General features: G+C 40.6%; 97 protein-coding genes, 3 tRNA genes and 2 riboswitches (1 of these 102 running past the window's edge). Of the genes, 38 read left to right on the forward strand and 62 right to left on the reverse strand.

Annotated elements, in window-relative coordinates:
* Nucleotides 1-92: 92 nt before the first annotated feature.
* Nucleotides 93-659, reverse strand: a complete 567-nt coding sequence (gene gmhB, locus PSE72_RS08125) for a D-glycero-beta-D-manno-heptose 1,7-bisphosphate 7-phosphatase (protein WP_004915273.1) — start codon at nucleotides 657-659, stop codon at nucleotides 93-95.
* A gap of 168 nt (nucleotides 660-827) precedes the next feature.
* Here gmhB and metN point away from each other — a divergent pair, with 168 nt between their 5' ends.
* The 6 genes from metN to proS all read left to right on the forward strand — a co-directional run bounded on the left by metN (nucleotide 828) and on the right by proS (nucleotide 6,455).
* Nucleotides 828-1,859, forward strand: coding sequence for a methionine ABC transporter ATP-binding protein MetN (gene metN / locus PSE72_RS08130; protein WP_004915275.1), 1,032 nt, complete (start codon nucleotides 828-830; stop codon nucleotides 1,857-1,859).
* A complete protein-coding gene (gene metI / locus PSE72_RS08135; RefSeq protein ID WP_004257375.1) occupies nucleotides 1,852-2,505 on the forward strand; it encodes a methionine ABC transporter permease MetI in 654 nt (217 codons plus the stop codon). The genes metN and metI overlap by 8 nt, the downstream gene beginning before the upstream one ends.
* Before the next feature lie 59 nt (nucleotides 2,506-2,564).
* Nucleotides 2,565-3,386, forward strand: a complete 822-nt coding sequence (locus PSE72_RS08140; protein ID WP_004257378.1) for a MetQ/NlpA family lipoprotein — start codon at nucleotides 2,565-2,567, stop codon at nucleotides 3,384-3,386.
* 122 nt (nucleotides 3,387-3,508) lie between these two features.
* Nucleotides 3,509-3,910 (forward strand): Rcs stress response system protein RcsF, encoded by a 402-nt coding sequence (rcsF, locus tag PSE72_RS08145; protein ID WP_004908829.1) that lies wholly within the window; start codon nucleotides 3,509-3,511, stop codon nucleotides 3,908-3,910.
* A gap of 7 nt (nucleotides 3,911-3,917) precedes the next feature.
* Entirely contained in the window at nucleotides 3,918-4,637 is a 720-nt protein-coding gene (gene tsaA, locus PSE72_RS08150; RefSeq protein ID WP_272690946.1) for a tRNA (N6-threonylcarbamoyladenosine(37)-N6)-methyltransferase TrmO, read from the forward strand.
* Nucleotides 4,638-4,736: 99 nt separating this feature from the next.
* Nucleotides 4,737-6,455 carry a proline--tRNA ligase gene (gene proS, locus PSE72_RS08155; protein WP_115167771.1) on the forward strand — a complete coding sequence of 573 codons (1,719 nt, stop codon included), beginning with the start codon at nucleotides 4,737-4,739 and terminating at the stop codon, nucleotides 6,453-6,455.
* Between the two features lie 62 nt (nucleotides 6,456-6,517).
* On the opposite strand, the gene chbG is transcribed toward proS, so the two are convergent.
* The 7 genes from chbG to nlpE all read right to left on the reverse strand — a co-directional run bounded on the left by chbG (nucleotide 6,518) and on the right by nlpE (nucleotide 12,861).
* Nucleotides 6,518-7,273 carry a chitin disaccharide deacetylase gene (gene chbG / locus PSE72_RS08160; protein WP_115167772.1) on the reverse strand — a complete coding sequence of 252 codons (756 nt, stop codon included), beginning with the start codon at nucleotides 7,271-7,273 and terminating at the stop codon, nucleotides 6,518-6,520.
* Between the two features lie 35 nt (nucleotides 7,274-7,308).
* Nucleotides 7,309-8,661, reverse strand: a complete 1,353-nt coding sequence (locus tag PSE72_RS08165) for a 6-phospho-beta-glucosidase (protein WP_198641591.1) — start codon at nucleotides 8,659-8,661, stop codon at nucleotides 7,309-7,311.
* Nucleotides 8,662-8,769: 108 nt separating this feature from the next.
* Nucleotides 8,770-9,636: a transcriptional regulator ChbR gene (gene chbR, locus PSE72_RS08170; protein WP_198641592.1), complete on the reverse strand. Its 867-nt coding sequence runs from the start codon at nucleotides 9,634-9,636 to the stop codon at nucleotides 8,770-8,772.
* Nucleotides 9,637-9,646: 10 nt separating this feature from the next.
* Nucleotides 9,647-9,994: a PTS N,N'-diacetylchitobiose transporter subunit IIA gene (gene chbA / locus PSE72_RS08175; protein WP_115167773.1), complete on the reverse strand. Its 348-nt coding sequence runs from the start codon at nucleotides 9,992-9,994 to the stop codon at nucleotides 9,647-9,649.
* 44 nt (nucleotides 9,995-10,038) lie between these two features.
* The gene (chbC, locus tag PSE72_RS08180) at nucleotides 10,039-11,397 is read right to left on the reverse strand and encodes a PTS N,N'-diacetylchitobiose transporter subunit IIC (RefSeq protein ID WP_115167774.1); all 1,359 of its coding nucleotides are present in this window, start codon (nucleotides 11,395-11,397) and stop codon (nucleotides 10,039-10,041) included.
* A gap of 115 nt (nucleotides 11,398-11,512) precedes the next feature.
* Nucleotides 11,513-11,833, reverse strand: a complete 321-nt coding sequence (locus PSE72_RS08185; RefSeq protein ID WP_115167775.1) for a PTS sugar transporter subunit IIB — start codon at nucleotides 11,831-11,833, stop codon at nucleotides 11,513-11,515.
* A gap of 371 nt (nucleotides 11,834-12,204) precedes the next feature.
* Nucleotides 12,205-12,861, reverse strand: coding sequence for an envelope stress response activation lipoprotein NlpE (nlpE, locus tag PSE72_RS08190; protein WP_109911812.1), 657 nt, complete (start codon nucleotides 12,859-12,861; stop codon nucleotides 12,205-12,207).
* 271 nt (nucleotides 12,862-13,132) lie between these two features.
* Between nlpE and rof the strand changes: the two genes are divergently transcribed.
* Nucleotides 13,133-13,396 carry a Rho-binding antiterminator gene (gene rof, locus PSE72_RS08195; protein WP_004908806.1) on the forward strand — a complete coding sequence of 88 codons (264 nt, stop codon included), beginning with the start codon at nucleotides 13,133-13,135 and terminating at the stop codon, nucleotides 13,394-13,396.
* Between the two features lie 63 nt (nucleotides 13,397-13,459).
* Here rof and tilS read toward each other — a convergent pair whose 3' ends face one another.
* The 19 genes from tilS to rpsB form a co-directional block, all read right to left on the reverse strand.
* Nucleotides 13,460-14,812 carry a tRNA lysidine(34) synthetase TilS gene (gene tilS / locus PSE72_RS08200; RefSeq protein WP_115167777.1) on the reverse strand — a complete coding sequence of 451 codons (1,353 nt, stop codon included), beginning with the start codon at nucleotides 14,810-14,812 and terminating at the stop codon, nucleotides 13,460-13,462.
* Nucleotides 14,813-14,825: 13 nt separating this feature from the next.
* Nucleotides 14,826-15,713, reverse strand: a complete 888-nt coding sequence (locus PSE72_RS08205) for a DMT family transporter (protein WP_115167778.1) — start codon at nucleotides 15,711-15,713, stop codon at nucleotides 14,826-14,828.
* A gap of 146 nt (nucleotides 15,714-15,859) precedes the next feature.
* Nucleotides 15,860-16,819, reverse strand: a complete 960-nt coding sequence (gene accA / locus PSE72_RS08210; protein WP_004908798.1) for an acetyl-CoA carboxylase carboxyl transferase subunit alpha — start codon at nucleotides 16,817-16,819, stop codon at nucleotides 15,860-15,862.
* A gap of 12 nt (nucleotides 16,820-16,831) precedes the next feature.
* Complete coding sequence (gene dnaE, locus PSE72_RS08215; protein ID WP_198641593.1) at nucleotides 16,832-20,314, reverse strand: DNA polymerase III subunit alpha; 3,483 nt, start codon at nucleotides 20,312-20,314, stop codon at nucleotides 16,832-16,834.
* An 11-nt stretch (nucleotides 20,315-20,325) separates the two neighbouring features.
* The gene (gene rnhB, locus PSE72_RS08220) at nucleotides 20,326-20,919 is read right to left on the reverse strand and encodes a ribonuclease HII (protein WP_115167779.1); all 594 of its coding nucleotides are present in this window, start codon (nucleotides 20,917-20,919) and stop codon (nucleotides 20,326-20,328) included.
* Nucleotides 20,919-22,070: a lipid-A-disaccharide synthase gene (gene lpxB, locus PSE72_RS08225; RefSeq protein WP_115167780.1), complete on the reverse strand. Its 1,152-nt coding sequence runs from the start codon at nucleotides 22,068-22,070 to the stop codon at nucleotides 20,919-20,921. Before lpxB ends, rnhB begins: the two co-directional genes overlap by 1 nt.
* Nucleotides 22,071-22,114: 44 nt before the next feature.
* The gene (gene lpxA, locus PSE72_RS08230) at nucleotides 22,115-22,912 is read right to left on the reverse strand and encodes an acyl-ACP--UDP-N-acetylglucosamine O-acyltransferase (protein ID WP_004908785.1); all 798 of its coding nucleotides are present in this window, start codon (nucleotides 22,910-22,912) and stop codon (nucleotides 22,115-22,117) included.
* A gap of 1 nt (nucleotide 22,913) precedes the next feature.
* Entirely contained in the window at nucleotides 22,914-23,366 is a 453-nt protein-coding gene (gene fabZ / locus PSE72_RS08235; RefSeq protein WP_004257450.1) for a 3-hydroxyacyl-ACP dehydratase FabZ, read from the reverse strand.
* Between the two features lie 129 nt (nucleotides 23,367-23,495).
* Nucleotides 23,496-24,533 carry a UDP-3-O-(3-hydroxymyristoyl)glucosamine N-acyltransferase gene (gene lpxD, locus PSE72_RS08240; protein ID WP_109911804.1) on the reverse strand — a complete coding sequence of 346 codons (1,038 nt, stop codon included), beginning with the start codon at nucleotides 24,531-24,533 and terminating at the stop codon, nucleotides 23,496-23,498.
* Nucleotides 24,534-24,536: 3 nt separating this feature from the next.
* Complete coding sequence (skp, locus tag PSE72_RS08245) at nucleotides 24,537-25,031, reverse strand: molecular chaperone Skp (protein ID WP_115167781.1); 495 nt, start codon at nucleotides 25,029-25,031, stop codon at nucleotides 24,537-24,539.
* An 89-nt stretch (nucleotides 25,032-25,120) separates the two neighbouring features.
* Nucleotides 25,121-27,535: an outer membrane protein assembly factor BamA gene (bamA, locus tag PSE72_RS08250; protein WP_109911803.1), complete on the reverse strand. Its 2,415-nt coding sequence runs from the start codon at nucleotides 27,533-27,535 to the stop codon at nucleotides 25,121-25,123.
* A 42-nt stretch (nucleotides 27,536-27,577) separates the two neighbouring features.
* Nucleotides 27,578-28,930, reverse strand: coding sequence for a sigma E protease regulator RseP (gene rseP, locus PSE72_RS08255; RefSeq protein WP_115167782.1), 1,353 nt, complete (start codon nucleotides 28,928-28,930; stop codon nucleotides 27,578-27,580).
* An 8-nt stretch (nucleotides 28,931-28,938) separates the two neighbouring features.
* A complete protein-coding gene (cdsA, locus tag PSE72_RS08260) occupies nucleotides 28,939-29,799 on the reverse strand; it encodes a phosphatidate cytidylyltransferase (RefSeq protein WP_004908774.1) in 861 nt (286 codons plus the stop codon).
* Nucleotides 29,800-29,808: 9 nt separating this feature from the next.
* Nucleotides 29,809-30,564, reverse strand: a complete 756-nt coding sequence (gene uppS / locus PSE72_RS08265; protein ID WP_109911801.1) for a polyprenyl diphosphate synthase — start codon at nucleotides 30,562-30,564, stop codon at nucleotides 29,809-29,811.
* A gap of 186 nt (nucleotides 30,565-30,750) precedes the next feature.
* Nucleotides 30,751-31,944: a 1-deoxy-D-xylulose-5-phosphate reductoisomerase gene (gene ispC / locus PSE72_RS08270; RefSeq protein ID WP_115167783.1), complete on the reverse strand. Its 1,194-nt coding sequence runs from the start codon at nucleotides 31,942-31,944 to the stop codon at nucleotides 30,751-30,753.
* 147 nt (nucleotides 31,945-32,091) lie between these two features.
* Nucleotides 32,092-32,649 carry a ribosome recycling factor gene (frr, locus tag PSE72_RS08275; protein WP_004908767.1) on the reverse strand — a complete coding sequence of 186 codons (558 nt, stop codon included), beginning with the start codon at nucleotides 32,647-32,649 and terminating at the stop codon, nucleotides 32,092-32,094.
* A gap of 107 nt (nucleotides 32,650-32,756) precedes the next feature.
* Nucleotides 32,757-33,485 (reverse strand): UMP kinase, encoded by a 729-nt coding sequence (gene pyrH / locus PSE72_RS08280; RefSeq protein WP_004257499.1) that lies wholly within the window; start codon nucleotides 33,483-33,485, stop codon nucleotides 32,757-32,759.
* Between the two features lie 188 nt (nucleotides 33,486-33,673).
* A complete protein-coding gene (gene tsf / locus PSE72_RS08285; RefSeq protein ID WP_115167784.1) occupies nucleotides 33,674-34,525 on the reverse strand; it encodes a translation elongation factor Ts in 852 nt (283 codons plus the stop codon).
* A 142-nt stretch (nucleotides 34,526-34,667) separates the two neighbouring features.
* Nucleotides 34,668-35,393 carry a 30S ribosomal protein S2 gene (rpsB, locus tag PSE72_RS08290; RefSeq protein ID WP_004908759.1) on the reverse strand — a complete coding sequence of 242 codons (726 nt, stop codon included), beginning with the start codon at nucleotides 35,391-35,393 and terminating at the stop codon, nucleotides 34,668-34,670.
* A 652-nt stretch (nucleotides 35,394-36,045) separates the two neighbouring features.
* On the opposite strand from rpsB, the gene map reads away from it, so the two are divergent.
* The 4 genes from map to PSE72_RS08310 all read left to right on the forward strand — a co-directional run bounded on the left by map (nucleotide 36,046) and on the right by PSE72_RS08310 (nucleotide 41,278).
* A complete protein-coding gene (map, locus tag PSE72_RS08295) occupies nucleotides 36,046-36,843 on the forward strand; it encodes a type I methionyl aminopeptidase (protein ID WP_036957992.1) in 798 nt (265 codons plus the stop codon).
* A 109-nt stretch (nucleotides 36,844-36,952) separates the two neighbouring features.
* Nucleotides 36,953-39,589 carry a bifunctional uridylyltransferase/uridylyl-removing protein GlnD gene (gene glnD, locus PSE72_RS08300; protein WP_115167785.1) on the forward strand — a complete coding sequence of 879 codons (2,637 nt, stop codon included), beginning with the start codon at nucleotides 36,953-36,955 and terminating at the stop codon, nucleotides 39,587-39,589.
* A 62-nt stretch (nucleotides 39,590-39,651) separates the two neighbouring features.
* Nucleotides 39,652-40,479, forward strand: coding sequence for a 2,3,4,5-tetrahydropyridine-2,6-dicarboxylate N-succinyltransferase (dapD, locus tag PSE72_RS08305; RefSeq protein WP_004908750.1), 828 nt, complete (start codon nucleotides 39,652-39,654; stop codon nucleotides 40,477-40,479).
* Nucleotides 40,480-40,897: 418 nt separating this feature from the next.
* The gene (locus PSE72_RS08310; protein WP_004908747.1) at nucleotides 40,898-41,278 is read left to right on the forward strand and encodes a DUF3461 family protein; all 381 of its coding nucleotides are present in this window, start codon (nucleotides 40,898-40,900) and stop codon (nucleotides 41,276-41,278) included.
* An 83-nt stretch (nucleotides 41,279-41,361) separates the two neighbouring features.
* On the opposite strand, the gene PSE72_RS08315 is transcribed toward PSE72_RS08310, so the two are convergent.
* The 3 genes from PSE72_RS08315 to PSE72_RS08325 are packed head-to-tail and all read right to left on the reverse strand — an operon-like array spanning nucleotide 41,362 to nucleotide 42,937.
* Nucleotides 41,362-41,814 carry a flavodoxin gene (locus PSE72_RS08315; protein WP_115167787.1) on the reverse strand — a complete coding sequence of 151 codons (453 nt, stop codon included), beginning with the start codon at nucleotides 41,812-41,814 and terminating at the stop codon, nucleotides 41,362-41,364.
* Between the two features lie 21 nt (nucleotides 41,815-41,835).
* Nucleotides 41,836-42,594: a tRNA pseudouridine(65) synthase TruC gene (gene truC / locus PSE72_RS08320; RefSeq protein ID WP_115167788.1), complete on the reverse strand. Its 759-nt coding sequence runs from the start codon at nucleotides 42,592-42,594 to the stop codon at nucleotides 41,836-41,838.
* A gap of 7 nt (nucleotides 42,595-42,601) precedes the next feature.
* Nucleotides 42,602-42,937: a YqcC family protein gene (locus tag PSE72_RS08325; RefSeq protein ID WP_115167789.1), complete on the reverse strand. Its 336-nt coding sequence runs from the start codon at nucleotides 42,935-42,937 to the stop codon at nucleotides 42,602-42,604.
* Nucleotides 42,938-43,189: 252 nt separating this feature from the next.
* On the opposite strand from PSE72_RS08325, the gene PSE72_RS08330 reads away from it, so the two are divergent.
* Nucleotides 43,190-44,086, forward strand: a complete 897-nt coding sequence (locus tag PSE72_RS08330) for a DUF535 family protein (RefSeq protein ID WP_115167790.1) — start codon at nucleotides 43,190-43,192, stop codon at nucleotides 44,084-44,086.
* Between the two features lie 470 nt (nucleotides 44,087-44,556).
* Here PSE72_RS08330 and syd read toward each other — a convergent pair whose 3' ends face one another.
* Complete coding sequence (syd, locus tag PSE72_RS08335) at nucleotides 44,557-45,117, reverse strand: SecY-interacting protein (RefSeq protein ID WP_198641594.1); 561 nt, start codon at nucleotides 45,115-45,117, stop codon at nucleotides 44,557-44,559.
* Nucleotides 45,118-45,263: 146 nt separating this feature from the next.
* Between syd and queF the strand changes: the two genes are divergently transcribed.
* From queF to xni, 3 genes are all read left to right on the forward strand, one after another.
* Entirely contained in the window at nucleotides 45,264-46,109 is an 846-nt protein-coding gene (gene queF / locus PSE72_RS08340; RefSeq protein WP_115167791.1) for an NADPH-dependent 7-cyano-7-deazaguanine reductase QueF, read from the forward strand.
* 85 nt (nucleotides 46,110-46,194) lie between these two features.
* Nucleotides 46,195-47,562, forward strand: a complete 1,368-nt coding sequence (gene ppnN / locus PSE72_RS08345; RefSeq protein WP_198641595.1) for a nucleotide 5'-monophosphate nucleosidase PpnN — start codon at nucleotides 46,195-46,197, stop codon at nucleotides 47,560-47,562.
* Nucleotides 47,563-47,580: 18 nt separating this feature from the next.
* Nucleotides 47,581-48,336: a flap endonuclease Xni gene (xni, locus tag PSE72_RS08350; protein ID WP_115167792.1), complete on the forward strand. Its 756-nt coding sequence runs from the start codon at nucleotides 47,581-47,583 to the stop codon at nucleotides 48,334-48,336.
* Nucleotides 48,337-48,390: 54 nt separating this feature from the next.
* On the opposite strand, the gene rlmM is transcribed toward xni, so the two are convergent.
* Genes rlmM through PSE72_RS08365 form a run of 3 tightly spaced genes read right to left on the reverse strand, consistent with a single transcriptional unit; the run spans nucleotide 48,391 to nucleotide 50,851 of the window.
* Nucleotides 48,391-49,494 carry a 23S rRNA (cytidine(2498)-2'-O)-methyltransferase RlmM gene (gene rlmM, locus PSE72_RS08355; protein WP_004908722.1) on the reverse strand — a complete coding sequence of 368 codons (1,104 nt, stop codon included), beginning with the start codon at nucleotides 49,492-49,494 and terminating at the stop codon, nucleotides 48,391-48,393.
* Nucleotides 49,487-49,882 (reverse strand): DUF423 domain-containing protein, encoded by a 396-nt coding sequence (locus PSE72_RS08360; RefSeq protein WP_004908716.1) that lies wholly within the window; start codon nucleotides 49,880-49,882, stop codon nucleotides 49,487-49,489. The genes rlmM and PSE72_RS08360 overlap by 8 nt, the downstream gene beginning before the upstream one ends.
* A 27-nt stretch (nucleotides 49,883-49,909) precedes the next feature.
* Complete coding sequence (locus PSE72_RS08365) at nucleotides 49,910-50,851, reverse strand: transcriptional regulator GcvA (protein ID WP_004908711.1); 942 nt, start codon at nucleotides 50,849-50,851, stop codon at nucleotides 49,910-49,912.
* A 697-nt stretch (nucleotides 50,852-51,548) separates the two neighbouring features.
* Between PSE72_RS08365 and csdA the strand changes: the two genes are divergently transcribed.
* Together csdA and csdE are read left to right on the forward strand one after the other, a co-directional pair.
* Nucleotides 51,549-52,754, forward strand: a complete 1,206-nt coding sequence (gene csdA / locus PSE72_RS08370) for a cysteine desulfurase CsdA (protein ID WP_115167793.1) — start codon at nucleotides 51,549-51,551, stop codon at nucleotides 52,752-52,754.
* An 18-nt stretch (nucleotides 52,755-52,772) separates the two neighbouring features.
* On the forward strand, nucleotides 52,773-53,231 hold the full coding sequence (gene csdE, locus PSE72_RS08375) for a cysteine desulfurase sulfur acceptor subunit CsdE (RefSeq protein WP_004908705.1): 459 nt from the start codon (nucleotides 52,773-52,775) through the stop codon (nucleotides 53,229-53,231).
* A 41-nt stretch (nucleotides 53,232-53,272) separates the two neighbouring features.
* Here csdE and tcdA read toward each other — a convergent pair whose 3' ends face one another.
* Nucleotides 53,273-54,088, reverse strand: a complete 816-nt coding sequence (tcdA, locus tag PSE72_RS08380; RefSeq protein WP_004908703.1) for a tRNA cyclic N6-threonylcarbamoyladenosine(37) synthase TcdA — start codon at nucleotides 54,086-54,088, stop codon at nucleotides 53,273-53,275.
* A 30-nt stretch (nucleotides 54,089-54,118) separates the two neighbouring features.
* Nucleotides 54,119-55,240 carry a murein transglycosylase A gene (gene mltA / locus PSE72_RS08385; protein WP_004908700.1) on the reverse strand — a complete coding sequence of 374 codons (1,122 nt, stop codon included), beginning with the start codon at nucleotides 55,238-55,240 and terminating at the stop codon, nucleotides 54,119-54,121.
* A gap of 232 nt (nucleotides 55,241-55,472) precedes the next feature.
* Between mltA and PSE72_RS08390 the strand changes: the two genes are divergently transcribed.
* The 3 genes from PSE72_RS08390 (at nucleotide 55,473) to PSE72_RS08400 (ending at nucleotide 55,782) form a co-directional block, all read left to right on the forward strand.
* A tRNA-Met gene (locus PSE72_RS08390) sits at nucleotides 55,473-55,549 on the forward strand.
* Between the two features lie 61 nt (nucleotides 55,550-55,610).
* Nucleotides 55,611-55,687: transfer RNA gene (locus PSE72_RS08395), tRNA-Met, on the forward strand.
* 18 nt (nucleotides 55,688-55,705) lie between these two features.
* Nucleotides 55,706-55,782: transfer RNA gene (locus PSE72_RS08400), tRNA-Met, on the forward strand.
* A 136-nt stretch (nucleotides 55,783-55,918) separates the two neighbouring features.
* On the opposite strand, the gene amiC is transcribed toward PSE72_RS08400, so the two are convergent.
* A complete protein-coding gene (gene amiC / locus PSE72_RS08405) occupies nucleotides 55,919-57,169 on the reverse strand; it encodes an N-acetylmuramoyl-L-alanine amidase AmiC (protein WP_004257585.1) in 1,251 nt (416 codons plus the stop codon).
* 362 nt (nucleotides 57,170-57,531) lie between these two features.
* Here amiC and argA point away from each other — a divergent pair, with 362 nt between their 5' ends.
* Nucleotides 57,532-58,875, forward strand: coding sequence for an amino-acid N-acetyltransferase (gene argA / locus PSE72_RS08410; RefSeq protein ID WP_109911792.1), 1,344 nt, complete (start codon nucleotides 57,532-57,534; stop codon nucleotides 58,873-58,875).
* A gap of 103 nt (nucleotides 58,876-58,978) precedes the next feature.
* Here argA and PSE72_RS08415 read toward each other — a convergent pair whose 3' ends face one another.
* From PSE72_RS08415 to rppH, 13 genes are all read right to left on the reverse strand, one after another.
* Nucleotides 58,979-59,548 (reverse strand): hypothetical protein, encoded by a 570-nt coding sequence (locus PSE72_RS08415; RefSeq protein WP_115167794.1) that lies wholly within the window; start codon nucleotides 59,546-59,548, stop codon nucleotides 58,979-58,981.
* Between the two features lie 53 nt (nucleotides 59,549-59,601).
* Nucleotides 59,602-61,449: an exodeoxyribonuclease V subunit alpha gene (recD, locus tag PSE72_RS08420; protein ID WP_115167795.1), complete on the reverse strand. Its 1,848-nt coding sequence runs from the start codon at nucleotides 61,447-61,449 to the stop codon at nucleotides 59,602-59,604.
* Nucleotides 61,449-65,057, reverse strand: coding sequence for an exodeoxyribonuclease V subunit beta (gene recB, locus PSE72_RS08425; RefSeq protein ID WP_272690947.1), 3,609 nt, complete (start codon nucleotides 65,055-65,057; stop codon nucleotides 61,449-61,451). The genes recD and recB overlap by 1 nt, the downstream gene beginning before the upstream one ends.
* Nucleotides 65,054-67,951, reverse strand: a complete 2,898-nt coding sequence (gene ptrA / locus PSE72_RS08430; RefSeq protein WP_115167797.1) for a pitrilysin — start codon at nucleotides 67,949-67,951, stop codon at nucleotides 65,054-65,056. The genes recB and ptrA overlap by 4 nt, the downstream gene beginning before the upstream one ends.
* 17 nt (nucleotides 67,952-67,968) lie before the next feature.
* On the reverse strand, nucleotides 67,969-71,343 hold the full coding sequence (recC, locus tag PSE72_RS08435) for an exodeoxyribonuclease V subunit gamma (protein ID WP_198641601.1): 3,375 nt from the start codon (nucleotides 71,341-71,343) through the stop codon (nucleotides 67,969-67,971).
* Complete coding sequence (locus tag PSE72_RS08440) at nucleotides 71,321-71,707, reverse strand: prepilin-type N-terminal cleavage/methylation domain-containing protein (RefSeq protein WP_115167798.1); 387 nt, start codon at nucleotides 71,705-71,707, stop codon at nucleotides 71,321-71,323. Before PSE72_RS08440 ends, recC begins: the two co-directional genes overlap by 23 nt.
* Nucleotides 71,704-72,147: a DUF2509 family protein gene (locus PSE72_RS08445; protein WP_115167799.1), complete on the reverse strand. Its 444-nt coding sequence runs from the start codon at nucleotides 72,145-72,147 to the stop codon at nucleotides 71,704-71,706. The genes PSE72_RS08440 and PSE72_RS08445 overlap by 4 nt, the downstream gene beginning before the upstream one ends.
* On the reverse strand, nucleotides 72,144-72,749 hold the full coding sequence (locus PSE72_RS08450; protein ID WP_115167800.1) for a prepilin peptidase-dependent protein: 606 nt from the start codon (nucleotides 72,747-72,749) through the stop codon (nucleotides 72,144-72,146). The genes PSE72_RS08445 and PSE72_RS08450 overlap by 4 nt, the downstream gene beginning before the upstream one ends.
* Nucleotides 72,743-73,228 (reverse strand): prepilin-type N-terminal cleavage/methylation domain-containing protein, encoded by a 486-nt coding sequence (locus tag PSE72_RS08455; RefSeq protein ID WP_115167801.1) that lies wholly within the window; start codon nucleotides 73,226-73,228, stop codon nucleotides 72,743-72,745. Before PSE72_RS08455 ends, PSE72_RS08450 begins: the two co-directional genes overlap by 7 nt.
* A 319-nt stretch (nucleotides 73,229-73,547) precedes the next feature.
* Nucleotides 73,548-74,399: a thymidylate synthase gene (locus tag PSE72_RS08460; RefSeq protein WP_115167802.1), complete on the reverse strand. Its 852-nt coding sequence runs from the start codon at nucleotides 74,397-74,399 to the stop codon at nucleotides 73,548-73,550.
* Between the two features lie 119 nt (nucleotides 74,400-74,518).
* Nucleotides 74,519-75,415 carry a prolipoprotein diacylglyceryl transferase gene (gene lgt, locus PSE72_RS08465; protein ID WP_004908663.1) on the reverse strand — a complete coding sequence of 299 codons (897 nt, stop codon included), beginning with the start codon at nucleotides 75,413-75,415 and terminating at the stop codon, nucleotides 74,519-74,521.
* Between the two features lie 162 nt (nucleotides 75,416-75,577).
* Nucleotides 75,578-77,824 (reverse strand): phosphoenolpyruvate--protein phosphotransferase, encoded by a 2,247-nt coding sequence (gene ptsP, locus PSE72_RS08470; protein WP_198641602.1) that lies wholly within the window; start codon nucleotides 77,822-77,824, stop codon nucleotides 75,578-75,580.
* A gap of 3 nt (nucleotides 77,825-77,827) precedes the next feature.
* On the reverse strand, nucleotides 77,828-78,361 hold the full coding sequence (gene rppH / locus PSE72_RS08475; RefSeq protein WP_004908658.1) for an RNA pyrophosphohydrolase: 534 nt from the start codon (nucleotides 78,359-78,361) through the stop codon (nucleotides 77,828-77,830).
* A gap of 112 nt (nucleotides 78,362-78,473) precedes the next feature.
* A riboswitch (TPP riboswitch) is annotated at nucleotides 78,474-78,571 on the forward strand.
* Nucleotides 78,572-78,629: 58 nt separating this feature from the next.
* On the opposite strand from rppH, the gene thiB reads away from it, so the two are divergent.
* From thiB to rluA, 6 genes are all read left to right on the forward strand, one after another.
* The gene (gene thiB / locus PSE72_RS08480) at nucleotides 78,630-79,634 is read left to right on the forward strand and encodes a thiamine ABC transporter substrate binding subunit (protein WP_004908655.1); all 1,005 of its coding nucleotides are present in this window, start codon (nucleotides 78,630-78,632) and stop codon (nucleotides 79,632-79,634) included.
* Nucleotides 79,610-81,214 carry a thiamine/thiamine pyrophosphate ABC transporter permease ThiP gene (thiP, locus tag PSE72_RS08485; protein WP_115167803.1) on the forward strand — a complete coding sequence of 535 codons (1,605 nt, stop codon included), beginning with the start codon at nucleotides 79,610-79,612 and terminating at the stop codon, nucleotides 81,212-81,214. The genes thiB and thiP overlap by 25 nt, the downstream gene beginning before the upstream one ends.
* Nucleotides 81,207-81,917 (forward strand): thiamine ABC transporter ATP-binding protein ThiQ, encoded by a 711-nt coding sequence (gene thiQ, locus PSE72_RS08490; protein ID WP_198641604.1) that lies wholly within the window; start codon nucleotides 81,207-81,209, stop codon nucleotides 81,915-81,917. The genes thiP and thiQ overlap by 8 nt, the downstream gene beginning before the upstream one ends.
* A gap of 62 nt (nucleotides 81,918-81,979) precedes the next feature.
* Nucleotides 81,980-84,331 carry a DNA polymerase II gene (locus PSE72_RS08495; protein ID WP_004908645.1) on the forward strand — a complete coding sequence of 784 codons (2,352 nt, stop codon included), beginning with the start codon at nucleotides 81,980-81,982 and terminating at the stop codon, nucleotides 84,329-84,331.
* 377 nt (nucleotides 84,332-84,708) lie between these two features.
* Nucleotides 84,709-87,615 (forward strand): RNA polymerase-associated protein RapA, encoded by a 2,907-nt coding sequence (rapA, locus tag PSE72_RS08500; protein ID WP_115167805.1) that lies wholly within the window; start codon nucleotides 84,709-84,711, stop codon nucleotides 87,613-87,615.
* Between the two features lie 235 nt (nucleotides 87,616-87,850).
* A complete protein-coding gene (gene rluA, locus PSE72_RS08505; RefSeq protein WP_217007787.1) occupies nucleotides 87,851-88,501 on the forward strand; it encodes a bifunctional tRNA pseudouridine(32) synthase/23S rRNA pseudouridine(746) synthase RluA in 651 nt (216 codons plus the stop codon).
* Nucleotides 88,502-88,860: 359 nt separating this feature from the next.
* Here rluA and djlA read toward each other — a convergent pair whose 3' ends face one another.
* Nucleotides 88,861-89,676, reverse strand: coding sequence for a co-chaperone DjlA (gene djlA, locus PSE72_RS08510; RefSeq protein WP_004908636.1), 816 nt, complete (start codon nucleotides 89,674-89,676; stop codon nucleotides 88,861-88,863).
* 178 nt (nucleotides 89,677-89,854) lie between these two features.
* Between djlA and lptD the strand changes: the two genes are divergently transcribed.
* The 6 genes from lptD to apaH all read left to right on the forward strand — a co-directional run bounded on the left by lptD (nucleotide 89,855) and on the right by apaH (nucleotide 96,726).
* Nucleotides 89,855-92,230 (forward strand): LPS assembly protein LptD, encoded by a 2,376-nt coding sequence (lptD, locus tag PSE72_RS08515; protein WP_042851533.1) that lies wholly within the window; start codon nucleotides 89,855-89,857, stop codon nucleotides 92,228-92,230.
* 168 nt (nucleotides 92,231-92,398) lie between these two features.
* Nucleotides 92,399-93,718 (forward strand): peptidylprolyl isomerase SurA, encoded by a 1,320-nt coding sequence (gene surA, locus PSE72_RS08520; protein ID WP_042851532.1) that lies wholly within the window; start codon nucleotides 92,399-92,401, stop codon nucleotides 93,716-93,718.
* A complete protein-coding gene (gene pdxA, locus PSE72_RS08525; RefSeq protein WP_115167807.1) occupies nucleotides 93,702-94,694 on the forward strand; it encodes a 4-hydroxythreonine-4-phosphate dehydrogenase PdxA in 993 nt (330 codons plus the stop codon). Before surA ends, pdxA begins: the two co-directional genes overlap by 17 nt.
* The gene (gene rsmA, locus PSE72_RS08530) at nucleotides 94,691-95,500 is read left to right on the forward strand and encodes a 16S rRNA (adenine(1518)-N(6)/adenine(1519)-N(6))-dimethyltransferase RsmA (RefSeq protein ID WP_004908627.1); all 810 of its coding nucleotides are present in this window, start codon (nucleotides 94,691-94,693) and stop codon (nucleotides 95,498-95,500) included. Before pdxA ends, rsmA begins: the two co-directional genes overlap by 4 nt.
* Before the next feature lie 18 nt (nucleotides 95,501-95,518).
* Nucleotides 95,519-95,896: a Co2+/Mg2+ efflux protein ApaG gene (gene apaG / locus PSE72_RS08535; protein ID WP_004908625.1), complete on the forward strand. Its 378-nt coding sequence runs from the start codon at nucleotides 95,519-95,521 to the stop codon at nucleotides 95,894-95,896.
* 2 nt (nucleotides 95,897-95,898) lie between these two features.
* Nucleotides 95,899-96,726, forward strand: a complete 828-nt coding sequence (gene apaH, locus PSE72_RS08540; protein WP_004908624.1) for a bis(5'-nucleosyl)-tetraphosphatase (symmetrical) ApaH — start codon at nucleotides 95,899-95,901, stop codon at nucleotides 96,724-96,726.
* A gap of 72 nt (nucleotides 96,727-96,798) precedes the next feature.
* Here apaH and folA read toward each other — a convergent pair whose 3' ends face one another.
* Nucleotides 96,799-97,293: a type 3 dihydrofolate reductase gene (folA, locus tag PSE72_RS08545; protein WP_004908621.1), complete on the reverse strand. Its 495-nt coding sequence runs from the start codon at nucleotides 97,291-97,293 to the stop codon at nucleotides 96,799-96,801.
* 235 nt (nucleotides 97,294-97,528) lie between these two features.
* On the opposite strand from folA, the gene PSE72_RS08550 reads away from it, so the two are divergent.
* Nucleotides 97,529-98,143, forward strand: coding sequence for a LysE family transporter (locus tag PSE72_RS08550; protein ID WP_004908618.1), 615 nt, complete (start codon nucleotides 97,529-97,531; stop codon nucleotides 98,141-98,143).
* Nucleotides 98,144-98,215: 72 nt separating this feature from the next.
* Here PSE72_RS08550 and ftsP read toward each other — a convergent pair whose 3' ends face one another.
* The 7 genes from ftsP to nudF all read right to left on the reverse strand — a co-directional run bounded on the left by ftsP (nucleotide 98,216) and on the right by nudF (nucleotide 107,309).
* A complete protein-coding gene (ftsP, locus tag PSE72_RS08555; RefSeq protein ID WP_109911778.1) occupies nucleotides 98,216-99,631 on the reverse strand; it encodes a cell division protein FtsP in 1,416 nt (471 codons plus the stop codon).
* A gap of 352 nt (nucleotides 99,632-99,983) precedes the next feature.
* Nucleotides 99,984-100,718 (reverse strand): 1-acylglycerol-3-phosphate O-acyltransferase, encoded by a 735-nt coding sequence (locus tag PSE72_RS08560; RefSeq protein WP_004908611.1) that lies wholly within the window; start codon nucleotides 100,716-100,718, stop codon nucleotides 99,984-99,986.
* A gap of 108 nt (nucleotides 100,719-100,826) precedes the next feature.
* The gene (parC, locus tag PSE72_RS08565; RefSeq protein ID WP_217007788.1) at nucleotides 100,827-103,082 is read right to left on the reverse strand and encodes a DNA topoisomerase IV subunit A; all 2,256 of its coding nucleotides are present in this window, start codon (nucleotides 103,080-103,082) and stop codon (nucleotides 100,827-100,829) included.
* Nucleotides 103,083-103,115: 33 nt separating this feature from the next.
* Nucleotides 103,116-105,011 carry a DNA topoisomerase IV subunit B gene (parE, locus tag PSE72_RS08570; RefSeq protein WP_004908605.1) on the reverse strand — a complete coding sequence of 632 codons (1,896 nt, stop codon included), beginning with the start codon at nucleotides 105,009-105,011 and terminating at the stop codon, nucleotides 103,116-103,118.
* An 87-nt stretch (nucleotides 105,012-105,098) separates the two neighbouring features.
* A complete protein-coding gene (yqiA, locus tag PSE72_RS08575; protein ID WP_004908603.1) occupies nucleotides 105,099-105,680 on the reverse strand; it encodes an esterase YqiA in 582 nt (193 codons plus the stop codon).
* A gap of 7 nt (nucleotides 105,681-105,687) precedes the next feature.
* Nucleotides 105,688-106,527, reverse strand: coding sequence for a 3',5'-cyclic-AMP phosphodiesterase (cpdA, locus tag PSE72_RS08580; RefSeq protein ID WP_109911776.1), 840 nt, complete (start codon nucleotides 106,525-106,527; stop codon nucleotides 105,688-105,690).
* Nucleotides 106,528-106,670: 143 nt separating this feature from the next.
* Nucleotides 106,671-107,309, reverse strand: coding sequence for an ADP-ribose diphosphatase (gene nudF, locus PSE72_RS08585; RefSeq protein WP_115167808.1), 639 nt, complete (start codon nucleotides 107,307-107,309; stop codon nucleotides 106,671-106,673).
* A gap of 305 nt (nucleotides 107,310-107,614) precedes the next feature.
* Between nudF and tolC the strand changes: the two genes are divergently transcribed.
* The 3 genes from tolC to PSE72_RS08600 all read left to right on the forward strand — a co-directional run bounded on the left by tolC (nucleotide 107,615) and on the right by PSE72_RS08600 (nucleotide 111,277).
* The gene (gene tolC / locus PSE72_RS08590; RefSeq protein ID WP_115167809.1) at nucleotides 107,615-109,003 is read left to right on the forward strand and encodes an outer membrane channel protein TolC; all 1,389 of its coding nucleotides are present in this window, start codon (nucleotides 107,615-107,617) and stop codon (nucleotides 109,001-109,003) included.
* A gap of 399 nt (nucleotides 109,004-109,402) precedes the next feature.
* Nucleotides 109,403-110,107, forward strand: a complete 705-nt coding sequence (locus PSE72_RS08595; RefSeq protein ID WP_042851529.1) for a DUF1190 family protein — start codon at nucleotides 109,403-109,405, stop codon at nucleotides 110,105-110,107.
* Between the two features lie 6 nt (nucleotides 110,108-110,113).
* Nucleotides 110,114-111,277 carry a glutathionylspermidine synthase family protein gene (locus PSE72_RS08600; RefSeq protein ID WP_115167810.1) on the forward strand — a complete coding sequence of 388 codons (1,164 nt, stop codon included), beginning with the start codon at nucleotides 110,114-110,116 and terminating at the stop codon, nucleotides 111,275-111,277.
* An 82-nt stretch (nucleotides 111,278-111,359) separates the two neighbouring features.
* On the opposite strand, the gene ygiD is transcribed toward PSE72_RS08600, so the two are convergent.
* Together ygiD and ribB are read right to left on the reverse strand one after the other, a co-directional pair.
* Nucleotides 111,360-112,163, reverse strand: coding sequence for a 4,5-DOPA dioxygenase extradiol (ygiD, locus tag PSE72_RS08605; protein ID WP_004908585.1), 804 nt, complete (start codon nucleotides 112,161-112,163; stop codon nucleotides 111,360-111,362).
* 255 nt (nucleotides 112,164-112,418) lie between these two features.
* The gene (gene ribB, locus PSE72_RS08610) at nucleotides 112,419-113,072 is read right to left on the reverse strand and encodes a 3,4-dihydroxy-2-butanone-4-phosphate synthase (protein WP_004908582.1); all 654 of its coding nucleotides are present in this window, start codon (nucleotides 113,070-113,072) and stop codon (nucleotides 112,419-112,421) included.
* A 158-nt stretch (nucleotides 113,073-113,230) separates the two neighbouring features.
* Nucleotides 113,231-113,378, reverse strand: a riboswitch (FMN riboswitch).
* Nucleotides 113,379-113,636: 258 nt separating this feature from the next.
* Here ribB and ubiK point away from each other — a divergent pair.
* Nucleotides 113,637-113,903, forward strand: coding sequence for a ubiquinone biosynthesis accessory factor UbiK (gene ubiK, locus PSE72_RS08615; protein WP_004257742.1), 267 nt, complete (start codon nucleotides 113,637-113,639; stop codon nucleotides 113,901-113,903).
* Nucleotides 113,904-114,012: 109 nt separating this feature from the next.
* Here the strand turns inward: ubiK and hldE are convergent, their stop codons facing one another.
* Nucleotides 114,013-115,343 carry the 3' portion of a bifunctional D-glycero-beta-D-manno-heptose-7-phosphate kinase/D-glycero-beta-D-manno-heptose 1-phosphate adenylyltransferase HldE gene (gene hldE, locus PSE72_RS08620; RefSeq protein WP_004908578.1) on the reverse strand. 97 nt of this gene lie beyond the right edge of the window, so only the last 1,331 of its 1,428 coding nucleotides appear in the window; the start codon falls outside the window, past its right edge; it ends in the stop codon at nucleotides 114,013-114,015.

A 115,343-nucleotide genomic window follows, 5' to 3' on the forward strand; every position in this document is an offset into this window, starting at 1 on the left:
AGTCAGTGGTGGCGCATTATAGGGAGTCAGAAAAATCTGGCAAGTGTTTTTTTACATTTTTTTTCTAACTGCCTATTTACCACACAAAACGACTACTTTTTGATTCTTTTTAGTGCTTCTGGCAGTTCGGCAATACTATTAATAACAAGATCTGCATTATTAATTGCCTCATCTGTGACTGGCTCGCCACTTTTTACTAATACGGTCGTACCGACGTTAGCACCTTTACCTGCTAACATATCAGCCAGTTTGTCACCGACCATAATGGATGAAGCCATATCTATCTTTAAAAAGTCTTGTGCATCTAATAGCATTCCAGGTTTTGGTTTACGACAATTACAGTCTTGGCGATATTCTTCTACTGTAGCTTCAGTATGATGAGGGCAAAAATAAATACCGTCTAAGTCAATACCGCGATCTGCTAATGACCAATCCATCCATTCTGTTAGTTGCATAAACTGGTCTTCTGTATAAATTCCCCGACCAATACCTGACTGGTTGGTTACGATAACTAATGCATAGCCCATCTTTTTTAATTCAAGCATTGCTTCAATTGACCCTTCGATAAATTCGAAGTCATCAATTTTATGCACATAGCCATGATCGATATTAATTGTTCCATCTCTATCTAAAAAGACTGCTGGGATCCCGTTACTCACCTGTTTGCTCCTAAAATTTAGTATTTTTTTAGTATCTCATGAAAAGAAATAAAAGGAGAATAGAATAAATAGAACAATCTTTATTGACTTAGACGTCTAGACGCCTTAACATCCAACCTTATTAGATACACTATCTAAAAACAATTCAGATAAAGTTAGAAACTATAAATGATAAAGCTCTCAAATATTAATAAAGTTTTCCAGCAAGGAAGCCGTAACATTCAAGCACTTACTGATATTAGCTTGCATGTGCCTGCTGGTCAGATCTATGGCGTTATTGGTGCTTCAGGTGCAGGTAAAAGTACACTTATTCGTTGCGTAAATATGCTTGAGCGCCCAACTTCAGGCCAAGTTATTGTTGATGGGCAAGATTTAACGTCGATGACTGAAAAAACCTTGACGAGAGCACGTCGCGGCATTGGCATGATTTTTCAACATTTTAACTTGTTATCTTCACGCACTGTTTTTGATAACGTTGCTCTACCTTTAGAGCTTGATAATACGCCTAAAGAAAAAATTAAAGAACGTGTGAATGAATTACTAGATTTAGTTGGTTTAAGTGAAAAGAAAGATGCTTATCCTGCGAATTTATCCGGCGGACAAAAACAACGTGTAGCTATAGCTCGCGCATTAGCTAATTCCCCTAAAGTATTGCTATGTGACGAAGCTACAAGTGCATTAGACCCGGCGACAACTCGTTCAATTTTAGAATTGTTGAAAGATATTAACCGCCGATTAGGACTAACTATCTTATTAATTACTCACGAAATGGATGTTGTAAAACGTATTTGTGATCAAGTTGCTGTAATAAGTGGTGGTCAATTAATCGAGCAAGATAAAGTGAGTGAAGTATTCTCTCACCCAAAAACACCTGTCGCTCAAGCATTTATACAGTCAACATTAGTCATTGATATTCCAGATGATTATAAAGAACGATTGAAAACAGAACCAGGTCAAGACCTATCTCCATTACTTAAGCTCGAATTTACAGGGCAGTCTGTTGATGCACCTTTAATTTCAATGGCAGTACGTAAGTTTGATATTGATATTAATATTTTAAGTTCACAAATTGACTACGCTGGCGGCGTGAAATTTGGTGTGATGCTAGCAGAGCTACATGGCATCAATGGTGGCGTTGAGTCCACAATTGCATTTTTGAAAGAGCACCACGTGAAAGTAGAGGTTTTGGGTTATGTCTGAGAGAATGATTTATCTGCTGATTAACGGCACAATTGACACTATCACAATGACCTTTGTTTCCGGCTTTTTAGGTTTTGTTTTAGGTTTACCTTTAGGCGTGTTGCTCTATATTACGCGCAAAGATCAAGTTATGGAAAATGTTGGCTTATATCGTGCTCTTGCGGTTGTTGTTAATATTTTCCGTTCAGTACCGTTTATTATTTTGCTAGTTTGGATTATTCCATTAACGTCGTTTCTTGTTGGGACGACTATTGGCTTAAAAGCGGCTATCGTGCCTTTAACTATTGGGGCCGCACCGTTTATTGCTCGTATGGTTGAAAATGCGCTATTAGAAATTCCAAGTGGCTTAATTGAATCTGCTCGCGCTATGGGGGCAACTCCGCTTCAGATTATTCGCAAGATTTTAATCCCTGAAGCATTGCCAAGTTTAATTAATGCAGCCACTATCACGTTAATTATGTTAGTCGGATATTCTGCAATGGGTGGTGCCGTTGGTGCCGGTGGTTTAGGCCAAATCGCACTACAATATGGTTATCAAACCTATAACCCTGTTGTGATGAATACCGTTATTGTTCTACTCGTCATTTTAGTAAATCTAATTCAGTTTGGTGGCGAGTATTTAATGAAAAAAGTTTCACATCGATAGTTAGTAAAATAGCGGCGCCGTTGAGGTGCTTATAAAGTCCGTTTTAAAGGGGTAAACCAATGTCTATTAAATTAAAATCTATCGCAGTTGTCGGCGCGCTATTAGGCACACTCGTTCTCACTGGTTGTGGTGAAAAAGAGAAAGATGCTAACAGCATTAAAGTTGGTGTGATCATGGGCAAAGAATTAGAAGTTGCTGAAGTCGCGCAAAAAGTAGCTAAAGAAAAATACGGTTTAAATGTTGAGCTTGTTTCATTTAATGACTTCGTCTTACCAAACGAAGCATTAAGTAAAGGCGATATCGATGCGAACGCATTCCAGCACAAGCCTTATCTTGATCAGCAAATTAAAGACCGTAACTATAAATTAGTCCCTGTTGGAAATACTTTTATTTATCCAATTGCGGCTTACTCTAAAAAGATTAAGTCAGTTGATGAACTTGCAGATGGTTCACAAATTGCGTTACCAAATGACCCAACTAACTTAGGCCGTTCATTACTGTTATTACAACAACAAGGTTTAATTAAATTAAAAGATGGTACAGGTTTAATGCCAACAGTTTTAGATGTGGTTGAAAACCCGAAAGACCTGAAATTTGTTGAGTTAGAAGCACCTCAATTACCTCGTGCTTTAGATGACCAAAAAATTGCCTTAGCGATCATCAATACTACTTGGGCGAGTAGTGCTACACCTAAATTAACCCCAGCAAAAGATGGTTTATTTGTTGAAGATAAAGATTCTCCTTACGTAAATATTATTGTTGCTCGTGAAGATAATAAAGATAGCGAAAATGTGAAGAAATTTATTCAAGCATATCAATCAGATGAAGTGGCAAATAAAGCTAACGAAGTCTTCGATGGTGGTGCAGTTAAAGGCTGGTAATCTTTTTTATTATTTAAAAAACGATTAAAATACTAGACGGCTTAACGCCGTCTAGTATTTTTTGTAATTTATAGACTATAAAACAACGGCATTATTTTGAATAATATAAGAAAGGTATAATTATGAGACTGTTATTGCTCACTTTGGTGACATTTTTGTTAGCCGGGTGTGGAATTAACCAATACACGAGTCCAGGGCAAAATAAAGGTTTCACTAGTATGAAATTGTCTAAACCTGTACCGAGTGAGACAAAACCAAACACTGCAAACGTTAAATTAATGAATAGTCCAGAAGAATTATTAGGGATGCCTTTCAAAGATTTAGGTGTTGTTTCTGGGGAATCTTGTCGAGAAAGTGTTCAAAGCCCTCCGGCAAATTTGAATACCGCAAAAAACAGTATGTTATCACAGGCTGCCTATATTGCGGCTGATGCAGTACTTTTACACCAGTGCCAAACTATGACCTCCCCAGGTTGTTACCAGGCAACTATTTGCGAAGGCAGTGCATTAAAAATTGTTGAATAAGTATCTTATGCAATCTTTTCAGTTTAATGTTATTGGGCACATTGAATCACCTTATAAAGAAAAGTTTGCGATCCCTCGCCAACCTGGACTTGTTCAGGGAGGTGCGGGACGCTTACATCTAAATTCTCTATTTAACGAGCCAAATGCAGTCCGAGGTCTCAATCAATTTAGCCACGTTTGGGTTTTATTCATTTTTCATCAAACGATGAAAAATGGCTGGAAGCCACTAGTGCGTCCTCCAAGGCTAGGAGGCAATAATAAAATAGGTGTTTTCGCAACCCGTTCAACATTTAGACCAAACCCAATAGGTATGTCACTTGTTGAATTACATGGAATAACAATAAAAAATAACCAAGTGATCCTTGAGCTTGGTAGTCTTGATTTGGTTGATGGCACCCCAGTTATCGATATAAAACCTTATTTACCTTTCGCTGAGGCAATACCTACTGCAACTGCAGGGTATGCGCAAGAAACACCTTCAGATAATATGCCGGTTATATTTACCCCACATACAGAAACTGTATTAAATACTTATCAAAGTCAGTACCCGGGTATTAAACAATTTATTTCACAAGTTTTAATGCAAGACCCTCGCCCTGCATATAAAAAACAATCTACTGAAATACGTGACTATGCAGTCCATTTATTAGATTTTAATATTCGTTGGCGAGTAATTGATGGTGTGACTGAAGTATTCGCTATTGAACCATACGAAAAATCACCTTAACCCCTTTTGACAAGTCTTCGTCACTGGTAGACTAGCTCACTATATACCTTGGCAAATAAGTCGTTTGCCATAACTTGTTGTTCTAATGGAACCTATACAATGCGTACTAGCAAATATCTGCTCTCAACTCTAAAAGAGACCCCTGCGGATGCAGAAGTTATCAGCCATCAGCTGATGCTGCGTGCAGGAATGATCCGTAAACTTGCCTCTGGTCTGTATGACTGGTTACCCACTGGTGTGCGTGTTCTGCGAAAAGTAGAAACCATCGTTCGTGAAGAAATGGAAAATGCAGGCGCTATAGAGGTATCTTTACCCGTCGTCCAACCTGCAGATTTATGGCAAGAAAGTGGACGTTGGGAACAGTATGGCCCTGAATTGCTGCGTTTTGTTGACCGTGGTGAGCGCCCGTTTGTTCTCGGTCCAACCCATGAAGAAGTGATCACCGATTTAGTCCGTAACGAAATTACGTCTTACAAACAACTACCGTTGAATTTATTCCAAATTCAAACCAAATTCCGTGATGAAGTTCGCCCTCGTTTTGGTGTGATGCGTTCACGTGAATTTATTATGAAAGATGCATACTCTTTCCACACTAGCCAAGAATCATTGCAAGAAACCTACGATGCAATGTACGAAGCCTACAGCAAAATTTTCACGCGGATTGGTTTTGATTTTCGTGCTGTTCAAGCAGATACAGGCTCTATCGGTGGTAGTGCATCCCACGAATTCCAAGTATTAGCAAAAAATGGTGAAGATGACGTTATTTTCTCTACCGAATCTGATTACGCCGCTAACATCGAATTCGCAGAAGCATTAGCACCTACAACACCTCGTGGCGCTCCAACAGAAGAAATGCGCCTTGTTGATACGCCAAATGCAAAAACAATTGCAGAGCTTGTCGAACAATTCAATTTACCTGTTGAGAAAACTGTTAAGACATTGATTGTCCACGCGAAAAAAGATTCAGGGCACACTTTAGTCGCTTTATTAATTCGTGGCGACCATGAATTAAATGAAATCAAAGCAGAAAAACACCCTTTAGTGGCTAGCCCATTAGAATTTGCCACTGAAGCTGAAATCAGAAATGCGGTGAATGCAGGCCCAGGTTCTTTAGGCCCTGTCAATATGCCTCTACCGATTGTTATCGACCGTAGCGTTGCAGTAATGAGCGACTTTGGTGCTGGCGCAAATATTGATGGCAAACACTATTTTGGCATCAACTGGGAACGCGATTTAGCATTACCAGAAGCTTTTGATTTACGTAACGTTGTTGAAGGCGACCCAAGCCCTGATGGTAAAGGCGTACTACAAATTAAACGCGGTATCGAAGTTGGCCATATCTTCCAATTAGGTACTAAATACTCAGAAGCAATGAAAGCATCAGTCCAAAATGAAGATGGCCATAACCAAATCGTCACCATGGGTTGTTATGGTATTGGTGTAACGCGTATTGTGGCCGCTGCCATTGAACAAAGCCATGATGACCGAGGAATTATTTGGCCGGATGCAATTGCTCCGTTCCAAGTGGCTATTTTGCCAATGAATATGCACAAATCTTATCGTGTTAAAGAAGTTGCAGAAAAACTTTACGCTGACTTAAAAGCAAACGGTATTGATGTAATTTTCGATGACCGTAAAGAGCGCCCCGGTGTGATGTTTGCCGATATGGAGCTGATTGGTGTTCCATATACTATCGTTATTGGTGACCGTAACTTAGACAACAACCAAATTGAATATAAATCACGCCGAAGTGATGATAAAGAACTGGTTGGTCTAGAAAATATTGTTAGCTTCCTAAAAGGTAAGCTCGGTAAATAAAACAGGTTAAAAGCTAGAAAATAAAGCCCAAATTTAGGTTACTTTGAATTTGGGCTTTTTCTTTAGATGTCTCGGTACGAACCAATCTTAAAACCATGTACCAAAATTTGTGATTTTAAGTTTTCAGATGTTAAAACTTCCAATTCATTTAAACGTGGATATGCATAGTTACTTTTTAATAGTGCATTATCAATAAAAGCAGGATGGCTCATAACTTCAATAGATCTATTACCTTGTACCTTAGCTTCATTAATAATCTTCAAAAACAGTGTTTCTGAAATTTCATCACCATAGAATTCGCTACTAAAACAGTCCGTACTCACCACTTGATATGATAATGGTGGCCAATTCTTCTCTAATTGACGATCAACGCGTAATGCAACTCCCTTCTCTTGGGCGAAAGCAACTACAATTGGAAAAATACCTTCAATCATATGGACATGATGATGGCTATCAATATGGCTAGGTTTTTGACCAAAAATTTCGATAAACATTTGATATTGCAGGTTTAGCTCTTGTTCAACTTCAATCAGTGTTAAATCATTAATATCAATATCCCAAAGCCATTTCCCCAACATTCCATTACGGCTGAGTGTAGGCATTGATGAGAAGGGCTTTCCAGCAGTTAAAACAAAATGCATGCCCACCGCTAAGTTCGGATTTTCTTGGCTTAATTTAGCTGCATGGGATATTGCTGGCATATTCATCATCGCACTAGTTGAATGAACAACCCCATTACGATGAGATTCAATAATGCCATAATTGACAGCTTCACAGAGCCCAAAATCATCAGCATTTACAATAAGTAGTACAGCCATATGCTCTCCCTTAATTCTATAAGCTATCTGGTTAATTAACCTTCTTGCTCAATCTGTTGTATTGCTTTAGCAAAGTTGGGTAGATATTTTTTATGGGCGATAAGTAATTCCTTAGAAATTAAACGCGCATCGTTATCAGAATGAATTAATGGGTTTAAATTCATCGCCAATAATACATCATTAAACTGACCATTTACTGCTGCTTGGCTAGTCGCAATCTCAAAGTTTTTTAAGGTATAAATTAAGCCAAGTACTTTATCATCAAAATGTTTTACTCGTGGGTGCGGTTTCGCACCATCACGACCTAATATACATGTCATTTCGACAGTCCAGTCTTCAGGAATATTATCGATATGTCCATGATGTGGAATATTGACGTAGTGCTCCGTTTGCTTATCATTGTATATTGCATTGATGACTTCACAAGCTGCATCTGAATAATAAGCCCCACCTCTTAATTCAAGCTCTTTAGGCTTTACATCTAATGTCGGGTTTTTATATAGTTCAAATAGTTGATGTTCAACTTTTTGCACGACTTGTGCCCTAGCACCACCTTTATAATACTCACCCAGCTCAATCGCTAGCATTTCCTTAGGTTTAAAATAATACAATAAATAGGAACATGGGATCAGATTTAACCCGCGAATTAGACCTTCGTCAAAAGCAAGGTCAGTAATGTTTTTAACTGAGTTGGCACTTAACGTTCCAGAGGCAATACCCTCTAATAATTCATTAAACCTCGATGAGCCATTTACAATAACATCTTTGATAAAAACCATATGGTTTAAACCAAATAAATCGATAGACAATTCATCGCTGTCAGATAATTTCAGAACATCAGTAATAAACATTTTCATACCGATTGGTATATTACAAACACCAATAAAACGTGTGAAATTAGTGTGCCGATAAACCGCTTCAGTGACCATCCCTGCTGGGTTAGTAAAATTAATTATCCAAGCATTCGAGCAAATCTCTTCGACATCTTTAATAATGTCAAAAATCACAGGTATTGTTCGTAACCCTTTGAATAAACCACCAGCACCATTAGTTTCTTGTCCCAAATAACCATGTTTTAAAGGGATCGATTCATCTAATTCACGCGCTTTTAATTGCCCAACTCTTAATTGAGTCGTGACGAAATCAGCATCTTTTAATGCTTCTCGCCTATCCAGTGTTTTAAATATCTTTAGAGGTATATTGGCATGCTTGACCATGCGTTCGCATAAATTATAGATAATATCTAATTTTTCTTTACCTTCTTCGACATCCACTAACCATAATTCAGTAATAGGTAGTTCATGGTAACGTTTAATAAAACCTTCCAGTAATTCAGGAGTGTAGCTACTCCCCCCCCCAATAGTAACAACTTTTAATTTCTGAGTCATATTAACCTCATGGACCTTTATAATAGACATAGAAAAGCACACCATCTTTATATATAAAGATGGGTATGCTAGAGATTTTAGAAATGGAAAGCTTATTTAGATAATAATTTAACCTACCATTTTTTGTTCAACGCTAAATAGATTCTTTCTGTAATCACTCGGTGTTAATGAAGTTAGCTCTTTAAATTTTTTTACAAATAAACTTGGGCTGCTATAACCTGATTCAAAAGCAATATCTGTAATTGAATAATTAGTTATTTCAAGTTGCTTTTTAGCAAAATTAATTCTGATATCATTAATAATCTGCATTGGCGTTTTGCCATAATATCTTTTTGTTGCCCGGGTTAAGTATTCTTGTGATTTTCCCGTTATAGAAATCATATTTTGTAGAGCACTCTCACTAAACATAGCGATATCATGCATTTCTTCCAATGTGCTTTTTAACCACTGCGGTGCATCATCTCGCATACTTTTTTCACGATAATGGCGTAATCGATTTACTACATTGAATGTAACTAATTCAATAAATTCATTAAATTCGCTATCACGAAAATTTAATGATGCGATCACGGACTCTATATAAGCCATAAACTCATTTTTCAATTGATAACCTTGTGATGCAACAAAACAACTTGGTAATAGTGGTAAATAATGTTTATCAAAAAATGATTTACTGATACCCACATTCAATATTCGTGTTGGCCCGAAATCATAAGCACTTTCGTGATGAGACCCTATTGGAAGAAAAATGAAATCTCCTCGTTCTAATAAAACTTTTTTTCCATTAATTATTTGATAACAACGACCTGTTAAAACGATCATATATTCATAATAATCATGTTGATGCAGTCCACTTGCACTCTCAACTTTATTATAAATAAAGACATGAAAGGTTTTATTATTAAAAAGTTCACTTTCTTGAACTAGTTTAATTTCAGCATTAGTGTCGGTTCTATTCATCAGTGTCTGCATCATGCCCCTCTCTCTAATGGATTAGTTTTTCATGTAATTCAATTAACTCTATAATTAATTCACGGGCTAACATTGCGTTCATTAAATGATCCTGCGCATGAACTAGGACTAGGCTTACTTTGATTCGCCCTTCCCCCATATCACTTTCAATTAACTGGGTTTGCACTTTATGAGCTTCATTCAACGAGGAATGAGATTGCGCCATTAAACTTTTTGCGGTCACAAAATCACCTTCTTTCGCTTTTTTTAATGCGGTGTAAGCTAAACTTCTTGCTTGCCCTGCATTAATAATCAGTCCCATGACAACTTCTTCAAGTTCATCCGTAGTGGCATTTTCTTGGATATCATTAAGCTCAAACATATTTTTATCTCTATTTTAATGAGAGGAGCAAGCTCCTCCCTATTTTAAAATTTAAGTGCGTTGGCAATATCTTCTTCACTTTCTTCTTCATCAATTGTGTTTTGCGCTTTATTAGAAATCACAACAAATGGAAGGTAAACGAGTACGGCCACACCAAGGTTAAATAATGCAAGTAATAAAGCGGCAATACTACCATTTGTATTGAAGAATGCAGCTAGCCCAGTAGGCATTGTCCATGGTGCAATATTCGTCACTGGCGGGATAATCCCTAGATAATAAGCCGCGACCATTATTCCCGCCAATAAAGGCTGAATAAGAATAAATGGAATAAACATTACTGGGTTCATAATAATGGGTAGACCAAAAATAATCGGCTCATTAATTTGGAAAATACCCGCTGGTAATGCTAATTTCGCAACCTGACGATGATCGGCACGGCGTGATGCAATAAAGATAGCAATAATTAATCCTAATGTAGCACCGGTTCCACCTAAGAACACATAGGAATCAAGCATCGGTTTTGCCCACATATGGAAAGACTTACCCGCAGCAATCGCAGCGTCAACTGAGCCATATTCAGCATACAAAGACACGTTTTCCAATGCCCATGGGGTCATTATGCCACTATCTAATGCGGTTAATGCGAGAGAACCGTGAATACCAAAGAACCATAGTAGAGACGTAAAGACAACATATGCCCAACCAACAACATTCCCCATAGAAGCAAGTGGTGTTGATACTGTATCCATTATAATTTGATGGAAGTTATTACTAATACCGCTTAATGCCCACGACAAAATTCCCATAATGGATAAGATAATAAAACCAGGAATAAGTGCAGAAAATGAACGAGATACAGATGGAGGTACGCTATCGGGTAATCTGATCACCCAATTACGGCGAACAATAAAAGTGAACATTTCAGCAACGACTAGCCCTAGAATGATCCCTGAAATGATATTTGCCCCACCGAGCCAGTTAGCACCAACAGCATAAGCACCATTGACGTCATAAGGTGTTACTGTCATGAAAGATGCAACGGCTAACAAACCAGCCGCTAGAGGATCCACCTTACGTTCTTCCGCCAGTGCCATCGCAATAAAAAAAGGTGCCATTAAGGACATGATCCCCAATGTCCCGTTATAAACATTTCCACCGATGACTTTAAAGCCATTTAGTGTTTCTATCGTTGAGGGTTCTAGTCTAACTCCCAAAGAATAGAAAAAAGACCCTGTATCAAAACTCAGAAAAACATTATTAATTAGCACAAACATTGCCCCAACTAATGTCAGAGGCATAATTCGAATAAAACCATTCTTTATTGCATTAACATGAGGTTGCTTTCCCAATCTAACTGCGAATGGAAGGAGAACCTTTTCAAGCGAAGTGATAAAAAGACTCATAAAATTACCCTCAATTTTTTTGAGTGTGCTCCATTCTTAACTAATTACGTTGTATTAATAGCGTTAATGTCGATGGAGTTATTATGTTGTAGAGGTAGTAAATAGCTTTTTGATACTAGCTTGCCGATTGTTGTTTTATGATTGCAACAGCGGCTTTTAGTACACCAAGCCCATCCACTTTTCCGTATAAAAGTGAATCAATAACTTCAACTGGCTTATTAGGTAATAATTTCTGAATATCCGATAACATCCACGCAATTTGCGGGCCCAGCAATATTACATCCGCATCTACACCCTTCTCTGAAGCTAAGCTTTCAGGGAAGGCTTCAATATTGACAGGTACATCATATTTTTCTGCTTGCTGTCTCATTTTGTTAACTAGCAGTGAGGTAGACATACCTGCAGAACAAAATAGATAAATATTTTTCTTATTCATTCCTTATCCTTTAATTCGTTCTATTTTTTATTACCGCTGTGACTTATAAGTTTTCTTATAGACTTATCATATAACTCAGCCCTACACGCTAAAGAGTATAATTATCTCTAGTTGAATTGAGTATACTGCCTTCCCAGCCTTTTCGATAATTCAAACTGAGCAACAATTGTCTCCTATTGACCAGCAGCTATGACGACCTTCACATTTATATAAATATTTTGCGTCAATAAAAAAGTTATACTGATGTCAAATAATGATAAGAAATGAATTAAAGATAGAGAATACGAGGCGTTAGTCGATAATTTAGGAGTCCGAAAGAAAAAGACCCACTTCAGTTGAAGTGGGTCTTTTAAGAAAGGAAAAAGTACGAATTAGTTACAAGAAGCCGATTTGTCGAATTTAATTGTACCTGTTGGTACTAATGCTGAGTCGAACTGACCATCTTCCATTGAAGGACGAATAGTATAATAACCTTCAATTTCAGCGTAGACTGGCGTACCACCATCTACACCCGTTTCTCCATACGCTTTTTCTAATTCGATACCAGAAGCTGCATATTGACGACCACTAGCGCACTCTGTGAATACAGCTGCATCTGCCATATAGCGGTATTGCCCCACTTTTTTACTTGGCTTAACTTGGTCTAATGTATAATTCATCTGTGTTTCAATCGGGTTACCATCTAAATCCAGTAAGGTCATTGATTGGCCATCTGCTGATTGAGCAAAATAAGTGCTCTCACCTTTAGGATTAGTTGCACGTAATTTATTATTTTCTATATTCCATTTACCAGTATCATGGAAAGCAGTATCACCATCTTTCGTTCCTAAGTAGACAAGCTGTTCAACATAACTACCGTCTTGGTTAACTAACAATGTCGCCTCAATACCAGAGCAATCTGCACAAGGTAAAACGCCTGTATATACTTTATCGACTGGTGCTGCATCAATATTTTTTGTCGCACTCTGACAGCCAGCTAACGTAATGCTTCCAACCGCCATTAAGACTAACATTAGTGATTTTTTCATTATAATTCCCTTAAAACCATGTGTTTTAACTTATTAACCAATATAAACATCATAGCATTTCATCTAATAAAAATATGGCAAACATAAGAATATTCGGACATTACTGATAAAATACGTTATGCATTGATTTAGTGAATAAGAATTGTCTTTTTCCCAGTGCTGTGATTATAGTTATTAAAGTTACTGTGCTATTATCGTACTAAGCACATTTTTGCTTGGTACAACATGTTCAAGGCGGCAATAACCGCCACTAACACAGTGGTGAGGGAATATGTCTACAGATACTGAATATCAACCTATCAATTGTGATGATTACGAATATCTAGAAATCGCATGCCAACGTCAGCTAAAATTGCAAATAGCACTTAATGACGGCGTGAATATTGAGGGGCAGGCCAATGATTTACTCCTACGAAAAAAAGTTGAGTACCTGATTGTTGAGACACATGAAGGAACCAAGGAGTTAAGATTGGATTGCATAATTTCCTTCAGTCATCCAGAAATCGGCACGATTGTTGTCGACCACTCTCACTAATACTCGCTATTTTGAGTCCTTCTATGGCCCCTTATGGTAATCACAGTCATAAGGGGCTTCTCATTAACTCAACACCTTAAATTCACTCTCTTTTTGCCAATCGATAGCAATACCAAGAGATGCTTCATCAACCATTCCTTCAGGAGTAATAAAACACCCCACCGCAGTAATGAGCTGGTCGTTATAATAAATTAGAGGCACTCTTTCTCTCATCCATGGAGCTACTCCTAATTCTTGCCAGATCTTCTTACTGCTTCTTGAACGATGGCGTCCAACAATATTGAGCGTGCCTTGCAGCCCAAAACGAACCGTCACATTTTCATGAGAAAATGGTGGACGTATTTGCCCCTCGCCTTCCATAACTTGTAGAACCCCTAAGGATTCAGGTAACTCAAAAACCTCAGGATAAATCCATTCAAGCTGTTGATTAACTAAGCTATTAATGCGCTTAACAACCCACAACGCACCTTGATAACGGCGAATTTCGAATTGCCCTAAACGGCAAATAGGATCCGCATCCTGCCGAGCTAACGCCACTTCTTGCCAAATACGTTCCAATTGGTTAAATGGGGGCATTGGTAGCTGATGCAGACCAACCCAGCGGCGAATAAGTGCATTGCGTTTTGCTGATGAACAGGCATTCAAGTCATCAATAAATAGCCCCCCTCGATAATCCATCATTTCATCAAGGGTATCTTTTAATAACTCATCAAGTAATGTTTCTTGCTCTGCACATAACGCTGCGCTGCGGGCAACTGCACTCGAAAAATGCGGCCAACGCTCAGTCAAAACAGGCATGATATTCAGGCGTAAAAAATTTCTATCGTAACGATCATCTTGGTTACTATCGTCTTCAACCCACGATAATTGCTGCTCTTGCATATAAGCTTCTAGCGCTATACGGGGTGTTGAGAGTAATGGTCGTAGCAGCGATGTTGAACCGCAACATGCTGAAAAGGTTAATTGTTCAGGCATTGAAGACAACCCTGCTGGCCCACTACCACGCTTTAACGCTAACATGAAAGTTTCTGCTTGATCATCAAGGTGTTGAGCCGTAACTAGCACCTCACCTTCTTGTAATTCTTCTCGGTAAGCCTGATAACGGGCATCTCGTGCCGCTGCTTCAATACCTTTTTGGCTTGAATCAACCACTACGTGTCGGCAAATGAAAGGAATGTCCCACTGTAAACACAATTGAGTACAATGCTGCTCCCATTCATTTGCTTTTCTATTCAACCCATGATGAATATGAATAGCGCGAACCTCTAACAGAGGAAGCTGCTGCTTTCGAATAAGATAAAGTGCATGTAATAAAACTGTTGAGTCAATACCACCACTGAATCCCACTAGGATCTTTTCGATACCGCTTATTTTATTAAGAACTCTATCAACAATGACTTGCGAATGCTGTGACATTTATTCGCCCTTCTCACAACTTCTGACTTTGGCTCTTTGCGCCAACACACAGAACACCAGAAATAATTACCAGTAATACCCCTATTGCATACGCAATTTCAAAAGTATCATTTAAGATTAACACTAACCAGAGCACCGATAATACGGGAGACAAAAATACCACAGAAGCTATTTTCGCCGAGTGCCCTGTATTCATCGCCTTGAACCATAAAATGTAAGACACCCCATTGATTAAAATACCATTAATCAACGTTGGCCAAAAAGCCGCTTTTGAAGGTAATCGCATTTCACTAAACAGCATCAATAAGACAAAAGAAGTCAGCGTTGAAAAAATAAATAACCATACGGTACTAATATAGGGGTCAATCGAATATTGACGGGAGAAAACTGACATTAGAGCAAAGCAAAATGCACCACTAAAAACCAGTAATAACGCCGTTGGGTTTTCAACATGTAATTGCATAATTTGCCCTTTGGTAAAAGTAATAATCACCGCAATAAAACCGATTATGATACCAATTATTTGTCTTCCTGCTAATTTGTCTTTTAGCAATACCACTGATAACAAGATAATCACTAATGGCCAACTATATTGAATGACCAATACCGCGATACCATTCTCAATGGAATATCCGTAGTACAGCAACAAATAGAATAAACAGTCAAGAAAGCCAAGAACAAAGACTTTGATTAATATATCTCTTGGCAAAATAAACAATTTTATCAGTCGATAGCCTGAAGCAAGAGCAACAATAATCACAGATATCGCAGATATTACGTTCGACCAGAACAGGAATTGAAAGCTGTCCATGCCTTCTTGCCCAAAACGAGAGACAATAGGAATAAAGCTCCATATCAACACGCAAGTAAAAGCATATAGCAAATAATTATATTGTCGCACCCTAGTCCCTATCTATAGTTATTTTCAGCAGATGAATAATTTAAATCAAAACACTCGGTTATCATTAAAAATGACTAGCTTAAAAATAAAAAACGGGAGCTGGCAAAAGCAAACTCCCGTATTTATTAATAATTAGCTGTTAATGATTAACAATAACCATAGTCCATCAGGCGCTGATAGCGACGGTTTTTCAATGCTTCAGCATCTAATAATTCTAATTCGTCTAAGTCCTCAGTTAGTCGTGCTTTTAGCTGTTCTGCAATTTCATCGTAATTACGATGTGCACCGCCTAATGGCTCAGGAATAACATTATCAATTAATTTCAGTTCTTTAAGACGTGGGGCAGTAATTCCCATTGCTTCTGCTGCTAATGGTGCTTTATCTGCACTTTTCCATAGGATAGATGCACAGCCTTCTGGTGAAATAACAGAATAAGTGCTGTATTGCAGCATATTGACTTTATCACCCACACCGATAGCAAGTGCACCACCAGAGCCACCTTCACCAATAACGGTACAAATGACTGGGACAGATAAACGTGACATTTCACGTAAATTACGTGCGATAGCTTCTGACTGACCACGCTCTTCAGCACCAACTCCCGGATAAGCACCTGGAGTATCAATAAAGGTGATAATAGGTAAGTTAAAACGCTCAGCCAGTTCCATCAAACGCAGTGCTTTACGGTAACCTTCTGGGGCTGGCATACCAAAATTACGACGGATTTTTTCTTTTGTCTCACGCCCTTTCTGATGCCCAATAATCATGACTGGACGACCATCCAAACGCGCCATTCCACCTACAATGGCTTTATCATCTGCATAAGCACGATCCCCTGCTAATTCTTGGAAATCAGTAAAAATGCGAGAAATATAATCCAATGTATATGGACGACGTGGGTGACGAGCGAGTTTAGCTATTTGCCAAGCTCCTAGATCAGAGAAAATTTTACGTGTCAGTTCAACACTTTTTTCACGTAAACGAGCAACCTCTTCATCTAGGTTGACTTCTAAGTTGTTATCTTGACGGCTAACCGCTGTTAGAGAATCAATTTTCGCCTCTAATTCCGCGATTGGCTGTTCAAAATCAAGAAAATCCAGACTCATAATATTCCTATTTTAGTCAAATTCTAATTCTACCTGCTCACTACCCAGCAGAGTTCGAAGATCGTTCAAAAGGGGATCCACTGGCGTCACACGCCAAACAACACCAAATTTAAGCTTGGCTCTGGCATCATCCTTCTGGTAATACAGATGAACCGGGATCGTTCCTGAACGATGAGGTTCAAGAGTACTGCGAAGCCGGTTCAGCAATTGATCGTTAATTTGTTTATCTGACAGTGAAATTGCAAGTCCTCGTGCATATTTTTCCCTTGCTTCACTAATATCCATTAACTCACGCACTGTCATTTTATTACCACCATTGAAATCATCAAAGCTGACCTGACCGGTGGCTATCAGGATATTGTCTTTTTCCAACATATGTTGGTACTTATCGAGTGCATCTGAAAATAACATAATATCCAGACGACCGGAACGATCATCAAGCGTACAAATCCCGATTCTATTTCCACGCTTGGTTGTAATCACTTTAGCTGAAAGTACTAAACCTACCACAGTTGTTACTTGACCACGAGGGGTGGGGTTCACATCTTTTAATCTAAGCCCATTAGTATAGCGCTCTATTTCGCTCAAGTATCGCGTTATTGGATGCCCTGTTAAATATAAACCAAGCGTCTCTCGTTCACCATCCAATACTACTTGCTCTGGCCATTTAGGTACACTTGCATATGAACTTTCAACTTGTTCAGGTGCTTCAGCTAGTACACCAAACATATCGGCTTGGCCTATTGCCTCTGCTTTAGCATGTTGGTCAGCCGCTTTTAACGCATCCTCAAGGGAAGACATCAACGCTGCACGATGAGGGCCTAATCGGTCAAATGCCCCTGCCATGATAAGCTTTTCCATCACACGACGGTTAATTTTTTTAATATCAACTCGCGCACAAAGGTCAAAAATCTCTTTAAAGATGCCGCCTTGCTGACGAGCTTCAACAATGGCTTCGATCGGGCCTTCACCGACCCCTTTGATTGCACCGATACCGTAAACTATCTCACCTTCATCATTTACATGGAAGTGATAAAGCCCACTATTGATATCTGGCGGCAATACTTTTAAGCCCATTCGCCAACATTCATCAACTAAACCGACCACTTTTTCCGTATTATCCATATCAGCGGTCATGACTGCAGCCATAAATTCAGCGGGATAGTGTGCTTTTAACCATAATGTTTGATAAGAAACTAAAGCATAGGCAGCTGAGTGCGATTTATTAAACCCATAACCGGCAAATTTCTCTACCAAGTCAAAGATTTTCATTGATAGCTCGCCGTCTATCCCGTTTTTGATTGCACCTTCTTCAAAAACAGAACGCTGCTTCGCCATTTCCTCAGGTTTCTTTTTACCCATCGCACGACGTAGCATATCCGCACCGCCAAGCGTATAGCCAGCTAAAACCTGAGCAATCTGCATAACCTGTTCTTGGTATAAAATAATGCCATATGTGGGCTCTAGAACAGGTTTTAATGATTCATGTTGCCATTGTACATCTGGATACGATATTTCTTCACGACCATGCTTACGGTCAATAAAGTTATCTACCATGCCTGATTGCAGAGGCCCGGGACGGAACAATGCCACCAGTGCGATCATATCCTCGAAGCAGTCGGGGCGTAATCGCTTAATTAAGTCCTTCATTCCACGGGATTCTAATTGGAATACCGCTGTGGTTTCTGAACGTTGCAGCATATCAAAGCTTTTTTGATCGTGTAGCGGAATAGCTGCAATATCAATTGGTTCTAAGTTTTTCTTAGCACGACGCGCGTTGATCATTTCCAACGCCCAGTTAATGATCGTCAACGTCCGTAAACCAAGGAAGTCAAACTTCACTAACCCTGCATATTCGACATCGTTTTTATCGAATTGTGTGACAGGGTTATTACCTTCCGCATCACAATAAAGCGGCGCAAAGTCAGTAATTTTAGTTGGAGCGATAACCACCCCACCCGCATGTTTACCAGCATTTCGTGTGACACCTTCGAGCTTACGCGCCATATCGATAAGCGCTTTGACCTCTTCATCAGCTTCATAAATTTCAGGTAGCTGTGGTTCTGCTTCGAACGCTTTTTCCAGTGTCATACCGGGGTCTGGCGGCACTAATTTTGAAATTCTATCCACAAAACCATATGGGTGCCCAAGTACGCGCCCCACGTCGCGGATAACCGCTTTGGCCGCCATAGTACCAAAGGTAATGATTTGTGAAACAGCGTCACGCCCATACATTTGGGCTACGTGATCAATCACTTGGTCGCGTTTTTCCATACAGAAATCGACGTCAAAGTCAGGCATTGATACACGTTCAGGGTTCAAGAAACGCTCAAATAGTAAATCGAATTCCAGTGGGTCAAGGTCTGTTATTTTTAATGCGTAGGCAACAAGGGAACCTGCCCCAGAACCTCGCCCCGGCCCCACAGGTACGCCATTATCTTTTGACCATTGGATAAATTCCATCACGATCAAGAAGTAACCGGGGAACCCCATCTGATTAATCACATTAAGTTCAATTTCCAGACGCTCATCGTATTCAGGGCGTTTTTCCGCTCGTACTTTTTCGTCTGGGAATAAAAACTCGAGGCGCTCTTCTAACCCTTCTTTTGACCGCATAACCAAAAAGTCTTCGGTTTTCATATCCCCTGTTGGGAACTGCGGTAAGAAGTATTCACCAAGGCGAATTGTGACGTTACAACGCTTAGCAATCTCTACACTGTTTTCTAACGCTTCAGGGATGTCAGCAAATAGCTCACACATCTCTTCTTCGGAACGTAAATATTGCTGAGGGCTATAATTTTTAGGCCTTTTTGGATCAGCTAATGTAAAACCATCATGGATAGCAACACGTATTTCATGGGCATCGAAATCACTACTATCAATGAAGCAAACATCATTCGTTGCAACAACAGGCAAGCCTTTTTTAGTTGCTAACTCGACAGCCGCATGCAGATAACTTTCTTCATCTGGCCGCCCGGTTCTGACTAACTCTAAGTAGTAGTTATCTGGAAAATGCGTTTCATAGAATGCAAGGCACTCATCCACTAAGGCTTGATTACCCCTTAATAGAAATTGCCCGACATCCCCTTTACGGCCACCAGATAGTAAAATCAAGCCGTCTTTGTGCTTAGCCAGCCATTCACGTTTAATCGTTGGTCCAACCGCGCCATAGCCTTTTTGGTACGCTTCAGAGATTAGTAGGGTAAGGTTTTGATAACCTTCATTATTCCGTGCCAAAACAGTTAAGTGAGATATTTCATCACCCAATAGTTCACTTTCCACATAAAAATCAGCACCAATAATGGGTTTGATCCCTGCACCATGTGCTGCACCATAAAACCGGACTAGCCCACAAAGGTTAGTAAAATCGGTGATCGCAAACGCAGGCATGCCCATTGAAGCCACTTTTTTAACCAGTGGCCCCGTTTTGGCTAGCCCATCAATCATGGAATAGTCACTGTGAACACGTAAATGAATAAAACGAGGTGATGCCATCGACCTAATACCTACTTATTGCTGTCTAAAGCTCTTCTCACTGGAGCAAAGCTTTTACGATGGAATTCAGTTGCACCATACTCCGCCAATTTTTCTAAATGATACGCGGTTGGGTAGCCTTTATGCTTCGCAAAGCCATATTCAGGAAAGGTTTTGTCCAATTCGACCATTTCCCTATCCCTAATTACTTTAGCTAAAATGGATGCTGCACTAATTTCTTGTACTAGGCTGTCGCCTTTAATGACTGCTTGTGAAGGCATTGGCAATTTAGGGCAGCGGTTGCCATCAATTAAAACATACTCAGGAACAATAGATAAACCCGCAACGGCGCGCTGCATCGCTAACATAGTTGCATGTAATATATTTATGTTATCAATTTCTTCTGGTTCTGCGCGACCAATGCACCAACACAGCGCTTTTTGTTGGATTTCATCAAATAATTTCTCACGTTTTTTTTCGGTGAGTTTTTTTGAGTCTGCCAGCCCTGTAATTGGGTTATTGGGATCAAGAATCACTGCCGCGGTCACTACAGCTCCAACTAGCGGGCCTCGACCCACTTCATCAACACCAGCGATTAAATTTGCTTTTGGATAGATAAATTCCATTAATTTTTGACCATATCTAATACCGCTTCAGCAGCTTGTTTATCTGCATCACAACGAATGAGCTGATGTAATTGTAAAAAAGTTTGTTTCAGGTTTTCAACCTGTTCTCCACCATCTAGGAGAGGAAGCAACTGCTGTGCGAGTTTATCAGGCTGGCATTCCTCTTGTAGTAACTCCTTCACAATTTCTTTTTCTGCTAACAAATTAGGCAAAGAAACATACGGCGTTTTCACTAACCGTTTAGCTAACCAGAAAGTGAAAGGTTTCATACGATACCCCACCACCATTGGGCATTTTGTTAGCATACACTCAAGTGCTGCTGTTCCTGATGCTAACAAAGTCGCATCTGCTGCAATCATTGCATCACGTGCCTGACCATCTAAAATATGGACTTGCAATTCAGGTGCGGTATTTTCTTTTATCTCATCAAACTGCTGGCGGCGTTTTTCATTCACCAACGGCACCACAATATGTAAATCAGGGATATTGCGTTGTAATATTTTCGCTGTATTGAGAAAATCTGCGCTTAGCATTTCGACTTCTGAATGACGACTTCCTGGCAGTAAAGCCAAACATTTAACATGCTCAGGAATATTCAGCCGATGTCGAGCGGCTTGTTTATCAGGATGTAATGGAATGGCATCCGCCATTGTATGCCCGATAAAACGGCAAGGAACATTAAAACGGTCGTAAAATGCTTTTTCAAAAGGTAAAAAAGCTAATACTAAATTTGTTGAACGACCAATTTTAAATACCCGCTTCTGGCGCCATGCCCAAACTGATGGGCTAACGTAATGAATGGTTTTGATACCTTTCGATTTTAAGCGCCCCTCTAGGGTAATATTAAAATCAGGGGCATCAATCCCAACAAAAACATCCGGCTGTAGTTCAGTAAAACGCTGGGTTAAATCCTTACGAATGGATAATAGCCGAGGTAGACGGCCAAGGACTTCAACAATGCCCATGACAGCAAGCTCTTCCATTTCATACCAAGCTTCACAACCTTCCGCTTGCATTAATGGACCAGCAACACCAACAAAGCGAGCATCTGGTATTTGCTCTTTAAGTGCACGGATAAGCCCAGCACCGAGAATATCACCAGATGTTTCTCCGGCAACAAGGCCAATAGTAAGTGGGCGGCTATTATTCACCGAAATTCGCTCCTTATTAAAGGCCCAGATTCATTAATACTAGATTAACGAATAATACCACGTTTAGACTGTGCTGAATCCTCTAAGAAATCACTAAACACTTTAACGTGTTCATTGGCTTTTGCCGCTTCCGCGATTTCTTCACGTGCTTCTTCTAATGATTTACCTGAACGATATAACACCTTGTATGCATTACGAATAGCATGTAGTGATTCTTTTTCAAAACCACGGCGTTTTAAACCTTCAAGATTTAAACCAAATGGTGTTGCGTGGTTACCCTGTGCAATAACATAAGGTGGCACGTCTTGTGCAACACCAGAGCAACCGCCGACCATAACATGAGCACCAATTTTACAAAATTGATGAACTGCGGTCATACCACCAATGATGGCATAATCACCAAGTGTTACATGGCCACCTAAAGTACCGTTATTTGCAATAATACAACGGTTGCCAATGATACAATCATGGGCAATATGCACATTCACCATCAGTAAATTATCATTGCCCACTTTTGTCAGGCCAACATCTTGAACTGTACCACGATGAATAGTTACGCTTTCACGAATACGGTTTCTATCCCCGATTTCAACTCGTGTTGGTTCACCTTGATATTTAAGATCTTGGTTAATCTCACCAATGGAAGCGAACTGGAAAATCACATTGTCACGGCCTATTTTTGTATGGCCATTAACGACAACATGAGATTTCAACTCAGTACCTTCGCCAATTTCGACATTCGCGCCAATATAACAAAAAGGGCCAATACGAACATTGGCACCGATGATAGCTCCATCTTCTACGATAGAGGACGGATGAATATAGGCTGTATTATCAATCATATCAGACCTCACGGCGACGGGCGCACATCATTTCTGCTTCGCAGGCCACTTCTCCATCAACTTTAGCAACACCTTTAAAACGTGCAACTCCGCGACGTTCTTTAATAAATTCTACTTCTAAGACCATTTGGTCTCCTGGTAGAACAGGACGTTTAAAACGCGCATTGTCTATCGCTGCAAAATAGTACAACTCACCAGGCTCTAATTTTCCAACGCTTTTAAACGCAAGGATCCCAGTCGCTTGTGCCATGGCTTCTAAAATTAATACGCCAGGAAAAATGGGTTTGCTTGGAAAGTGCCCTTGGAAAAATGGCTCATTAAATGACACATTTTTCACTGCACGCAATGATTTGCCTTTTTCAAAATCTAATACACGGTCAACCAAAAGGAATGGGTAACGGTGTGGAAGCAGTTCTAAGATTTCTTCTATATTCAGAGTATGATTATCACTCATCGAAATACTCTTCCTGTCTATTAATACGGTTTAATTAATGAATCGGCCTGCTTTAACCCATAAATTAGGTTAACTGGCAGGCCGGAAAACGTAACTCAGATAACTATTTTAGCCTGAATTACAAAATGATTACTGATTTTTTTGATTTTGGCTATCTAATTCACGCTCAACGTGTTTCAGTCTCTTATTCATCTCATTGATACTTAAGACTAAAGCAGCTGTTTTACGCCAAGCTTTATTAGGCTGTAAAGGAATTCCTGAAGAATATACTCCAGGTTCAGTGATAGGCCTCATGACCATACCCATTCCTGTTACTGTGACCTTATCGCAAATTTCCATATGACCGTTGATGACGCTAGCCCCACCAATCATGCAGTAACGACCGATTTTTAAACTACCAGCCATGATAACCCCGCCAGCAACTGCGGTATTATCACCAATTATGACATTGTGTGCAATTTGGCATTGGTTATCGATAATAACCCCATTACCAATCACAGTGTTATCTAACGCACCGCGATCAATCGTTGTGCTTGCACCGATCTCAACACGATCGCCGATGATCACTGTACCTAACTGAGGAATTTTGATCCAATTACCACGATCATTCGCATAACCGAAACCATCTGAACCAATCACGGTGCCAGATTGAATTAAACAATGTGTACCGATTTCGATATTGTGGTACACGCTGACATTTGCCCATAAACGGGTGCCTGTGCCTATGCGTGTATTTTTACCGACAAAACAACCTGCGCCAATCACCACATTATCGCCAAGTTCAACACCACTTTCGATAACAGCATTTGCGCCAATTGCGACATTCTTACCGAGTTTTGCATCATCAGCAATTACCGCTGATGCGTGGATATCTTCAGCCGGACTTGGCGTTGTATCCATAATTTGAGCCATGCGTGCATAAGCAAGGTATGGGTTATCCACTACCAGTGCAGCTACTTTACATGCTTCGAGATCTTTTGCTGTGAGAACCACCGCTGCAGCTTGGCAATCGGCCAATTTGTCACTATAACGGCTGTCAGATAAAAAAGTAATCTGTTGATTATTCGCTGAATGCATTGGAGCAATACCAGTGATGGTAATATCACCATCACCGTGTAATTGCGCATTCAACTGCTGAGCAAGGTCAGCCAATCGAATTGAAGACATCTATTATTTAACCTGTTTTTGAACCTGACTTGTAATGTCAACGCTATCTTTTGCATAGGCAACTGCATTTGCATCGATAACGACATCATAGCCTTCTTTAGCGGCAACAGACTTAATAGAGTCCTGAATGCGAGTTAAAATTTTAGTACGCTCTTCACCTTGACGACGACGGTTGTCTTCTTCAAATTTTTGCGCTTTTTCAGCGAATTGATCACGTTTAGTCATGAGTTCAGATTCAAGCTTTTCGCGCTCACTTTGCTTCATAGTTGCACCATCACGGCGCAATTTTTCAACACGAGTTTGCAAATCTTTTTCTAGATTTTGTAACTCAGTCGCACGGCTTTTGAATTCACTTTCAAGCTGTTTAGCAACGGCTTCACGCGCAGGCATATTTTGGAAAATTTCACCAACATTGACGATAGCGATTTTCTCAGCATAAGCACCCGCAGACATTGCTAAAGCAATACTCACACCCGCTGCACACAACAATTTTTTCACACTAAACTCCTTAACCCATACGTATGGCTGGAAATTTTGGTTGCTCCCACAAAATTATGGGAGCCATCATAAGTAGAAACTGGAATAGCTTACCACGTTCTACCAATATTAAATTGGAACTGTTCTGATTTATCCCCTTCGTAGTCCTTAATCGGCTGCGCATAAGAGAAGACCAGTGGTCCAAGAGGGGACATCCATTGTAAAGCAACACCAGCAGAAGCACGGACGTTAGTTGCCTTACCGTAGTCAGGCATACCTTTACGCCAATCAGCATTGATACTGTTCCAATTAGTGTCCCATACTGTACCCGCATCAACGAACAGAGACGTACGAACTGAGTTCGAATACTTTTCGTCAATAAATGGAGTCGGAGTGATTAACTCAAATGATGCCGCGTACATCGCATTACCACCGACTGCATCACTTGATGGGCTTCCTGGCTCAGGGCCATCCACACCATTAATTCTCTTCAAGTAAACCGCTTTTGGACCGATATTATTCGAACGAAAACCACGAATGGTGCTTGAACCACCCGCATAGAAGTTTTCGTAGAATGGCATTTGTTTACTGCCAATACCATCACCATAACCTGCTTGTGCACGTCCCAGAACTACCCAAGTTTGGTCTTCATCCAGTGGGTAATACTGTGCGGTATCAAAGCGCAGTTTATAGTATTCGTTATCAGAGCCAGGTATTGTTACTTTACCCGATACGTTCGTTTTATTACCCGATGTTGGGAAGAAACCACGGTTTAACGAGTTATAAGTCCAACCTAAGTTAAGCGTAAAGTCATCCGCATCAAAACTTTCTTTATTACGCCCATTTTCTGTAACTGGTGGATTTTTCCCCATAGAGTCGAGGTAATCCCACATCGCAGCTTGAGCTCGCATGTCTGAAAGTCGGTTATGAACGTAACCCGCACCAACACGGAAAGAGTTATTTTCATTGAACGGGAAGCTTAAGAAACTGTCTAGACCATACGTTTTGTTGTTATAGCCTGATAGATCCGCATCTTTCGCACTAAAGTCGTTATAGAAAATACGACCGCCTAAGCTCACACCATTCACGGTGAAATACGGGTCAGTAAATGAGAATTCAACGTTAGTTGAGTAGTCATTTTTACTTGCGTTAATACCAACCGCATTACCTGTACCTAACCAGTTATCTTGTGTAACCCCAACTTGGAAACTCACACCACTTTCAGTACCAAAACCGATACCAAAGTTCATTGAACCTGTATTACGCTCTTTAACTTTGTAGATAACATCTACTTGGTCAGGACTGCCCGGTACACGTTGAGTCTCAACATCAACAGTTTCGAAATAACCTGTACGATTCAGACGTTCTTTACCGAGTTCAACAAGGTCATTTCCAAGCCATGCCCCTTCCATTTGGCGCATTTCACGACGCAAAACGGTGTCTTTACTGGTGTCATTGCCTTGGAAACGAATTTCACGCACATAGAAACGGTTACCTGCATCAATATTTAAATGCAATTTCACGGTTTTATCTGCATCGTTGATTTCAGGCTGTGTCATTACTCGAGGATATGCATAACCATAGCGGCCAAACATATCTTTGATTTTGTTTTCCATGCTTGTCACTTGAGCACCGTTATATAACTCTCCCGGTGTGATAGTGATAAGTTCTTGGATTTCAGTTAAGTGATCTGCAGTATTACCATTAACTTCGACACCCGATATTTTGTATTGGTCGCCTTCAGTAATGTTAATCGTAATATAAATGCCTTTTTTGTCTGGAGTCAGACTGACTTGCGTGGAGTCAATGTTAAAACGTGCATAACCGCGGTCAAGATAAAAACTGCGCAGAGTTTCTAAATCACCCGCCAGTTTTTGCTTCTGGTATTTTTGGTCAGCAGCAAGGTTCCACCAAGGTACATCATCACGCAATTGCAGCTTATTAACTAATTCTGCTGTAGTGTAATTTTTATTACCTACAATATTAATTTGCTGAATTTGAGCTGAAACACCTTCAGAGAAAACAAATTTTAAATCCACACGGTTACGTGGTAAAGGTGTCACAACAGCTTTTACTGTTGCATTATATTTACCAACGCTATAGTAAAAGTCTTCTAAACCTTTTTCGATATTCGCAATTGTCGTGCGGTCAAGTGCCTCACCAACGCGGATATTTGAAGCTTCCAAGTTCTGCTTGAGCATATCATCTTTAACAGACTTATTACCTGTAAAGGTGATACTGGCAATCGTTGGCCGCTCTTTAACTTGAACGATCAGCGTGTTTCCATCACGCAGGACCCTAACATCTTCGAAGTTACCGGTTGAAAATAGGGAACGGATCGAACGGCTGATATCATCGTTATCAACTGAATCGCCAACCCTAACTGGCATGTTCAATAATGCTGCACCAACGGCGACGCGTTGTAGACCTTCGAAACGAATGTCTTTAACTACGAATCCGTCTGAACCGTATGCAGTGGCGCTGCCGAAAAGCAGCGACGCTATGAGCAACTTTTTCATCGCCATCGTTGTTATGCGTATTCCTTACTGGTCCCCAGCTTATAAAAATTAGAAGCGAGAGAAATCATTAAAAAGTGCAAGTCCCATTAACAGAATCAATGCCATTGCACCTATCCGAAAACTAAAGTCTTGTACTCGCTCAGACACTGGACTTCCTTTAATTTTTTCAATTAATAAGAAGAGCAAGTGCCCCCCATCTAAAACAGGCAATGGAAACAGATTGATGATACCTAAATTGACGCTAATAAGCGCAATAAACATCAAATAATATACCAAGCCTGACTCGGCGGATACCCCCGCACCTTTAGCGATAGATATCGGACCGCTCAAGTTATTGAGTTTGACATCCCCAACAACTAGTTTACCCATCATATTGACCGTCAACTTCATTAACTGCCACGTCTTATCACTGGCTTGGTAAAACGCAGAGAATGGTCCATATTGCTGCACCATTTTATATTCATCTGCTAACGGTAACACTGAAAGTTCTACGCCTGCAAATCCAATTTTCTCTCCACGTTGTCCATCTTGGCTATCAGGAGTCAACGTGAGTGAAACCAATTGTTGCGACCGTTGTACTTCTAGTTTTAACGGTACACCTGGGTTATTACGAATAATTCGTGTTACTGGGTTCCAAAGGCCTAATACCTCCCCGTTAACACTGACTATTCTGTCACCTTTCTGTAAACCTGCTCGTTCGCCAGCTAACCCCTCAGTGACTTTTTGAATAACAGGGTCAATTTTTGCAGAAACAGGCATTATCCCTAACGACAAAATTGGATCTTGTTTCTCAGGATCAAACTGCCAAGTCGTTAAATCAACCGTTTTTGTCATCGGTTCATTATAACCACTCGGTAATACTTGTGCAGTCAGTTCGTGGTCACCTATTTTGCCGACCAATGCTAAGCGAACTGAATTCCAATCAGGAGTTTCGATGCCATCAATGGATTTTAGTTCCATTTTTGGTTCAAAATTTGCAATTGCCGCAATAGAACCTGGTTTTACGTCTTCAATGACAGGTTTCACAGAAGGAACCCCTATCATAAAGACTACCCAATAGACAACAATTGCTAATAAAAAGTTCGCAATGGGCCCCGCACCAATAATGGCGGCTCGTTGACCTACTGTTTTATTATTAAACGCTTGATGACGACGCTCAGGAGAAACGCTACCAACTCGCTCATCAAGCATTTTGACATACCCCCCTAACGGGATCATTGCCAAAACAAATTCAGTACCTTGTTTATCGACTTTGCGCCATAACGTTTTGCCAAAGCCAATAGAGAAGCGCTCAACATAAACACCACAGCGACGAGCAACCCAGTAGTGACCGAACTCGTGTACTGTAATTAACACGCCTATCGCGATAATAAATGCAGCTAAACTCCAAATAAATCCCATGTATCTTCCTAAAGACCAAAACCGTTAAAAATTAACAAATTTAGCCCAGCAAAAACAGGGATTGCTGCCGTCAGGCTATCAATACGATCCAAAATACCGCCATGCCCTGGAATTAAGTGGCTACTATCTTTAATACCTGATTGACGCTTAAACATACTTTCGGTCAAATCACCAAATACTGATACTACAACAACAATAATTGAAGTCACTAGTAAATAATCAGGCATCACAGGGATTGGCGCAAAGGCGCTAAATAACCATGAGATAATCCCTGCTGTTATCAGCCCACCGACTAAGCCTTCCCACGTTTTACCGGGAGATACCTTAGGTGCCATTTTGTTGCGTCCGATAGTACGACCAAATGCATAGGCACCTGAATCCGCCCCCCAAACTAGCAACATGACATACAGTAACCACCAAGCACCGAAGAATGTATCACTTTGATAACCCACAGTTCTTAAAACCATCATTCCACAATAAAATGGGATAATCGTTAACACGCCAAATAACAACCGGATAATTGCTGATTTACCCCAAGAAGCCGATGCTGGGTAGGTAACAACTAAAATAATCGCTATTACCCACCAAATAAGACCTGCCCACAGGCCATACAAAACCATAGGCTCAGAGGAGAACTGGTTTATATTGGAGATAGAAAATTGCATTGCAAGTAATATTGCTGCAAAAACAACCGCCAACCCGACACGTTTAGCTTGTGAATGCCAGCCGACAAATTGTGCCCATTCCCAAGCTCCTAAAGCACAAACCGCAATTACGACAAGCCCAAAATTTGCTGGGGAAAGTAAAAACAGAGCTGCTATAACAATCGGTATTAAGACTATCGCAGTAAGTAAACGATATTTCAGCACATCTATCCCCTATTCCTTGCCCAGTTCATCATCTGATTCAGCTCCACCATAACGGCGCTCACGCTTACTAAAAGCATCAACTGCACTCTGAAACACCATTTCATCAAAATCTGGCCACAAAACGTTGGTGAAATAAAATTCCGCATAAGCGACTTGCCATAATAGGAAGTTGCTAATGCGATGCTCCCCACCAGTTCGAATGACTAAATCGACATTTTCTTGATCATGCATACAAATATGGTCATTAATATTTTCTTCATTGATGTCATCAATAGAAAGCTCACCACTTTGTACCTTTGCAAATACTTGTTTTACACTGTTACTGATGTCCCAGCGACCACCATAGTTCGCGGCTATATTCAGTTTTAACCCAGTGTTGTTTTGCGTTAATGCTTCTGCCTTATCAATTCTTTTTCTGAGGCGTTCACTAAAACGACTAATATCACCAATGACTTTTAGTTTGACATTGTTTTTATGCAGGTTCTTAACTTCATTATCAAGGGCAAAAACAAATAGTTCCATTAGAGAACTCACTTCTTTCTCTGGTCGTCTCCAGTTTTCACTGCTAAATGCATACAATGTGAGCGAACTAATTTTATTTTTCACCGCAAAACGCACCGAATTACGGACAGATTCAACACCTGCCTTATGACCTGTAATTCTGAGTTTCCCTCTTTGCTTAGCCCATCGACCATTACCATCCATAATGATAGCAACATGCTTAGGCATCATTGAATCAGAGAGATTTTCACCACTAGAGTTCATTAAATATTAATCCTTGTGAGTACCACTTTGAGTATACAGACCAATAATAACTACTATTATTGAATTTGCTGATAAGACACATCCTTAATTCTCAAAGTAGTGCTATGTTATTTTTCTTTTTTTAAACACGTCACATATTAAAGAGTTATTATGGCTATCAGCAACTAAATAAAACACATACCAGCGCTAAATTGTCTGAGCGATTATTTTTTCTGCATTTTTACGTGCTCGCTCGTCGATTTCTAAGACCTCTTCAATTGAAACAGGTTCAGAAAAAACTTGGCTATCTAATACACTGTGGTTAATTTTTGCTATATCCGTAAAGCGTATTTTGCCTTCAAGAAAGGCCGCAACAGTCACTTCATTTGCACCATTAAGCGCGGTTGTAGCGGCTTGCCCTTGGTGGCAGGCATCGATTGCGAGCTTCAAGCAAGGATAGCGTTGGTAGTCAGGCTGAACAAACGTTAATGATGAAAGCGTTGCAAAATCAAGAGGTTTTGCACCAGATATGATACGTTGAGGATAAGCCATGCTATATGAAATCGGAGTGCGCATATCAGGCGTACCCAGTTGTGCTATCACGCTGCCATCTTTATACCGAACCATAGAATGAATAACCGATTGAGGATGGATAATTACTTCCATCTGCTCAGCATTCGCATTAAAAAAGTAGCAAGCCTCAATATATTCTAGACCTTTATTCATCATTGTCGCTGAATCAACTGATATTTTTCGTCCCATTGACCAATTTGGATGGTTACATGCTTCATCAGGTGTCACGTTATCAAAATGCGATAATGGTGTATCCCTAAAAGGCCCGCCAGAACCGGTCAAAACAATACTTGAAATACCCGAGGCTGATAAATCAGCAAAGCCTAAATTGCGTTGAATAATTTCCGGTAAACTTTGGAAAATAGCATTATGCTCGCTATCAATAGGAAACACGGTTGCATTGTGCTTACGAATCTCATTAAAGAATAAACGGCCACTGGTAATTAAAGACTCTTTATTCGCTAATAATATTCTTTTACCTTTACGTATTGCAGCCAAGGTAGGAAGTAAACCGGCAACTCCGGTAATTGCTGACATAACTTGGTCGGCATCATCAAGGCCCGCAAGGTCAATAGCCGCTTGTTTTCCTGACAAAACCTCAGTATTGCAGTTATTCTCAATCAAAATAGTTTTTAAGGCTTTTGCTGATAATTCATCCGCCATTGAGACATATTTCGGATTAAACTCAAGGCACTGTTTCGCCATTTCAGTGACATTTTTTCCTGCCACTAAAGCAACAATTTGAAATTTTTCGGGATTTTGGCGAACAACAGAAAGTGTATTTGTACCAATTGAGCCTGTAGAACCTAGGATTGTCAGACGTTTCATAGTGATTGAGTACTCTGTATTAATTCAATACTGAGATTATATCAGCTTAGAGGTTAGAAAGGATTTTTTAATAAACTTGAAAAATAATAAAGCCACGCTAACGCACACTTTTACCGTCTGCATTGGTGGCTTTATTATTATGATGGATTAAAATTCCATCAACTCTGCTTCTTTTTGCGCTAATGCTTCATCAACTTTCTTGATGTAGTTATCAGTCAGTTTTTGGATATCATCTTGTGAACGACGTTCGTCATCTTCACTGATTTCTTTATCTTTCAGTAACGCTTTGACTTTGTCGTTAGCGTCACGGCGAACGTTACGAACTGCGATACGACCTTGCTCTGCCTCACCACGGACCACTTTAATTAAGTCTTTACGACGTTCTTCCGTTAATGGAGGAAGTGGAACACGGATAACAGTACCCGCTGATGACGGGTTCAGGCCCAAATCTGATGCCATGATTGCTTTTTCAATCGCTGGTGACATGCTACGGTCAAAAACCGAAATAGCTAATGTCCGTGAATCTTCAACAGTGACGTTAGCTAATTGGCGCAAAGGTGTCGCTGAACCGTAGTACTCAACAGTAATGCCATCTAATAGGCTTGGCGATGCACGGCCGGTGCGAACTTTACTAATTTGGTTTTTGAATGCTTCAAGGCTCTTTTCCATACGGTCTTGAGCATCTTTTTGGATTTCGTTAATCACGTTTTCAACCCTTAAGAACTGGTTATTAAAGGCCGCATGCGACCTCGCTTAAATTGTCTGAATTTATATTAGATAATACATTTAAACTCAGGTCATGTCTCTGAGTATTAATTGTGAGAAATCAGAGTTCCTTCATTTTCGCCCATAACTACGCGTCGTAGAGCGCCCGGCTTATTCATATTGAATACGCGAATCGGTAAGTTATGGTCACGTGCTAATGTGAATGCCGCTAAGTCCATCACTTTAAGTTCACGTTCCAACACTTCTTGGTAGCTCAGATTTTCATAAAGAACTGCGTCAGGGTCTTTAGCAGGGTCTGCTGAATAAACACCATCAACTTTTGTTGCTTTTAACACAACATCCGCTTCAATTTCAATACCACGTAGGCACGCAGCGGAGTCTGTTGTAAAGAATGGGTTTCCTGTTCCTGCCGAAAAAATAACAACGCGGCCGTGACGTAACAAGCTAATGGCCTCTGCCCAGCTATAGTTATCACAGACACCGTTAAGCGGGATCGCAGACATCAGTCTTGCATTCACATAGGCGCGATGTAATGCATCACGCATCGCGAGTCCGTTCATCACCGTTGCTAGCATTCCCATGTGGTCTCCGACAACACGGTTCATCCCAGCTTGTGCCAAACCAGCACCACGAAACAGGTTACCACCGCCAATAACCACACCGACCTGTATACCCAGTTCTATGAGTTCTTTAATTTCCTGAGCCATACGATCTAAAACGCTAGCATCGATACCAAAACCTTCTGCGCCTTGTAAGGCTTCGCCACTTAATTTAAGCAGAATACGCTGATAAACGGGTTTTGCATTGGTTGCCATGGTGTTCTGTCCTAACAGATATTTATTGGGGTAACACACGCAGAATCACATGGTTCTACGTACCTAAAATTTTTAATCAGTTTAAATATAATTTTTTATACACAAATTCTAGCGTATGCCGATGACGCTAACATCGAGGGGAATATATGTATATAAAACAGAGCCGCCAATTGGCGGCCCTTAGTTGATTACTTGCTCATCGCAGCAACTTCTGCTGCAAAGTCAGTTTCAACTTTCTCGATACCTTCACCTACTTCGAAACGAAGGAAACCAGAAACAGTAGCACCTTTCTCTTTCAGTAAGTCACCAACAGATTTGCTTGGGTCCATTACGAAAGGCTGGCCAGTCAGAGAGATTTCGCCAGTGAATTTGTTCATGCGACCGATAACCATTTTTTCAGCGATTTCGCGTGGTTTACCAGATTGCATCGCGATGTCTAACTGAATTTGATGCTCGTGAGCAACAACATCAGCAGGAACATCATCTGGAGTTACATATTCAGGTTTGCTTGCAGCGATATGCATAGCGATGTGTTTCAGTAATTCTTCGTCAGCGCCTTCAGCCGCAACTAAAACACCAATACGAGCACCGTGCAGGTAGCTACCTACTTGTGCGCCTTCCAGAATAGCAACACGACGAATATTGATGTTTTCACCAATTTTCGCAACTAATGTTGTACGAGCTTCTTCGAATGTTGCTTTCAGTGCATCGATATCAGCATTTTTGTCAGCGACAACAGAAGCTAAAACTTCTTTACCGAATGCTAAGAAACCTGCATCTTTAGCAACGAAGTCAGTTTCGCAGTTCAGCTCAACCAGAGCACCTGTTTTACCACCGTTGAAAACTTCAGTCAGGATAACACCTTCAGCTGCAACGCGACCTGCTTTTTTAGCCGCTTTTGCTTGACCTGATTTACGCATGTTATCAATCGCTAATTCGATGTCGCCATTAGCTTCAACAAGTGCTTTTTTACATTCCATCATACCTGCGCCAGTACGTTCGCGCAGTTCTTTTACCAATGCAGCGGTAATTCCAGACATGTGATTTATTCCTCGATATTCCCCGTGGGAGTCTTCCCCACGTGGATAGTTCTGATTCATATATAGAAGGGGCCTAAATCAGGCCCCTTCTAACATATAGCAGTACCTGTATAGCAATACCTAAATAAGGGTTTGAGCCTTATTATTCAGCTTCTACTAAGCTTTCTTCTGCTTGAACAGCCAGATCTTGTGAACGACCTTCACGAACGGTGCTTGCTACAGCGCCCAGATACAGTTTGATTGCACGGATTGCATCATCGTTACCAGGGATAACGAAGTCGATACCGTCTGGATCAGAGTTAGTATCAACGATAGCAAATACTGGGATACCCAGGTTGTTTGCTTCTTTGATAGCAATGTGTTCGTGGTCTGCATCGATAACGAACAGAGCGTCAGGTAAACCGCCCATATCTTTGATACCGCCTAAGCTGTTTTCTAACTTACCAAGTTCACGAGTACGCATCAGCGCTTCTTTCTTAGTCAGTTTGTCGAAAGTACCGTCTTGTGATTGAATTTCTAAATCTTTCAGACGTTTGATTGACTGACGAACGGTTTTCCAGTTAGTCAACATTCCGCCTAACCAACGGTGGTTAACGAAATACTGATCACAGCTGTTAGCAGCTTCTTGAACGGCTTCGCTTGCAGCACGTTTAGTACCGACAAACAGAATTTTGCCTTTACGAGAAGCAATTTTAGTCAACTCAGCCAGAGCTTCGTTGAACATTGGAACAGTTTTTTCCAGGTTGATGATATGAACTTTGTTACGCGCACCGAAAATGAAAGGTTTCATTTTTGGGTTCCAGTAACGAGTCTGGTGACCAAAGTGTACGCCTGCTTGTAACATATCGCGCATGGAAACAGTTGCCATTTAATACCTCTGTATTTAAGTAATTGGGGTTATGCCTCCACAAATCCCATGCTACCGACTCCAAAGCTGCGTTTAAAAACGCATAAGAGCACCCCGGTGCACGTGTCGATTTGTGTGTGTTATTACACAATTGAGTTTTAAGTTTCGCACATCCAATATTTTTATCAGCGGCTTCATCTTGACGCCATAAAATGACATTTCGATGATGGTGATAAGAAATAATATGGATTGCCGGCGCGCTTTATACCATAAAACCAACCTAGAAGCCAACTTTTGTTGTTTTTTTCGCTCACAAAAGCGCCTAAAAGTGGATTTGATTTAAAGCCATTGACCTGAGCAATATTTAACCATTGCTCAGCTCAATTATAGACGCTATTTGGCAAGATAAAAAAGCCTTATTTTTGCAATGCCTTCTAGATGACCTTCATTATTACTTTGCATTTTGTGCTGTTAAAAGCTCAAAATGAACAAGCTCCACTCCTTTACTTATCTACTATAAAGAGACTTCGACTTTCGAATCCGTTCGATAGCTAGTTGGCAGAAAATGCGGTGGCTGTTACCATATGTCTCATCGATGTAAAATGGGCTCCCTATTTTTACCCCTCTTTTTTAACATGCCGTTAATCAATGTTGGCATGAATGGACTACACTCATGGCTATTATTATCAAAACTGAAGAAGATATTCAGAAAATGCGCGTTGCTGGCCGCTTAGCCGCAGAAGTATTAGAAATGATTGCTCCGCACGTTGTGCCGGGAGTTAGTACGGGTGAATTAGATCGCCTATGTCATCAACATATTGTTGACGTACAGCAAGCTATCCCTGCGTGCCTGAATTATCACGGTTTTCCTAAATCAGTTTGTATATCCGTCAATGATGTCATCTGCCACGGCATTCCTAGTGATGATAAAATTTTGAAAGATGGCGATATTGTCAATATTGATGTTACCGTCATTAAAGATGGCTTCCATGGCGATACCTCCAAAATGTTTATCGTTGGTAAACCGACGATTCAAGGTGAGCGCCTGTGCCAAGTCACACTAGACAGCTTGTATTTGGCAATTCGTATGGTTAAACCGGGTATTCGCTTACGAACTTTAGGTAAAGCCATTCAAGAATTTGTCGAAAAACAAGATTTCTCTGTTGTGCGTGAATATTGCGGCCACGGCATTGGCCAAGGTTTTCATGAAGAACCACAAGTTCTACACTACGACGCTGACGACAGTGGCGTAGTCCTGCAAAAAGGGATGACTTTTACCATTGAGCCTATGGTCAATACAGGCGATCATCGTATTCGTACGATGAAAGATGGTTGGACAGTAAAAACCAAAGACCGCGGCTGGTCTGCCCAATATGAACATACGTTAGTTGTGACAGATAACGGCTGTGAAATCCTCACACTGCGTAAAGAAGAAGAACCGTTTATCTCTGCAGTATTAGTTAACGAATAATCTTCTCTGTAGAGCCTTCCTAACCGAAGGCTCTTCCTCTGTTCATTTTTATCAAAAAACCGTAAGCTGGTAGCTAAGCCCCTATTGCTATCAATACGGAAAGATAAAGATGACTGTAAATTCAGCTTCCTACCTACCCCCTCATCAATTTAGTGCTCATGACCTTGAGCTTAATTCATTAAGGCAACATGTCGATAATTTTGATCAGTGGCTCGAAGAGGCTTTCAACCAAGGTAAAGATGTTGTCGATCTCATTCACTTACGTAGTGACTATCTTGATGCCTTACTAACGCGATTATGGCAATCCTTTCAATTTGATAAGCAACCAGATATGTCACTAATCGCTGTTGGGGGTTATGGACGCCATGAATTGCACCCACTTTCTGACATTGATATTTTAGTGTTAAGCAAAACCCCTCTTCCAGAGCACATTGCTAGCGAAATTGGGCAATTTATTACTCTATTGTGGGATCTACGCTTTGATATCGGCCACAGTGTTCGTTCGCTGGCTGAATGCATTGAAGCCGGAAATGCAGACCTAACCACTGCAACTAATCTCATTGAATCACGGCTAATTTGTGGTGATGTCACCCTGTTTTTACAATTACAAAAAACCATTTTTAGCGATGATTTTTGGCCTTCCGCGGTCTTTTTTGCTGCAAAAATTGAAGAACAACAAGAACGTCATCAACGCTACCATAGCACCAGCTATAATTTAGAACCTGATATTAAAAGTAGCCCAGGGGGATTGCGAGATATCCATACATTACTGTGGGTCGGCAGGCGCCATTTTGGCGCAACCACCGTCGATGAAATGGTGGGCTTTGGCTTTCTCACCGAAGAAGAGCGCCAAGAACTCAAAGAGTGCTTAATGTTTTTATGGAAAATTCGCTTTGCACTCCATTTAGTGGTGAAACGTCATGATAATCGTCTACTATTTGACCGCCAGTTTAGTGTAGCTCGGTTACTGGGTTATGAGGGCGAAAAAAACCAACCCGTTGAACGAATGATGAAAGATTTCTATCGTGTCACTCGCCGGGTGAGAGAACTCAATCAAATGCTATTACAATTATTTGATGAGGCCATTTTAACGCTTAACCCTAACGAAAAACCACGCCCTATTGATTCGCTATTCCAATTACGCGGGTCATTGATTGATGTTATTGATGAAGAGTTATTTATTAAGCAGCCAGCCGCTATTTTAAAAATGTTTTATCAAATGGCTCGCTATCCAAATATTACAGGGATCTATTCCACCACATTACGTCAGCTTCGTTATGCACGCCGTAACCTTTCAGTGCCATTATGTGAAATTCCTGAAGCCCGAAAACTGTTTATCAAAATTCTACGCCACCCCAGAGCAATCAAAGGTGCTTTTGTTCCCATGCACCTTCATAGTGTATTAAGCGCTTACACACCGCTATGGGGCAATATCGTCGGGCAAATGCAGTTCGACCTATTCCATGCATATACCGTTGATGAACATACTATTCGTGTGCTGCAAAAAATTGATAGCTTTACCTTAGAAGAAAACCGGCGAGATCACCCTCTTTGCGTTAGTGTTTATCCTAAATTATTGCAACCTGAGCTTTTACGATTAGCGGCAATTTTCCACGATATCGCTAAAGGTCGCTCAGGAGATCACTCCGATCTCGGCTCTGAGTTTGTTTATGATTTTGCCTTACTGCATGATTTTTCTACCAAAGAAGCTGAATTGGCGTCATGGTTGGTGAAAAATCACTTATTGATGTCAGTAACCGCTCAACGACGTGATATTCAAGACCCTGATGTCATTAAACAATTTGCAGAGGAAGTGAAAACCGTTTCACGACTTAACTACTTGATGTGTTTAACTGTTGCCGATATTTGTGCGACAAATAGCACGCTGTGGAATAGTTGGAAACAGAGTTTAATTCGTGAACTATTTTTATCAACAGAACACCAGTTAAATCAAGGCATGCAAAGCACCCCTGACTTACGTGAACGCATTCGTCACCATCGTTATCAGGCTTTATCATTACTGCGCCAATCATCCATTGATGAAGAAAAACTACAAGGGTTATGGTCCCGCTGCCATGCAGATTATTTTTTACGTCACACTCCATCCCAATTAGCATGGCATGCTAAGCACCTACTGGCCCATGATTTGAGCCAGCCTTTAGTGTTAATCAGCACGCAACCTAAACATGGCGGAACAGAAATTTTTATTTGGTGCCATGATAAACCCCATTTATTTGCCGCTGTTGCCAGCGAATTAGATCGACGAAATTTAAGCATTCACAGTGCTCAAATTTTTACTAACAAAGACAATATGGCCATGGATACCTTCGTCGTACTTGAGCCTAACGGTAGCCCCCTATCCAAAGACAGATACGATCATATTCGAAAAATGTTGTTATTAGCCGTTCAGCAACCCGAAATTTCACTGCCTAAGCCACGTACTTTACCGTCAAAGTTACGTCACTTTACCGTGCCAACAAAAGTTAATTTTCTACATTCCACTAACGAACGTCGCACTTATATGGAGTTGTTCGCTTTGGACCAACCTGGTTTATTAGCTCGCATCGGTCATATTTTTGCTCAAATGGAAATTTCTCTGTATGGCGCGCGCATCACCACAATTGGCGAAAAAGTGGAAGATTTCTTTGTGTTAGCAGATAAAGATCACAAAGCGTTGACTAAAAATATGCAACAAGAGTTATCAGAAAGGTTGACAGAAACCCTAAAATCGAAGGATAAAATATAGCGTCCATCACATTTTCATGGTGAACGTTCACTTTTATGTCATTCAAGAGGAAAATACAATCAATGCAGCATTTACAAGCGATCATTGAACAAGCGTTCGAAGAGCGAGCCAGTATCACACCAAATACTGTATCAAGTTCGGTAAAACAAGCCGTGCTAGATACCATTGCATTACTCGATAGCGGCAAATTGCGTGTAGCTGAAAAAATTGCCGGTGTTTGGGTTACCCATCAATGGCTGAAAAAAGCGGTTTTATTATCATTTCGCATTCAAGATAACCAAGTGATTGACGGTGCAGAAAGCCGTTATTTCGATAAAGTGCCGATGAAATTTGCAGATTATGACCAAGCTCGCTTCGAGAAAGAAGGCTTCCGAGTTGTTCCTCCAGCGGCTGTACGTAAAGGCGCTTATATCGCTAAAAATAGCGTATTAATGCCATCTTATGTCAATATTGGTGCCTACGTTGATGAAGGCACCATGGTGGATACATGGGCAACCGTGGGCTCATGTGCGCAGATTGGTAAAAACGTGCATTTATCTGGTGGCGTGGGTATTGGTGGTGTCTTAGAGCCACTACAAGCCAACCCAACGATTATTGAAGACAACTGCTTTATTGGTGCTCGTTCCGAAGTGGTCGAAGGGGTGATTGTTGAAGAAGGCTCCGTTATTTCAATGGGGGTTTATCTGGGACAAAGCACCAAAATCTATGACCGTGAAACAGGTGAAATTCATTACGGCCGAGTCCCTGCTGGCTCCGTAGTTGTATCGGGAAATTTACCATCAAAAGATGGTCGCTATAGCCTATATTGCGCAGTCATTGTTAAAAAAGTCGATGAAAAAACTCGCGGCAAAGTCGGTATTAATGAATTATTAAGAACGATTGATGAGTAATTAATCACCTAGAATCTCATACCAAACCTGTTACTGGTTTTTATAATAAGTTTTTGTCGTGAGCCATTGTAATTAGGTTAAAAATCGAAGCTATCCCGAATCGCATACACTCGTATGCAACTCGGGTGGCCATATCAGCGTTACCTTTTAATATTAGCGCATTAATTGCAAAGAGAAGTTTGTCAATTTCTAGAAATCGCGCATAATATGTCCGTAGCTTTTGCCGTTTACCTCTAATAAAACTGTATTATTTTATTTTTCATTATAATGATGCTGTTTGCGTAATAACATCATTCAATCTATCACCCAGATGGGTAGAATAGATAACTTCTTAACGAGAAATAGACCGATATTGTTACGGCCTGCTCACACTATCACTTTGTTCACCGACTCTGTCTCTACAGTAAAGCGAGCTAACATGTACGATAATTTGAAAAGTTTAGGCATCAGTAACCCTCAAGACATCGACCGCTACACCTTACGCCAAGAAGCGAATAATGACATTTTAAAAATTTATTTTCGCAAAGATAAAGGGGAGTTTTTCGCTAAAAGCGTAAAATTCAAATATCCACGCCAGCGTAAAACCATTGCGGATGGTAATAATAATTTCAAAGAAATTAATGAAATTAACACTAACCTGCGTTATGCCATCGAAGAATTAGACCAAATTTGCCAAACAGATCAAACTGACATTGATTTAAAACACAAAATTCTTGATGATTTACGCCATCTTGAACATGTGGTTTCAAACAAGATCGCGGAAATTGAAGCGGATCTAGAAAAATTGACCCGTAAATAATTTACAGGCGAAACGATTGATTTACTGCGCCGTAGTACTGCCGATATTTATCATTAATACTGGTAATACTACGGTGCAGACATTTAAAGTAACTCAGCCCATGCTTCAACCCAAGGCTTAGCAAACTCCTCGGGAACATCGACTTCAATCGCATCAATAAATAAAATATCACCAATACGGGTTGCTGATTGCTCAGATAACAACTCATCAAAACGAATACCAGCGCCACAAAAACTTTCATAACTGCTATCGCCTAAAGCAATTAGGCCATAACGCAAATCCGGTTGATAACCGACAACATCTTTGATTTCACTATATAACGGGGCGATTGTATCAGGCAAATCCCCTTGCCCTGTCGACGAAGTAACAATAAGTGCAATTTCATTGCCTGAATTATAAAGTTGCCAATCATTCAAGGTGGGCTCATCAAAAACAACCACTTCATGCCCTTGCTGCTCTAAAATTTCTTGTGCCGTTTCCGCAACAGCTAAAGAGTTCCCATAGACAGTTCCAACAAAAATGCCTATTTTTGACATAACATTCCCTCTATTTCATAGTTAACTTGATGAGTTAATGACGTTTATCCCTAATTTTGCAACTTTATCTGACCATCCAAATTGCTCAATTAATGACAACCATTGTGTATCCCACGTGGCAACTAACGATATATTTTCTTTTGTTATTGGGTGATTTAAATTTAATAAGCTGGCATGTAACATCAAGCGAGACACTGAAAAATGTGTATTCACCCCTCTATTCTGCCGTAAGTCTCCATGCTTGCTATCACCAATAATAGGGTGACGAAGGTGAGACATATGCCTTCTCAATTGATGTTTACGACCAGTTTCAGGTTTTAATTCAACTAAACTAAATCTTGATGTTTCATATCGCCCAATCGCAATGGCGCACTCAACTGTTGCTATCGGTTTACAGTGGGTAACGCATTCCTGTAGAACAGGTTCACGTGACGCATGTTTATCCGCTATTTTATCTAACTCTTCTAATAGCGGATAATCGATGGTTTGCTCTTCGGTTAAATAACCACGAACAACGGCGTGATACACTTTTTCTAACTGGTGGTTTTCAAATTGAGCCGATAACAGCCTTGCAACCTCACTCGATAATGCAAAAAGTAATATACCTGAGGTAGGCCTGTCGAGACGATGAATGGGATAAACATACTGGCCAATTTGATCACGTAATGTTTGCATCACAAATACGGTTTCTTTACTGTCCAGCCAACTGCGATGCACTAGCATCCCCGCAGGCTTATTCACTGCCACCATATATTCGTCGTGATAAATAATTTCCAGCATCAATAAATTACCCGCTGGTCTTTGTTGAGAAAAAACCGTCTAACTCACGCAAATAATCAATAATTAGCGTGTATTGCTCTTCTTCATCATGCTTATAAGCTTCTTCAAAATAAGGTGCGACTGCAAAATTAGTCGGCAAAGTCGCCCCTTGTTCAATTAGCATTTGAAGACGAGGTATCAAAATCCACTGCAGCCACTCTATAGCCTCCATCGTATCAATACAAAAAGGCTCTACACTGTTAAAGGCTTCCGGTAAAGGTGGCTGTTCATTCCAAAGGAATTTTAATTTCATTTCCTCTTCTAAGTGGCGAAGTTTCTCAATGATACGTTGTTCAATATTCATACTTAAACTCATTTAGTGATGACTGTGGCAAATATACGGTATTTTCTATCATAATTCTGTCGGATAAATGGGGTTAAACGTTAGCAAATACAAGTTTATTTATTTTACTTATCTATAACTATTATCGTGTCTATTAAACTAACAGCCCGTTTAATAAGATTCGTTTATATTTCGTTGCAGATAACACATGTATGATTAAATGTTTTATTAATTTAGTACTTACAAAATAATTAACAATAAAATGGTTTATCTATGGGACGACTAAAACAGTGGCGCAAGGAAAGTAAAACTTGGAAAGCTTTAAACTCTAAGTTTATTGAATTTAAAAGAAAAGTACGCATTTCAAAGCTGCCTTCGTCACAATATCAGCATTATCAATTTATGTGTCAAAACTACCGTAGCGCCCAATTTTCTTCAGTTATTGAAGGCGTTCCTCACTTTATTGAGCGCCCTATCAATAAATACCTACATAAAAATTGGAGTGGAAAACAAAAGTTATTAACCGCCAGCTACACTCTCAATTTAATTGAAAATACCTTTAAACCTGAAGCTATTAAAACTATGTTTTGTACAAAGCGAAAAGGGCTTATCGTGGCAAACATTGAATTAAAATCAGGAGAGTTCGCTCAATTGACCTTGATTTATTCTCAATACCCTCGGGAAGGCGATCTCACTTTGCACTTGAGAAATGAAACTGGCGACGATATTTATTTAATGAGCTTTTCCTTCGGCCCTGAAGGACAACTATACGTGTGCTCTTTACAAGGCCCTTCCACTGAACAAAGTGTCGACCAAGTTAGATTGATTACTAAACAGATGCACGGCATGAGACCAAAAAACTTATTAATGTCAGCCGTTTATGCAGTGGCAAGCTTCTTTCAGGTAAAATCAATATTAGGAATTTCAAACCAGTGCCATATTAAGAGCCAACATTTGAAATCAAGCTACGATACGTTTTGGCAAGAATGTGGTGCAACAAAAACACCTGATGGTTGGTTCCAATTACCCATTCAAGAGCCCATACGAGATATTGAATCAGTGAAAAGCCAGCGTCGTGCTGAATTTCGCCGCCGAGAAGCACTACGCGAGGCCATGACTCAAGATATTATTACCTCGTTAACCGAAAATTCAATTAAATTAGAGCATTGATTTTTAATATATTAGACTATCTTTAGTACTTTAATATCGCTCAGCTACAATAAATTCATAACTAAAAAAGCCAGTCAACCTAAGCTGACTGGCTCATACTTTAAAATTTACGCATCCTGCAAAATGACTTCCCGTCATTCAACATCCTGTTGATTAAAACAAATTCATAGATTCGTCATCTAGTCGCGTTCCATCGCTTTGTTTTAAATAATTTTTACACCTCACATAAAGGTATAAAAAGCTAAACGAGTTTACCCTGTCCAGCGAGATAAGAATGCATTAAATCTATTAATGAAACAACCTAGCAAAATAAACAATAAAGCAGTAAAAACATACGCAAAGCGCCAACGAGGTAGTAACGCCATGAAATTAAAAGTTAAATAATTATCATTACAATATAAAGAATGTTTTTTAAGAAATTACTTAACTCAATTGTAGGTATTTACTTACACAAATCCGCTTAAAAACACTTACCCCTGAGTTTCAACAACAACCCCTAGTTCATCCAGAAAACTTGTTAAATTCGAAGAAAGTATACGCCTGTCCTGACTACCAAATTTTTCTAATATAATTTCTCCCGAGAGATTACACATTGATATCATTTCAATCTCAGACTCTAAAGTCGCGATGAACAGCGTGGGGGGTAGTTTTAAACGCTTTTGAGTGACTAAATGACCAATTAAATTCTCTTGCAAACGGATGAAGTCATCTTCATTCCAAACCTGCACTAAACTCAGCGTAATATCACGAAATGTGGCTTTCATATCGCCAGCAAGCTGTGTCGTATAAAAAGTATGGATATCACTTTGTAAATTAATCTCCAATGCTGTCGCGACTTTATCCAAGTTCGCATCCTTTATTGGAAATGCTTGAGGCTCCCAGTAAACCCAATTTTCACCTGTACGGACAATACAGGGAGATGGAATGCCATATAAATCTGTTGAGGCAGGAGGTAACCCCGTTTGTTGATGCCATTGTGAAACATATTTCTGAGTAAAATTTTGTAGTGCGGCAGAATGTGATGTGTTCATAATTATGTGTTTTTTGTAGTCAATTTAAAGAGAATGGCGTCAATGTTGACGATAAATGGTATTATGACAGAAGTTCGCAGACGAAGAAAATATCCTAATTTTTTCCTGTTAGCCTCATTTTCAGTTTATGAAGTATAAGGACCCCTATGTCACACTACCAGAATAATCCCGCACTTAATAATTTAACTCTTGGGAAAAAAACGGCTTATCATGACCAGTATGATGCCACATTATTGCAAGCCGTCCCTCGTAGCTTAAATCGTGATCCTTTAGCCATTCACGCTAAGTCGCTTCCATTTCACGGTGCTGACATTTGGACAATGTACGAGCTTTCATGGCTAAATCAGCGTGGTGTTCCTCAAGTAGCGATAGGCTCGATTAGTGTTGTTGCAAATAGCGAAAATTTAATTGAATCTAAAAGTTTTAAGCTTTATCTAAACAGTTTTAACCAAACGCGTTTTGAAACTTGGGAAAATGTGCGAAGCGCTTTGCAAAATGATTTAAGCCGCTGTGCTAATGGGCAAGTAAGCGTTACACTTCATAAATTAGAGCATTTTTCTCATCAACCTATCCAGCCACTACTTGGCGCATGCATTGATGAGCAAGAGATTGACATTGATAATTATGAGTTTAATCGTGACTATTTGGCGAATTGTACCCAACAACAGGTCGTCGACGAAACGTTAGTGAGCCATTTATTAAAATCAAACTGTTTAATTACTAACCAACCTGACTGGGGCTCTGTACAGATTCACTATCGTGGACCAAAAATTGATCGAGAAGCCTTATTACGCTACTTAGTTTCATTTCGCCATCATAATGAGTTTCACGAACAATGCGTTGAGCGCATTTTCACTGATATTATGCAATTATGTAAACCTGAAAAATTAAGTGTTTACGCACGCTATACTCGCCGTGGAGGGCTTGATATAAACCCATGGCGTAGCAATGAAGAATTTATGCCTGAATTAGGTCGCTTATCACGACAATAAGTACATATAGTTGAAAAGTAAGTGTAATTAATACATTTGCAGTACAATTCACATATCAAGACCCCATGGGGTAAAGGAGTACTACTTGATTACTCATATCAGTCCATTAGGATCTATGGATCTACTCTCTCAACTTGAAGTTGATATGCTAAAACGTACGGCCAGTAGCGATTTGTACCAATTATTTAGGAATTGCTCCTTAGCCGTTTTGCATTCAGGCAGCTTAACTGATAGCAGTAAAGAGCTATTAGAAAAAAGTAAAGACTTTGATATCAATGTATTACGCCGGGAGCGTGGCGTTAAACTTGAACTTATCGAGCCACCAGAAAAAGCCTTTGTTGATGGTAAAATCATCCGCACCTTACAAGCAAACCTGTTTGCCGTCTTACGTGATATTTTATTCGTTCATGCGCAAATTACGCATGCCAAAGAACAATTTAATCTAGACCTCGAAAACGGCACGCATATCACCAATATGATTTTCTCTATCTTGCGTAATGCTCGCGCACTACATATTGATGAAGACCCAAGTATGATTGTTTGCTGGGGGGGCCACTCGATTAATGAAATTGAATACCAATATGGCCGTAAGGTGGGTAATGAGCTTGGCCTACGTGAACTAAATATCTGTACAGGTTGTGGTCCCGGAGCCATGGAAGCACCCATGAAAGGTGCCGCTGTTGGCCATGCCCAACAACAATACAAAAATAGCCGTTTTATCGGTTTAACTGAACCTTCAATTATTGCTGCTGAGCCACCAAACCCATTAGTGAACGAGCTCATCATTATGCCTGATATCGAAAAACGTTTAGAGGCATTCGTTCGATTAGGTCATGGGATTATTATCTTCCCTGGAGGCGTCGGAACCGCCGAAGAGCTGCTTTATTTACTTGGTATCTTGATGGATCCGGCTAACAGTGAACAAGTTCTACCATTGATTTTAACGGGTCCAAAAGAAAGTGCAGAATACTTTGAAGTGTTAGACGATTTTATTCGTCACACTTTAGGTGATGAAGCCAGTAAGCATTACCAAATTATTATTGACGATGCACCAGAAGTTGCCCGTGTGATGAAACGTAGCATGCCACAAGTTAAAGAAAATCGCCGTAGCACTGGCGATGCCTATAGCTTCAACTGGTCCATTAAAATTGCTCACGATTTACAGCATCCATTCGAACCAACGCATGAAAATATGGCATCACTGAGCCTACATCCAGGGCAAGCCCCTGAAAAATTGGCTTCAGATTTACGCCGTGCTTTCTCCGGTATTGTGGCTGGTAACGTGAAAGAATTTGGTATGAAAGCCATAGAAAAGCATGGACCATTCAAAATTCACGGCGATAGTGAGCTAATGAAGCGTATGGATGTGCTATTACAAGGCTTCGTTGAACAACATCGTATGAAATTACCGGGTGGTACGGCATATGAACCTTGCTATGAAATCGTGAAATAAGTAAATGATGGCGTATTTATGATCCACTTATTAATTATTGATGCATTAAACTTAATACGCCGTATCCACGCGGTGCAAGGAAGCCCGTGTGGAGAAACTTGTTTATCTGCAATATCGCAGTTGATCGCCCACACTAATGCCACACACGTTGTTACGGTGTTCGATGAAGAAGGGCGTCATCAAAGCTGGCGCCATGAAAAACTGCCCGATTACAAAGCAGGTCGGCAACCTATGCCTGAAAATTTGCATGCTGAGCTCCCCGTATTAATAGCCTTATTTAAAGAAAAAGGGATTCACTGTTGGCAGTCTGAAGGAGATGAAGCCGATGATTTAGCCGCTACCTTAGCAACACGTATTGCAGGTTCGGGGCACACTGTCACCATCGTATCCACAGATAAAGGTTACTGCCAGCTACTTGCCCCTAACTTAAGAATTCGTGATTATTTTCAAAAGCGCTGGCTTGATATTCCTTTTATCGAAAAAGAATTTGGCGTTTCTCCTGAGCAGCTCCCTGATTATTGGGGACTTGCTGGGATCAGTAGTAGTAAAGTTCCTGGTGTTGCGGGCATTGGCCCCAAAAGTGCGACAATACTCTTGCAGCAATACCACTCAATTGAAAATATATTTGCCAATTTAGATAAAATTGAAGAGAAATGGCAGAAAAAGCTAATCAATCAGCAGGAGATTGCATTGATTTGCCGAGATATTGCGACGTTAAGAACCGATATTGTGCTCCAAGGAAATTTAAATCAGCTGCGTTATACAACCAACTAGTAGAAATAAAAAGGCCACTTCATTAGTGGCCTTTTTATTGACTGAATTTATGAATTAATAATACTCACGTGCCATCGGATTCGCCGACCATACCCTCATCACATGTACAGTCACTTCTTCTCGGTCATGATAAAGCTGCTTCGCTTGAATCAACACATTAACGCCTTGTTCTTTAAGCTGTATTTTCATCTTTTCTAAGATATGTGAGACTTCTTCATAGCGCTTTTTCATCGGCAATTTTAAGTTAAAAATGGCCTCTCGGCACCAACCTTGAGCAAGCCAATCCGTCATTAATGCAGCAACTTTAGCTGGTTTTTCGACCATATCACAGACTAACCAAGTGATGTTATGGGAAGTAGGCTTAAATTTAAAACCATCTTCACGGTGATGCTTAACTTGCCCTGTATCCATAAGGCTTTCCGCCATAGGACCATTATCTACAGCATCGACCATCATACTGCGTTTCACCAATTGATAAGTCCATCCCCCTGGACATGCTCCAAGATCTACAGCTTTCATTCCACTTGCTAGACGCTCCTCCCATTCTTCATAAGGAATAAAGACATGGAAAGCTTCCTCAAGTTTTAAGGTTGAACGGCTCGGGGCATCTGATGGGAATTTTAACCTTGGGATCCCCATATAGAAATTCGAACTATTATTAGTATATGAATACCCGGTATAGCAGCAACCTGGGGCAATAAAGAATACATGAATAACTGGTCGCTTAAAATTTTCAAGTGGTAATAAGATTTTTTCTTTACGTAATGCATTACGCAAAGGTACCGTAAACTTGCGGCAAAACTTTAGCAATTCTTTCGATTCGTTGGTATCAGCAACTTCAACACGGAGATCTCCTGCCCGCACAACTTGCTGACTCAATGCATTTACAATCGGGGTAATACGGTCTTCAGGCGGTAAATCCTTAAGTAAGTCCCCTATTACAATCATTTGACGAGCAAAAATTAATTCTCGAAAAGGTAACGTTCGTGCGAGTGTATCCGCATCTTCTGCTTGGTAGCACTCAAAAATAACATAACCACTATTTTCTTTTACGCGGGCAAAACCATAAATTTCTTTTTGCCCAGCTTTATCTGTAATCTCTGCTGCACATTCTTTTTCAAAGCCTGGACGGCAATATAGTGCAATTTTATTACTCATTGCGTGACGCCGATTTCCTTAGACGCATAGCGCCAATAACCACTAACAGCCAACCAATTAGGAAACATACACCACCTATTGGCGTAAAATAAGAAAAGTATTTTACCTGCAATAGTGCCATACAATAAAGGCTACCGCTAAAAAGAAGTATCCCAACAGAGAAAAACACACCTGACCAGTAGAACCACAGAATAATTTTACGTAATAGAATTGCCCCGAGCACCATCAATGCAACAGTATGCAACATTTGATAACGTAGCCCGATTTCAATCCAGTCCATTTGGTGGACACTCATAATTGACGATAACGCGTGTGAACCAATAGCCCCAAAAGCAACAGTAAAGAAGCCACTAATTCCAGCGAAAATTAACATCAAACGACTATTCACAGTAACACCTTTTATTTAAATACTTGATTACTGAATAAGCGCCACATCTTGGTCACCCGTAATAAAGCCTAATTTCTCTTGTTCACTTGCCGCCTGCCCAAGAATCCATTGGCGAAATGCAGCTATTTTGCCTAAATCAGCCTGATTTTCTTGGCAAACTAAGTAAAATGCATTTTTACTAACTAATACCTCACTAAAGGGACAAACTAAGCGCCCTGCATCAATTTCATTTTTAGCCATCACATTATTCGTTAGTGCAATTCCTTGACCATGAACCGCGGCTTGAATAACCATAGCGCTATGACTAAAAATAGGACCTTGCTGTACATTAACTACATTTTGTAACTCTAGTTGCTTAACATATGCTTGCCAGTCCCTTCGTGAAGAATCGTGAAGTAACGTATGTTTTGCTAAATCCTCAGGATTTTTTAGTTGGCGATCCCCTGTTAATAAAGATGGTGAACATACTGGCATTAAATATTCAGCATAAAGCCTATCTGTTCTTAGCCCAGGCCAATTACCTTTACCGTAGAAAATAGCGACATCAACGTCATCTGCCAATTTATCTTCTTCTCTATCTACAGCTTGGATCCGCACATCAATTCCGGGATAGGCTTGATTAAAACCAGAAAGCCTTGGTACCAGCCACTGAATCGCAAAACTTGGGGATAAACTCACCGTTAATGCCCCTTTTGCACTTCTAGCTTGTAATTTACGTGTCGCCTCGTTCAAAGAAGAAAAAATCTCTTTAATATCAAGATAATAGCTTTGACCTTCTTCTGTCAATAGCAATGAACGATTGCGTCGACGAAACAATTTCAACCCAAGGAAATCCTCCAAACTTTTCATTTGGTGGCTAACGGCCGCTTGAGTTACAAATAATTCTTCTGCTGCCTTAGTAAAACTTAAATGACGAGCTGCAGCATCAAAGACTCTCAGAGCATTTAGGGGCGGTAATCTTTTAGACATAATCACTTCTACTTGGCATCTTGTTATGCATTAGTTTTTTTCATCCGAAGCATTATAATTTGTCCCTTGAGGATACGCTAGTAAATACCTATAGTATGCACACTTCCTAAGCCGGAACGAAAAGTTACAGAGTTTAGTTACTTTGAAACTTTTGGCTTTGTGGTTGTGATGTTGTGTTTGCAAGTTGTCTGGTTGAACCAGACCTTTGTAGCTTTAGCTACTGTTTTTTCACTTCCTGTACATTTACCCTGTCTGTCCATAGTGATTTTATATAGTGCACCGCCAACGCGCGGTGCTTTTTTTTACTCTTTTTTTAATATTTTAATGGTATTTACTTAAACAATTTAACTTAACAAATACAGATATCTATAGATAATTACTAGTGTACCGAAAAAACTATCAGTAAGATATTTAAGATAAATCTTGAAAATTATTTACTAAGTGCTGAAAAAAATAACTTTATAAGTTAAAGGCATTGTATTGTAATGCAAAACACTGAATCATCTTGAAACCACATCGAGAATAATGCTAACAATTAATACCAAACGTAACAAAATATTTCAATGATTAGATTAAAAAATGATGCGTTTAAATTAATCAGAAATAACCATAAATGTACTAATAAATGTACAATCCATTAATACAGCACTCAGTAATATCAAATCACATTGAAATTTTGACTAAAAAGAAAATACTCATGAATCATTTCAGCGCCGCCACATTTCGTCTCGCTTTTCCAGCGATAGACTCACCAACACTATTTTTTGATAGTGCAGCTACAGCATTAAAGCCCATTGCCATGATCAATGCATCAAATGACTATTATCGCTTGTCAGGCAGTTCGGTATATCGCGGGCAATCACCTGAATCATTAAAATTAACCCGTGACTATGAACTAGGTCGAATTCGTGCGGCGAAATATATTCATGCTTCAAGTGAAAAAAATATTATTTGGACTCGCGGAACAACAGAGTCAATTAATTTAATTACACAAGGTTATTTTCGCTCAAGATTACAGCCTAACGATGAAATTATTGTCAGCGAAATAGAACATCATTCAAATTTATTACCTTGGATTATGCTTTCACAGCAAACTGGTGCCAAAATTATAAAATGGCCGGTTGAAAAAAACCTGACGTTGAACCTTGATGTTCTCAAATCTAAATTATCGGAAAAAACGAAAGTCATCGCTATCACACAAATGTCTAATGTAACTGGCTATCAGCCAGATATACAGATGGTGACTCAGCTTGCTCACCAAGTAGGGGCGCTAGTCGTTGTTGATGGAGCACAAGGTGTCGTTCATAGTCCTATAAATGTCAGTGAGCTAAATATCGATTTCTATGTATTTTCAGCACATAAGTTATATGGGCCGACTGGGCTTGGGGTTTGCTACGCCAAAGCAGAACTTTTAGAGCAAATGACTCCTTGGCATGGTGGAGGAAAAATGTTGACTCACGTCACATTTGATAATTTCACTCTTGCCCCTATTCCCCAACGATTCGAAGCAGGAACACCGAATATTGCAGGGGTAATTGCCTTTTCGGCTACTCTAGAGTGGCTGGAAAAAATAAATTTAACACTAGCAGAAACATATACTTGCTCATTAATCGAATATGCAGCTAAAAAACTGTCGGCGCTACCCGGCTTTATTAGCTATAGTGTACCTCATTCTCCTTTGCTATCATTTAACTTCAAAGATGTTCACCATAGTGATCTGGGAGCCCTCTTGACCGAGCAAAATATTGCATTACGCTATGGTCAACATTGCACCCAACCATTAATGGATGCATTAAATATAAGTGGCTGCTTGCGCATCTCAATGATGCCTTACAATAACCAGCAAGATGTCGATAAATTTATCGATGCAGTTACTGTTTCACTTTCTATACTCAATGAATAAATCAATAAAGGAAGCCTAATGACTTCGACTAACCATGAACTTGCTCCGCACCCATTCGGTACAGAGATTAAAATTCAAGAAATAGTTGAACAGTTTTCCACACATAAAGCATGGGAAGATAAATATCGTTTATTAATTCAATTGGCGAGAAAGTTGCCAGCATTGTCTGATGATGAAAAGCTGCAAACTCAAGAAGTTAAAGGCTGTGAAAACCGTGTTTGGATAGGCGCACTACTGAATGATGATGAAACATTTCATTTTTATGGGGATAGTGAAGGCCGAGTAGTGAAAGGATTATTTGCCATTTTGTTAGCTGCAGTTGAGCAAAAAACAGCGAAAGAGATTATGGAAATTGATTTTAATCACTTACTAACTCAAACCGGCTTACCTGGGCAGCTCAGTGAATCGCGCCAAAATGGTATTCAGTCACTCATTACTGCAATTCAAAATATTGCTAATGAAATGACGCCTGCATAATTCATTGGATGAGGCTATCTATTGCAATAGCCTCATTCACTTTACTGTTTTTCCATTTCCCGTTGTGATTTTGCTATCATCTTTTTAAGTGCATGTGAAACAGCAATAAACCCAAAACTAGCCGTAACCATAGTAACCGCACCAAAGCCTGAAGCGCAGTCCATTCGCTTTGAACCATCCGCAGTGCTTTTTGCCGCACACACAGTACCGTCGCTTTGTGGATAAACAAGCTGTTCGGTAGAAAAAACACAATCAATCCCAAGCTTTCCTTTTCCATTTTTAACGACGTTAAAATCGGATTTTAAGCGTTCTCGTAACTTAGCCGCTAATGGGTCTTGAACTGTTTTAGCCAAGTCCACTACTTGAATTTTTGTTGGGTCGATTTGCCCACCAGCACCGCCTGTGGTGATAACGGGTATTTTAAAGCGCCTACAATACGCTAACAGCGCAGCTTTAGGCCTTACACTATCAATCGCATCAATAACATAATCAAACCCCGCATCAAGGTAATGAGCGACATTATCAACCGTAATAAAATCATCAATAACATTCACTACACATTCGGGGTTAATTTCTAAAATACGATTTTTCATCACATCAACTTTTGGCTGCCCAACGGTCGATTTGATGGCATGTAATTGCCGATTAGTATTAGTCACACAGATATCATCCATATCAATCAATGTGATATGCCCAATACCTGAACGAGCAAGTGCCTCAGCGGCCCACACACCTACCCCACCAATACCAATGACACAAATGTGGGAACGTGCAAAAAGATGAAGAGCATGTTGCCCATATAAACGCCCGATCCCAGCAAAACGCTGCATCCAAGCATCAGAAAGCTTAGCTTGCATAATAACGAACAACCTCAGTTAAACCTGTAACTACAGTGAACCAAATAGCGGCTGGCTTTTTTTCAGCACCCAAACTCGCCCGTAATGGTTATAAAAACCGGCCATTTTTCCAGCTTCATGGCCTATACCGTGGTAAATATCAAAATGATGCCCTTTAATCGCCCCACCGACATCCAAGGCTATCATCATACGCATTTCATACTGCCCCGTAAATTTCCCGTTATTATCTAATACAGGGATTTCTGCGAGCAAGGCTGTACCCGGTGGAATAAGGGTTTTATCTGATGCAACGGATGCTTTAGCGATTAAAGGAACAGCACTTGCCCCTCTAACAGGAACAAATGATTGTGGTTTAAAAAATACAAATGACGGGTTTTCTTCTAAAAGCTGGCGAACTTCTTGCTCGCTATGCTGATTAGTCCAATCATGAATAGCTTGTAATGACATTTGACTCAGAGGAACCTCGCCACGATCCACCAGTACTTTTCCAATACTTTTGTATGCGTGACCATTTTTACCTGCATAACCAAAGAAATTCAGTGGGCTACCATCCCCAAAATCAACATAGCCACTTCCTTGAACTTCCATCATAAAATTTTCAACCGGTGAATTGCTATAAGCTAAAATTAAATTATCACTCAGGGCACCGTTATAAATAGCTGCTCGACTAGGTAAACGAGTTTTTCCTTTTGGTGGCATGCCGTACAACGGATAACGAAACTCCCCTTGAGCCATACGGCGGGCCTCAATCACAGGCGTGTAATACCCTGTGAATTGTACGTTTCCATAATTATCGGCGCCTTCCATTTGGAAAGCGGTTAAATTGAAATTAGCCAATTGAGCCGGATTTCCTCCCGCCATCAACCAATTCTCTATAGCATGGTAGGTGTCGTTATTATTTTTAAACAACCGCGGTGATGCATTTTTAATTTCATTAACCTGTTGATTAAAATCTGGCGCATTTATAGGTCGCCCATTTACATTCACCTGATTTACTTTCTGTAAATCCTGAACTAAGCGACCATCTTTATATTGTTGGCCTTTATCCGTTGGATGGGTTTGGCATCCAGCCAATAAAGAAAGAAATACGCTGGTTACTAACCATTTTTTTACTGTATGTTTATTGACGATTTTTGTTAGCCCTATATTCATGCTCTACCACCCAGATAAATCCAACAATCCAATATGAAGCGCACAATAGCAAACCCAATTAGGGAATGAAACGTGTAAATATATTTAGAGAGGTTATTTTCCTTTCCCTACTCATCAAAGTGTAAAAAACAGCCAGACAGAACATATTTTGTTCTGTAAATGCTAAATTTTGTAAAAAAAACACGAAAAAACTTGCATCAGATCTCATCCCGAGTATAGTGCCCGCATCGGACGCGGGGTGGAGCAGCATGGTAGCTCGTCGGGCTCATAACCCGAAGGTCGTTGGTTCAAATCCAGCCCCCGCAACCAATTACTGATTAAATCAGTAAAGTAACAAAAAATCTGCAGTATAAAGTCGTAAAAATTCAGTCGCGGGATGGAGCAGCTTGGTAGCTCGTCGGGCTCATAACCCGAAGGTCGTTGGTTCAAATCCAGCTCCCGCAACCAATTTTTTACCTCTTCAGTCGCGGGGTGGAGCAGCATGGTAGCTCGTCGGGCTCATAACCCGAAGGTCGTTGGTTCAAATCCAGCCCCCGCAACCAATTCTTTTGAACATCATTTCTGATTCAATTCCTTTTATAACTTCACAATAAGATCTTCTATTTTTAATCATCAATAAAAAAGGCGATTCACACACTCGCTTATCACCTTTCTTTATCTTAACCTGATTTTAATCAATTAGTTGCGAATTGCTAATGCACCGCCATTACGGAAATAAGCTTTTACTCCTTCAAAAATGGATTCCGCCATTTGCTGTTGGAATTTAGCTGTTTTTAATTTCCGTTCTTCTTCTAAATTACTAATAAAAGCCGTTTCGACTAGAATCGATGGGATCTCTGGTGCTTTCAGTACCGCGAATCCAGCTTGGTCAACTCTATTCTTATGCAATTTATTAACCTTCCCCATCCGCTTTAACACTTCATCACCAAATTTCAAACTGTCATTAATCGTCGCGGTTTGCACGAGATCAAACATCGTATGGTCAAGATACACATCACCGCTTTTACTCACACCACCCACTAAGTCCGCTTCGTTTTGTGTTTGTGCAAGGTAGCGAGCCGTGTTACTAGTAGCCCCTTTCGTTGATAGTGCAAAAACAGAAGAACCACGAGCTGAACGATTAGTAAATGCATCTGCATGAATTGAAACGAATAAATCTGCCTGCATTTTACGTGCTTTCGCTACTCGGACTTTTAACGGAATAAAGACATCTTCATTGCGTGTCATATAGGAGCGCATTTTAGGGTCTTTATCTATCAACGCTTTTAAGCGACGGGCAATCTGTAAAACCACATCTTTTTCACGCGTTTTATATTTACCTATCGCACCAGGGTCTTCGCCACCATGTCCTGGGTCGATCATAATAATAATTGGACGATCCGTTCCCGCCTTTCCAGGCTTCTTCGCTTGAGCAGGCATACTTTCTTCAAGATCACCTTTATTGTAATCCTCAAGCAATGCCAATAGTGGGTCATCATTGGTATCAACACCTTTGCCTGGATAAAAATCCAGAACCAAGCGGTGTTTAAATTCCGCGACAGGTGCCATCGAAAAGAATTGAGGACTGACTTTATTTTTAACCTCAAACACCAAGCGAACCGTTTTTGGATCAAATTGCCCAACTCTAACTAGTTTTAGATAGGGATCACGTGTTTGAATTTGAGTTCCCATATCTTTCAACACATTATTTAACTGCACCCCTTCAAGGTCGACCACAATACGTTCAGGGTTATTAAGCACAAACTGACGGTACTTCAATGGAGTGCTAGATTCCAATGTAACTCGAGTATAGCTCGATGCTGGCCAAATACGCACAGCCACCACACTGCTACTCGCAGAAAAACCGAATGGGCTAATGCTCAGTAACATAACTGCAGCTGCGCCTTGAATAAAACGACGCTTAGATGGGTTGTGATCTTGGTGACTCATCAATAATTCCGAACCTAGAACTGAGAAATAAAGTGATTTTAGGATAATTGCTAATAATTAGACTTGAAACACGCACTCTAACTAATCATTTGCACTCTGTCATTAAGAATATATCAAAGCATCTATAGAGTTACAGTAATGAGTATAACTTAATCATACTAAGAGAAAATATTTGTGAGTGACTTTCTGTGTCAATTTTATGCAATTTAGATTTCGTAGAGTATATCCAGTTAAGTTTAGAGATATGTAAATGTAAAAAATAAAAATGTTACTTTTTTTATCCTATCTTTTACTTGATATTTCCCAACAAAAAGAATAAAAATACATTATTAACGAATAAAAATTCAATTAAGAGGGTTGTTATGAAAGAGCGCAGCACCGAGTTGGTTGATGAGTTTCGCCATTCGGTCCCTTATATAAACGCCCACCGCGGCAAAACATTTATTATTATGCTTGGTGGTGAAGCGATTGCGCATGAAAATTTTCCCAGTATTGTCAATGATATAGGGTTATTGCATAGTTTAGGCATCCGAATTATTGTCGTTTATGGCGCAAGACCTCAAATCGAGGATATCTTAGCTGAGCACCAATATGAGGCGGTTTATCATAAACATACTCGCGTAACCGATGCGAATACACTTGAATATGTAAAACAAGCTTCTGGAGCTTTACAATTAGATATTACAGCTCGGTTATCTATGAGCTTAGGAAATACCCCACTTCAAGGAGCGCATATTAATGTGGTTAGTGGCAATTTCGTTATTGCCCAGCCTCTCGGGGTCGATGATGGCATTGATTATTGCCACAGCGGAAGGATCCGTCGTATTAATGAAGAAGCTATTAATAATCAGTTAGATAATGGTTCTATCGTTCTAATTGGGCCGGTTGCTGTCTCAGTCACAGGGGAAAGTTTTAACTTGACCTCTGAAGAAATTGCCACCCAATTGGCAGTTAAAATGAAAGCAGAAAAGCTGATTGGCTTTTGCTCCTCTCAAGGTGTTGCAGATAAAAACGGCAATATTTTATCTGAATTATTTCCGAATGAAGCAGAAAACCGCATTCAAGAGCTGGAATCTGAAGGTGATTTCTATTCAGGAACCGTGCGTTTCCTGCGTGGAGCAGCAAAAGCTTGCCGCCGAGGCGTCCGCCGTAGCCATCTATTGAGCTATCAAGAAAATGGGTCTTTAATTCAAGAATTGTTCTCACGTGATGGTATTGGTACACAAATCGTCATGGAAAGTGCGGAACAAATTCGCCGTGCTAACATTAATGATATTGGTGGAATATTAGAGCTTATTCGCCCATTAGAGCAGCAAGGGATTTTAGTTAGACGTTCACGTGAACAGTTAGAAATGGAAATTGATAAATTTACCATTATTGAACGTGATAACTTAGTCATCGCTTGTGCAGCTCTTTACCCTTATCCAGAAGAAAAATTAGGTGAAATGGCATGTGTCGCTGTTCATCCTGATTACCGCAGTTCGTCTAGAGGAGAAGAACTTCTGCACCGTATTGCCGTACAGGCGAAACAATTTGGCCTAGATAAACTATTTGTTCTGACAACTCGTAGCATCCATTGGTTTCAAGAGCGTGGTTTTACCCCCGCCGAAATTGAGATGTTACCAATGAAAAAACAGGCTTTATATAACTACCAGCGCCGTTCTAAGATATTGATTTTAGATTTAAAAAACCAACCGGATAAATAAACATTAGAATCGTCAAATAATGACTGTTTAGTCGCCTGCTTTAACTCCAAACTATACAAGGATGTATAGTTTGGGTTGTGACTTTAAAACCACGGAATAGCCACTAAGCTATCTGAATAACTCTGGCTTTCTCGCACAAAGGAATGGAGTCTATATGTGGCTGTATTGCAGCTTTCATCTCAGCGAAAGAAGTACCATAAAAATAAAATGCGGTTTCTGTCGGGCCATCCCAAACTCCGTGAATACTCCCGATGTCTTCCACTGCTTCATCTAGGATATCGAACACCTCATTGATATCCCCATTTTCATAAACCTCATCTGCGAGCTCTGTCCCGTTGAAATAAATAGCCATACCTTCATCTGAGCCAAAATCAATTCGCACATCTTCGCCATGAATAAATAAACGAGAACCTTTTGGAGCTAACATTGAAGAAAAAAGTTGAATAATTAAACTGATATTTTCGTCACTGGTCTCTTCAAGTGCTATTTCTATATCGCATTCCTGCGCTTCACCATTATCAGCTAATAGTGTTCCACCACCTGTGACATGGATATTTTTACCCATGCTTTTCATGACTTCATTAAATGCGTCTTCTAAATCGCCACGTCTAATCGGTTCAAGCCTTGCATTTAATGTTACTGTAATTGCCGTCATTGCTTGCTGGTTATCCATCTCATTACCTTTACTTTAGGGTTAAATATTCACGTAACTTACATATAAACTAGTCACATTAATTGGGTCGCTAAACCGCTTCGCCGCTTGGTTGGCGTTTCAACTGCTCGACGTAATACCTTTGGACTGCCATAAAGAGATAGCTCTTTTTTAGCTCGAGTTATCGCCGTATACACTAGCTCACGAGTCATTACGGGAGAATATACATTTGGTAAAACCAATGCGGTATGAGCAAACTCCGAACCTTGTGATTTATGAACTGTCATCGCATAAGCTGTTTCATGTTGTGGGAGTCGGTTAGGTTGCACTCCACGTATAGTCCCATCAGGAAATTGAAAATAGGCTCTAAGTGCATTTTCTTCATCAGGTAAAATGATACCGATATCCCCATTAAAGAGTCCTAGAGGGCTATCATTACGACTAATCATAATTGGCCGGCCTGCATAGTGTTTATTCGATAAATTATATGGGCGGTTTATTATCCCTTGTCTATGAAACAATTTTTCCAATTTATCGTTTAGGCCAATAACGCCAAAAGGTCCTTCTCGCAGAGCCGTTAGTAACCGATATTGGTTAAATTTTTTCAAAACCTGCTCAGGGTCTTCTTTATCTTTTACCGCAAGCAGATATTCCTTATAATTTTCAGCGGCATCTAATAAAATTTTCGCGTAATCATCCGCAGTTTCTTGGATATAACTATGTACATCCGGCCGCTGTTGGTTTAGTAATTGTTGAACTTGAGAAACATTACCTTCGTTTACAGCAAAAGCGAGTTGGCCAATCCCTGAGTCTGCAGAAAAACGGTAGCTTTTACGTAGTAGACATAGGCTATCACGAATAGCAGGGCCGCTTGGTGATGCATAAGATTCGATAGAATGCCCTGTTAGTTCCGAAAGCTGAGACGCTCTTTCTATACTATAACCATTATCAGCAAACTGACAAATATCCCCTAATACTGCCCCCGCCTCAACCGAGGCTAATTGGTCTTTATCACCTAAAAATATTAACTTTGCATTTTCAGGTAATGACTCAAGTAATTTACTCATCATAGGTAAATCTACCATTGAGGCTTCATCAACAATGAGTACATCAATAGATAAACGATTATCACGGTTATAGCGAAACTGCTGGCTCTCAGGTTGAGCCCCTAATAAACGGTGCAATGTTTTTGCATGATTAGGTAAAACAGCGCGTTCTTCATCGCTTAAAGGAATTTTTTTCATCGCCTCACCGAGGGACTCTGTCAACCTAGCAGCAGCCTTACCTGTTGGAGCGGCCAGCTCAATTCTAATTTTATGGTGATGCCTGGCTTCAAGTTTAATTAATGCCGCAAGGATACGCGCAACTGTTGTCGTTTTTCCTGTTCCCGGCCCCCCTGATATAATTGATACCTTACTGGTTACAGCAACTGCTGCGGCAATTTTTTGCCAATCTATTTCATCAGTAATGGGAAATAGGCTATCCAATACACTCTTAATTTGAGCATTATTTTGTTTGTCTACTGATGTACTAGCGAAAAAATTTGCGACATACTGCTCATATTGCCACATTCGTTGAAAATATAAGTATCCCCCCGAAAGCACCAAAGGAGAGATTTTGTTTTCTGTTGATAGTGACACTGCATTTGCTTGTTTTAATATTTGATAAAGTTCTTGTTCGCTCGGCTCTCCCATTTTTTGCCAAAATTCAGCGGCTAACTCTGGGTGCCTTCCTGCAAATAATTTTTCAGGTATAACATCTGCCAGCGCTAAACAAACATGTCCAGCCATGGTTTCTGCACTAAGAAGTGCGGCAATAGTAAGCACTATAGGGTGCTTATTATCAGAAATACTGTAAGCAAATTGCACATCTAGAGGTGTAAAGATATGTTCCTCAATAGCCTGATTAAATAGGGATTTCATTAAACTGACTCCCCTTGTTGTGCATTTTTAAATAAGCTATCTAACGCTTCAATAAAAGCGCCTATTGGGCGACAAAAGAAAATTCCATTACTTGAATTGACATTATCTATTCCTCTTAAAAATAAATAATAAACGCCTCCAAAATGGGCTTCATAGTCATAATTAGGCATTCTTTGCTTTAGGTAACGATGTAACGCCAACGAATATAGTTGATATTGTAAATCATAGCGGTGGTCTATCATCGCTTCAGCCATGGCCTCTTGGGTATAAAAGCTAGCATCCTTCCCTAGATAATTTGACTTATAATCAAGAAGATAAAATTTACCTTTCCAGTAAAAGGTAAGGTCAATAAAGCCCTTTAAAATCCCCTGAACTTTCTCAAAATTGAGCGGGGGGCAACGTTGTGATAATGGGTCATATTGATGCGTTATCTTATCTAAGTGGCTTGCACTCAATATTGACTCAATAGGAAGATAAAACTGCATCTCATCTAATTGGTTTTGAACCTGTAATGCAGACAAACATAGCCCGTCTTCTGATAATGGTGCCTGTACAATTGCGTGTAGCCATTCTTGCAGCATTGATGCCCAATGTAAGTCAAACCCTGAGGATTCAAGTTTCTCAGATAACCACTCTTGAGAAACTGGCTCACTAAAGTCAATTTCCTCCATCAAGCTATGTAAAAATGTTCCCGGAGATGCGCCTTTAGGAAATTGATGAGGAGTTAGGGTAGAAGGATCACCTTCCTGCTGTTCCACATCAACACTGGCCTCAATATCCATATTAGGTGCTAATGAATTCGCAAATTGCAATGCTGAAACTGATTGTTCTGCCTCTGTATGGCTTGAGCCGTAACTTAACCCCGAATAACTGGTAACACGCCAATGATCATTAAAATGACGGGTCACCTCTCTTGCAGACAAGTTTACGCTGTCATTTTGTTCTAATAATAAACGTTCCGACCTAGGTTGATTAATCACGATAACATCAATAACGTCATTACTAATCTCAGCCAACATGTCGTTTAATAGCAAGCTATCTCCAGCTTGTCCTTTTTGGATAACATAGCCCAGTGCAGATAAGTGTAAGTCTGTTTCACCACTTTTTTTCCTATTACCTTTTATTAATGGTGCAATACCAACACTACAGTGATAGATGGCTCTTGTAAGTGCCACGTACAATAAACGCAGGTCTTCTGCTAGACGTTCTTCATCAGCTAAAGCGACATTTTCTTCACTATCATTTAAATCTAGACGTACCCCATAATCTGTTCTGTCGTGATACAAGCCTTTAGATTGAGGTAAAAAATTGCTCGCAAAAGGTAACCAAACAATCTTGTATTCAAGGCCTTTAGATTTATGAATGGTACTGATTTGCACCAAGTGTTTATCACTTTCAAGACGCATTTGCTGTACGTCAGATTGATGGTCAGGATGGGCAATTTGTTGTGCTAGCCAACGTGTTAGTGTGTGCTCACCTTCAAGCTGTAATGACATTTCTTGTAATAGCTCACCAATATGCATCACATCCATCAAGCGGCGTTCTCCATCAGTGCCTGATAATAACGTTTCTGCAATCTGCCTCTGCGCCATGACCATTCTAAGCATGGGAAGCACGCCACGCTTTTGCCAAACCATGGCATAACGAGCAAATTCATCTACAATTTTTTCCCACGATTTTTCATCATGGTTTAAGTCATCAATTTGTTTAGCGGTTAAACCCAATATCCCTGTCGCCAATGCACTACGCAAAACACGTTCTTTTTCGGGTGTTAAAACTGCCTGTAGCAACCACAGTAAATCTCTCGCTTCTGGTGTTGAAAATACACTTTCCCGATTAGATTGAAATACAGAAGGGATATTTAACCGATTTAAAGCATCACGAATTAATACGGATTCTCGTCGGCTGCGCACCAACACTGTAATGTCAGAAGCTTCAACAGGTGTATGCGCCCCTTGATTGTCAAAATAGCTACTACCTTGCAACCCGCCTTGTAAGTATTGTGCTATTTGCACCGCACATTGTGAAGCTGTTGCTTGTTCATATTCAGCAACGGAGATACCTTCCGCTTCAAGTTGCCAAAATGTAAGTGATTTGACTTTTTCACCATCATGAATAAGTTTTTTATCACTATTTTGTTTAGCAAAATTAACGGGTTGAAAAGGAATTTGCTCAAAAATAAATGGGGACTGACAACGAGAAAATAGATGATTAATAGCTTCAACCATATTTTGCGATGAACGATAGTTAGTCTCTAATGTATAGTGAGCACTAACTTCATTTTTTGCTTCGATATAGGTGAAAATATCAGCGCCTCGAAAAGCATATATAGCTTGTTTAGGGTCGCCGATAAAAAGTAATGCACTATCATTAACTTCCCGATAAATTCGTTGAAAAATACGGTATTGCTGTGCATCTGTATCTTGAAACTCATCTATCATTGCAACGGGAAAACGTTGGCTGATAGCTTGAGCTAAAAACTTTCCACTTTCTTGAGCAAGAGCACTGTCCAAACGGGTCAATAAATCATCAAACCCCATCTCACCACGGTTATGTTTTTCACAAGTGATAGCCTCCCTCACCTCTGCAATAGCCAGTGGAATAATCAGATCTTTTAAGGTTAATGATTGAGAAAGTAGCTCATCTATTCTTTGAAAAACAACATGCTCTGGTCCCGAACCACTTTTTGATTTTTTATGTAGTACCGTTTGTGAAAAGCGTTCAAGATCTTTAGGTAGCTGATAATCTTCTGTTTCTTCTTGAGCCCATTCACCGATTTTTATCAACCATGTAGGTAGAAAACGAGTACTATAACTTCGTTTATCAACATCGGAATCAGCGATAAGCTTCTCAAAATCTGCTGAATTTTCTAACCATGCCGCTTTTACAGACTCAATTAACAAGATTAGTCGCTGATGCCGTTCTTCTAGAGATTCAATTTGCTTTGGTTGGTTAATAATTAACGGAATATCACCTTGTAAGAAAGGTTTAATCTCCGAAAGCAATGCTTCAGGGCCACTCCACAGTGATTGAATGACTTTCGTCATGGAGTAATTTAAAGGATAAAAATGGCGGCGCCAAAAATCTGCACAGGCTTGTTTCTGAATCGGAAATTCATCTTGAATCATGGTTTGCTCAAATAGCACCCCTGACTCAAATGCATTATGAACTAGCATTCTTTGGCAAAAACCATGGATAGTGTATATTGCTGCTTCATCCATTTGCCTTTCCGCAGCCTGCAACCATCGCGCAGCGAATTCTCTTTGAGACTCCCCCGAAAGCTCGGCTAATAATTCAAGATATTCAGGCTGCGACTCGAAACCAACACCATTTCTTAAGCAAGCTAAGCGCATATCATGAATACGTTGACGAATACGCCCACGTAACTCATTCGTTGCAGCTTCTGTAAATGTTACAACTAAGATTTCTTCAACACTTAACGGCCGAGGAAACGCATTAATGCCTCCCAGACCTAATAAAAGCCGCAGATAAAGTATACCAATTGTGTACGTTTTACCCGTTCCTGCTGATGCTTCAATTAACCGCTGTCCACGCAGTGGCAAGGAAAAAACATTCAGTAATTGGGACTCTACCTGCACTTTATTCACTCGGCATCTTCCTTTATTGGTAAAATCTTTTGCAACTGAGAAGCTGTTGGGTAAAGCACCCAATCTTTCAGATGCGCATATCCTACTTTAGTGTCAACTCCTCGGCCTATAACTTGGGAGCTAACGGCTAACCCTTTGTGCTTTATAACTGCATTTTCATAATACTCAATGACTTGTTCTTTCGTTGCACTACCTAAAGTCGCAATAACTTTTTCACGAGTATCAAAACTGAAAATATTTCTAGAAAAATCAGATGAATAACGACCGACTTCCTCATAGAATGTTTGAGGTGGTTGGTTCATTTCCGTGATAATAGATTGTTTATATTGATTAAATTCATCTATCGGTAGTTTTTTCAGTTTCTCTAATGCTTGAAGATAAAATTGTTGGTAACGTGTATTCAAATAACTCGGTGTTTTGGCATTACTTTGAATCAAAAAGCCCATACCCCACTGATCACCCAGCCCAGTTTTAAAAGCAAATACTGCATAACCCAGTTGCTCATTAGTTCTTAGTTGATCATAAAACCAAGGCTGAATCACTTTAGAAAGAATACCTGATAATACTGCACCATCAATGCGGCTATAACCGTCCGGAATAAAGATTTCAGCAAGCGCATTATCTGAGCTATTTCCCTGCTTTTGGAAATCGGCTAGATAATTTTTGTCAATAACGACAATATCACCACGCCACCAATTGGTACCTTCGCTCTTTAATAATTGCTGTGCATCTTTAATAGTTTTAATGCTTTGTGACTCAGTCATATTGCCAAAGACCAACGCTTGTAATGCTGCGCTTTTAACTATCATTTCACGGTAGCTAGTGATGTCTTGCAGTGAAATTTTATCTAGCTCCGCTAAACGCTGTTCTTGCTCAAAGTAAGGCACACTATTAATACGTTGAAGCGGTTGCATAGCCAACTCATAAGCTTTCGCATTATTAGCAACTTCAATTTGCTCTTTATACCAAGATTTTGCTTGGGCTAGCTCTTGTTCCGTTGGCTCAAAATTCAGGTATAGCTGAGTCATGGATAAAAAGAGTTCAGGTAAATGTTGGGTGTAACCACTGGCATTTAATTGCAGACCAACTCCTTGAGAAACAGAGACTGACATACCCGCTACCGATGCTTGATATTGCAGCTCATCCATTTTCAATGAAGCGATATATTGTAATAAAGAGCCCGTTACTTGTTCCTTGGCATCTTTATCCCCTTGATTAGAACGTAATGATAAAGTGATACTTGCTTTTGGCTCATCAGCAAAATATTGACTTGGCATATATAACACACGCGTATTGCCATCTTGATAGATGAATTCAGGGTGTTTATAAGCCTTACTAGTTTTAATTAATGATAAATTATCAGCAATATACGGGTTTAAAGCGGGTAATTTAAAATTCATTTTAGATTCTAAACTTGCCCACGATTTAAATTGTTTTGCTGTAATTTTGTTAACTTGATACGGCGCATCAACAAAATACGCCTTTTTGTTATTCGGTTCATTTGGGCTAATAAACCAAATCCTTGCCTCTTGCGCGCTGAGCTCTGATAAACGCTGTTTAATCGCCTCAGGATCATACTTATCAGCAATATAATCTGAATCCAGAACATGATTAACAGGAACATCAATCATTTGGTCTGATAACCATTCAATGTAGTTCATATCCCTAACAATTGAACCATAACGGAATGATAAATTAAGAACTTTTGCTATTTCATCAAAGTAACTTTTATTGATTCCATCGTTCTTAATTAACTCAAGATAAGAAAAAATAGCTGCAATAATTTCGTCCCTTTCTTGTAAGCCTTTATCTGTCAACGTGACATAAATAGAGAAAGAGCCATAGTTTCTATCTAAATTTGGGGATGCAGAAGCGCTGATACCTTCAGCAAGTCCTTGTGATATTAACCAATCAGCTAGTGTCCCTGGACTTCTATTGCCAATTAAGTAACTAATATAGTTATCACTTTTACTGCGAAAATCTGCCATATTATTTTTAATACTAAATTCAATTTGTATGGCTTTTTGCGGTTGAGCCGGCACATAATGGATGATAATACCTTTTTCATTCTCCGTTACTGCGGGGATATTAACAGCAGGAACACTTGCATTAAAATTAGGTATACGCCCAAATGTTTCCTGTGCGATATTCGCTAATGACTCAATAGACTGGTCGCCGTAAAGTACTGCATTCATTAGGTTTGCAGAATAATACTGCTTATAAAAACCCACTAGCTCATCTTGTAGTTTGCTATTAGGTTTATCTTTTAGAGTCTCTAAATTCCCTCCCGAAAAACGCGAATTCGGGTGTAATGGGTTCAATGTTTCAGAACGTACTTGCCATATACGCATCCCATCACGAGAACGTGCCATTGTAAGTTCTGCATTAACTGCATTACGTTCTCTATCTGCATTAATCGGGTCTAAAAGTGGCTCAGCCAATGCATCTGCAAGCCTGTCCGTTGCTTCTTTTAATGCGCCATTTTCAACTTCAAAATAATAAGCAGTGCGGTGAGATGCCGTGCTTGCATTATGGCTACCACCATGTTTTTGTAAAAACTCAGAGAAACTGCTTGGCTCGGGGTACTTTTTAGAACCCATTAAAACCATATGCTCTAAATAATGGGCCAGCCCTAATTGGCTATTTGGGTTTTCAATACTACCAACAGGTATCGATACAGCAGCCAATGATTTTGTCGCTTTGGCATCTGATACTAATAAAACCGTCATATCATTACTGAGTTTGATGGCTTTATATTCCCTAGGGTCACTTTCGCTTTTATTTACTGTTTCAGGCAAAATTTGCCAAAGTGGTTGTGCTGCAATCGCTTGGCCACCGAAAAAAATTATCAGTAATAAAAATAGATGAGCGATATTTTTGGATAAATATTGCATCCTTTGGTGCTCTCCTGTCATTTCAAGTATTTTGTCATCGGTAATAAAAACCGCTGAGTATTTGATAACAAAGTTTTAATCATCACATCATCAATGCTTCTGCAAATTCTTGACACATAATCATCTTCCATCTCGCCTCTTTGTATCTGACTTCCTTGTAAGTTTTGGAGCAAAGCAGATAATGCTTTTTGCTGAGTTTCTTCACTCAAAAAATCGTACTGTTTCGTCTTTTTATCAAAACAAGCCTTAACCCAACTCCAACCACTTTGAGAAAGAAGAATTAACGGAGAATTAAACCCCTCACAGTAGCCTACGACTAAATCTTGTAGATAAACCAATGCATCTTCTTTGTTAATAGCGGAAAACTGCCAAATACTATTATCTCTTCCTAGTGCAAGGCTTTCCCCTTCACCAATTTGTGAGTTAAATAGCAAATGCTCCACCCATAGCTGCACCCCATCATTAGCGGTTAAGTAAGCAGGACGATAGCGTACCATTCCTGTTTCATGAATATTTTTCAGTAACCCTGTGATTTTTATCCCATTTAACTGAAAATCAAACGGATAATCAAATAGCTGCATATCATATTCTTTAACTTTTTCGGCTAATGGCGATATTTCGTTCAACTGCTGTTCCCAAAAAAGTTGACCAAATTGCCTAGCAGGCAGCTGGCCCGATGCTTTTAAAGCAGAATAAAAAGGCTCAATATTCTTATCTTTGACAAGTAAATCTAAAATTTGATCATTAATTTTATATCGTTGTAATCTACCTAAGTTAAATGGCTCTTCTTCTGGTAGTTCAGTTTCTTCAATAGAAAAATGTACTTTCAAACGTTGTTGAAAAAATGCCCTAATCGGGTGACGATAAAAACGTAATAATTGTTCTAAAGAAATTTCCGTAATGGGTTCACGAGTTTCAAGTACTGAACAAAATGGTTCATCAACTTTATTTGTTGTTTTTGCGGCAGGTAACCACTCGCTCGCGAAGCTCTGAAAAGGTGTTTCTGGTAAAAAATTTTCTTTTGCAAATGGGACTCTATTATGTTGAATGACCAGATGCTCGCTTAACCGCTTAGCACTTTCATCAATGGTCAACGTTTCATCGCCAACTAAACAAAAGCTTTGGCATATATAATCAATTAATTCAGTTACTAATACTGATGGATTACAAGGTTGATTATCGCGAATAGAAAGCCCGATATAGCTAACATAAAGTTGTTTAGATGCTGAATTCAATGCTTCTAAAAACAGATATCTATCATCGTCCCTGCGTTTTCGGTCTCCACGCACAGGCTTTTCAGCCATCAAATCAAACCCTAAAGGCGGTATATTCCGAGGGTAAGCACCATCATTCATCCCCAGTAAACACACAACCTTAAATGGCACCGAGCGCATTGGCATCAAAGTACAAAAATTAACGGCTCCAGCCAAGAAACGTTGGCTAATCTTTTCATCATCAAAACGAACTGAAAGTTCATCACGAATTAATCGTAATGGAATTTGCTCTTCATATCCTGAAGTTATCGCGTTATCAATTATTTGATGCCACTGTTCCGTCAATAGTGCGAGAACCAGTTCAGTTTCACCATCAACCATAAAGCAGCTATCAAGTAATTGCTGGCAAAGTTCTTTCCATTCTGCAAGTGGACGTTCCTGTGCTAGTACTGTGCGCCACTCTCTTAGTGTATTGATTAATAATGCTAATTTCCCGGCAAGCTGAGCCGCTAAGCCACTACACTCATCGTAAGGTAAAATACCATTCCACGGGCCATTTCTACTGTCCATTGCATAGCCAAGCAACATTCTACTTAAGCCAAATTCCCATGTATTTTGCCCTATCACCGGCAAAGCGAAGGAGCGTACATTATCATCATCAAGCCCCCAGCGAATCCCTGATTCATTAACCCAGCGGCGTAATAAACTTAATTCACTTTCATCAATACCAAAACGTTGAGAAAAAGCAGAAACCTCAAGTAGACTGAGAACTTGCTCCGTTGAAAAGCGGCTCTGAGGTAAATCGAGTAGCATAATAAATGCTTGTAAAATAGGGTGAGCCTGTAGCGCTTTCCTATCGGATATTGAAAAAGGGATATAACGAACTGATGCTGTATTACCAAAAACAGCCTGAATATAGGGAGCATAGCTGTCGATATCGGCAACCATGACTATCACATCACGCGGGGTTAACGATGGGTCTTGCTCAAAGAGAGAAAGTAGATGATCTTGTAATACTTCGACTTCCCGCTGTGCACTATGGCATAAATGGAATGTTATCGAATCATCTAGCTCATTGATTGGCCGCTTACCCACACTCGTTTCATAATTTTCTAATGTTGTTCCTAATTGAGCATGGTTTTCGAGATCTAAAATATCCTGCTGGATATTCTCTAATAAATTGGCTCGTTCAGTATCAACATAAGCTGAAATTTCATTAGCACTATCGATTTGAGAAATAAAGTATAGGTTGTCTCGGCCTAGCCTTCCCCACGATGCAAGCAGTGGATTTACGATATCCTGCTCGCCATTTTCATTAAATAAATTAGGAGTATGATCCTCAAGTTTAAAACGAGAAATTTCATGTTTGTCAAGATAATGCCGAAGTTTCCTTTGCTGCAACCTAGCTAAAAATGATGCACTTTGAATGTCTCCCCAATAATAACGACATGGGTTAGTGAACATTAAATGAACATCTGTATGTTCTGCTATTGCATTGATAGCTTGTAAATAAACAGGTGGAAGAGATGAGATACCGCAAATAAAAATACGCTTTGGCAGCATTTTTCCTAAATCAGGATTCGATGATAATGTATCAATAAAATGTTGATATAAATTAGCTCTGTGCCAAGGCGGCTGTTTTAATTCATTTGAATAATCAACAAGGCATTGCCACAAACGTTTTTGCCACAATTGATTTTCACTTAGCCCCTCTATTAATTCATTTTTTTGCCATATTTCAACCCATTGTGGGCGATATACCAAATATTGGTCAAATAAATCAGCAATCCTACCTGCAAGTTGATGCAGCTTACGTTTATCGGTATCCTCTTGAAGATAATGCCTTAAAGGTTCAAATTCTTCTTCGTTAATGACGGTCGGCAATATTGTCATTAATTTCCATGTCATTGCTTGTTTGGTATAAGCGCTTTCTTTTGGAATATTCGGTAAGACCCGCCTAAACATATCCCAAATAAATGTTGCAGGTAAGGGATAATTAATATTTGCAGCGATACCAAACTGCTTAGCAAGTTCGATTTGTAGCCACTGTGACATTCCAGGACTTTGTACTAAAATTATTTCTTGCTCAAAAGGATGAGAAAGTGGTTCATTTTTCATTAAATGAGTCATTAGATCTTTTAATAAATCTAATTGATTAGAATGATACACTTGAAACATGATGCTCTCCTGTTGAGCAATACCAACGACTCAATGAAAATGGCTGTTTTTTTACCGTTAACGATACCATTAACTCAGTACAGTTATCGACCCGTGGTATGCGAACTGTTTGCATTTTCCATTCAGGGTAACGCAAATTTGGCCCTATGGAAGAATTTTTCTCCCCTGATATTGGTTTCCCTGACATTACGCTTTTTTCTAATGTGCTATGCAGCACTCTAATTGCTGAAGAATTCATATACAATTGATTAAAATTCAATATGATATATTGAGAATAGTTTACCAAAGCTACCAGTGAAATAGCAAAAATAACCATGCCAATCATCGCTTCAACTAATGCAAACCCTTGCTGCTTTATTCTCACTCGCAAAACCCTTTTTTAATCACTGGACAATAATCTAACCACCCTTTTTCACGAGGAAAAAACTGTCGTTTATTTACATCCAATACCATCCACCGGTAAACTTTAATCTCATTTTCAGAGCGGTAATGACTTTGTCCCGAAAGTACGAAAGTCGCCCCTTTGTAATGTTTTAAGCAACTTTTCCATTGTTGAGTTTCCTCTTTCTGGCAAACCCAATGCCTTAGTTCTCTATGTTTGCTATCCCAGTGCAATGTTCCTCCCCATGCAAGGGCTGATTCTGCTTTATTAAAAGCATCGAAATACTTAATTTCATTACGCTGCTCATCTCTAGCTCGTTCTTGGAAGAAATGCACAGATTTAATCAATAATGTGCCTATTGTGATAAAAATAATAACCATCAATAGAGAAACATTTCCCTGTTGTTGATCTATACGCTTCATAAATTTCTAACCAAGGCCGCTATTCGGTAATTAAATGTTTGATTAGGTAATAACTCTGTTCTAAGACTAATTTCCATTTCAAGTAATTGCACATTTTCCCGCCAATTAAATACTAATTTTTTAACCTTGATTAGCTTCTCATCAAATAGCGATTGCCAACGTATTCCATTGCAATCCATGACATTCCTATTGGTTTCTAATTTTTCATTATTTAACCGATAGCCGAAATAATCAGAATCTATCGATTTAGATTTAATATTTTCCCAGTTACCTGATAAATCTTGGTCATAAGCAAAAATAATGCATGAATTGTTCCCTTGGCTTAAAGCCTTAGATGCAATTTTTAAAGGCTCCTTTCCACAATTCAGGCTACTGCAATAACCAATCCTTCTAAAATCTTTTTCCATGTTTATCAATGTTTGTCTTATATCCCTGTCTATTTGATATTGAATGTAAGACCGATAAGTTTGTTTAAATAATGTGGGAATGGCGCTCATCGCTGATACACACACAATGCTACTGATAGCCATTGCCATCAACATTTCAATTAGCGTAAATCCTTGCTGCTTTTTTAATTTATCGTTAGTTAAGAGGATCAACATTTCGGTACTCCGGCCATTTTTTTATGGCTACAACTTCTTATACGACCTAATGAAGAAATATAAATTGTGATTTGCTCATGTTGATTTTTTAGCTCTATGCTAAAAGCACGAATAGTTCCCTGTTTTCCATAAAGCTGGATTGAAGTACGGCTTGCTTTGCTAAGAGTTATTCCTTGGTGCCTTTCTGCTGTTAGCTTGCCAACTTGCTGCTTGTTATTTGCATCCTTAACAATAAGCTGCCAATCACCTTTCCCAACCTTAACCGATAATATTTGGTACCTATTTAAATAAACCCCTTCTATCATTTGGCTATAAATAAACTCAGATACTTGCCTAGCAGCACCGATTAACCGTTGTCTTTCTACCTGCTGTTGCCATTGATATAAACCGGACAACATAATGAAAGAGCAAATAAATAAAACAATAAGAATTTCAATTAAGGTGAAACCACGCTGTATTGTATTTGAATCAACTCTCATCTTGTTGTGACTCCACTTTTTTCATACACAAGCCTGAGATTGCCCAAAAAAAACGGTATAACGAGTTTTGTGATTACAAACTGCATAACGTTTCGCAAAAAAATAGATAGATTCAGAGCAATACAACTCAATTTGCGAAGCGCCTCGCAAAGAAATAGTTCAGTCAAAATAAATACACGAAAGTAAATGACTTATGAGCCAAGATAAATTTCGTCAAGGATGATGAGATTGATAAAGGAGGAAAATTAATGGGATATTAAAAAACAATACTAAGATGGTTTTTTGATAAAACCATCTTAGTTAAAAGCTTACTGACTAATCAAACAGTAAATGGATATTTGATAGCCTCATGGCACTGGTACCCTTCAAGGATAAAATCATCTGAAGTTACCCATGTTTCGAGATCTTCTAATGACTTAATTTTGGGGTTAATAATCAATGAAGGAGAAGCAAAAGGCTCACGTTTTAGTTGGACATCACGCATTAAAGGTAATTGGTTTTCATAGATATGTGCATTCACAATTTTATGATAAGCCTTACCTGCTTTATGCCCTGTAATACGAGCCATTAGAGCGAGTAAAACAAAACATTGTACTTGGTTGAAATTTAAACCAAGCGGAACATCACAGCTACGCTGGTAAGATGTTAAATGTAGCGTATCACCTAATAGTGAAAAAGTATGAGTATGCATGCAGGGACGCAAGCAGCCCATTTCAAATTCACCAGGGTTATAGAAAGTGATGATTTCAGCACGGTCATCAATACCATTCTTTAAGTTATTGACGACTTTTTTCAGCTGATCTAAATGTGTTCCATCTGGGCGTTGCCATGAGCGCCCTTGAACACCATATACACGCCCCATATCGTCTTCACCTTTGCGATGGGGATTATTCAGCCATGCTTGGTTTTCGTTTGCATTTGCATTCCAAGTATTACAACCAATTTCACGAAATTGAGCTGCATTGTCATAGCCACGGAGATAACCGAGAAGTTCAGCTATCGCCGCTTTATAGAAACTTTTACGAGTCGTAATCAAGGGGAATTGATTATTACCAACATCATATTCAAGGTCAGCGTTAATAACGGTTAAACAACGAACACCTGTACGTTTGTTTTCAACCCATTGGCCCTCATCAATAATACGCTGGCATAAATCAAGATACGGCTTCATAGTGACTCTCTTTTTCAAAAATAACTTAAGTGGCTAACCTTCGTCTTATTGTATTTTATTGTTTTATTTACAAAATAGTTATACTCAACAGACTAAGTTAGCCCCAATAAATGGACTAATTAACTCTTTTTAGGCTCTTTTAATGGCTTATGGGCTGGCACATTCTTACCATATTTATAAGCCCAGACAATCATTAGAATGCCAATAATAATCATTGGGATTGATAGAATTTGCCCCATACTAATACCACCAAATAAACCAAGCTGTGCATCCGGTTGCCTAAAGAATTCAACGATAATCCTAAATGCACCATAACCAATCAAGAATAGCCCAGAAACACTCCCCATAGGGCGGGGCTTACGCACAAATAAGTTCAAGATGAGAAACAGAACAATTCCCTCTAAGAACATTTCATAAAGTTGTGATGGATGTCTTGGTAGCACACCATACTGCTCTAATATGGGTAGTAACGAAGGGTCTTGGGCGGCAAGCTGAATATCTTCACTGCGTGAATGTGGAAATAAAAATGCCCATGGCGTATCAAGTGTAACTCGTCCCCATAGCTCCCCATTAATAAAGTTCCCAATACGCCCCATGCCTAAACCAAATGGAATTAATGGTGCAACAAAGTCAGAAACTTGCAGGAAACGACGGCGAGTACGATGAGCAAACCACATCATGGCACATATCACACCGATTAAGCCCCCATGGAAGGACATACCGCCATCCCAAACCTTAAAGAGGTATAGAGGATCGTCAAGAAAAACAGGGAGATTATAGAAGAAAACATAACCTAGCCGGCCACCGACAAATACGCCAACAAAGCCAACATACAGTAAGTTTTCTACTTCATTTTTTGTCCAACCACTATTTGGTTTTGCAGCACGACGCCCTGCAAGCCAAAGGGCAAAAACAAAGCCAACAAGGTACATAAAACCATACCAGTGTAACGATACTGGTCCAATCGAAAACATAACAGGATCTATTTCCGGAAATGCTAAGTAGTTGTTACTCATTGTTCCCCACTTTTTAATCATTAAGCCAACTACTCGTCGACTATTACGTATTCAACAGGCTTCAATTTGTGAAGCACCCTGAAGCATACAACAAAAAGTATCGTCATTTATACTTGATATTTTTAGGCCTTAACCAAATTAAATACTTCATCTTGTTGTAAATTAAATTCCACCACGCACAAAACCACCTAAACGGTGCTGTTCCATAAACTCACTGGCTTCTTGCCTAACGCTATCACAAGTTTCTGCAGCCAATAACTTCGGTACTAACTGTGACATCAAAGCAGGGTCAAGCTGGCGGATTAAATATTTCATGCGAGGAACACTACGCCCACTCATACTTAAAGAACGATACCCAAGGGCTATTAATACCATTGCACTAAGTGGTTGACCTGCCATTTCCCCACAAACGCTTACAGGGAGTTCCAGGCGTTGGCACTCTTCACTTACTTTTGCTAAAAAACGCACAACTGAGGGATGAAGATTATCATATAGCGCTGCTACATGGGTGTTATTACGGTCAACAGCAAGTAAATATTGTGTAAAGTCATTAGTCCCGATAGAGATAAAATCAACACGTTTTTTAATTTCAGGTAGTAAAAACAGTAAAGAAGGAACTTCAAGCATAATACCAATTTGAGGCATCTCAACTGGCATTTTTAATAAAACACTCACTTCTTCTCTTGCTCTTTTAACCAGCAAAATTGCTTCGTCTATCTCATTAACACTTGTCACCATCGGTAATAAAATACGTAAATTACCCGAAAGCGTATTTGCCCGTAACATAGCCCTTAGCTGAATCAAAAAGATCTCGGGCTGGTCCAACATAATACGAATACCACGCCAACCTAAACTTGGGTTTTCTTCGCTAATTGGCATATAAGGCAGCTGTTTATCTGCCCCTATATCAAGAGTTCTTAGCACAACCAGTTTGGTAGGAAAAAGTTGCAAAACTTCCTTATAGAGCTGTTTCTGCTCATCTTCCGAGGGAAAACCATTGTGCAGCATAAAAGGCAGCTCAGTACGATACAAACCAACACCATCAACCCCAGTGTTAATTTGTTGCTCGTAACGCGGACTTAAACCTGCATTAAGGTAAATGTGAACTTTTTCGCCATCTTTAAGTATTGCATCTTGCTCAAGAGTCCCTTCTGCTAAGCGACTAATGGCATTTTCTTCTTCAATAATTTGCTGATATTCCTGAACAATTAAATTTTCAGGTTCAATAAAGACCTCACCACGGTACCCATCCAATATTAAATGGCGGTTATGTAATAACGAAGGCTCAATATCAGCCCCCATAATTGCAGGGATCCCCATGGCTCTGATTAAAATCGCAGAATGAGAATGTGTTGCTCCGTCACGCACGACCACACCAGCAAGTTGTTCAATAGGCAACTCAGCCAACACGCTAGCACTTAGCTCATCAGCAACTAAAATAAAGCGTTCTGGCCATTGTTCATTTGCGGTAAGTGAATCATCAAGATGAAACAATAAGCGTTGACCTAATGCTTTTAAGTCTGCCCCTCTTTCCCTTAGATAAAGGTCACGCAGGCGAGAAAACTGCTCCACATAATTTTCAATAACCGTTTTAACCGCCCATTCAGCGGTTGCATTGTCATTAATAGCGGCAAACAGGTGTTTTTTTAGTTGAGGGTCACTAAGTAGATGATTATAGAGATCAAAAATCGCAGCACTTTCTTTTGCTGAGCTAGCCATAAAACGCTTACTAATACGACGACATTCTGCTGTGGCACTTTCAAGAGCGGCGACAAGGCGTTGTTTTTCTTTATCGATATCAATAGCACTCGCTTGGAAAATACTATCTAAAGAAGGTTGGGAGCTATCTTGCCACCCATAAGCCATTGCAATTCCCTGTGATACCGGAATCGCTTTAATTCTATTTTGCCGATATTGCCCAAAAATACCTTTCGCTTGCGCTTGTGACAAAATCACAGCCAGTTGCATTGACAATGTGACCATGAAAGATTCTTCGGTTTCATTAAACAACCGCTTTTCCCGCTGCTGTACCACCAGCACGCCTAATAATTGGCGACGATAGACCACGGGAACACCTAAGAAAGCTCTCAAGCGTTCTTCTTTAAGCTGAGGCAGGAATTTATACTGAGGGTGTTCACGAATATCGGCTAGATTGAGCATCTCAGACTGGCGCCCTACCGCCCCTACGACACCTTCATCAAAACCTAGACGAATAGCAATCCCGCTAGGTTTTTTTAACCCGCGGGTTGCCATTAAGTAATAGCATTGGCGAGGGTGATCGGCTAAATAAATGGAACAAACATCTGTTCTCATTGCTTTGCAAGTCTCATTCACCAACACTTCTAGCGCATCAGTCAAACTTGTCGCCATTGCAACTTTTTCGACAATTTCACGTAAACGCATCAACATAGGCTACTTTGCTCCACGCCTACGGTTATTAAAAGTGGGTCGTTGTGGTAATTTTTGTTCCTGTAAAGGCATTACTACGGGGGCGAATTCTTTCATGACACGCCGATAAACTTCACGTTTAAAAGAAACGACCTGCCTAACAGGATACCAATAACTGACCCATCGCCAGCCATCAAATTCTGGCGATTTACTGCGCTGCACGTTTATATCGGCATCATTACATTGAAGTTGGAGTAAAAACCAACGCTGTTTCTGCCCAATACAAACAGGTTTTGTATCCCAACGCACCAAACGCTTGGGTAATTTGTAACGTAACCAATTACGGGTAGATGCCAATAACCTGACATCTTTACGCTGTAGCCCGACTTCTTCGTATAGCTCACGATACATCGCCTGTTCCGGCGATTCCCCAGGATTGATGCCTCCTTGAGGAAATTGCCATGAGTGCTGACCATAGCGGCGGGCCCATAAAACTTGCCCTTGCCGATTACAAATTACAATTCCTACATTCGGGCGGTAGCCATCATCATCAATCACAGACTACCTCAATAACCAAATTTGAAAGATGCCTAATTGTTTCACACATACCTAAACTGGTAAACCTATATCAATACAGTTTGCAGATATGCCTGAAGTCACTACAATAGTGAACATCTCAACGGGGTGCCGAATTTATTTAGGCTGAGAAATAACCCGTAGAACCTGATCCGGTTAATACCGGCGTAGGGATTTGAGCCACCGCCTGCATATCTGCACCGGTTCCTCCTCAAATCCTGTGTCACTATCTTTTAGCGCAGGAAAAAGCATGTTTAAAAACAAAATTATAGCATCTATTCTTACCTTTAGTGCACTCAGTTTAAGTCAATTGGCATGGGCTGATAAACCAACGCTTACTGTTTATACCTACGATTCCTTTGCAGCAGAATGGGGACCGGGCCCACAAATTAAAAAGAATTTCGAAGCGCAGTGCGATTGTGAATTAAAAATAGTCGCACTGGGGGATGGCGTAGCTCTGCTAAACAGACTCAGAATGGAAGGAAAAAAAAGTAAAGCAGATGTAATTTTAGGATTAGATAATAATTTATTAGATTCTGCTGAAAAAACAGGCCTGTTTGCCCCTGCTGACATTAATACCAGCGCATTAAAACTCCCTATTTCATGGGATAGCTCAACTTTCATTCCTTATGACTATGGTTACTTTGCATTTATATATGACACTAATAAAATTAAACAACCACCAGCCAGCATGGATGCATTATTAAATAGTGAAAATAATTGGAAAATTATTTACCAAGACCCTCGAACCAGTACCCCTGGACTTGGCTTGATGCTGTGGATTGAAAAGCTGTATGGCGACAAATCTGCTGATGCATGGCAAAAAATGGCAGGCAAAACGCTTACCGTAACAAAAGGTTGGAGTGAAGCTTATGGCCTGTTCTTAAAAGGAGAAGGTGATTTTGTACTCAGTTATACCTCATCGCCGGGCTATCAAATGCTTAATGACCAAAAAGATAACTATGCTGCCGCCTTATTTAATGAAGGGCACTATATGCAAGTTGAAGTGGCTGCAAGGTTAAAAAACAGTCCAGAGCCTGAATTGGCAAAACAATTTTTACAGTTTGTCTTAACCCCTGAATTCCAAAATACTTTACCAACAACCAACTGGATGTATCCGGTCATTGATATTCCATTGCCAGAGGTCTATAACCAGTTACCTCTACCTGAAAAAGCCTTACAATTTAGTTCTCAAGAAGTGGCCAAAGAACGCCAAAATTGGACTCGTTTATGGCAAACCGCCGTCAGTCGCTAATTAATTTATCTCTACTACCGGGGGCGTTGGCCTCCGGATTACTGATTACCGTTGCACTCATTAGTTTTGGTGCTCTGTGGTTTTTTGCGCCTGAAATTTCAATGGCTGATATTATCAGCGATAACTATTTGTGGCATGTGATTGGTTTTACCTTTTGGCAGGCTTTTTTATCCGCTATTTTTTCTGTAGTCCCTGCTATTTTTCTCGCCAGAGCATTGCATCGCCGTCGTTTTTTTGGGCGAACTCTATTTTTACGCTTATGTGCAATGACGTTGGTTCTTCCTGTGTTAGTTGCCGTATTTGGTATTTTATCGGTTTACGGGCAAACGGGTTGGCTGGCTAAACTGTGCCAATTATTGGGGCTTAATTACAGTTTTTCGCCTTATGGCCTAAAGGGGATTTTGCTAGCACATGTCTTCTTTAATATGCCGCTAGCAACGCGTATGCTATTACAATCTTTAGAAAATATCGCTATTGAGCAACGGCAAATTGCAGCACAGCTGAGGTTTAATGAGTGGCAGCAATTTACCATTTTAGAATGGCCTTATTTACGGAGACAAATATTACCCACTGCTGCGTTAATTTTTATGCTGTGCTTTGCCAGCTTTGCGACTGTTCTCGCGTTGGGGGGTGGCCCAGCAGCTACGACCATCGAATTAGCTATTTACCAAGCACTTAATTATGATTTTGATTTAGGGCGAGCCACTATTTTAGCACTAATTCAACTCTTTTTCTGTGTCGGTTTGATGTTTATCTGCCACAGAGTAAATAGTGTATTTTCTGTTGGTTTTAGTCATCAGTCCCAATGGGTTGATCCTGCTGATAACACGTTTCGCCGCATTCGTGATTTTTTGCTCATCGCCGCTGCCATACTATTACTACTCCCCCCGCTGTTTGCGGTTATTTTCGATGGATTAAATGGGCAACTTTGGGCGGTATTGCAGCAACCCGCCTTATGGCAAGCCACGGCAACCTCAGTGTTTATTGCACTGTGTGCTGGCGCTGTCTGTGTGGTACTAACCTTAATGTTGTTATGGAGCAGCCGCGAATTGCGCTTACGCCAAGCAGCTCGTTTAGGGCAAGCCATAGAGCTTAGCGGGTTAATTATTTTAGCCATGCCGGGTATCGTCCTCGCGACAGGTTTTTTTATCTTTTTTAATGAAACGATAGGCTTACCTGAATCCCCTTACCCATTAGTTATCATGACTAACGCTTTGTTGGCCATTCCTTATGCGTTAAAAGTATTAGAAAACCCCATGCGAGACAGTGCTGAACGCTATAACCCGTTATGCCAATCACTCGATATTTCGGGTTTTAATCGTTTGCGAATTATTGAATTGAAAGCACTACGCAAACCAATCGCTCAAGCTCTTGCGTTTGCCTGTGTTATCTCAATTGGTGATTTTGGTGTCGTCGCGTTATTTGGCAATGATAACTTCCGCACGCTCCCTTATTATCTTTATCAGCAAATAGGGGCTTACCGATCAAACGATGGTGCAGTGACAGCCATGCTATTGTTATTGCTTTGTTTTTACTTATTTAGCTTGATTGAACGTATTTCAGGAAAACATCATGATTAAATTGACTCAGCTAGATTACCAATACGACAACCTGACAATGTCGTTTGATTTTTCTGTTCAATTTGGTGAATCTGTTGCTGTTATGGGGCCTAGTGGTGCAGGGAAAAGTACGCTATTAAGTTTGATTAGCGGCTTTCAATTCCCCAATAATGGTACGATTGAGCTTAATGGCGAAGACCATACCTTTAGCCCCCCCGCTAAGCGCCCTGTTTCTATGCTATTTCAAGAAAATAATTTATTTTCACACCTGACGATCCGGCAAAATATTGGCCTTGGGTTACAACCCAATTTGCGCCTCAATAAAACGCAAATTCAGCAAGTTGAGCAAATGGCGAGTCGTGTCAGCCTGAGCGAATGTTTAGATAGGTTACCGGTGCAACTGTCGGGGGGGCAACGACAACGTGCGGCATTAGCACGCTGCATGATCCGTAATCAACCGATTTTACTGCTCGATGAACCCTTTTCTGCTCTCGACCCTGCATTACGCCGAGAAATGCTACTATTACTCAAGGAAATTTGTGCGGAGAAATCAATCACGCTGTTAATGGTTTCTCATAATGTTGATGATGCCCTACAAATTGCCCCGAGAACACTGGTTATTGCAGAGGGCAAAATTGCTTACGATGGCGATACCCAAAGCCTATTACAAGGGCAAAGTGCAGCATCTGCTTTATTGAGTATTACAGCCGTTTCTAATAATTAGCACTGTATAAATTCACACTATTCGCGTATATTTATCCTAACTATTTTTATGCGAGTAGCCTAATGACCCAACTCATCGCCCCAGCGGAAAGAGGCTTTATCCTTAGCCGGCACTGGAGAGACACCCGTCACGGTGTCGAGGTCTCTTATTGGCTACTCACTGATAACCAACCACAAAAGGTCACTGTTCCATATCAAAAAGCGATTGGTTTTTTAGCTGAATCTCAATTTCCTCGAGTAAAACACCTATTAGATGAACAACCCAATATTACCTATCGGCTTCTTGAATTAATTGATTTTAAACGTGAAAAGGTCTATGCGATTTATTGCCACCAATATCGACAATTACAGAACCTTGAAAAAAATTGCAACGAATTGGGTGTTGAATTATTAGAAACCGATATTCGCCCAAGTGAACGGTATCTAATGGAACGCTTTATCGCGGCCTCTGTCTGGTTTTCTCGAAATCAGCAAGGGGAGTTTCAACTAAAACCTTGCGAAGGCTACCGCCCCTTAGTCAAGGCCGTTTCCCTTGATATCGAAACCAGCCAACATGGTGAACTCTATTCTATAGGGCTGTCTGGCTGTGGTGACAACGTGGTATTTATGTTGGGGCCAGAACAAGGGCCTGCATTGAGCGCTGAACATCGCTTAATCTATGTGAATAGCCGCCCGCAATTACTTCATAAACTCAATGAATGGCTTCACCAATACGACCCTGATGCCATCATTGGTTGGAACCTAATCCAATTCGACCTACAAGTATTACAAAAACATGCAGAGCGTTATGGCATCCCCTTATTGTTTGGCCGGCAAAGCAAAAAGCTGGAATGGCGAGAGCATGGATTTAAACAAGGCGTCTTTTTTGCCGCTGCTGAAGGCCGGTTAATTATTGATGGTATCGATGCATTAAAAGCAGCGACCTGGAGTTTTCCATCATTTAGTTTAGAGTCTGTCGCCCAAGCGCTACTTGGTGAAGGTAAAGCGATTGATACCCCTTATGACCGAATGGATGAGATCAACCGTCGTTTCGCTCACGATAAACCTGCTTTAGCTCACTACAATATTCAGGACTGTATTTTAGTCCATCGAATCTTTGAAAAAACCGATTTAATGGCTTTCTTGCAGGAACGTTCAACGGTAACAGGTCTTGCTGTTGATAAAATGGGGGGCTCTGTAGCTGCATTCTCACACCTTTATATTCCCCGCTTACACCGACTTGGTTTCGTTGCGCCCAACCTCACAGAACAAAAAATGCAACTGAACCCCGGGGGCTTTGTCATGGACTCCGAACCCGGGTTATATGACTCCGTATTAGTTTTGGACTACAAAAGCCTATATCCTTCAATTATTAGAACTTTTCTCATCGACCCTGCAGGTATGATTGACGGGTTAGCACACCCTAACCTTGCACATTCGGTTCCCGGTTTTCGCCAAGCTTGGTTTTCTCGCACAACCCACTGTTTACCCGATATTGTCAGCCATATCTGGCAAGAGCGGGATAAAGCCAAAAAAGAGCATAATGCACCACTATCCCAAGCGCTAAAAATTATTATGAACGCATTTGCTGGAGTATTAGGAGCTGAAGGATGCCGTTTTTTTGACCCAAGACTGACCGCATCAATCACCATGCGTGGCCATGAAATTATGCGTACAACCAAACGCTTGATTGAGTCACAGGGTTACCAAGTTATTTATGGAGATACCGACTCCACGTTTGTATGGTTACGTGATGCTCACAATGAAGAACAAGCGCAAAAAATTGGCTTTGCTTTACGTGATTACGTAAATAGTTGGTGGAAAAAACATTTAGCAGAAGAATGGCAATTAGAAGGCGTTTTAGAGCTCGAGTATGAAACCCATTACCGCAGATTTTTGATGCCCACCGTACGTGGTGCCGAAATGGGGAGCAAAAAGCGCTATGCAGGATTGAGTAAAGACACCATGGTATTTAGAGGGCTGGAAACCATTCGTTCAGACTGGACACCATTAGCTCAAATATTCCAAAAAGAGCTCTATACCCGTATTTTTTATCACCAACCTTACCGTGAATATATTCGTGAGTATGTCCAAAATATTCGTTCGGGCCAATATGATGACCGTTTAGTTTATCGTAAGCGTCTGCGCCGAAAATTGACTGATTACCAAAAAAATGTTCCTCCGCATGTTCGAGCCGCTCGTACTGCTGATGACTATAATTTAAAATTACAGCGCCCTTTGCAATACCAAAATGGCGGTTGGATAAACTATATTATTACTCAGGCGGGGCCTGAACCATTGGAAATCATCACGGCAAAACCGGATTACGAACATTATATATCCAAACAAATCAAACCGATAGCAGATGCTATCTTGCCTTTCTTACAGGATGACTTTGATACCCTGCTAACTGGGCAAATTACCCTTTTGTTTTAAAATTTATTCTACCTTTGATGTTTTTTTAACAGGTGACGATAGCCTTCGGTTGAATTAATATATCGCCCCTTTGGTGTCTCGCACGTCTGGCTACACAAATTATGCGTGATAATCAACAATACTCATTATAATTCAAATAGACTGACTCATTGTCCCGGCCACAAGCCCAGCAAACGCCTTAGTGCTCACTTTGCTGCAATTTGAATGATTAAATGTGTATAATTAATCATCAGGTAACGACTATTTTTAAAATAATTCGAACTCTTCCTTGTGTAACTATTAATGAGTTACACCAACACTGGGCGAAGACACTGATAAAAATTGTCTTAAAAAATCTAAAAAATAAACTCTCAATTTTATGGAATTAAGTTAAATCTATGCCATTTACTCTTGGTCAACGCTGGATCAGCGATACAGAAAGCGAACTTGGATTAGGTGCCGTCGTGGCAATTGATGCCCGTATGGTAACGTTGCTTTTCCCTGCCAGTGGCGAAAACCGCCTATACTCTAGCAGCGATGCCCCTATTACCCGAGTGATGTTTAATGAAGGTGATACCATTACCAGCCACGAAGGCTGGCAACTTCAAGTTCAAAGCATTGAAGAAGATAAAGGATTATTGACTTACATCGGCACACGTTTAGATACGCAAGAAACCGGTGTGAGCCTTAGAGAGGTGTTCCTCGACAGCAAGCTCACATTCAATAAGCCGCAAGATCGTCTATTTGCTGGGCAAATTGACCGTATGGATCGCTTTGCTTTACGCTTTCGTGCGCGCAAATTTCAAAGTGAGCAAGTCAAACACCAAGCGACAGGCCTACGCGGTATTCGTGCAAGCCTGATCCCACACCAATTACATATTGCCAATGAAGTGGGAAAACGCCACCATCCGCGCGTATTACTCGCTGACGAAGTGGGCTTAGGTAAAACCATTGAAGCGGGGATGATTATCCACCAGCAATTAATGGCAGGCCGTGCAGAGCGCGTCTTAGTTATCGTTCCTGATAGCTTACAACACCAATGGCTGGTTGAGATGCTGCGCCGCTTTAATCTGCGTTTTTCTTTGTTTGATGATAGCCGTTACAGTGAAGCACAACATGATAGCGATAACCCATTTGAAACAGAACAACTCGTTCTGTGTTCACTGGATTTTGTCCGCCGTAATAAGCAGCGTTTTGACCAATTAGTTGAAGCGGGCTGGGATATGATGGTTGTCGATGAAGCTCACCACTTACAGTGGAGCGAAACTGCCCCGAGCCGCGAATATCAAGTTATTGAAACATTAGCTGAAAATATCCCGTCTATTTTGCTATTAACGGCAACACCGGAACAACTTGGCCAAGAAAGTCACTTCGCTCGCCTGCGTTTACTTGACCCTAGCCGCTTCCATGATTACCAGGAGTTTATTGCTGAGCAAGAAAACTACCGCCCTGTTGCTGATGCGGTTTCGCTGTTACTGTCAGGTGATAAACTAACTAATGACCAGCAAAATTTACTTAATGAGCTAATCAAAGAACAAGATATCGAACCACTATTAAAGGCTGCAAACCTTGAAAGTGAAGACGGCAATGCCGCACGCCAAGAACTGATCAACATGTTAATGGATCGCCATGGTACCAGCCGACTGTTGTTCAGAAATACCCGTAATGGTGTCAAAGGTTTCCCTCGCCGTGAGTTGCATTCACTAAAAATGCCATTGCCCACCCAATACCAAACTGCAATTAAAGTGGCAGGTATTATGGGCAGTAAAAAAGACGTTGAAACTCGTGCAAAAGAAATGCTCTACCCTGAGCAAATTTACCAAGAGTTTGAAGGTGAAAATGCCACTTGGTGGAACTTTGACCCACGTGTTGAATGGTTAATGGGCTTTTTGACCGCAAACCGCCATGAAAAAGTGTTAGTAATCTGCGCGAAAGCCGCAACCGCACTACAATTGGAGCAAGTGTTACGCGAACGCGAAGCGATTCGTGCTGCCGTGTTCCATGAAGGGTTATCACTATTAGAGCGTGACCGAGCCGCTGCCTATTTTGCATCTCAAGAAGAAGGCGCGCAGGTGCTACTGTGTTCTGAAATCGGCTCTGAAGGGCGTAACTTCCAATTTGCAAACCAGTTGGTGATGTTCGACCTACCGTTTAATCCAGACTTACTTGAGCAGCGCATCGGCCGTTTAGACCGTATTGGCCAAAGCCGTGATATCAGCATTCATGTGCCTTATTTAGAAAATACCGCTCAATCTGTATTGATCCGTTGGTACCACGAAGGCTTAGATGCCTTTGAACATACCTGCCCAACAGGCCGAGCTATCTACGATAAATACTACCAACCATTGCTGCAATTTATGGCTGAACCGACAGTCACTGAAGGTTTTGATGATTTTATTAAAACCTGCCGCGCAGAGCATGACAGCTTAAAATTGCAATTAGAACAAGGCCGTGACCGCTTACTTGAAATGCATTCAAACGGTGGCGAGTCAGGTAATCAGTTAGCTGAAGAAATTAGCGAAGGCGATAACGATACTGAATTGGTTAACTTTGCGCTCAATCTTTTTGATATCGTTGGCATTAATCAAGAAGACAAAAGTGATAACTTGATTATCCTAACGCCTTCTGACCATATGTTAGTACCTGATTTCCCAGGACTTCCTCAAGATGGCTGCACCATCACGTTTGATAGAGAGCAAGCGCTTTCCCGTGAAGATACGCAATTTATCAGCTGGGAACACCCTATTATTCGTAATGGTTTAGATTTAGTGTTATCTGGCGATACAGGCAGCTGTGCGGTTTCTTTACTGAAAAACAAAGCGCTGCCTGTTGGCACCTTATTGACTGAACTCATTTACGTTGTGGAAGCTCAAGCACCTAAGAACCTGCAAATCAGCCGGTTCTTACCAGCAACTCCAGTACGCTTATTAATTGATTTAAAAGGTAATAACTTATCATCTCAAGTTGAGTTTGAAAGTTTTAACCGTCAATTAAATGCCATTAACCGCCATATGGCGAGCAAACTGGTAAATGCAGTACAAAATGAGGTTCATTCGGTATTACGCTTATCTGAGCCGATGATCGAAAAAGAAGCCAAAGCATTGATAGAAAATGCAAAAGAAGCGGCTGATAAAGCGCTGACGTTGGAGCTTTCTCGTTTAGAAGCACTCAAAGCGGTCAACCCAAATATCCGAGATGAAGAGCTTGATATTATTGAAGAAGAGCGTCAGCAACTGATGACCAATATCGACCAAGCCACATGGCGCCTAGATGCCATTCGCTTAGTTGTGGTAACTCATCAGTAAACTATGATAATCAAACCATATTGTTCTATATGGTTTGATAATTAATTTAAAATCTACAACTCGAACTAATTATTTTATTTCGTACTTTTGCGTAATAAAAATAGGGTTGCCCTAAGTAATTCGAGTTGTAGGTAGGCAGCAAACGAAGATATCTTGGGGAGCATACATAAGTACGTGACCCGAGTAGCTGAGTGAAGCTAACACCCCTACAACTTGAAGTATGACGGGTAATTGAATGATACCGTACAATCCACCGCTAGAACCTTGGCTCCACATCCTCTATCAAGACGACCATATCATTGTCGTCAACAAGCCAAGCGAACTACTTTCTGTTCCCGGAAAAGCCCCTGAGCACCACGATAGCATTATGAGCCGTATTCAACGTGATTTTCCTGCTGCTGAATCCGTACATCGCTTAGATATGGCGACCAGTGGCGTCATGGTTGTGGCACTGCACAAAAAGGCTGAGCGTGAGCTCAAACGTCAATTTAGGGAGCGTGAGCCCAAAAAATTCTATATTGCTCGTGTCTGGGGACATTTAGAAAAAGAAGAAGGCTTGATTGATTTGCCGCTAATTTGCGATTGGCCAAACCGCCCTAAGCAAAAGGTGTGTTTCGAAACAGGGAAATCGGCACAAACTGAATACCAAGTATTACAATACGAAGAACAAGCGACACGCGTGAAGCTTTCACCCATTACGGGTCGTTCTCACCAACTGAGAGTCCATATGTTAGCTTTAGGCCACCCAATATTAGGCGACCGTTTCTATGCTCACGATGAAGCCAAAGCGCTCGCCCCTCGCTTACAATTACATGCTCAGGAGTTATATATCACCCATCCTGAATATGGCACACCAATGCATTTTACCTGCCCACCAGATTTTTAACGCTAGATTTATTTGATCGTTTGATTAATTTTCCCTCCCCCTACCATACCCTAAATAGTTTGTATCGCTGTTAGGCGGTAAAAGAGCAAATCCCTAGGAGCATACAGCCGTATGTGACTAGGGGTTCGTGATACAACGAGCGCTACATGCAGAAAAATGTACATTGCCTACTAGAGTAAATTCTCATTTTATTTGGATGAGTAAATTTTTTGTTTTCAATTATTCCCCTGATTTCCCCTAAATAGTTCGTGCTACCACACGGCGTCGATTGAGCGAATCCCTAGGAGCGTAGATAACTACGTGACTAGGGTGCGCGAGCGCAGCCAACAACGCTGCGGCGCGAAATATGACGGGGAAATTTATTTGAAGCCGAGCTCCTTCTTAACTAAGTCATAAGCGGCTTGGATAGACTGCGCCTTTTGCTTAGCAATCTCCATCATCTCTGGCGGCAAACCTTTCGCAACCAGTTTATCGGGGTGATGTTCGCTCATCAGTTTACGATAGGCTCGCTTAATTTTTGTTGGGTCATCACTAGGAGACACGCCAAGCACTTTACAAGCATCTTCAAGGGTTGGGCCATTTGATTGCTGATAATACCCTCCTGATTGCTGCTGAGAGTATCCTTGGCCAAATTGGCGACCACTTTGGATCATATCCAAGAACTGTTCAAACTGAACCTTAGAAATACCGAGCTCTTCGGCAATAATAAACAACACTTTTCGTTCGTTCGGGTGTAATTGTCCATCAGCAAAAGCAGCTTGTAATTGAATTTCCAGAAACATCTGAATCAAGTCAAAACGGCCATAACAGGCCATACGTAATTGCTTTAATACATCACGCAATGGAAAGTTAGGGGATTTGCCTTCTCTAAATGCTTGTTGAGCCGCTTTTCGTGTTTCTCCATGCAATTGCATTCTGTCCATTAAATTGGTCGCAAGCTGAATATCTGTCTCGGTTACACGGCCTTTGGATTTCGTTAAATGCCCCAAAATTTGGAAGGTACTCGCAAAGAAAATGATTTGGCGATCTCGCTTATTCATTCTCCCTGCAAATTTACGTTGAATCGATGCTTTATCAAAACCATGCCCAATAATTAACCCAACTAGCGCTCCCCAAAAGCCCAATCCAGAGACGATTGCGAGTATAACGCCAATAATTTTGCCCCAATAGTGCATATATCCCTCAATTCTTCAATGCTCAAAATGCAATTTTGCATTATCATACTATTCATTCAGCTCTATGCATAACTACCCGCGCGTAAAGTTTCTTACATTATACTGGCGCAAAGTGGTTGGCTAAGTTAGTCTTTGAGCGTTTGCTGGCGATGCCAATGATGACGGAACCCCATATTTAATGATGAAAAAAAGCTATCCAACACTACTCGCCACCATGGTATGGGCGGCAATTTATAGTCAGCAAGCGCATGCTGACCTTGCACAGCAGTGTATGCTGGGTGTCCCTGTTTACACCAAACCGATTGTAAAAGGTGACCCTAACAACCTGCCGATTCACATTACCGCTGAAGATGTCCGTGGTGAATACCCTAATTTTGTTGAATATGAAGGTAATGTCGATATTCAACAAGGGAACCAAACATTAACCGCTGATAACGTTAAACTCACACAAACAGAAACAGCGGGTGAACTTCCTGTACGCGAAGTAACAGCCACCGGTAATGTGCACTACGATGACCCACAAATTATCTTAAAAGGCCCTTCTGCGTGGTCTAACTTAGATAATAAAAACACTGATGTGAATGACGGTAACTACATGATGGTAGGCCGTCAGGGGCGTGGTGATGCGACGAAAATGAAAATGCGTGGTGAAAACCGTTACTCTATTATGGAAAACGGTACATTCACAACCTGTTTACCCGGCAATAATAGCTGGAGCGTCGCGGGCTCTGAAGTCATTATCGACCGCGAAGAAGAAGTTGCTGAAATTTGGCATGCGCGCTTTAAAGTGGGTGACGTGCCTATTTTCTATAGCCCATATATGCAATTACCGATTGGCAATAAGCGCCGTTCAGGTTTTTTAATTCCGACGGGAAGTTATTCAAGTAACGATGGGCTAGAGTTCTCATTACCCTATTATTGGAATATTGCACCAAACTACGATGCCACAATTACACCGCAATTTATGACCCACCGTGGTGTAAAATTAAATAATGAATTCCGCTACCTTATTGCTCCAGGTACAGGCACCGTGGCCTTTGATTTTCTAAATCATGACCGTGCTTATATCAAAGACAAAGAACGTGGTAAGCGTGAAGATCGTGATAGCGATGACCGTTGGTTATTCTACTGGCGCCATTCTGGGACTTACGCGGGGCACTGGAACTTCAGCTCTGACTATACCAAAGTGAGCGACCCTAGCTATTTTACTGACTTTAGTTCCCAGTACGGTAGCACCACTGATGGCTACGCTACGCAAAAATTCAGTGCAGGTTATTCAGATACAAACTGGAATGCGAAAGTCACTCACAAGCAATTCCAAATTTTTGCAGATAACCCCAACAAGCGCGCTTATAAAGCAGAGCCACAAGTGGACTTCAATTATTATAAAAATAATTTAGGTGCTTTTGATGTGCATACTTACGCACAAGCTGCTCGTTTTACAAGTGTGGGTAAAAATAACCCAGACGCAACTCGCTTACACATTGAACCAGAAGTAAACCTGCCATTGTCTAATGGTTGGGCAAATATGAATAACAGCATCAAATTGTATGCGACTCATTACGACCAAGATATTCCTCGCTCGAATACGGATACTAGCTTAGAAAAAAATGTTACGCGTGTTCTACCCATGTTTAAAAGCGATGCAAAAGTTGTCTTCGAACGAGACCTTTTCCAAGGCAGCGATTTCGTTCAAACATTAGAACCACGTGTCCAATATTTGTATATTCCGTATAAAGATCAAGATAATATCAATAACTTTGACTCTTCATTGCTGCAGTCAGACTATAGCGGCTTATTCCGTGACCGGATTTACAGTGGCCTTGACCGTATCGCCTCTGCAAACCAGTTCACCACAGGTGTTACAACACGTGTTTATGACGATACTTTAGCTGAGCGCTTTAACTTCTCTGTGGGGCAAATTTATTACTTTGAACGCCCACGTGCTGGTGATTCAAATCGCCCAATAGATGATAAAAGCAACACAGGTTCATTATTGTGGGCCACTGACTCTATGTGGCGAATTGATGATAACTGGGGCTTGCGTGGTGGGTTACAATATGACCGCCGTCTCGGTAATGTCACAATGGGGAATGCGGTTGCAGAATACCGTTTAGATGCCGATCGTTTAGTTCAGTTGAACTACCGTTTCGTTGACCGTGATTATATTCAAGCAACCTTCCGTCGCGAAGATACTGCGAATGGTGGCTATACCTATACACTGCCTGAATACCAACGCGGTATTTCACAAGTGGGTGCTGTCATGAGTTGGCCATTAAGCGAGCGTTGGGGCTTTGTAGGTTCATATTATTATGATACCAAACAACAGCAACCTGCGAGCCAACTGGTTGGTTTGCAATACAATACTTGTTGCTGGGCAGTCAATCTTGGCTATGAACGTAAGATAGTTGGTTGGCAAAAAGAGAAGTTTAGCAGTGAATATGACAATAAATGGTCAATCAATGTGGAACTTAGAGGCCTAAATAACAATCATAGTTTAGGTAGTCAGAAAATGTTAGAAAGTGGCATTATGCCTTATCAACGTGCTTTCTGATAAAAATAACATAAATTTACTCTAAATAATTCGAGTCGCTAGGAGCATACATAAGTATGTGACTAGTGCGAACGAACGCAGTCAACAACACTGCAACTTGAAGTATGACGAGTAAAAAAGAGATTAGCCCGCTTTTGCGGAATCAAAGTCAATATTTATAGGACCATTATGAAGAATTGGAGAACGCTTATTCTGGGACTGATGTTCGCAAGCTCCACTGCTTTGGCTGCGCCTCAGCAAATGGATAAAGTCGCTGCGGTCGTCAATAACGGTGTTGTGCTGGAAAGTGACGTCCAGAATATGATCAACACAGTAAAACTGAATGCTCAGAACGCACGTCAACAAGTGCCTGATGATCAAACTCTGCGTCATCAGATCCTCGAGCGTCTCGTTATGGATAACATCATTTTGCAAATGGCTAGCCAAATGCAAATCAATATTCCAGATGAAGCCGTGGATGCAACTATTACTGATATCGCTCGTCAAAACGGTTTAACACTGCAGCAAATGCAACAACGCTTAACCGCAGATGGCATCAATATGAATCAATATCGTAGCGAAATTCGTAAAGAGATGCTGATCGCTGAAGTGCGTAACAATGAAGTTCGCCGCCGCGTTACCATTTTGCCTCAAGAGGTTGATTCTCTTGCAGAGCAAATGAGCTCACAAGCCAATTATGAAATGGGCGTTAATCTAAGCCATATCTTGATCCCGTTGGCAGAAAACCCAACGCAAGAACAACTAAAAAACGCTGAAGCATTAGTGAATAAAATTTTAGCTGAACTGAAAAAAGGCGGAGATTTTGGTAAATTAGCTATCGCTTATTCAGCAGACCCTCAAGCGCTGAAAGGCGGTAATATGGGTTGGTCACGCCTACAAGAATTGCCTGTTGTCTTTGCTGAACAGCTGAAAAATGCGAAAAAAGGCGATATTGCTGGCCCAATTCGTTCCGGTGTCGGCTACCATATTTTACGCGTAAATGATGTAAGTGGTGGCAGCCAACCGATTTCTGTCACAGAAGTGAAAGCACGTCACATCTTAATTAAGTCATCACCAATTATGGATGATGCACAGGCAAGACAAAAATTAACTAAAATTGCTCAGGAAATTCGTTCAGGCAAAGTTTCATTTGAAGATGCAGCAAAAGAGAATTCTGAGGATCCAGGTAGCGCATTAAAAGGTGGTGAATTAGGTTGGAATATGCCTGATGTCTACGACCCGGCTTTCCGTGATGCATTAATGAGACTGAATAAAGGCGAATTAAGCCAACCTGTTCAATCAAATTTTGGTTGGCACTTAATCCAATTAGAAGACACTCGTAACGTTGATAAAACAGATGCGGCACAAAAAGACCAAGCGTACCGCCTGCTATTCAACCGTAAATTTAATGAAGAAGCACAGAGCTGGATGCAAGAACAACGTGCTTCCGCTTATGTGAAAATGGTTGATGGCCGTGACAGCCAGTCTACAGATGAAAAATCAAATTAAGCCTATTGTCATCACTCCCGGCGAACCTGCCGGGATTGGTCCTGACCTACTGATTCAGCTTGCTCAACAGCAATGGCCTGTTGAGCTGGTTGCCTGTGTTGATCCTGAATTGTTACGCCAGCGTGCCAAAGCGCTGAATTTGCCACTGACATTAACCGAATATATCCCTAATACCGTCACTAAAGTACAACCTGCGGGTAGTTTATCCGTTCTACCTGTTCATTTAGCAACGGCTGCAAAGGCAGGTGTACTTAACGTTGATAATGGCCAATATGTCGTAGAAAGCTTAACAAAAGCCTGTGACGGCTGTTTAAAGGCTGAATTCTCAGCCATAGTCACAGGGCCTGTACATAAAGGCATCATTAATGATGCTGGCGTACCATTTAGCGGCCACACTGAATTCTTTGCAGAAAAAAGTGGCTGTGAACGCGTTGTTATGATGCTAGCTACCGAAGAACTGCGTGTTGCATTAGCCACAACGCATTTGCCACTCAAGGACGTGTCAGCTGCCATCACTCAACAGAGCCTGAATGAAGTCATCACGATTTTACACCATGATTTACAAACAAAATTTGGTATTGAAAAACCAGCCATCTATGTTTGTGGTTTAAATCCACATGCAGGAGAAGGCGGGCACATGGGTACCGAAGAAATTGATACGATAGAGCCCGCGCTCGAAAACCTGCGCACAAAAGGGATTAATTTGATTGGGCCATTGCCTGCAGATACCTTATTTCAAGCTAAGTATTTAGACCATGCAGACGCAGTGTTAGCAATGTATCACGATCAGGGCCTTCCTGTGTTAAAATACCAAGGTTTTGGCAGAGCAGTAAATATTACTCTCGGCCTGCCTTTTATCCGTACCTCTGTCGACCATGGCACAGCCCTTGAACTCGCTGGTACGGGTCATGCTGATGTGGGAAGTTTTATCACCGCATTAAAGTTAGCTATCCAAATGACATCTAAGAATACATGAATAATCGAGTCCATCAGGGGCACTTTGCCCGCAAACGCTTCGGGCAGAACTTTTTAACTGACCAATTTATTATCGACAGCATCGTGGATGCCATGAACCCGCTGCCGGGTCAGTCCATTGTAGAAATTGGTCCCGGCTTAGGTGCCTTAACCGAACCTGTCGGTAGCCGAATCGATAAAATGACTGTAGTTGAACTTGACCGTGACCTTGCAGCACGCTTACACGTTCACCCTCAGCTAAAAGATAAATTAACTATCATTCAGCAAGATGCAATGACAGTAGATTTTGGTGAATTAGCCAAACAAGCAGGTCAACCCCTGCGCGTTTTTGGTAACTTGCCTTACAATATCTCTACACCATTAATGTTCCATCTATTCACATTCACCAACTCCATTGCTGACATGAACTTCATGCTGCAAAAAGAAGTGGTGAATCGTCTGGTCGCAGGCCCTGGCAGCAAAGCCTTTGGCCGCTTGAGTGTCATGGCACAATATTACTGTAATGTGGTGCCTGTGTTAGAAGTACCGCCGACTGCATTTACACCCGCACCAAAAGTAGATTCTGCCATTGTTAGGTTGATTCCTCATCGTGAAAACCCATATCCGGTAAAAGACATTAAATTTTTAAGTCGCATTACCACACAAGCTTTCAATCAACGCCGTAAAACTGTTCGTAACAGTCTTGGGGATTTATTCAGCGTTGAAGAGTTAACAGAACTGGGTATTGATTTAAGCACTCGAGCAGAAAATATTTCTGTTGAACAATATTGTAAAATGGCAAACTATCTCTCTAACCGTTCAGAATAGTCTGTTGAAGGAGGCACTATGCTTAATGAGCCGAATGTTAGCATCCAAGTTCAGAGTGTCTATATAGAAAGCCAATCTCAACCCGATATTGCGAGATATGTGTTTGCTTACACAATCTGCATTCGTAATTTAGGGCGGGAACCTATCCAATTAATGAGCCGTTATTGGCTCATTACTAACAGTGATGGCCATAAAACCGAAGTTCAAGGTGAAGGAGTAGTGGGTGAACAACCCCTTATTCAGCCAGGAAAAGAATATCGTTATACCAGTGGCGCAATCCTTGAAACACCAATGGGTACGATGGAAGGTTATTATGTGATGATAAGTACGCAAGGGGACAGTTTCCACGTTGATATCCCTGCTTTTCGTCTTGCCATCCCAACACTGATTAATTAATTATGTCGACATATTTAGTAGGTGATATTCACGGTTGCTATCGTGAACTCCGTGACTTGATGGAAAGTGTTCATTTTGATCCAACCAAAGACACATTATGGTTAACAGGCGATCTCGTTGCTCGCGGAGCTGAATCACTGCAAGTTTTACGCTATGTAAAAAGCCTTGGCTCAGCCGTACGTCTAGTGCTTGGTAACCATGATCTCCATCTGTTGGGAATTTACTGTAAGATCAGTCGCAATAAACCCAAAGATCACCTCGATGAGTTATTACATGCCCCTGATCTTGACGAACTGATCAATTGGTTACGTCGCCAACCTTTATTACAAATTGATGAAGAAAAAAAGATCTTGATGACCCATGCCGGTATGACTCCGCAATGGGATATCAAAACAGCACGCATGTGTGCAAGAGAAGTTGAAGCAGTGCTTTCCAGTGATGCATATCCACTATTTATCGACTCCATGTATGGTGATATGCCAAATAACTGGTCTGAAAGCCTAATGGGGCTAGCACGCTTGCGTTTTAGTACCAATGCCTTAACACGTCTGCGCTACTGTTTTCCGAACGGGCAATTAGATATGATTTGCAAGGAAAACCCCAAAAAGGCACCTGCCCCACTAAAACCGTGGTTCGATCTACCAAGCCAAATTCCTGATGATTACTCGGTATTTTTTGGTCACTGGGCATCGCTCGAAGGAAAATGTACCCCCGATAACGTCTATGCTTTAGATACTGGGTGCTGCTGGGGAGGAGACTTGACGCTATTCCATTGGGAAACCAAGCAGTATCACCGCCAAAAGTCATATCAAAAACGCCGCAAAGAATAACTTTTTATATGATCAACTGTAAGTTATAGCAAAATGGCGCAATTAAGCGCCATTTTGTGATCAAACCAAAAATTAAGCTCTTTTGGTTAGGATCTCAAAACAATAACCATGGGTATTGTTTTCATCAGCTTCATGGTATTCCGTAAAAATAGAATCCCATTCATCAGGCTCATAAGTTGGAAAATGGGTATCACCAATAACTTCGGCATCAACATGAGTCAAATAGAGTTTATTCGCTAATGGTAAAAATTGTTGATAAACTTTACCACCGCCAATCACCATCACTTCATCAACATTTTCAATTGCTTGTGCCGCGGCTAACGCTTCTTCAATTGACGTTACCCAAATCACATCAGAATCAGTGCCAGGAACACTGCTTAATACAATATTTACACGTTGTGGTAATGGGCGCCCAATAGATTCATAGGTCACACGCCCCATGATAACCGGTTTATTTAACGTATTTCGTTTGAACCACGCTAGATCCCCCGGCAAATTCCAAGGCATCGCTTTTTCCATGCCGATAACCTGATCGATCGCCATTGCTGCGATTAAGCTAATATTCATCTATTCACCTTAGAAACAAGATATAAAAATTGAGCACACTATACGGAAAGAGAATTGTTTCGTCGACTAAATTTAAGCTTCCTTAAACAGGTTTGAATCACTTATACTCAAATTGATAAACTTACGACTAAAAATAACATGAAAAAACAAAATGAACCCTCTGATATCAGCCTAAATACGAGTATTTAGTCGGTCATTTTTATTTACCAACATTGAACGGGAAAAGAGATCAAAAATGTACGAAACGAGTATTATGGTTGCGACCATCGCGGCACTCGGTATGCTTTCTCCAGGGCCTGACTTCTTTTTAATTGTCAAAAACTCAGCTCGCTATCAACGCTCTGCGGCATTAATGTCTGCATGTGGTGTGATAGTCGCTATCGCGTTGCATATGTCCTACTGCGTTGCGGGCCTAGCTGTTTTAATTACCACCACACCTTGGCTGTTTAATATCTTAAAATACGCAGGTGCGGCCTATTTAATTTGGATCGGTGTCAAAAGCTTACTTCCGCAATCCGGCCATAGCGTTGATCTTACGACTAGTAAACACGAAATTGTTTCATTCAAGAAAGCTTTTATGCAAGGTTTTCTCTGTAATGTATTAAACCCCAAAGCCACGCTATTCTTTTTAGCCGTCTTCACTCAAGTATTAGATGTTAATTCTACCGTCGGTGAAAAATTATGGTTTGCCTTTATTATTTGGGGCTTAGCTGTCATTTACTGGCCAATATTAGTCTTTTTGATCCAAAGTGCCCCTGTAAGAAAAGGCCTAGCAAAAGTACAAACCTATGTTGATAAGGTTCTCGGGGTGGTATTAATCGCCTTTGGTGTTCGAGTGGCGCTAAGCTAGCCTTATTAGCTCCCATCAAAAAAGCAGGCTAAATGCCTGCTTTTTAAATATTCAATATTGTTGTAATACGAATTATTGCATTGTGTCTTGCGGTGCAACAACCAACTGCCCCACTGAACCTAAATCCGCTTTTTCCAAGTTTTGACTATAGAATAAAAAAGGAAAGTGGTTATAGGATGGCTGCATCATTTCCACTAATAATTCAACGCGACCATCAACCCATACCGTATCTTTCCAGCCATAGTCTTCTGGTGGAGTTGGTTTACCATTACGGTTTAAAACCTTAAAACGCACACCTTCAATATGAAACGCTTGCGGTTCATTCGTCGTCACAACCCAACGCTCCCAATTACCTTGGAGACTTGAGAAATCGACCCTATTTGTATCAATGGTCGCATTGTTAATACCAAAACCATCATTAAGGTGAATATTGCGTTGTGTAATACTGGATGTGACTTGCGTTTTATCTTCAACTAATTGTGTCGGTAAGCCGTCTGTTACTAATGACATTAACCCTGTCGCTTTGATAGTTAGCACATTAGTTGAAATTAAATTATTCGATGGCTCGAATAACCCCTTTAAGCGGTCCATAAAGGTCGCCGACTCACCTGCCGTAATAGTTAACTCTTGCGTTTTAGCCATATCAATCAAGACTTCGCGTCGTTCACCCGGCGCTAACGGTAGTTCTTGAACACTCACAGGGACAGTTAGTAAACCTTGGTCAGATGCAATCAACGAAAATGGGCGGCCATCACTGATTTTCATTACATAATTACGGGAGTTCGACGCATTTAGTAACCGTAAGCGCACCCATCCTCGAGAAACTTCAATGTATGGATTTTGCACGCCGTTAACCAGTAATGTATCGCCTAAAAAACCATTTTCATCCGCTTTATATTCTGGAACGCCAAAATTATCTAAGCGCTTATCTTGAATAATGACCGGAAAATCATCAACACCATAGTGTTTCGGTAAACGCAGATTTTTCGTCACATCATCTTCAATGATCCACATCCCTAATAAACCATTGTAGACTTGTTCGCCCATTTTCCCTTGAGTATTCGCATGATACCAGAGCGTTGCTGCATTTTGCCGTATCGGGATCACTGGAGACCAGTCCGCATTAGGTGAAATTAACCGTGCGGCTCCACCTATTTGTGTTCCTGGTATTTGCAAGCCACTGATAGTCATCGAAACGGCTTCAGGTAAGCGATTACTATAAATAAGCTTAATATCATCGCCATTTTTTACTTTGACAGTCGGGCCAGGAGAAGAACCATTAACTCCCCAGATATCGGCTGAATATTTTCCATCAAAAGACCAATGAATTTTTTGTAATGTTAAAAATAATGGCTGTCCAGACCGTGATTCTAATAACGGTGGTACAGGTAAAGCTGTTGCCCCTTCTGCATTTGCATAAATAGGCGCATAGGACAAACATAGAGCCATCCCTGCCGCTATTAGGGTTTGGCATCGATTGAATGACATAAATTCTCCGCTAAACAAAATTCCAGCGCATTTTATTATTTGATATTATAAATATTCAGCCAATGATATGGCTAATTTTAGGTTGGCGCTAGCAATATAACTACTTAGATACAACAATTTAAGACCGCAATAATTTGTGAGCCATGATATCGCGAAAAAAGGCTAAATTCTAAAAATATCTATCCAATACATTAAAATTTAATTAATAAGATTATAAATAGTAAGGGTAAGTAATTAGAAAAGGAAAGTCAGGCAGTCGATAACAATAAAGACAGTTTATGCTATGTTCAATCTAAAATAATAGGCAATATTCACATATTACCTATTATTAAAATAAATTCAATCGGTTAGGCTATTTACCCTGTTTTGCCATCTCTTCAACCTCGAGATCGAGTTCTTTAATTTTTGCTTCCATTAAAGCATGGCAATGTTCCGATAATTCCCTCACTTGCTCACGGGTATAAAGTGATGTATCAATAGGGTCTAACATTTCAATAATTACGCTACCGTTATTCCAACGGTTTAGCTTAATTTTACCTTGTGTGCTCGAAACGCAAACAGGCACAATAGGTACCCCTGCTGCAATAGCCGCATGAAATGCCCCTGTTTTAAATGGCAATAAACCACGACCGCGACTACGCGTTCCTTCAGGGAACATCCATACGGATATTTTACGTTTTTTGATCTGGTCTGCGACTTGCGTGATCGTATTATGCGCCTTAGAACGATTCGCACGGTCAATCAAAATATTACCGGTGATCCAATACAGAAAACCAAAAAATGGAATGTAAACCAAGCTTTTTTTACCGACTGTAACTGTTCTTGGTAATACCCCATTTGACATAGTCACCATGTCGTAATTGTTTTGGTGATTCCCTATATAAATACTTGGGCCATAACTTTTGGCTTTCTCAGGTACACGATTGATAACCTTAATCCCAAACACGACGGATAACCGCCCAAACATATGGCCAAATGTCATTACGTGTTTTGGGTTGCGTGGGCTAAACAAGCAGTAAATACCGCCGCCTATGCACACAAAAATAGTGTAGATAATGACAATGATCGCTCTAATCAGCGCTAACATACTAACCCCAAATTGTAAGGGGCTTCGCAGCCCCATGATGAATATTGTCTGCTTATAAACCTTTTGAACTTCATACTCAACAAGATTTATAAGGTTTGTTTTTGTTAATTATTCAGTATCTACTGGCTCAATATCAATACGCTCAATATTATGCATTCCACGCGGTAATGACGTCCCTTTACGGCCACGTTCTGAACGGTATTTTTGCAAATCTTCTGCTTTAAATTTCAGTTTCCGTTTACCGAAATGCAAGGTCATTGATGCCCCCACAGGCAAGATCATCAACCAAGTCAATAAATCATCACCCGTTGCCGCTTGCGCACCGGCAATATTGATAATTTTATTACCTTTACCTTTTGAAAGTTGAGGTAAATCTGCCACAGGGAATATCAACATACGCCCCGCTTTGGTAATTGCTAATAGCAAATCTTCCTGTTCATTATGCAGTTCAATTGGTGCTAATACTTTGGCATTTTCAGGTAAGGAGATTAAGGCCTTACCTGTTTTATTTTTAGTGACTAAATCATTAAAGGTACAAATAAAACCGTAACCTGCATCAGAAGCCATTAAATATTTCTGTTCATCAGGCGCCATCAATACATGCTCAATGGTTGCCCCAAGCGGCAAGGTTAACTTACCGGTTAAAGGCTCACCCTGACTGCGTGCAGATGGCAATTCCAGTGGGTCCACAGAATAGCTGCGCCCTGTCGTATCAAGGAACACCGCCGCTTGGTTTGACTTGCCTCGTGCAGCTCCTTTAAAACCATCTCCTGCTTTATAATTTAGGTTAGTCGGTTCGATATCATGCCCTTTAGCACTACGCACCCATCCCATATCAGAAAGCACAACGGTAATCGGTTCTGACGGTAAAATTTCATGTTCGCTCATTGCTTTCGCTTCTTCGCGCTCATGCAATGGAGAGCGACGGTCATCACCGTAATCTTTGGCGTCAGATTGAATCTCTTTTTTAATCAACGTATTTAAACGTCTTTCAGACCCGAGAATCGCTTGTAAATCATCGCGTTCTTTAGCCAACTCATCTTGCTCGCCACGAATTTTCATTTCCTCAAGCTTGGCTAAATGGCGTAATTTTAGCTCTAAAATAGCTTCAGCTTGGGTATCACTGATATTAAAACGTGACATTAAAACCGCTTTCGGTTCATCTTCTGTACGAATAATTTCAATGACTTCATCAATATTCAGATAGGCAATTAATAAACCATCTAAAATATGTAAACGTCTTAATACTTTTTCTAACCGATGATTTAAGCGATTACGTACGGTTTGACGACGGTAAGCAATCCACTCATTTAAGATCTCAACAAGCCCTTTTACCGCTGGTCGGTTATCTAAACCAATCATATTTAGGTTAACACGGTAACTACGCTCTAAATCTGTTGTCGCAAATAAGTGTGTCATGACTTGTTCAAGATCAACACGATTACTACGCGGAACAATCACTAAACGAGTTGGGTTTTCGTGGTTTGATTCATCACGTAAATCTTCAACCATCGGCAATTTTTTCGCACGCATTTGGCTGGCGATTTGTTCTAAGACTTTCGCCCCAGAAACTTGATGAGGTAGAGCCGTGATAACCGCATTACCATCTTCTTTTTCCCACACAGCACGCATGCGTACAGAACCGCGCCCGTTTTGATAAATTTTACGGATATCATCACGGGAAGAAATAATTTCTGCTTCAGTTGGATAATCTGGCCCCGGTACAAATGCCATGATGTCATCAAGATTTAGTGTCGGTTTATCCAGTAAAGCAACCAACGCTTGAGCCACTTCTCGGGCGTTATGGGGTGGAATATCTGTCGCCATCCCAACCGCAATTCCCGTTGTACCGTTTAGCAGAATATTCGGTAAACGTGCCGGCAACATTTTTGGCTCGTTTAGCGTACCATCAAAGTTTGGTACCCAATCAACTGTGCCATGGCCAAGTTCGCTGAGTAAAATTTCAGCATATTTTGATAAACGTGATTCTGTATAACGCATTGCTGCGAATGATTTAGGGTCATCGGGTGCCCCCCAGTTCCCTTGGCCATCCACCAGCGGGTAGCGGTAAGAAAATGGCTGCGCCATCAACACCATCGCTTCATAACAAGCGCTATCACCATGTGGGTGATATTTACCGAGAACATCGCCCACCGTTCTGGCGGACTTTTTGTATTTCGCAGTGTTGCTTAAGCCAAGTTCTGACATCGCATACACAATACGGCGCTGAACAGGTTTAAGCCCATCGCCAATAAATGGTAATGCCCTATCCATGATGACGTACATCGAATAGTTCAGATAGGCATTTTCAGTGAAGGCATGCAGCGGTAAACGCTCTACACCATCATGAGTAATTTCACTCATTCAATTCGTTCCTTTCTCATCGCAATTCGAATATTAGACATCAATTTCAGCCATATCGCCTTTTTCTTGCAGCCAATTACGGCGATCTTCAGAGCGTTTTTTAGCAAGAAGCATATCCATGACAGCAAGTGTTTCTTGGTAGTTTTCATCATCGATAATTAGCTGTACAAGACGACGAGTATTTGGATCTAATGTCGTTTCACGTAATTGCAGTGGGTTCATTTCACCCAACCCTTTAAAACGTTGAACATTGGGTTTACCGCGCTTGCGGCTAAGACGTTCAAGCACAGCATTTTTTTCGCTTTCATCAAGGGCGTAAAACGTTTCTTTACCTAAATCGATACGATATAACGGTGGCATTGCCATATAGACATGCCCTGCTTTTACTAATGTTGGGAAATGACGGACAAATAATGCACATAGCAGTGTAGCAATGTGCAAGCCATCGGAGTCCGCATCCGCAAGGATACAAATTTTCCCATAGCGCAATTGGCTAAGGTCTTCGCTATCGGGGTCTATCCCAATAGCAACAGAGATGTCATGTACCTCTTGGGAAGCTAAAACTTCATCAGAAGACACTTCCCATGTATTGAGGATTTTACCGCGCAACGGCATGATAGCTTGATATTCGCGGTCACGAGCTTGTTTTGCGGAGCCCCCAGCGGAGTCCCCTTCTACAAGGAACAATTCCGTCATACTCAGGTCTTGGGAGCTACAATCGGCTAATTTACCCGGTAATGCAGGACCACTGGTGAGTTTTTTACGCACCACTTTTTTCGCTGCACGCATTCGGCGTTGCGCGCTAGAAATTGCCATTTCTGCGAGTTGTTCAGCCACTTGCACGTTCTGGTTAAGCCATAAACTGAAAGCATCTTTTACCACACCCGAAACAAACGCAGCACATTGACGCGAAGACAGACGTTCTTTCGTTTGCCCTGCAAATTGTGGGTCTTGCATTTTAACGGAAAGCACATAAGTGCAGCGCTCCCAAATGTCATCAGCGGAGAGCTTAACACCACGAGGCAATATATTACGGAATTCACAAAACTCACGCATTGCATCAAGCAACCCTTGGCGTAAACCATTAACATGGGTCCCACCTAGCGCTGTTGGGATAAGGTTGACATAACTTTCTGTTAGTAATTCCCCGCCTTCAGGCAACCAGAGCAACGCCCATTGTGCGGCTTCAGTTTCCCCGGAAAATTCGCCTGTAAACGGTTTTGGCGGTAACGCTTCAAGGCCGTCAATTGACTCCATTAGGTAATCGGTCAACCCGTCACTGTAGCACCAGCTTTGCTCTGTATTGTTGAGCTTATCCTTAAACGTGATTTTCACGCCAGGGCATAAAACGGCTTTAGCTTTTAAGTTATGAGTTAAACGAGTTACTGAAAACTTTGGACTATCAAAATAGCTGCCATCTGGCCAAAAATGCACGCTAGTACCTGTGTTACGTTTGCCACAAGTCCCTATTACATGCAAATCTTCAACCTTGTCGCCGTTCTCAAAAGCAATTTGATACACTTGGCTATCACGACGAACAGTAACTTCAATACGTTTTGATAACGCATTGACGACAGAAATCCCGACACCATGCAAACCACCTGAGAATTGGTAGTTTTTATTGGAGAATTTTCCCCCTGCATGTAATTGCCCTAGAATCAGCTCAACAGCTGACACTTTCATTTCAGGGTGGATATCGACAGGCATACCGCGCCCATCGTCGATTACTTCAAGGGATTGATCGGCATGTAAAATAACTTCGATGTGGCTCGCGTGCCCCGCAAGCGCTTCATCGACGCTATTATCAATTACTTCTTGAGCCAGATGGTTCGGTCGACTGGTGTCGGTATACATCCCCGGACGACGGCGAACAGGCTCTAAACCACTGAGGACTTCAATGGCCTCTGCGTTATAACTAGATTGAGTCATGTTGTCATTCTGCGGTAATAGGTGATTAATTGAACTATTCAATCAGTGAGTTACTGTTGATAATAACAGTGTTCATACGTTTTGACACTATTTCTCTGCCAATTGAAGGAAATCAACAATTTGAGAAAAGTAAGCTTCAAAACCAATAAAGGCATGATTACCGTCAGGTTCCACAGTTTGTTTGCACTTTGAAAGATAGGCAACTGCCTCTCGATAATCAAGTACTTCATCGCCCATTTGCTGTAGTAGCCAGATAAGATGAGGAGATGCGAGTCTTTCAATGTATAAGGATTTTAGCTCATGGATATGCTTTTCTTCCAACACATATTGTTCATGAGTATATGGGTTTGTATTGTCGCCTAAGTAATCTTGCAGTAAATCAAAAGGACGCACTGCAGGGTTTACAACGACAGCTGGGAGCTGATAACGCTCTGAAAACCAAATCGAAAAATAACCGCCTAGTGAAGACCCAACTAGCCCCATTTTTTCATGCTGGTGCTGTTGGATAATATCATCCAACATCGCTTGAGCTTGCTGAGGGTAGTTCGGCAATTGCGGTACAAGCATATTAATATGTGGATAATTCTCGTCAATCCATTGCTTTAAGTTATTAGCTTTAGCGGATTGAGGTGAGCTATTAAAACCATGAATATAAAGTAGAGTAGACATAAGCGAATTAATAACCGTCAGAGTCAAGGTCAGGGCTAAACTCTCTTGTGTCTAAACGGTGAACGTGGGTTGTAATATGCCTTTGACTTTGCTCATTAATGCTTAATTCTAAATATCGCCAACCCGGCGCGACAGTATCAAGGGCAAAATTAGTACAGTGAGGTTTAAATTGTACGCAAGTAGAAGGCGTAGCTAATAACCGAATCCCGTGCCAGTTTTCATCCATTTCTTGGTGAATATGGCCACATAGCATCGCTTTAACATTTGGGTAGTTTTTTAAGTAGTCAGCTAAAATATGTGAATTTCTCAAACTGTGCTGATCAAGCCAAGTACAACCCGAAGCTAGAGGATGATGATGCAGCATAATCAATGTGGTACGTTCAGGTTCAGCATCTAAGCTGGCTTTCATCCATTCCAATTGTTGTTCAGAAAGCTCACCATGAGGTACATCTTGAAGTTGGCTATCAAGCATCAGAATTTGCCATTCATCGCCAATTAAAATTTGTTTAGCACTTGAAATCCCTGCAACTCGCAATGTTTCTACCATAGCAGGTGGGTAATCATGATTACCAGGAAGCCATACACAAGGGGCAGGAATACGCGCAATACCATCCGCAAAATGCTGATAAGCTTGTGGTGATTGGTCTTGAACCAGATCCCCTGTCGCAACAATTAAATCAATCGGAAGATTTTGCTCTGTGATAGCATCAAGTACCGCCTGATAACTACGGTAAGTATTTACCCCTAAAAGCGTATTTTCTGTATTAGCAAAAAGATGCGTATCAGTAACCTGTAAAATTCTCACAATTTTAGAGTTCTTCGCAGTCACTTCAAGCTGGCTGTCCAAAAGTATTCCTTTCCTTAAATATTATTTAGTACCCAATCTATTCATTAAAGCCATATAAAAGCTAAACACATTTGCAACTATCTTAAAACTTTACTTTCTAACTTTCTGATAATCAGCACACATTTCACCAGATTAATCGTTATTTAAAACTGTTTCATCCACTTTTCATAAAGTTTTTGCTGGTTGAGCTGCAACCACTGAATAGCAATAACGGTTGCTGCATTATCAATTGTGCCATCTTCAACCCATTGATAAGCTTGTTCTCGGCTAACCACATGCACACAAATATCTTCATTTTCTGACGCTAGCCCATGCACCCCTTTCGCTTGGCTGCTATCGACTTCACCGATAAATACATGCATACGTTCAGTCGTACCACCCGGGCTAGAAAGATAACTTACTGCTTTTTCAGTACGACCAATAATAAGCCCAGCTTCCTCAACGGCTTCACGACGAATAACCTCTTCGGGCGATTCGTTTGGCTCTATCATTCCAGCAACTGCTTCAAGCAACCACGGTGTTTCGCTAGTTTCGATCGCAGGAAACCGAATTTGTTCAATCAAAACAACACTATTCGTTTTCGGATCATAGGGTAAAACCACACCTGCGTGACCACGTTCAAAAACTTCACGGCGAATTTCTTTACTCCATCCGCCCGCGAAAAGGCGATGTCGAAATTGATATTCAACCATTTGAAAAAAACCGTTAAATAATTTACGCTTGGATATAATTTCAACATCATTCTTGCCATATTTAATTGGCTGCTTTATTTGTTTTGTCATTGCATTCTCCAAACCCAATTATTCCATCTTAAGGAAATAATTGTGGATTAAAACAGTTTTTAAGGTTTTTTAACCTCAGATGAGGTAATGTTTAATAAATTGAGACAAAATGGCACAAAAGGCTACCGTTAATAGAAGTGATACTCTGTTACAATAAGCGCCATTATTCAAATCTAAGAGCAACGTAGTGTCTGTTTTTAATAACTGTCTCTAAAACGGATAATTTAATATCTATCGCCTAGTTAGGCATGGTACGTTTTAGGCAACAGACTCAACTTAATTTGCTGTTTAATCAAGGAATCAAAATGAAGAAACTGCTTCCCCTTTTAATTTCGATGAGTTTTGTGGGTCTCAGTACCAATAGCTACGCAGAAGATTTACTACAGGTTTACCAAAAATCCAAAGAAAGTAACCCTGAGTTAAGAAAATCATTAGCAGAACGTAATCAAGCTTTTGAAAAAATTAATGAATCTCGTAGCCCATTATTGCCACAATTAGGTTTAGGTGCAGGAGCTAGCTACGGAAGCGGTTACCGTGATGCAAGAAACACTGAAAGCACAGGTTTAAATGCTTCACTGAAACTAACCCAAGTTGTGTTTGATATGTCTAAATGGCGTCAATTAACTATCCAAGAAAAAACAGCGGGTATTTCTGATGTCACTTACCAAACAAGTCAGCAGCAATTAATTTTAGATACTGCAATTGCGTATTTTAACGTATTAAAAGCGATTGACGCGTTATCTTATATTGAAGCGAATAAAGAAGCTGTTTATCGCCAATTAGACCAAGTGACACAACGCTTTAACGTTGGTCTTGTTGCTATTACTGACGTGCAAAACGCCCGTGCAAACTATGATAGCGTTATAGCACAAGAAGTTGCAGGCCGTAACGAGTTAGAAAATGCGATTGAAAAATTGCGTCAAGTCAGCGGCGTGTACTATAACCGACTTGCCTCTTTAAATATCGACCGTTTTAAAACCAATGAACTGGGCGATATCAACGCTATCTTAAAAGAAGCGGAAGAGCGTAACCTCAGCCTGTTAAGCGCACGTTTAGCACAAGACGTTTCTCGTGAAAACATCCGTTTAGCGGAAACAGGTCACATGCCAACGGTTAGCCTTGATGCCTCAACATCCGTCACAAATAGTTACCAACACGGCAGTGGTTATAATACTCCATATGGCGGTAGTGCGAGCAATAGCTACAACGGCCAAAATAGCATTGGCTTAAATTTAAGCATTCCACTGTATAGTGGTGGTGCAGTAAGTTCTCAGGTCGAACAAGCACAATATGGTTTCCAAGGTGCTAGTGAGCAACTAGAAAGCGTTTATCGCAATGTGGTTCAGTTAGTTCGCTCATCATTTAATAACGTAGCATCGTCAATCAGTAGTATTAATGCTTACAAACAAGTTGTTGTTTCCGCTCAAAGCTCATTAGATGCGATGGAAGCAGGCTACCAAGTAGGAACACGTACCATTGTTGACGTATTGACAGCAACAACAGCGCTATACCAAGCGAAGCAGAATCTGTCTAATGCGCGTTATGACTACATGATTAACCAACTGAATATCGAATTTGCTCGCGGCACATTGAACGAAGACGATATTGCACGCCTGAATGCGAATTTAGGTAAAGAGATTTCAACCTCTGCAAGTAGTATTATCCGTAATACCAATGCGCCAAAAATGAACTAAAATATTTAGCTCATGTGAAAATGACATAATGACCCGCTTACATAGCGGGTTATTTTTTGAGGGTAATCCTGCAAACAACTTAGAATTGCTAATTTGTACTAATTAAACCGTTTATAACGCCTTTTCATTAGCCACGGGCACAAATTCAGTGAATTCTCACTCTTATTACTACGCATTAGAGCAAAAAACAACCTACATCTAATATATTGATATAAAATAAAAATATTATTTTTCTCTTCAAGAAACGTCATGCTAATTAGGGAAAAATAGCAGAAAGTTATCAAAATGATAAATTCAGCTCATTTCTCCTATATTTCTGCTTTAATTTTCAGCGTTTATCCCCTATCCTAGAGCTAACATCTAAAAACATCTTACTTAATTTAATTCAGGGTAATTACCATGACCATGAAGCGTACCAAAAATATTAACCAGAGCGCCTTCCGTAAGTCTTGGCGTTCATACCGTTTAGCACCTGTGGCTGTTGCGGTCAGTGCTGTATTTATGCTTTCCGCTTGTGAAGAAAGCGATGAAACCGTATCACTGTACACCAATGCGCAAGATTGTAGCCAAGCGAACCCATCGCAAGCAGAACAGTGCACCATCGCCTACAACAATGCTCTACAAGAAGCGGCTAAAACTGCACCTAAATATGAAACTCAAGCTGACTGCATTGCTGAGTTTGGTGAATCAATGTGTACTCAAGCTCCAGCTCAAGCAGGTCTTGCAGGCACTAGTTCAACCAATGGTGAACAAACGGCCCAAGCACAAAGCAGCGGCGGTAGCATGTGGATGCCATTAATGATGGGTTATATGATGGGCCGTATGATGGGCGGTAGCGCTGCATCACAACCATTATTCAGCTCAAAAAACCCAGCTAGCCCAGCCAACGGTAAGTTTGTGGATGCATCAGGTAAAAGCTATGGCCCTGCAGTTGCAGGTGGTCGTTCAATGAGCGTACCAAAAACAGCCATGGCACCTAAACCACCAACAACTTCAACCGTTACCCGTGGTGGTTTTGGTGACACCGTAAATAAACAAGCGATGGCACAACGTTCATCTTCTTCTGCAAAATCAACCTCTTCTTCCCGTTCGATGGGTGGTTGATAAGTAATGAAACGAGTTCCTATAGTAGAGCGCCCAAATTGGCGCGAAAAAGCCTCTGAATTTGGCTTTGAATTTCATACTATGTATGGTGAGCCTTACTGGTCAGAAGATGCGTATTACCAATTCACTATGGCACAGATTGAAGAAATCGAAGATGCAACCGAGCAGTTGCATCAAATGTGCCTAAAAGTGGTTGAACGTGTTGTTGAAAGCGATGAGCTAATGACACGTTTTCAGATCCCTAAGCATTGCTGGGAATTTGTTCGCAGTTCATGGAAAAGCGAACAACCTTCTTTATATTCCAGGCTTGACCTCGCTTACGATGGTATTAACCCACCTAAGCTATTGGAAAACAATGCGGATACTCCAACCTCATTATATGAGTCTGCATTTTTCCAATGGATCTGGCTAGAAGATCAAATTGAAGCAGGAAAACTCCCTGAAAACGCCGATCAATTTAATAGCATTCAAGAGCAATTGATCGAGCGCTTTACGCAATTAAAAGATCAGTATGGTTTCCGTTTGTTGCATATGTCTTGTTGCCGTGACACAGAAGAAGATCGCGGTACTGTTCAATATTTACAAGACTGTGCAAATGAAGCTGGTATTGCCACTGAATTCTTATATATCGATGAAATTGGTCTAGGTGAAAAAGGTGAATTTTCGGATACACAAGATCAGGTGATTAGTAACCTGTTCAAGCTATATCCGTGGGAATTTATGCTAAGAGAAATTTTCTCGACTAAATTGCAAGATGCTGGTGTACGCTGGTTAGAACCTGCATGGAAGAGCATCATTTCTAATAAAGCTTTATTGCCAATGTTATGGGAAATGTTCCCAGATCACCCAAATTTACTGCCTGCTTATTTTGCGGATGGCAAAACCCAACCAGAACTCGAAAAATACGTTATTAAACCACTATTCTCTCGTGAAGGTGCTAATATCCGTATTATCGAAAACGGTAAAGAAATTGCAGCCGCGGATGGTCCTTACGGCGAAGAAGGCATGATTATTCAACAGTTCCATCCACTTCCACAATTTGAAGGTAACTACACCTTAGTCGGAAGCTGGTTGGTGAATGATCAACCTGCGGGGATCTGTATTCGTGAAGATAAAGAATTGATCACTCAAGATTTATCACGTTTTTACCCACATACGATCATCGACTAATCATACTTAAAGCTAAAAATGAAGCCCAAACATAGCAATATGATTTGGGCTTTTTTATGAAACAAAGCTATAGCAGAAAAATTTATCCTACCTGAATAGACAACATACTTAACGATGCTGACACAATTCCTTCAATCGGTGTACTAATCTCTTCTTGACCATCCCAAGTGCCTAAAATAGGTAAAATAGGCAAGTAATGTTCTGGTGATGGGTTCGACAATTTGCCATCCTCCCGTTCCAATCCGCTAGCTAGTGGATGTGGCGTTTCATGGCTTTTCAGATTGTCATACACAAATTTCTCAAAAGATATTGCCCACGGGTATGGCTCAGCATGGGAATTTTGCCAATTCATCGCTCGTAAATTGTGTACAACATTGCCACTCCCCATAATCAATACACCTTCATCCCTTAGAACGGATAGTTTTTTTCCAAGGTCATAGTGCCAAATAGCAGGCTTGCTACCATCGATACTCAATTGGATTACGGGGATATCGGCTTCTGGATACATACGTACCAAAATTTCCCACGTGCCATGGTCTAATCCCCACTCTTGTTCATCAAGGTAAATTGGCTCAGGGGCTAATAATGAGGCAACTTGCTGAGCTAATTCAGGAGAACCAGGGGCAGGATATTCGATTTGGTACAAGGCTTCAGGGAACCCACCAAAATCATGAATCGTTTTCGGTTTTAACATCGAAGTAACTGCGGTTCCACGCGTATACCAGTGGGCTGAAATCACTAAAATTGCACTTGGCCGAGGTAAAGCTTTACCGAGTTTCTCCCACGTTTGAGTATAAGGATTATCCTCAATCGCGTTCATGGGGCTACCATGACCAATAAAAATGGCAGGGATCTTATTTTTTACCACTGAAGTATTTAGCGACATGATGATTTCAACTCCAACTCAATTAGTTTCTTCCTACAGCATACGCTTTCCTGTCAAAAACACAGTGGGCTAATTATGAGTATGATCATCAAAAAAATTGAAAAGGCCACGAGGTGTGCAACTCAGTGGCCTTAATAACATTCTATATGCTTAACGTACTATCAATAATTTAAATAAATTAGCTTATTTTAGCCTATTAATATTTAAACTTATCAAAATCTCTATCTAGAGCTCTTCCTCAAAATATTATGAGGATCAGCTCGCTTTCTTCTCGACCTGAAGACGGTACTGCACTAAATCTTCAATTGTCACAACCGTCAAACCATGCTGCTTACCAAATGCTGCCACTTCTGGGGTGCGAGCCATAGAACCATCATCATTAGTCAACTCACACAGCACACCAGCAGGTTTGAAACCCGCTAGAGTTGCAAGGTCGATAGATGCTTCAGTGTGTCCACGACGCGCTAATACCCCACCATCACGTCCACGCAATGGGAAAACGTGGCCAGGGTGATTTAGGTCAGCAGGAACTGCATTATCAGCAATAGCAGCACGAATAGTGGTGATACGATCCGCCGCAGAAACCCCCGTAGTCACGCCTTTTGCCGCTTCGATGGTTACCGTAAAGCCAGTTTGGTTTTGGCTGGTGTTATTTTCCACCATCATTGGTAATTCGAGCTGCTTGCGACGTTCTTCAGTGATACAAAGACATACGATCCCACTGCTATAACGAATGGTAAATGCCATTTGTTCCGCGGTCATGGTTTCTGCAGCAAAAATTAAATCGCCTTCGTTCTCACGATCTTCATCATCAAGAACAAGAACACCCTTACCTTGGCGTAAAGCCTCGATAGCATTTTCAACACGCTCGATAGGATTACCGAATACAGAAAGTAGCGAATGATCCATGGTAAAAAACCTCTTAAATAGTTATTAACTAGTTACCAGAATCAAGGCAGTCTTAGGAATACGAGAAATGGTGAATATATAAATAGCCAACAACAGGCATTTACCTATTCAGGTATGCAGAACACTATTGTGCGTAACAGCACAAACATGCAGATACTGTTAATTCTCTCCCATCCGGACTATAACCGTCGGCCCCAGATTCACACTGGGTCTGCTGACCTTTACCACAGGTAAAGCGCTCGCGGGCTTCATGCGTGATGCATGTTTACCGCCGGTGGGGACTTTCACCCCGCCCTGAGATATACGCAATTAATATAACGCCAATAATTCAAGTTCGCAACGATGATAATCAAAATTGGCGAATGACTCACACTTTTAGTCAAAAAACATGAATAAAAACTTAGAGTTATCACGGTTAATTTTACTACCTTAGACGAATAGCAAGCTGCTCTCGTCACAGATAATACAACGAGGCCTTTTTGCTAACTAATTCGAGCTAGCACAAGGCGAAAAGAGGTATTACACTACGCTTAATAATATCTTGATTAACTGAAGGACCCGCGAATGCTCGATCCGAAAAAAATTGAACAAGTTGCCCGCCAAATTCAAGGCGCTTTACCGCAAGGCGTACGTGATTTAGGTGAAGATTTTGATAAAAAACTGCGTTCACTGTTACAATCACAGCTCGGTAAATTAGACTTAGTCAGCCGTGAAGAATTTGATATTCAAACTCAAGTTTTATTACGTACCCGCGAAAAATTAGCGAAAATGGAACAACGCGTTAGCGCACTTGAAGCCCATTTAAATGTAGAAGAAAAGACAGCTGAGTAATTAAATTGAAAAAGTGACACCTCTTTAATTTTAGATAAATAAAAACCTCACGGCGTTTTTACATACCCACGTGAGGTTTTTAACTAACTAATTAATTAATAATGATAAATTAACTCGTTTTCATAATATTTTTAATGATATTCGTTGTGGAAATACCATCTTCAAAGTTAAGGACTTTGACCTCGCCTCCCGCGGCCCACACTTCTGCACTGCCCGCTATCTCTTCAGGGCGGTAATCCCCCCCTTTAACTAAGATGTCTGGCAGCACTTCTGCGATTAAGCGTTGCGGAGTGTCTTCTTCAAAAGCCACAACCCAATCCACTGCCCCCAAAGCACCTAAAACGGTCATGCGTTGTTCTAATGGGTTGACTGGGCGTGTTTCACCTTTTAAGCGGCGTGTCGATGCATCGCTATTTACAGCTACAATCAGACGGTCTCCCAATTTACGTGCATTGGCTAAATACGACACATGCCCTGCATGAAGAATATCAAAACAACCATTCGTCATCACCACACGCTCACCGCGCTGTCTTGCATTCGCAACGGCTTGTTTCAATTCACTTTCGCTCATCACACCAAACCCGGTGTCAGCACGGCCACGAATGGCATTTTCCAATTCAATTGGCGAAACCGTGGAGGTTCCTAATTTACCCACGACCACGCCTGCTGCGGCATTAGCCAATGCGCAAGATTCATGTAATGGGCGGCCAGATGCAATAGACGCTGCAAGTACGCCGATTACGGTGTCCCCGGCTCCTGTTACGTCAAACACTTCTTGCGCCTGAGTCGGTAAATGCAATGGTGCTTCATCGCGACGAATTAAGCTCATACCTTGTTCTGAGCGCGTAATTAACAGTGCTTTAAGCTCCAATGACTGAAGCAGCTTCATGCCTTTTTCTTCAACGTCTTGATTGTTTTTACATGGCCCAACAATCGCTTCAAACTCAGACATGTTTGGCGTTAGTAATGTTGCCCCGCGGTAACGTTCGAAATTGTTGCCTTTCGGGTCAATCAAGACGGGAACATTGGCCTTGTTGGCAAGCGCTATCATCTTCTCGACATGAGTTAACGCCCCTTTCGCGTAATCAGATAACACCAGAGCACCAATATGAGGTAACGCCTGTTCAATGCGTTCCAACACAGGTGCGACATCAACATTGTCAAAACCTTCTTCAAAATCAAGACGGATAAGTTGCTGATTACGTGAAAGTACACGTAATTTAGTAATCGTTGGATGGGTTGGAATAGCGACAAAATCACAACGCACCTGCACCGCATTTAAGTTTTCAGTCAGTGCTTTTGCCGCGTCATCAATCCCAGTTAACCCGACAAGACGTGAATTTGCCCCTAACGAGGCAATGTTCATCGCGACGTTAGCCGCACCACCGGGACGCTCTTCTACCATCGTGACTTTAACGACCGGAACAGGGGCCTCTGGCG

The sequence above is a fragment of the Providencia sp. PROV116 genome (assembly GCF_028482485.1).
GTDB lineage: Bacteria > Pseudomonadota > Gammaproteobacteria > Enterobacterales > Enterobacteriaceae > Providencia > Providencia rettgeri.

What these genes read in the sequence shown, in the direction of transcription:
- metN (WP_004915275.1), top strand. Translation starts at nt 828, where the DNA reads ATGATAAAGCTCTCAAATATTAATAAAGTTTTCCAGCAAGGAAGCCGT.
- metI (WP_004257375.1), top strand. Translation starts at nt 1,852, where the DNA reads ATGTCTGAGAGAATGATTTATCTGCTGATTAACGGCACAATTGACACT.
- PSE72_RS08140 (WP_004257378.1), top strand. Translation starts at nt 2,565, where the DNA reads ATGTCTATTAAATTAAAATCTATCGCAGTTGTCGGCGCGCTATTAGGC.
- rcsF (WP_004908829.1), top strand. Translation starts at nt 3,509, where the DNA reads ATGAGACTGTTATTGCTCACTTTGGTGACATTTTTGTTAGCCGGGTGT.
- tsaA (WP_272690946.1), top strand. Translation starts at nt 3,918, where the DNA reads ATGCAATCTTTTCAGTTTAATGTTATTGGGCACATTGAATCACCTTAT.
- proS (WP_115167771.1), top strand. Translation starts at nt 4,737, where the DNA reads ATGCGTACTAGCAAATATCTGCTCTCAACTCTAAAAGAGACCCCTGCG.
- chbG (WP_115167772.1), bottom strand. Translation starts at nt 7,273, where the DNA reads ATGGCTGTACTACTTATTGTAAATGCTGATGATTTTGGGCTCTGTGAA.
- PSE72_RS08165 (WP_198641591.1), bottom strand. Translation starts at nt 8,661, where the DNA reads ATGACTCAGAAATTAAAAGTTGTTACTATTGGGGGGGGGAGTAGCTAC.
- chbR (WP_198641592.1), bottom strand. Translation starts at nt 9,636, where the DNA reads ATGATGCAGACACTGATGAATAGAACCGACACTAATGCTGAAATTAAA.
- chbA (WP_115167773.1), bottom strand. Translation starts at nt 9,994, where the DNA reads ATGTTTGAGCTTAATGATATCCAAGAAAATGCCACTACGGATGAACTT.
- chbC (WP_115167774.1), bottom strand. Translation starts at nt 11,397, where the DNA reads ATGAGTCTTTTTATCACTTCGCTTGAAAAGGTTCTCCTTCCATTCGCA.
- PSE72_RS08185 (WP_115167775.1), bottom strand. Translation starts at nt 11,833, where the DNA reads ATGAATAAGAAAAATATTTATCTATTTTGTTCTGCAGGTATGTCTACC.
- nlpE (WP_109911812.1), bottom strand. Translation starts at nt 12,861, where the DNA reads ATGAAAAAATCACTAATGTTAGTCTTAATGGCGGTTGGAAGCATTACG.
- rof (WP_004908806.1), top strand. Translation starts at nt 13,133, where the DNA reads ATGTCTACAGATACTGAATATCAACCTATCAATTGTGATGATTACGAA.
- tilS (WP_115167777.1), bottom strand. Translation starts at nt 14,812, where the DNA reads ATGTCACAGCATTCGCAAGTCATTGTTGATAGAGTTCTTAATAAAATA.
- accA (WP_004908798.1), bottom strand. Translation starts at nt 16,819, where the DNA reads ATGAGTCTGGATTTTCTTGATTTTGAACAGCCAATCGCGGAATTAGAG.
- dnaE (WP_198641593.1), bottom strand. Translation starts at nt 20,314, where the DNA reads ATGGCATCACCTCGTTTTATTCATTTACGTGTTCACAGTGACTATTCC.
- rnhB (WP_115167779.1), bottom strand. Translation starts at nt 20,919, where the DNA reads ATGGAATTTATCTATCCAAAAGCAAATTTAATCGCTGGTGTTGATGAA.
- lpxA (WP_004908785.1), bottom strand. Translation starts at nt 22,912, where the DNA reads ATGATTGATAATACAGCCTATATTCATCCGTCCTCTATCGTAGAAGAT.
- fabZ (WP_004257450.1), bottom strand. Translation starts at nt 23,366, where the DNA reads ATGAGTGATAATCATACTCTGAATATAGAAGAAATCTTAGAACTGCTT.
- lpxD (WP_109911804.1), bottom strand. Translation starts at nt 24,533, where the DNA reads ATGTCTTCAATTCGATTGGCTGACCTTGCTCAGCAGTTGAATGCGCAA.
- bamA (WP_109911803.1), bottom strand. Translation starts at nt 27,535, where the DNA reads ATGGCGATGAAAAAGTTGCTCATAGCGTCGCTGCTTTTCGGCAGCGCC.
- rseP (WP_115167782.1), bottom strand. Translation starts at nt 28,930, where the DNA reads ATGGGATTTATTTGGAGTTTAGCTGCATTTATTATCGCGATAGGCGTG.
- uppS (WP_109911801.1), bottom strand. Translation starts at nt 30,564, where the DNA reads ATGAACTCTAGTGGTGAAAATCTCTCTGATTCAATGATGCCTAAGCAT.
- ispC (WP_115167783.1), bottom strand. Translation starts at nt 31,944, where the DNA reads ATGAAACGTCTGACAATCCTAGGTTCTACAGGCTCAATTGGTACAAAT.
- pyrH (WP_004257499.1), bottom strand. Translation starts at nt 33,485, where the DNA reads ATGGCAACCAATGCAAAACCCGTTTATCAGCGTATTCTGCTTAAATTA.
- tsf (WP_115167784.1), bottom strand. Translation starts at nt 34,525, where the DNA reads ATGTCTGGAATTACCGCTGCATTGGTAAAAGAACTGCGCGAACGTACT.
- rpsB (WP_004908759.1), bottom strand. Translation starts at nt 35,393, where the DNA reads ATGGCAACTGTTTCCATGCGCGATATGTTACAAGCAGGCGTACACTTT.
- map (WP_036957992.1), top strand. Translation starts at nt 36,046, where the DNA reads ATGGCTATTATTATCAAAACTGAAGAAGATATTCAGAAAATGCGCGTT.
- glnD (WP_115167785.1), top strand. Translation starts at nt 36,953, where the DNA reads ATGACTGTAAATTCAGCTTCCTACCTACCCCCTCATCAATTTAGTGCT.
- dapD (WP_004908750.1), top strand. Translation starts at nt 39,652, where the DNA reads ATGCAGCATTTACAAGCGATCATTGAACAAGCGTTCGAAGAGCGAGCC.
- PSE72_RS08310 (WP_004908747.1), top strand. Translation starts at nt 40,898, where the DNA reads ATGTACGATAATTTGAAAAGTTTAGGCATCAGTAACCCTCAAGACATC.
- PSE72_RS08315 (WP_115167787.1), bottom strand. Translation starts at nt 41,814, where the DNA reads ATGTCAAAAATAGGCATTTTTGTTGGAACTGTCTATGGGAACTCTTTA.
- truC (WP_115167788.1), bottom strand. Translation starts at nt 42,594, where the DNA reads ATGCTGGAAATTATTTATCACGACGAATATATGGTGGCAGTGAATAAG.
- PSE72_RS08325 (WP_115167789.1), bottom strand. Translation starts at nt 42,937, where the DNA reads ATGAATATTGAACAACGTATCATTGAGAAACTTCGCCACTTAGAAGAG.
- PSE72_RS08330 (WP_115167790.1), top strand. Translation starts at nt 43,190, where the DNA reads ATGGGACGACTAAAACAGTGGCGCAAGGAAAGTAAAACTTGGAAAGCT.
- syd (WP_198641594.1), bottom strand. Translation starts at nt 45,117, where the DNA reads ATGAACACATCACATTCTGCCGCACTACAAAATTTTACTCAGAAATAT.
- queF (WP_115167791.1), top strand. Translation starts at nt 45,264, where the DNA reads ATGTCACACTACCAGAATAATCCCGCACTTAATAATTTAACTCTTGGG.
- xni (WP_115167792.1), top strand. Translation starts at nt 47,581, where the DNA reads ATGATCCACTTATTAATTATTGATGCATTAAACTTAATACGCCGTATC.
- rlmM (WP_004908722.1), bottom strand. Translation starts at nt 49,494, where the DNA reads ATGAGTAATAAAATTGCACTATATTGCCGTCCAGGCTTTGAAAAAGAA.
- PSE72_RS08365 (WP_004908711.1), bottom strand. Translation starts at nt 50,851, where the DNA reads ATGTCTAAAAGATTACCGCCCCTAAATGCTCTGAGAGTCTTTGATGCT.
- csdA (WP_115167793.1), top strand. Translation starts at nt 51,549, where the DNA reads ATGAATCATTTCAGCGCCGCCACATTTCGTCTCGCTTTTCCAGCGATA.
- csdE (WP_004908705.1), top strand. Translation starts at nt 52,773, where the DNA reads ATGACTTCGACTAACCATGAACTTGCTCCGCACCCATTCGGTACAGAG.
- tcdA (WP_004908703.1), bottom strand. Translation starts at nt 54,088, where the DNA reads ATGCAAGCTAAGCTTTCTGATGCTTGGATGCAGCGTTTTGCTGGGATC.
- mltA (WP_004908700.1), bottom strand. Translation starts at nt 55,240, where the DNA reads ATGAATATAGGGCTAACAAAAATCGTCAATAAACATACAGTAAAAAAA.
- amiC (WP_004257585.1), bottom strand. Translation starts at nt 57,169, where the DNA reads ATGAGTCACCAAGATCACAACCCATCTAAGCGTCGTTTTATTCAAGGC.
- argA (WP_109911792.1), top strand. Translation starts at nt 57,532, where the DNA reads ATGAAAGAGCGCAGCACCGAGTTGGTTGATGAGTTTCGCCATTCGGTC.
- PSE72_RS08415 (WP_115167794.1), bottom strand. Translation starts at nt 59,548, where the DNA reads ATGGATAACCAGCAAGCAATGACGGCAATTACAGTAACATTAAATGCA.
- recD (WP_115167795.1), bottom strand. Translation starts at nt 61,449, where the DNA reads ATGAAATCCCTATTTAATCAGGCTATTGAGGAACATATCTTTACACCT.
- ptrA (WP_115167797.1), bottom strand. Translation starts at nt 67,951, where the DNA reads ATGCAATATTTATCCAAAAATATCGCTCATCTATTTTTATTACTGATA.
- recC (WP_198641601.1), bottom strand. Translation starts at nt 71,343, where the DNA reads ATGTTTCAAGTGTATCATTCTAATCAATTAGATTTATTAAAAGATCTA.
- PSE72_RS08445 (WP_115167799.1), bottom strand. Translation starts at nt 72,147, where the DNA reads ATGAAGCGTATAGATCAACAACAGGGAAATGTTTCTCTATTGATGGTT.
- PSE72_RS08450 (WP_115167800.1), bottom strand. Translation starts at nt 72,749, where the DNA reads ATGTTGATCCTCTTAACTAACGATAAATTAAAAAAGCAGCAAGGATTT.
- PSE72_RS08455 (WP_115167801.1), bottom strand. Translation starts at nt 73,228, where the DNA reads ATGAGAGTTGATTCAAATACAATACAGCGTGGTTTCACCTTAATTGAA.
- PSE72_RS08460 (WP_115167802.1), bottom strand. Translation starts at nt 74,399, where the DNA reads ATGAAGCCGTATCTTGATTTATGCCAGCGTATTATTGATGAGGGCCAA.
- lgt (WP_004908663.1), bottom strand. Translation starts at nt 75,415, where the DNA reads ATGAGTAACAACTACTTAGCATTTCCGGAAATAGATCCTGTTATGTTT.
- ptsP (WP_198641602.1), bottom strand. Translation starts at nt 77,824, where the DNA reads ATGTTGATGCGTTTACGTGAAATTGTCGAAAAAGTTGCAATGGCGACA.
- thiB (WP_004908655.1), top strand. Translation starts at nt 78,630, where the DNA reads ATGTTTAAAAACAAAATTATAGCATCTATTCTTACCTTTAGTGCACTC.
- thiP (WP_115167803.1), top strand. Translation starts at nt 79,610, where the DNA reads ATGGCAAACCGCCGTCAGTCGCTAATTAATTTATCTCTACTACCGGGG.
- thiQ (WP_198641604.1), top strand. Translation starts at nt 81,207, where the DNA reads ATGATTAAATTGACTCAGCTAGATTACCAATACGACAACCTGACAATG.
- PSE72_RS08495 (WP_004908645.1), top strand. Translation starts at nt 81,980, where the DNA reads ATGACCCAACTCATCGCCCCAGCGGAAAGAGGCTTTATCCTTAGCCGG.
- rapA (WP_115167805.1), top strand. Translation starts at nt 84,709, where the DNA reads ATGCCATTTACTCTTGGTCAACGCTGGATCAGCGATACAGAAAGCGAA.
- rluA (WP_217007787.1), top strand. Translation starts at nt 87,851, where the DNA reads ATGATACCGTACAATCCACCGCTAGAACCTTGGCTCCACATCCTCTAT.
- djlA (WP_004908636.1), bottom strand. Translation starts at nt 89,676, where the DNA reads ATGCACTATTGGGGCAAAATTATTGGCGTTATACTCGCAATCGTCTCT.
- lptD (WP_042851533.1), top strand. Translation starts at nt 89,855, where the DNA reads ATGATGAAAAAAAGCTATCCAACACTACTCGCCACCATGGTATGGGCG.
- surA (WP_042851532.1), top strand. Translation starts at nt 92,399, where the DNA reads ATGAAGAATTGGAGAACGCTTATTCTGGGACTGATGTTCGCAAGCTCC.
- pdxA (WP_115167807.1), top strand. Translation starts at nt 93,702, where the DNA reads ATGAAAAATCAAATTAAGCCTATTGTCATCACTCCCGGCGAACCTGCC.
- rsmA (WP_004908627.1), top strand. Translation starts at nt 94,691, where the DNA reads ATGAATAATCGAGTCCATCAGGGGCACTTTGCCCGCAAACGCTTCGGG.
- apaG (WP_004908625.1), top strand. Translation starts at nt 95,519, where the DNA reads ATGCTTAATGAGCCGAATGTTAGCATCCAAGTTCAGAGTGTCTATATA.
- apaH (WP_004908624.1), top strand. Translation starts at nt 95,899, where the DNA reads ATGTCGACATATTTAGTAGGTGATATTCACGGTTGCTATCGTGAACTC.
- folA (WP_004908621.1), bottom strand. Translation starts at nt 97,293, where the DNA reads ATGAATATTAGCTTAATCGCAGCAATGGCGATCGATCAGGTTATCGGC.
- PSE72_RS08550 (WP_004908618.1), top strand. Translation starts at nt 97,529, where the DNA reads ATGTACGAAACGAGTATTATGGTTGCGACCATCGCGGCACTCGGTATG.
- ftsP (WP_109911778.1), bottom strand. Translation starts at nt 99,631, where the DNA reads ATGTCATTCAATCGATGCCAAACCCTAATAGCGGCAGGGATGGCTCTA.
- PSE72_RS08560 (WP_004908611.1), bottom strand. Translation starts at nt 100,718, where the DNA reads ATGTTAGCGCTGATTAGAGCGATCATTGTCATTATCTACACTATTTTT.
- parC (WP_217007788.1), bottom strand. Translation starts at nt 103,082, where the DNA reads ATGAGTGAAATTACTCATGATGGTGTAGAGCGTTTACCGCTGCATGCC.
- parE (WP_004908605.1), bottom strand. Translation starts at nt 105,011, where the DNA reads ATGACTCAATCTAGTTATAACGCAGAGGCCATTGAAGTCCTCAGTGGT.
- yqiA (WP_004908603.1), bottom strand. Translation starts at nt 105,680, where the DNA reads ATGTCTACTCTACTTTATATTCATGGTTTTAATAGCTCACCTCAATCC.
- nudF (WP_115167808.1), bottom strand. Translation starts at nt 107,309, where the DNA reads ATGACAAAACAAATAAAGCAGCCAATTAAATATGGCAAGAATGATGTT.
- tolC (WP_115167809.1), top strand. Translation starts at nt 107,615, where the DNA reads ATGAAGAAACTGCTTCCCCTTTTAATTTCGATGAGTTTTGTGGGTCTC.
- PSE72_RS08595 (WP_042851529.1), top strand. Translation starts at nt 109,403, where the DNA reads ATGACCATGAAGCGTACCAAAAATATTAACCAGAGCGCCTTCCGTAAG.
- PSE72_RS08600 (WP_115167810.1), top strand. Translation starts at nt 110,114, where the DNA reads ATGAAACGAGTTCCTATAGTAGAGCGCCCAAATTGGCGCGAAAAAGCC.
- ygiD (WP_004908585.1), bottom strand. Translation starts at nt 112,163, where the DNA reads ATGTCGCTAAATACTTCAGTGGTAAAAAATAAGATCCCTGCCATTTTT.
- ribB (WP_004908582.1), bottom strand. Translation starts at nt 113,072, where the DNA reads ATGGATCATTCGCTACTTTCTGTATTCGGTAATCCTATCGAGCGTGTT.
- ubiK (WP_004257742.1), top strand. Translation starts at nt 113,637, where the DNA reads ATGCTCGATCCGAAAAAAATTGAACAAGTTGCCCGCCAAATTCAAGGC.